The 100,273-nt window shown below is 68.9% G+C and carries 92 protein-coding genes, 1 other RNA gene and 1 pseudogene (1 of these 94 cut by a window edge); 37 read left to right on the plus strand and 57 right to left on the minus strand.

Annotation, left to right across the window (positions count from 1 at the left end; translation table 11 throughout):
* Nucleotides 1-5,153, plus strand: the 3' portion of a protein-coding gene (locus ABZ803_RS15895) for an amino acid adenylation domain-containing protein (protein ID WP_357037888.1). It extends 2,083 nt beyond the left edge of the window; the window shows 5,153 of its 7,236 coding nt (coding positions 2,084-7,236); its start codon lies beyond the left edge, outside the window; it ends in the stop codon at nucleotides 5,151-5,153.
* 7 nt (nucleotides 5,154-5,160) lie between these two features.
* Here the strand turns inward: ABZ803_RS15895 and ABZ803_RS15900 are convergent, their stop codons facing one another.
* Entirely contained in the window at nucleotides 5,161-5,976 is an 816-nt protein-coding gene (locus tag ABZ803_RS15900; protein ID WP_357037891.1) for a helix-turn-helix transcriptional regulator, read from the minus strand.
* A gap of 129 nt (nucleotides 5,977-6,105) precedes the next feature.
* Between ABZ803_RS15900 and ABZ803_RS15905 the strand changes: the two genes are divergently transcribed.
* The 3 genes from ABZ803_RS15905 to ABZ803_RS15915 all read left to right on the plus strand — a co-directional run bounded on the left by ABZ803_RS15905 (nucleotide 6,106) and on the right by ABZ803_RS15915 (nucleotide 8,365).
* A complete protein-coding gene (locus ABZ803_RS15905; RefSeq protein WP_357037894.1) occupies nucleotides 6,106-6,513 on the plus strand; it encodes a hypothetical protein in 408 nt (135 codons plus the stop codon).
* A 314-nt stretch (nucleotides 6,514-6,827) separates the two neighbouring features.
* Nucleotides 6,828-7,415 carry a GNAT family N-acetyltransferase gene (locus tag ABZ803_RS15910; protein ID WP_357037897.1) on the plus strand — a complete coding sequence of 196 codons (588 nt, stop codon included), beginning with the start codon at nucleotides 6,828-6,830 and terminating at the stop codon, nucleotides 7,413-7,415.
* On the plus strand, nucleotides 7,412-8,365 hold the full coding sequence (locus tag ABZ803_RS15915) for a hypothetical protein (protein WP_357037900.1): 954 nt from the start codon (nucleotides 7,412-7,414) through the stop codon (nucleotides 8,363-8,365). The genes ABZ803_RS15910 and ABZ803_RS15915 overlap by 4 nt, the downstream gene beginning before the upstream one ends.
* 6 nt (nucleotides 8,366-8,371) lie before the next feature.
* On the opposite strand, the gene ABZ803_RS15920 is transcribed toward ABZ803_RS15915, so the two are convergent.
* From ABZ803_RS15920 to ABZ803_RS15935, 4 genes are all read right to left on the minus strand, one after another.
* The gene (locus ABZ803_RS15920; RefSeq protein ID WP_357037903.1) at nucleotides 8,372-8,833 is read right to left on the minus strand and encodes a GNAT family N-acetyltransferase; all 462 of its coding nucleotides are present in this window, start codon (nucleotides 8,831-8,833) and stop codon (nucleotides 8,372-8,374) included.
* 48 nt (nucleotides 8,834-8,881) lie between these two features.
* Nucleotides 8,882-9,451 carry an NUDIX domain-containing protein gene (locus tag ABZ803_RS15925; protein WP_357037906.1) on the minus strand — a complete coding sequence of 190 codons (570 nt, stop codon included), beginning with the start codon at nucleotides 9,449-9,451 and terminating at the stop codon, nucleotides 8,882-8,884.
* Between the two features lie 32 nt (nucleotides 9,452-9,483).
* Nucleotides 9,484-9,771, minus strand: coding sequence for a hypothetical protein (locus tag ABZ803_RS15930; RefSeq protein WP_357037909.1), 288 nt, complete (start codon nucleotides 9,769-9,771; stop codon nucleotides 9,484-9,486).
* 93 nt (nucleotides 9,772-9,864) lie between these two features.
* Nucleotides 9,865-10,752, minus strand: a complete 888-nt coding sequence (locus ABZ803_RS15935; RefSeq protein WP_357037912.1) for an alpha/beta fold hydrolase — start codon at nucleotides 10,750-10,752, stop codon at nucleotides 9,865-9,867.
* Between the two features lie 36 nt (nucleotides 10,753-10,788).
* Between ABZ803_RS15935 and rnpB the strand changes: the two genes are divergently transcribed.
* An RNA gene (gene rnpB, locus ABZ803_RS15940) (RNase P RNA component class A) lies at nucleotides 10,789-11,204 on the plus strand.
* A 49-nt stretch (nucleotides 11,205-11,253) separates the two neighbouring features.
* Here the strand turns inward: rnpB and ABZ803_RS15945 are convergent.
* A complete protein-coding gene (locus ABZ803_RS15945) occupies nucleotides 11,254-11,649 on the minus strand; it encodes a hypothetical protein (protein ID WP_357037915.1) in 396 nt (131 codons plus the stop codon).
* Between the two features lie 453 nt (nucleotides 11,650-12,102).
* Between ABZ803_RS15945 and ABZ803_RS15950 the strand changes: the two genes are divergently transcribed.
* Complete coding sequence (locus ABZ803_RS15950; RefSeq protein ID WP_245660131.1) at nucleotides 12,103-12,417, plus strand: hypothetical protein; 315 nt, start codon at nucleotides 12,103-12,105, stop codon at nucleotides 12,415-12,417.
* A gap of 15 nt (nucleotides 12,418-12,432) precedes the next feature.
* Complete coding sequence (locus ABZ803_RS15955; RefSeq protein WP_357037919.1) at nucleotides 12,433-13,884, plus strand: RNB domain-containing ribonuclease; 1,452 nt, start codon at nucleotides 12,433-12,435, stop codon at nucleotides 13,882-13,884.
* Between the two features lie 15 nt (nucleotides 13,885-13,899).
* On the opposite strand, the gene ABZ803_RS15960 is transcribed toward ABZ803_RS15955, so the two are convergent.
* The 5 genes and pseudogenes from ABZ803_RS15960 to panB all read right to left on the minus strand — a co-directional run bounded on the left by ABZ803_RS15960 (nucleotide 13,900) and on the right by panB (nucleotide 18,016).
* Nucleotides 13,900-14,760, minus strand: a complete 861-nt coding sequence (locus ABZ803_RS15960; RefSeq protein ID WP_357038142.1) for a CHAD domain-containing protein — start codon at nucleotides 14,758-14,760, stop codon at nucleotides 13,900-13,902.
* Nucleotides 14,761-14,781: 21 nt separating this feature from the next.
* Nucleotides 14,782-15,729 (minus strand): annotated as a pseudogene (gene pip, locus ABZ803_RS15965) (prolyl aminopeptidase); the annotation flags it as partial.
* 13 nt (nucleotides 15,730-15,742) lie between these two features.
* Complete coding sequence (locus tag ABZ803_RS15970) at nucleotides 15,743-16,192, minus strand: hypothetical protein (RefSeq protein WP_040865762.1); 450 nt, start codon at nucleotides 16,190-16,192, stop codon at nucleotides 15,743-15,745.
* 91 nt (nucleotides 16,193-16,283) lie between these two features.
* Nucleotides 16,284-17,126 (minus strand): phosphotransferase, encoded by an 843-nt coding sequence (locus tag ABZ803_RS15975; protein WP_357037922.1) that lies wholly within the window; start codon nucleotides 17,124-17,126, stop codon nucleotides 16,284-16,286.
* A gap of 32 nt (nucleotides 17,127-17,158) precedes the next feature.
* Nucleotides 17,159-18,016 carry a 3-methyl-2-oxobutanoate hydroxymethyltransferase gene (gene panB, locus ABZ803_RS15980; protein ID WP_357037925.1) on the minus strand — a complete coding sequence of 286 codons (858 nt, stop codon included), beginning with the start codon at nucleotides 18,014-18,016 and terminating at the stop codon, nucleotides 17,159-17,161.
* A 182-nt stretch (nucleotides 18,017-18,198) separates the two neighbouring features.
* On the opposite strand from panB, the gene ABZ803_RS15985 reads away from it, so the two are divergent.
* The 3 genes from ABZ803_RS15985 (at nucleotide 18,199) to ABZ803_RS15995 (ending at nucleotide 24,366) form a co-directional block, all read left to right on the plus strand.
* The gene (locus ABZ803_RS15985; protein WP_357037928.1) at nucleotides 18,199-19,743 is read left to right on the plus strand and encodes an alpha/beta hydrolase; all 1,545 of its coding nucleotides are present in this window, start codon (nucleotides 18,199-18,201) and stop codon (nucleotides 19,741-19,743) included.
* A gap of 165 nt (nucleotides 19,744-19,908) precedes the next feature.
* A complete protein-coding gene (locus ABZ803_RS15990) occupies nucleotides 19,909-21,246 on the plus strand; it encodes a glutamine synthetase family protein (protein WP_357037931.1) in 1,338 nt (445 codons plus the stop codon).
* Nucleotides 21,247-21,303: 57 nt separating this feature from the next.
* Nucleotides 21,304-24,366, plus strand: coding sequence for a bifunctional [glutamine synthetase] adenylyltransferase/[glutamine synthetase]-adenylyl-L-tyrosine phosphorylase (locus ABZ803_RS15995; protein WP_357037934.1), 3,063 nt, complete (start codon nucleotides 21,304-21,306; stop codon nucleotides 24,364-24,366).
* A gap of 32 nt (nucleotides 24,367-24,398) precedes the next feature.
* On the opposite strand, the gene ABZ803_RS16000 is transcribed toward ABZ803_RS15995, so the two are convergent.
* Complete coding sequence (locus tag ABZ803_RS16000; RefSeq protein WP_357037937.1) at nucleotides 24,399-24,734, minus strand: helix-turn-helix domain-containing protein; 336 nt, start codon at nucleotides 24,732-24,734, stop codon at nucleotides 24,399-24,401.
* Between the two features lie 106 nt (nucleotides 24,735-24,840).
* Between ABZ803_RS16000 and ABZ803_RS16005 the strand changes: the two genes are divergently transcribed.
* Together ABZ803_RS16005 and ABZ803_RS16010 are read left to right on the plus strand one after the other, a co-directional pair.
* The gene (locus ABZ803_RS16005; protein WP_043722338.1) at nucleotides 24,841-25,167 is read left to right on the plus strand and encodes a hypothetical protein; all 327 of its coding nucleotides are present in this window, start codon (nucleotides 24,841-24,843) and stop codon (nucleotides 25,165-25,167) included.
* Between the two features lie 2 nt (nucleotides 25,168-25,169).
* Nucleotides 25,170-25,817 (plus strand): cysteine hydrolase, encoded by a 648-nt coding sequence (locus tag ABZ803_RS16010; protein WP_357038145.1) that lies wholly within the window; start codon nucleotides 25,170-25,172, stop codon nucleotides 25,815-25,817.
* A 70-nt stretch (nucleotides 25,818-25,887) separates the two neighbouring features.
* Here ABZ803_RS16010 and ABZ803_RS16015 read toward each other — a convergent pair whose 3' ends face one another.
* Nucleotides 25,888-26,211 (minus strand): hypothetical protein, encoded by a 324-nt coding sequence (locus tag ABZ803_RS16015; protein ID WP_357037942.1) that lies wholly within the window; start codon nucleotides 26,209-26,211, stop codon nucleotides 25,888-25,890.
* A 110-nt stretch (nucleotides 26,212-26,321) separates the two neighbouring features.
* Between ABZ803_RS16015 and ABZ803_RS16020 the strand changes: the two genes are divergently transcribed.
* Together ABZ803_RS16020 and ABZ803_RS16025 are read left to right on the plus strand one after the other, a co-directional pair.
* Nucleotides 26,322-27,266, plus strand: coding sequence for an endonuclease/exonuclease/phosphatase family protein (locus ABZ803_RS16020; protein WP_357037945.1), 945 nt, complete (start codon nucleotides 26,322-26,324; stop codon nucleotides 27,264-27,266).
* Between the two features lie 152 nt (nucleotides 27,267-27,418).
* Nucleotides 27,419-28,858: a metallopeptidase gene (locus ABZ803_RS16025; RefSeq protein ID WP_357037948.1), complete on the plus strand. Its 1,440-nt coding sequence runs from the start codon at nucleotides 27,419-27,421 to the stop codon at nucleotides 28,856-28,858.
* Between the two features lie 3 nt (nucleotides 28,859-28,861).
* On the opposite strand, the gene ABZ803_RS16030 is transcribed toward ABZ803_RS16025, so the two are convergent.
* Genes ABZ803_RS16030 through ABZ803_RS16045 form a run of 4 tightly spaced genes read right to left on the minus strand, consistent with a single transcriptional unit; the run spans nucleotide 28,862 to nucleotide 33,242 of the window.
* Entirely contained in the window at nucleotides 28,862-29,314 is a 453-nt protein-coding gene (locus ABZ803_RS16030) for a 6,7-dimethyl-8-ribityllumazine synthase (protein WP_040865773.1), read from the minus strand.
* Nucleotides 29,315-29,323: 9 nt separating this feature from the next.
* Entirely contained in the window at nucleotides 29,324-30,211 is an 888-nt protein-coding gene (locus tag ABZ803_RS16035; protein ID WP_357037952.1) for a lysophospholipase, read from the minus strand.
* Nucleotides 30,208-31,578, minus strand: coding sequence for a M20 family peptidase (locus ABZ803_RS16040; protein ID WP_357037955.1), 1,371 nt, complete (start codon nucleotides 31,576-31,578; stop codon nucleotides 30,208-30,210). Before ABZ803_RS16040 ends, ABZ803_RS16035 begins: the two co-directional genes overlap by 4 nt.
* On the minus strand, nucleotides 31,575-33,242 hold the full coding sequence (locus tag ABZ803_RS16045) for a CocE/NonD family hydrolase (protein WP_357037958.1): 1,668 nt from the start codon (nucleotides 33,240-33,242) through the stop codon (nucleotides 31,575-31,577). The genes ABZ803_RS16040 and ABZ803_RS16045 overlap by 4 nt, the downstream gene beginning before the upstream one ends.
* 316 nt (nucleotides 33,243-33,558) lie before the next feature.
* On the opposite strand from ABZ803_RS16045, the gene ABZ803_RS16050 reads away from it, so the two are divergent.
* The 3 genes from ABZ803_RS16050 to ABZ803_RS16060 all read left to right on the plus strand — a co-directional run bounded on the left by ABZ803_RS16050 (nucleotide 33,559) and on the right by ABZ803_RS16060 (nucleotide 35,148).
* Complete coding sequence (locus tag ABZ803_RS16050; RefSeq protein WP_357037961.1) at nucleotides 33,559-33,879, plus strand: hypothetical protein; 321 nt, start codon at nucleotides 33,559-33,561, stop codon at nucleotides 33,877-33,879.
* Nucleotides 33,880-33,908: 29 nt separating this feature from the next.
* Nucleotides 33,909-34,352, plus strand: coding sequence for a hypothetical protein (locus ABZ803_RS16055; RefSeq protein WP_040865775.1), 444 nt, complete (start codon nucleotides 33,909-33,911; stop codon nucleotides 34,350-34,352).
* A 61-nt stretch (nucleotides 34,353-34,413) separates the two neighbouring features.
* A complete protein-coding gene (locus ABZ803_RS16060; protein ID WP_063049043.1) occupies nucleotides 34,414-35,148 on the plus strand; it encodes a DUF4191 domain-containing protein in 735 nt (244 codons plus the stop codon).
* Nucleotides 35,149-35,259: 111 nt separating this feature from the next.
* Here ABZ803_RS16060 and ABZ803_RS16065 read toward each other — a convergent pair whose 3' ends face one another.
* Nucleotides 35,260-35,715: an RDD family protein gene (locus ABZ803_RS16065; protein ID WP_357037965.1), complete on the minus strand. Its 456-nt coding sequence runs from the start codon at nucleotides 35,713-35,715 to the stop codon at nucleotides 35,260-35,262.
* 252 nt (nucleotides 35,716-35,967) lie between these two features.
* On the opposite strand from ABZ803_RS16065, the gene glnA reads away from it, so the two are divergent.
* Nucleotides 35,968-37,404: a type I glutamate--ammonia ligase gene (gene glnA, locus ABZ803_RS16070; RefSeq protein ID WP_062976621.1), complete on the plus strand. Its 1,437-nt coding sequence runs from the start codon at nucleotides 35,968-35,970 to the stop codon at nucleotides 37,402-37,404.
* Between the two features lie 721 nt (nucleotides 37,405-38,125).
* On the opposite strand, the gene ABZ803_RS16075 is transcribed toward glnA, so the two are convergent.
* Nucleotides 38,126-39,112 (minus strand): hypothetical protein, encoded by a 987-nt coding sequence (locus ABZ803_RS16075; RefSeq protein WP_357037969.1) that lies wholly within the window; start codon nucleotides 39,110-39,112, stop codon nucleotides 38,126-38,128.
* Nucleotides 39,113-39,223: 111 nt separating this feature from the next.
* The gene (locus ABZ803_RS16080; protein WP_357037972.1) at nucleotides 39,224-40,420 is read right to left on the minus strand and encodes an FAD-binding protein; all 1,197 of its coding nucleotides are present in this window, start codon (nucleotides 40,418-40,420) and stop codon (nucleotides 39,224-39,226) included.
* 422 nt (nucleotides 40,421-40,842) lie between these two features.
* On the opposite strand from ABZ803_RS16080, the gene ABZ803_RS16085 reads away from it, so the two are divergent.
* From ABZ803_RS16085 to ABZ803_RS16095, 3 genes are read left to right on the plus strand one after another with little or no spacing between them, the layout of a single operon-like run.
* Nucleotides 40,843-41,193 carry a hypothetical protein gene (locus ABZ803_RS16085; RefSeq protein ID WP_357037975.1) on the plus strand — a complete coding sequence of 117 codons (351 nt, stop codon included), beginning with the start codon at nucleotides 40,843-40,845 and terminating at the stop codon, nucleotides 41,191-41,193.
* Nucleotides 41,194-41,227: 34 nt separating this feature from the next.
* Nucleotides 41,228-43,255: a type VII secretion target gene (locus tag ABZ803_RS16090; protein WP_357037978.1), complete on the plus strand. Its 2,028-nt coding sequence runs from the start codon at nucleotides 41,228-41,230 to the stop codon at nucleotides 43,253-43,255.
* Complete coding sequence (locus ABZ803_RS16095) at nucleotides 43,255-45,390, plus strand: hypothetical protein (RefSeq protein ID WP_357037981.1); 2,136 nt, start codon at nucleotides 43,255-43,257, stop codon at nucleotides 45,388-45,390. The genes ABZ803_RS16090 and ABZ803_RS16095 overlap by 1 nt, the downstream gene beginning before the upstream one ends.
* A 5-nt stretch (nucleotides 45,391-45,395) precedes the next feature.
* Here ABZ803_RS16095 and ABZ803_RS16100 read toward each other — a convergent pair whose 3' ends face one another.
* From ABZ803_RS16100 to sucB, 11 genes are all read right to left on the minus strand, one after another.
* Nucleotides 45,396-47,591: an elongation factor G-like protein EF-G2 gene (locus ABZ803_RS16100; protein ID WP_357037984.1), complete on the minus strand. Its 2,196-nt coding sequence runs from the start codon at nucleotides 47,589-47,591 to the stop codon at nucleotides 45,396-45,398.
* 571 nt (nucleotides 47,592-48,162) lie between these two features.
* On the minus strand, nucleotides 48,163-49,587 hold the full coding sequence (locus ABZ803_RS16105; RefSeq protein WP_357037987.1) for a WGR domain-containing protein: 1,425 nt from the start codon (nucleotides 49,585-49,587) through the stop codon (nucleotides 48,163-48,165).
* A gap of 238 nt (nucleotides 49,588-49,825) precedes the next feature.
* Entirely contained in the window at nucleotides 49,826-50,347 is a 522-nt protein-coding gene (locus tag ABZ803_RS16110) for a GyrI-like domain-containing protein (RefSeq protein ID WP_357037990.1), read from the minus strand.
* A gap of 64 nt (nucleotides 50,348-50,411) precedes the next feature.
* On the minus strand, nucleotides 50,412-50,714 hold the full coding sequence (locus ABZ803_RS16115) for a DUF5666 domain-containing protein (protein WP_357037993.1): 303 nt from the start codon (nucleotides 50,712-50,714) through the stop codon (nucleotides 50,412-50,414).
* 847 nt (nucleotides 50,715-51,561) lie between these two features.
* The gene (locus tag ABZ803_RS16120; protein WP_357037996.1) at nucleotides 51,562-52,137 is read right to left on the minus strand and encodes a transglycosylase SLT domain-containing protein; all 576 of its coding nucleotides are present in this window, start codon (nucleotides 52,135-52,137) and stop codon (nucleotides 51,562-51,564) included.
* A gap of 625 nt (nucleotides 52,138-52,762) precedes the next feature.
* Nucleotides 52,763-53,809 (minus strand): lipoyl synthase, encoded by a 1,047-nt coding sequence (gene lipA / locus ABZ803_RS16125; RefSeq protein ID WP_357038148.1) that lies wholly within the window; start codon nucleotides 53,807-53,809, stop codon nucleotides 52,763-52,765.
* A 76-nt stretch (nucleotides 53,810-53,885) separates the two neighbouring features.
* The gene (gene lipB, locus ABZ803_RS16130; RefSeq protein ID WP_357037999.1) at nucleotides 53,886-54,638 is read right to left on the minus strand and encodes a lipoyl(octanoyl) transferase LipB; all 753 of its coding nucleotides are present in this window, start codon (nucleotides 54,636-54,638) and stop codon (nucleotides 53,886-53,888) included.
* Nucleotides 54,639-55,143: 505 nt separating this feature from the next.
* Nucleotides 55,144-55,542, minus strand: a complete 399-nt coding sequence (locus ABZ803_RS16135) for a GNAT family N-acetyltransferase (RefSeq protein WP_357038002.1) — start codon at nucleotides 55,540-55,542, stop codon at nucleotides 55,144-55,146.
* Between the two features lie 10 nt (nucleotides 55,543-55,552).
* Nucleotides 55,553-56,089, minus strand: coding sequence for an N-acetyltransferase family protein (locus ABZ803_RS16140; protein WP_357038005.1), 537 nt, complete (start codon nucleotides 56,087-56,089; stop codon nucleotides 55,553-55,555).
* Nucleotides 56,086-56,994 carry a TIGR01777 family oxidoreductase gene (locus tag ABZ803_RS16145; protein WP_357038008.1) on the minus strand — a complete coding sequence of 303 codons (909 nt, stop codon included), beginning with the start codon at nucleotides 56,992-56,994 and terminating at the stop codon, nucleotides 56,086-56,088. The genes ABZ803_RS16140 and ABZ803_RS16145 overlap by 4 nt, the downstream gene beginning before the upstream one ends.
* A gap of 19 nt (nucleotides 56,995-57,013) precedes the next feature.
* Complete coding sequence (sucB, locus tag ABZ803_RS16150) at nucleotides 57,014-58,789, minus strand: 2-oxoglutarate dehydrogenase, E2 component, dihydrolipoamide succinyltransferase (protein WP_357038011.1); 1,776 nt, start codon at nucleotides 58,787-58,789, stop codon at nucleotides 57,014-57,016.
* A gap of 259 nt (nucleotides 58,790-59,048) precedes the next feature.
* Here sucB and ABZ803_RS16155 point away from each other — a divergent pair, with 259 nt between their 5' ends.
* Nucleotides 59,049-59,411, plus strand: a complete 363-nt coding sequence (locus ABZ803_RS16155) for an oxidoreductase (protein ID WP_357038014.1) — start codon at nucleotides 59,049-59,051, stop codon at nucleotides 59,409-59,411.
* Nucleotides 59,412-59,524: 113 nt separating this feature from the next.
* Here the strand turns inward: ABZ803_RS16155 and ABZ803_RS16160 are convergent, their stop codons facing one another.
* Complete coding sequence (locus ABZ803_RS16160; RefSeq protein ID WP_357038017.1) at nucleotides 59,525-61,036, minus strand: leucyl aminopeptidase; 1,512 nt, start codon at nucleotides 61,034-61,036, stop codon at nucleotides 59,525-59,527.
* A gap of 9 nt (nucleotides 61,037-61,045) precedes the next feature.
* A complete protein-coding gene (locus tag ABZ803_RS16165; RefSeq protein WP_357038020.1) occupies nucleotides 61,046-61,852 on the minus strand; it encodes a TetR/AcrR family transcriptional regulator in 807 nt (268 codons plus the stop codon).
* A gap of 109 nt (nucleotides 61,853-61,961) precedes the next feature.
* Here ABZ803_RS16165 and ABZ803_RS16170 point away from each other — a divergent pair, with 109 nt between their 5' ends.
* The 3 genes from ABZ803_RS16170 to ABZ803_RS16180 all read left to right on the plus strand — a co-directional run bounded on the left by ABZ803_RS16170 (nucleotide 61,962) and on the right by ABZ803_RS16180 (nucleotide 64,908).
* Complete coding sequence (locus tag ABZ803_RS16170; protein WP_357038023.1) at nucleotides 61,962-62,564, plus strand: GNAT family N-acetyltransferase; 603 nt, start codon at nucleotides 61,962-61,964, stop codon at nucleotides 62,562-62,564.
* Between the two features lie 43 nt (nucleotides 62,565-62,607).
* Complete coding sequence (gene gcvT / locus ABZ803_RS16175; protein ID WP_357038026.1) at nucleotides 62,608-63,708, plus strand: glycine cleavage system aminomethyltransferase GcvT; 1,101 nt, start codon at nucleotides 62,608-62,610, stop codon at nucleotides 63,706-63,708.
* 102 nt (nucleotides 63,709-63,810) lie between these two features.
* Nucleotides 63,811-64,908: a branched-chain amino acid aminotransferase gene (locus ABZ803_RS16180; RefSeq protein ID WP_357038030.1), complete on the plus strand. Its 1,098-nt coding sequence runs from the start codon at nucleotides 63,811-63,813 to the stop codon at nucleotides 64,906-64,908.
* Between the two features lies 1 nt (nucleotide 64,909).
* On the opposite strand, the gene ABZ803_RS16185 is transcribed toward ABZ803_RS16180, so the two are convergent.
* From ABZ803_RS16185 to ABZ803_RS16205, 5 genes are all read right to left on the minus strand, one after another.
* Entirely contained in the window at nucleotides 64,910-65,623 is a 714-nt protein-coding gene (locus tag ABZ803_RS16185; RefSeq protein WP_062975155.1) for an MBL fold metallo-hydrolase, read from the minus strand.
* 133 nt (nucleotides 65,624-65,756) lie between these two features.
* Nucleotides 65,757-66,512 (minus strand): adenosylcobinamide-GDP ribazoletransferase, encoded by a 756-nt coding sequence (locus ABZ803_RS16190; protein ID WP_357038033.1) that lies wholly within the window; start codon nucleotides 66,510-66,512, stop codon nucleotides 65,757-65,759.
* A gap of 199 nt (nucleotides 66,513-66,711) precedes the next feature.
* Nucleotides 66,712-67,791, minus strand: coding sequence for a nicotinate-nucleotide--dimethylbenzimidazole phosphoribosyltransferase (gene cobT, locus ABZ803_RS16195; RefSeq protein WP_357038036.1), 1,080 nt, complete (start codon nucleotides 67,789-67,791; stop codon nucleotides 66,712-66,714).
* Between the two features lie 313 nt (nucleotides 67,792-68,104).
* The gene (cobU, locus tag ABZ803_RS16200; RefSeq protein ID WP_357038039.1) at nucleotides 68,105-68,662 is read right to left on the minus strand and encodes a bifunctional adenosylcobinamide kinase/adenosylcobinamide-phosphate guanylyltransferase; all 558 of its coding nucleotides are present in this window, start codon (nucleotides 68,660-68,662) and stop codon (nucleotides 68,105-68,107) included.
* A 217-nt stretch (nucleotides 68,663-68,879) separates the two neighbouring features.
* A complete protein-coding gene (locus ABZ803_RS16205; protein WP_357038042.1) occupies nucleotides 68,880-69,848 on the minus strand; it encodes a helix-turn-helix domain-containing protein in 969 nt (322 codons plus the stop codon).
* A gap of 85 nt (nucleotides 69,849-69,933) precedes the next feature.
* Here ABZ803_RS16205 and ABZ803_RS16210 point away from each other — a divergent pair, with 85 nt between their 5' ends.
* Nucleotides 69,934-70,095 (plus strand): hypothetical protein, encoded by a 162-nt coding sequence (locus ABZ803_RS16210; RefSeq protein WP_357038045.1) that lies wholly within the window; start codon nucleotides 69,934-69,936, stop codon nucleotides 70,093-70,095.
* Nucleotides 70,096-70,497: 402 nt separating this feature from the next.
* Here the strand turns inward: ABZ803_RS16210 and ABZ803_RS16215 are convergent, their stop codons facing one another.
* Nucleotides 70,498-71,112, minus strand: a complete 615-nt coding sequence (locus tag ABZ803_RS16215) for a DUF3043 domain-containing protein (RefSeq protein WP_245548887.1) — start codon at nucleotides 71,110-71,112, stop codon at nucleotides 70,498-70,500.
* A 253-nt stretch (nucleotides 71,113-71,365) separates the two neighbouring features.
* On the opposite strand from ABZ803_RS16215, the gene ABZ803_RS16220 reads away from it, so the two are divergent.
* Together ABZ803_RS16220 and ABZ803_RS16225 are read left to right on the plus strand one after the other, a co-directional pair.
* Entirely contained in the window at nucleotides 71,366-71,716 is a 351-nt protein-coding gene (locus ABZ803_RS16220; protein WP_040865873.1) for an iron-sulfur cluster assembly accessory protein, read from the plus strand.
* 192 nt (nucleotides 71,717-71,908) lie between these two features.
* Nucleotides 71,909-72,877 carry a carbohydrate kinase family protein gene (locus ABZ803_RS16225; protein ID WP_357038048.1) on the plus strand — a complete coding sequence of 323 codons (969 nt, stop codon included), beginning with the start codon at nucleotides 71,909-71,911 and terminating at the stop codon, nucleotides 72,875-72,877.
* Between the two features lie 57 nt (nucleotides 72,878-72,934).
* Here ABZ803_RS16225 and asnB read toward each other — a convergent pair whose 3' ends face one another.
* Nucleotides 72,935-74,878 (minus strand): asparagine synthase (glutamine-hydrolyzing), encoded by a 1,944-nt coding sequence (gene asnB / locus ABZ803_RS16230; RefSeq protein WP_357038153.1) that lies wholly within the window; start codon nucleotides 74,876-74,878, stop codon nucleotides 72,935-72,937.
* 364 nt (nucleotides 74,879-75,242) lie between these two features.
* Between asnB and ABZ803_RS16235 the strand changes: the two genes are divergently transcribed.
* The 3 genes from ABZ803_RS16235 to ABZ803_RS16245 all read left to right on the plus strand — a co-directional run bounded on the left by ABZ803_RS16235 (nucleotide 75,243) and on the right by ABZ803_RS16245 (nucleotide 77,545).
* A complete protein-coding gene (locus tag ABZ803_RS16235; protein WP_357038051.1) occupies nucleotides 75,243-76,334 on the plus strand; it encodes a cytochrome c oxidase subunit II in 1,092 nt (363 codons plus the stop codon).
* A gap of 14 nt (nucleotides 76,335-76,348) precedes the next feature.
* Nucleotides 76,349-76,765: a cytochrome c oxidase subunit 4 gene (locus ABZ803_RS16240; protein ID WP_040865876.1), complete on the plus strand. Its 417-nt coding sequence runs from the start codon at nucleotides 76,349-76,351 to the stop codon at nucleotides 76,763-76,765.
* Between the two features lie 108 nt (nucleotides 76,766-76,873).
* Nucleotides 76,874-77,545: a TetR/AcrR family transcriptional regulator gene (locus ABZ803_RS16245; RefSeq protein ID WP_357038054.1), complete on the plus strand. Its 672-nt coding sequence runs from the start codon at nucleotides 76,874-76,876 to the stop codon at nucleotides 77,543-77,545.
* Here the strand turns inward: ABZ803_RS16245 and ABZ803_RS16250 are convergent.
* From ABZ803_RS16250 to ABZ803_RS16315, 14 genes are all read right to left on the minus strand, one after another.
* Entirely contained in the window at nucleotides 77,542-78,639 is a 1,098-nt protein-coding gene (locus ABZ803_RS16250; protein WP_357038057.1) for a CSLREA domain-containing protein, read from the minus strand. The genes ABZ803_RS16245 and ABZ803_RS16250 overlap by 4 nt on opposite strands.
* Before the next feature lie 327 nt (nucleotides 78,640-78,966).
* On the minus strand, nucleotides 78,967-80,244 hold the full coding sequence (locus tag ABZ803_RS16255) for an FAD-binding oxidoreductase (RefSeq protein ID WP_357038060.1): 1,278 nt from the start codon (nucleotides 80,242-80,244) through the stop codon (nucleotides 78,967-78,969).
* 52 nt (nucleotides 80,245-80,296) lie between these two features.
* Nucleotides 80,297-81,865: an alkaline phosphatase D family protein gene (locus ABZ803_RS16260; RefSeq protein ID WP_357038063.1), complete on the minus strand. Its 1,569-nt coding sequence runs from the start codon at nucleotides 81,863-81,865 to the stop codon at nucleotides 80,297-80,299.
* Between the two features lie 74 nt (nucleotides 81,866-81,939).
* Complete coding sequence (locus tag ABZ803_RS16265) at nucleotides 81,940-82,704, minus strand: sporulation protein (RefSeq protein ID WP_062975135.1); 765 nt, start codon at nucleotides 82,702-82,704, stop codon at nucleotides 81,940-81,942.
* Nucleotides 82,705-82,994: 290 nt separating this feature from the next.
* Nucleotides 82,995-83,726: a lysophospholipid acyltransferase family protein gene (locus tag ABZ803_RS16270; RefSeq protein ID WP_357038067.1), complete on the minus strand. Its 732-nt coding sequence runs from the start codon at nucleotides 83,724-83,726 to the stop codon at nucleotides 82,995-82,997.
* A 178-nt stretch (nucleotides 83,727-83,904) separates the two neighbouring features.
* Nucleotides 83,905-84,915: an ROK family protein gene (locus ABZ803_RS16275; RefSeq protein ID WP_357038070.1), complete on the minus strand. Its 1,011-nt coding sequence runs from the start codon at nucleotides 84,913-84,915 to the stop codon at nucleotides 83,905-83,907.
* Entirely contained in the window at nucleotides 84,912-85,328 is a 417-nt protein-coding gene (locus ABZ803_RS16280; protein WP_357038073.1) for a hypothetical protein, read from the minus strand. Before ABZ803_RS16280 ends, ABZ803_RS16275 begins: the two co-directional genes overlap by 4 nt.
* Nucleotides 85,318-86,628, minus strand: a complete 1,311-nt coding sequence (locus ABZ803_RS16285) for an ArsA family ATPase (protein ID WP_357038156.1) — start codon at nucleotides 86,626-86,628, stop codon at nucleotides 85,318-85,320. Before ABZ803_RS16285 ends, ABZ803_RS16280 begins: the two co-directional genes overlap by 11 nt.
* A complete protein-coding gene (locus ABZ803_RS16290) occupies nucleotides 86,625-87,062 on the minus strand; it encodes an SRPBCC family protein (protein ID WP_062975125.1) in 438 nt (145 codons plus the stop codon). Before ABZ803_RS16290 ends, ABZ803_RS16285 begins: the two co-directional genes overlap by 4 nt.
* A gap of 37 nt (nucleotides 87,063-87,099) precedes the next feature.
* The gene (locus ABZ803_RS16295; RefSeq protein WP_357038076.1) at nucleotides 87,100-87,483 is read right to left on the minus strand and encodes a polyketide cyclase / dehydrase and lipid transport; all 384 of its coding nucleotides are present in this window, start codon (nucleotides 87,481-87,483) and stop codon (nucleotides 87,100-87,102) included.
* A gap of 29 nt (nucleotides 87,484-87,512) precedes the next feature.
* Nucleotides 87,513-88,640 carry a glycosyltransferase family 4 protein gene (locus tag ABZ803_RS16300; RefSeq protein ID WP_357038079.1) on the minus strand — a complete coding sequence of 376 codons (1,128 nt, stop codon included), beginning with the start codon at nucleotides 88,638-88,640 and terminating at the stop codon, nucleotides 87,513-87,515.
* A gap of 141 nt (nucleotides 88,641-88,781) precedes the next feature.
* Complete coding sequence (locus ABZ803_RS16305) at nucleotides 88,782-89,783, minus strand: hypothetical protein (protein WP_357038082.1); 1,002 nt, start codon at nucleotides 89,781-89,783, stop codon at nucleotides 88,782-88,784.
* A gap of 147 nt (nucleotides 89,784-89,930) precedes the next feature.
* Nucleotides 89,931-90,932, minus strand: coding sequence for an NlpC/P60 family protein (locus ABZ803_RS16310; protein ID WP_357038159.1), 1,002 nt, complete (start codon nucleotides 90,930-90,932; stop codon nucleotides 89,931-89,933).
* Nucleotides 90,933-91,212: 280 nt separating this feature from the next.
* On the minus strand, nucleotides 91,213-91,782 hold the full coding sequence (locus ABZ803_RS16315; protein WP_357038085.1) for a C40 family peptidase: 570 nt from the start codon (nucleotides 91,780-91,782) through the stop codon (nucleotides 91,213-91,215).
* 595 nt (nucleotides 91,783-92,377) lie between these two features.
* On the opposite strand from ABZ803_RS16315, the gene ABZ803_RS16320 reads away from it, so the two are divergent.
* Nucleotides 92,378-94,174 carry a DEDD exonuclease domain-containing protein gene (locus tag ABZ803_RS16320; protein ID WP_357038088.1) on the plus strand — a complete coding sequence of 599 codons (1,797 nt, stop codon included), beginning with the start codon at nucleotides 92,378-92,380 and terminating at the stop codon, nucleotides 94,172-94,174.
* A 5-nt stretch (nucleotides 94,175-94,179) separates the two neighbouring features.
* Complete coding sequence (locus tag ABZ803_RS16325; protein WP_040865888.1) at nucleotides 94,180-94,455, plus strand: Lrp/AsnC ligand binding domain-containing protein; 276 nt, start codon at nucleotides 94,180-94,182, stop codon at nucleotides 94,453-94,455.
* Nucleotides 94,456-94,461: 6 nt separating this feature from the next.
* On the opposite strand, the gene ABZ803_RS16330 is transcribed toward ABZ803_RS16325, so the two are convergent.
* From ABZ803_RS16330 to ABZ803_RS16340, 3 genes are all read right to left on the minus strand, one after another.
* Entirely contained in the window at nucleotides 94,462-94,752 is a 291-nt protein-coding gene (locus ABZ803_RS16330) for a hypothetical protein (RefSeq protein ID WP_357038091.1), read from the minus strand.
* Between the two features lie 155 nt (nucleotides 94,753-94,907).
* Nucleotides 94,908-95,969 carry an anthranilate phosphoribosyltransferase gene (gene trpD, locus ABZ803_RS16335; RefSeq protein ID WP_357038094.1) on the minus strand — a complete coding sequence of 354 codons (1,062 nt, stop codon included), beginning with the start codon at nucleotides 95,967-95,969 and terminating at the stop codon, nucleotides 94,908-94,910.
* A 207-nt stretch (nucleotides 95,970-96,176) separates the two neighbouring features.
* A complete protein-coding gene (locus ABZ803_RS16340) occupies nucleotides 96,177-96,608 on the minus strand; it encodes a hypothetical protein (RefSeq protein WP_357038097.1) in 432 nt (143 codons plus the stop codon).
* Between the two features lie 200 nt (nucleotides 96,609-96,808).
* On the opposite strand from ABZ803_RS16340, the gene ABZ803_RS16345 reads away from it, so the two are divergent.
* The 4 genes from ABZ803_RS16345 to ABZ803_RS16360 all read left to right on the plus strand — a co-directional run.
* Nucleotides 96,809-97,420 carry a heme-copper oxidase subunit III gene (locus ABZ803_RS16345; protein ID WP_040865892.1) on the plus strand — a complete coding sequence of 204 codons (612 nt, stop codon included), beginning with the start codon at nucleotides 96,809-96,811 and terminating at the stop codon, nucleotides 97,418-97,420.
* 85 nt (nucleotides 97,421-97,505) lie between these two features.
* A complete protein-coding gene (locus tag ABZ803_RS16350; protein ID WP_083863336.1) occupies nucleotides 97,506-98,369 on the plus strand; it encodes a cytochrome c in 864 nt (287 codons plus the stop codon).
* 61 nt (nucleotides 98,370-98,430) lie between these two features.
* Nucleotides 98,431-99,606 carry a ubiquinol-cytochrome c reductase iron-sulfur subunit gene (locus tag ABZ803_RS16355; RefSeq protein WP_357038162.1) on the plus strand — a complete coding sequence of 392 codons (1,176 nt, stop codon included), beginning with the start codon at nucleotides 98,431-98,433 and terminating at the stop codon, nucleotides 99,604-99,606.
* Nucleotides 99,603-100,273, plus strand: a 671-nt coding sequence (locus tag ABZ803_RS16360; protein WP_357038102.1) for a cytochrome b, incomplete at its 3' end; no start/stop codon positions are given. The genes ABZ803_RS16355 and ABZ803_RS16360, both read left to right, overlap by 4 nt.

A 100,273-nucleotide genomic window follows, 5' to 3' on the forward strand; every position in this document is an offset into this window, starting at 1 on the left:
ACGCCATCGCGGCGCACGACGTGACGGTGCTGCATTTCGTGCCCTCCATGCTGGCCGCGTTCGTCGACGAGCTGGCCGCCGACCCGGCGACGGTCGGGCGGATCGGCAGCGTGCGACGGGTGTTCTGCAGCGGCGAGGCGTTACCGCCCGCGCTGGTTCGCCGGTTCCACGCGGTCTTCGCCGCGGCCGGGGCCACAGCGCCGCAGCTGGTGAATCTCTACGGCCCGACCGAGGCCACCGTCGACGTCTCCTACTTCGACTGCCCGGCCGACGAGTCGCCGGACGTGGTGCCGATCGGCCGTCCCATCGCCAACATCGACCTGCTCGTGCTCGACCACATCGGCCGCCGGGTGCCCGTCGGGGTGCCGGGGGAGCTGAACATCGCGGGTGTGGGCGTGGCACGCGGTTATCGCGGCAGGCCCGAGCTGACCGCGGCGGCGTTCGTCGACGACCGCGGGGTGCCGGGCCGCCGCCGCTACCGCACCGGCGACCTGGCGCGCTGGCTGCCCGACGGCAACCTCGAGTACCTGGGCCGCTTCGACGACCAGGTGAAGATCCGCGGCAACCGGATCACCCTCGGCGAGGTGCAGAACGCCATGCTCGGCTGCGCCGGGGTGCGCGCGGCGGCCGTGGTGGACGAGGTCGCGGAGGCGCACGGCGTGCAACTGGTCGGCTATTTCGTCGGCGCCGACGTCTCCGGCGAGGAGATCGCCGAGCGACTCGCGGCCCGGCTGCCCCGCTACATGGTGCCGTCCCGGTTGATCCGGGTGGAGCGGATACCGTTGACCCGCAACGGAAAACTGGACCGGCGCGCACTCGCCGAGCAGCTCGTCCTCGGCCACGGCGCCGAGCAGGCGGCAGGCGGCGCGCCGCGCACCGCGGTGGAGACCAGGCTCGCGCAGGTCTGGCGCACTGTGCTGGGCGTGGAGTCGATCGGCGTGCACGACAACTTCTTCACCCACGGCGGCGATTCCATCCTCGCGCTGGCCGTGCGCACCGCCGCCGAACGCGCCGGGCTCTACTTCGACGTGGACGCCTTCTACCAGGCGCCGACCATCGCCGAGTTGGCCAGGGTCGTGCGCGACGACCGCCACGACGAGCGCGGGCGCATCGCGGCCCCCTTGCAGACGGTGCCGCTGATCGACCGCGCCGCGCTGCACCAGGCCGAGGACGCGTTCCCGGCAACGGCCCTGCAACTGGGCATGCTGTATCACAGCATCGAGCGCGCCGACTCGGTCACCTACAAGGACGTGTTCCGCTACCGGCTCGAAATTCCCTGGGATGAATCGCGATTCCGGGAGGCGGTGGACCGGCTGGTGCGGCGGCAACCCGCGCTGCGCTCGTCGTTCGAACTGAGCAGGTATTCGGTCCCACTGCAGATCGTGCACGTCGCACCGCACTACGAGCTGGAGATCGTCGACCTCGGCGACATGGGCGAGGCGGACGGCGAAGACCTGATAGAGATCTATCTCCAGGAGCGCGCCCACGCGCAGTACGACATCGCGCTCGCTCCGCTGTTCGCCATCCGGGTCTTCGTCCGCCCCGGCCCGCAGGAGCCGGTCGGCACGGTGGACCTGGTACTGAGCTTCCACCACGCCATCCTGGACGGCTGGAGTGTGGCCACGTCGGTGCTGGAACTACTGCTGGACTACCTCAACCACATCGGCATGACCCGGACCCAGGTGGAGGCCACTGCCCATCCGGCCACCGTGCTCGCCGAGTACGCGCAGGCCGAGCAGGGCGCGGCGCACGACGCCGCGGCCCGCGAGTACTGGTCGACCGCCCTGGCCGGGGCCGAACCCACCGCGCTCACCGCGCTCGGGGTGCACCAGCCCGTGGTCGCGGGCGTGCCGCAAGCACGGGCGCTGGTGCCGCGCAGGCTGGCCGAACGGGTCTCCGCGTTCGCCGCGCGCCACCAGGTGCCGGAGAAGGCGGTCTATCTGGCCGCGCACTGCCTGGCGCTGCGGGCGCTCACCGGCCGCACGGATGTCACCACCGGCGTGGTGAGCCACGGTCGCCCGGACCGCGCCGGCGCCGAACGCGTGGCGGGGCTGTTCCTCAACACGCTGCCGATCCGGCTGGACAGCACCGCGACCACGTGGCGCGCCGCGGTGGAGCAGCTCGCGCGGCGCGAACGCGAGGCCTATCCGTTCCGTCGCTACCCGCTGCGATCGATCCTCGCCGACGGCGGGCCGGTCTTCGAGACGGCGTTCAACTTCGTCAACTATCACGTCTTCCAGCCCATGCTGGTGCTGGACGGCGTGCGCCTGCTGGACTTCGACGCCCGCGAGGAGACCAACTTCCAGCTGCTGGTGACCGCGGCGACCGACCCGCGCGACGGCCGGATGTGGTTGCGGGTCGACGGTGATCACACGCTGACCGCCGAACAGTGCGAGACCGTGGCGCTCACCCAGCTGCGCATGCTGGCGGGCATCGTCGCCGACCCCGACGCGGTGATCGACCGCGGCGCGGGCCCCGCGACCGCCCGCGACGTGGGCACGCTGGTGGCCGAGGCGGCGGCGTTGCATCCCGCCCGCGTCGCTCTGGCCGGCGACGACGAATCGGTCAGCTATGACGAGATGATCGAAAGCTCCGATCGGCTGGCCCGGCGCCTGACCACACTCGGCGTCGAGCCGGGCGACCGGGTCGGCATCCTGATGGGGCGTCGTCCGCAACTGGTGTTGCTCGTGCTCGCCCTGACCAGGATCGGGGCCGCGTGCGTCCCGCTGGACGTCAGTTACCCGCGAACCAGGCTGAACCTGATGATCGACCGCGCCCGCCCGCACCGGGTGATCGCCGACGGCGCCTACCGCGACATCGTCGACGACGCCGCCTTGGTCCTGGACAGCGCCGCGCTCTTCGACGACTCCGCGCCCGAGCCGGAAGTGGAACTGCCCGATCACGTTTCGCCCGACGCGGTGGCCTACGTGCTGTTCACCTCCGGGTCGACCGGTGAGCCCAAGGGCGTCGCGATGCCGCATCGCGGCCTGACCTCGCTGGTGGACTGGCAGAATCGCGCGGCCACCGGCACCGGTCTGCTGAGCACACTCCAGTTGGCGCCGTTGAGTTTCGACGTGTCGTTCCAGGAGATCTTCACCACCCTCGCGGCCGGGTCCACCCTGCGGGTGAGTTCGGCCGATCTGCGATCGAACGTCGAGCAATTGCTGAACACCGTCGTGGAGGAGGGCATCGAACGACTGTTCCTGCCGTACGTGGCCTTGCAGGCGTTCGCCGAGGCCGCCGTGGGGCACCGGATGTTCCCGACCGAACTGAAGGTGCTGATCTCCTCCGGCGAACAGTTGCGCATCACCGACGAGATCCGCGCGCTGTGCAAAGTGGTTCCCGGCCTGGTGCTGGAGAACCAATACGGTCCCACCGAATCCCACGTCGCGACCAAGTTCACGCTCACCGGTCCGGCAGACGAGTTCCCCGCGCTGCCGCCCATCGGCCGCGCCGTCGACGGAGACACCGTGGAACTGCTCGACAGCGCGCTGCGGCCGGTGCCGGACGGCGTGATCGGCGAGATCTATCTCGGCGGCCGCAGCATCGCCCGCGGCTACGAGGGCAGGCCCGCGCTCACCGCACAGCGGTTCGTCGCCACGCACGCGGGCGGAATCCGGTACCGCACCGGCGACCTCGGTGTCCGGCTGTTCTCCGGCGACATCGTCTGCCTGGGCCGCAGCGACAGCCAGGTCAAGATCCGCGGGTTCCGGGTGGAACCCGCCGAAGTCGAGCTGTGCATCCTGAGCCTGGTGGAGAAGTTCCCCGGCATCGCCGAGGCCGCCGTGGTGGCCCGCGGTTTCGGCGGTATCGATGGCTCGCTGATCGCGTTCCTGGTCGGCGCGGCCGAGCAGACCGACCTCGCCGCACTGCGGCACGACCTGCGCTCGATGCTGCCCGCGCACATGGTGCCCTCGCGGTTCGCCTGGCTCGACGAACTGCCACGCACACCGAGCGGCAAGCGCGACGACGCGACGCTGCGCGCCTACGGTGCGGACGCCGCGGAGTCGGTGTCGGCGCGGCGCGAGCCCGCCGACGACTACGAGCGCTCGGCGGTCGAACTACTGGCCGAGTACGCGGGCCTGCGCTCGATCGGCGTGGACGACGACTTCTTCGCGGCGGGTGGCACCTCGATCGGGGCGATGCGCGTGGTGATGGCGCTGTCGCGCCGATGGGGCGTCGAGGTGCCGCTGGACGCGTTCATCGGCGCGCCCACCGCCGCCGGGCTCGCCACACTGGTGCGCGCGGGCGACGTGCAGCGCACGTTCGACCCGCTTGTGCCGATCAGCGTGGGCGGGTTCAAGCCGCCGCTGTTCCTGGTGCACCCGATCGGCGGCAACGTGCTGTGCTACCTGGCTCTCGCGCGTCACCTGGATCCGGACCGCCCGGTGTACGGGCTACAGGCGGCGGGCGCGGATTCGGGCAGCGCGCCGGAGAAGTCCATTCCCGCGATGGCGGAGTCGTACCTGGAGGCGGTGCGGCGAGTGCATCCGACCGGCACGTATCACTTGGCGGGCTGGTCGTTCGGCGGCTATGTCGCCTTGGAGATGGCCCGCAGGCTCCCCGAGGACGAGGTGTCCAGTGTGACGCTGCTGGACACGATGGCGCTGCGCGCGCGGACGCGAACACCGATCCCGGAGGAGAAACTCATCCGGTGGTTCTTTCTCGAACTGCTGTGGTACGCGCGCGGAAGCCAGTCGGCGCTGGTCGATTTCGAGCCCGACGTGCACAATTCCGAGGATTTGTTCGCGGCGATGCTGGCGGAGTCGGTGCGCTCGGGCATCCTGCCCGCCGACAGCTCCCCGCAGGCGATCCGGCGGCTCTACGAGGTGTTCTTCGCCAACTACTCATCGATGCTGGATTACAAACTCGAGCCGTACGACCGCGACATCACGCTGCTGCGCGCGACCGAGGGACTGCCGCCGGGCGTCGACCTGGCGCACAAGACCGTCGGCAGCATGTTCGACAGCGCCGACAACGGGTGGAAACAGTACGCGGCGCGCAGGTTCACGGTGATCGACGTTCCTGGCGATCACCTGAACATGATGTCCGAGCCGAACATCGGCGAGCTCGGCCTGCGGCTGGACGAGGTGCTGTCGGCCGCCGACCCCGATCTGGACCGTGAGTGGGACGAATCCATGCTGGACGCCTGAGGTCCGCTCACGCCTTCGCCGCGGCCGCCCCGCGCAGCACGGCCGCGGTGAAATCATCCAGGGGATAGAACAATTCGATGGCCAGCTCCGACAGCGTCACGTCGGCGGGTGCGCCGAAGGTGGCCATCGTGCTGAACATCGACAGTTCGCCGGCCGGAGTGCGGATCCGGATCGGCACCTCGAAAGGGCCGGGCGGTGCGCCTGCGCACGCTTCCGGCCCATCGATTCCGGCCGGCTCGGGATAGGCCGCCACCTCCTCGTGAAGCGCGGCCAGTTCCGCGTCGCCGCTCGCGCTGACCTGCCTGCCGAGCCGCTCCAGGAACAGGGCACGCACCTGGGCGAGGTTGGCCAACCGGCTCGCGAGCCCGTCGGGGTGCAGCACCAGCCGGTAGACGTTGAGCCGCGGCGCCCGCACGTGTTCGGGAACGCCGTCCATCAGCACGCTCATCGCCGCGTTGCCCGTCACCACATTCCACAGCCGATCGATGACCACCGCCGGGTACGGTTCGTGCGCCGTCAGCATGGTGTCCAGCGCGGTGCGGACCGACGCGAGATGGGCGTCGTCGAGGCCGCTCTCCGGGTAGGCGGGGGCGAAACCGGCTGCCACCAGCAGGGTGTTGCGTTCGCGCAACGGCACATCCAGCGCATCGCACAGCCGCAGCACCATCGCCCGGCTGGGCGCGGCGCGGCCGGTCTCCAGGTACGACAGGTGACGCGCCGAACTGTCCGCGGCCAGCGCCAGATCGAGCTGGCTCAGCCTGCGCCGTTGCCGCCATTCGCGAAGCAGGATGCCCGCTCTCGATGGTGTTCGCACCGCTGTCATTCGACCAGCTAAGCACTCGGTCGTGCGGTGCGGCCATGACCTCCGAGGTCATTGCGACGCCGACCTCCGGCCAGCAGGGTTGGCGGCGGGAGCCGAAAGGCCCCGCCGAATCGATGAACGGAGTGCGATATGAGAACAGCCACCCTGGCCCGCCGCGAGGGGAGCGCCGCGTTCCTGCGAACCGCGCTGCGCATGGACGGCTGGAGCACCGGGATCTTCGGCGGGGTGCTGCTGGCCGGAGCAGGAGTGTTGCGCGACCCGCTCGGGCTGCCGATCGGCTGGAGCATCGCGTTCGGCGTGGTCATGATCGGCGGCGCGCTCGCACTGCTGACGCTCGCACGACTCCCCGCCGTGTCCGCGCGCCACGCGCGGGCGGTCGTAGCGGTCAACGCGCTGTCGGCAGCGGGAATGATCGGACTGGCCGGTACGAACGTCCTCGCGCTGACCGGTCCGGGTGTGGCTTTCCTGCTCGTCGGCGCGGCGGCGGTCGCGATCTTCGCCGGACTGGAATCCGCCGGTCTGCGCAGGCTCGGGTGAGCACCCACGGTACCGACCGATGCCGCCTCGCCGACGCGTCCGGCCTCGACCGCTTGCTCGACGCGCGGATCGCCGTGGGCGGCCGGTGATGCGGTCACGGCATCCGGACCCCTCGCCGCACTGGTGACCAGCAGCGGGTGTGGGCTGGTCAGGGACAGCGACGAGTGCCGTCCGGATCAGGATGGCCGAACGGCGGGCCGGACAGTCGCTGTTCACCCCGGCCCACAGTCACGGGTGAGCGGGCACTCTGCGTCCTCGACGGCTCATCGGAATTCCGTTGTGCCCGACTCCGCCGGGCGGGTAGAGACATGCGGATGGACGTCTCCATGCCCGAGATCAGATTGCTCGTGCCCGATGACTGGGCGGTATTCCGGCGTATCAGGCTCGCGGCGCTGACCGACGCGCCGCAGTTCTTCGGTAGCACCCTCGCCGAGGCCAAGGCCCGGACCGAAAGCGACTGGCGGCGCGCGCTGTCGGATCGAGCGCAGTTCGTGGCCCGGTGGGACGGCACCGAAGTGGGGACCGTCGCGGGCATGCCCGACCCCGAACGCGGCGGGGTGCACCTGATCTCGATGTGGGTGGCGCCGTCGGCGCGGGGGACCGGGGTGTCCGACCGGCTGGTGCGCGCGGTGCTCGACTGGGCGGTCGAGGGCGGGCACGACGTCGTCCACTTGGAGTTCGCCGAGCACAATGCCTTCGCCGAGCGGCTGTATCTGCGCAACGGCTTCGCGCGGACCGGGGGCGGCGGACAGATCGCCCCGGGCGATCCGCGCCGGGAATTCGAGATGGCCTGGCGGCCGCCCACGCCCGGTTTGCCCGCCCACCCGCAGGGTATCCGGGCCGCGACGGCATCCGAGACATCCGTCCCGCACCGCGACGCCGAGCACAGGAGGCAGCCATGACCGATCGCAATTCCGCGGACAAGGGGACCGACGACGCGCGGGGCACCGGTGGTGTGCCTGCCGAAACCGGGCAGCCGTCCAAGGGTGCGGCGCGGCGCGGCGGAGCCTCTGGAGCGGACCGGGATGCGGAGCCGGGCGCCGCGCAGCGTCCCGCGAACACGCCCGGCGAGCCCCGTGGTGACGTCGCGGAAGTGCGAAAGTCCGAGTCGGATACGCGGAGCGCGGCTGCTGGGGCGGGAGGCGCGACCGAGTCGGTGAGTTCGGCGCAGGTTTCGGAGAATGCGTCTGCGGAACCGGGCGGCGCTGCTGGTTCGGCGGAGAAGTCGGACACGGCGGCCTCGGCGCCGATCTCGAAGGATGCGGCTGTGCAGGCGGGCGGTGCCGCCGGCGTGGCGGGAGAGCAGGAGACGGTGACTTCGCGGTTGTCGGAGGGCCGGTCCGCGCAGGCCGGTGGCGCCGGTGCGGGAGGAAGGACAGAGTCGGTGAGTTCGGCCCAGGTCTCGGAGAGCACGTCCGCGCAGGCGGGTGGTATCGCCGGCGCGGGAGGGAAGACGGAGTCGGTGAGTTCGGCTCAGATCTCGGAGGATGGGCTCGCGACAGCGGGCGCTGCCGGCGCTACGGGGAAACCGGATACGGTGGCATCGGCGCAGGCACCGGAGGGCGCGGGCGCGACGGGAAACGCGGATCCGGAAGCCGTGCGGCATTCGGCGGCGGAGGGCAGCCCGAAGGAAACACCGATATACGAGTCGGTTCGCCGCGCCGCCGAACGCGCCGAGCAGGTCCAGGCGGACGCTGCCACCGCCGCCGAACGCGGCGCCGCGGGAATCCCCGGGCCGGTGAGCCGCCCCGGCCGCACGCTGCTGGAAATGCTTCGCGACAAGCCCATCCTCGCCGCGATCCCGGCGTCCACCCTCGCCTTCATCCTCTGGCGCGCGTTCCACCGGCGCTGACCCGTTTCACACGCGCCGTCGATAGACCTGCCGGGATCCCCCCTCCGGCCCGGGAGCCGCCTCCTCCGCGGGGTGGAACCCCAACTTCTCGTAGAACGTGCGGGCACCGCCGACGACCCCGCCGGGGTGATCGGGCCCGAAAGTGACCACTTCCAGCGTCCCCGGGGCAGGCACGTACCGGCGAACCGCGTCCGCGAGGAGCGCCCGGCCGATGCCGTGCCCGCGAGCCTGTTCCGCGACGACCAGCCAGCGCACCCGGTAGACCGGCGGGTTCGGCCCGAACAGGATGCCGCCGAGCACCTCCGCCCCCGCGGACCGAGCGACGAGCGCCGTTCCGCGCCCGATGTGCCGCAGCACCGCGGCACGAAACTCGGCATCCTCGGCGGACGCCCCGAACCAGTGCTCGACCTGCCCCGCCAGTTCGAGAAAACCGGCGAGGTCGTCCTCTCGCGCAAGCCTGACAATCATCCGCGCCATCGTGACAGCATCGGTCGGCCGCGTCGACTCGAAGCGACCTCAGCTTGCGGCGGCTCGCAGAGCGGTGTCCAGTTTGGTGCGGAAACGCGCGAAGTGGGGATCGGTGTCGGGAAGGTCGAAACCGGCCAGGTCGCACCAATGTTCACCGTCGAACTCACGCCGGTCGAGGCAGTGGCCGCGGGCGCGGTCACCGCGGATCACGTACCAGAGGCTGACGTCTTCGTGCGCGTCGGAGCCGACGGTGGTGGTGACGGTGAGGAACAGTGGATCGGGCCCGACGACGTCGAACCGTGCCTCGACGCCGATCTCCTCGGCCGCTTCCCGTCGCGCCGCGTCGAGCGGATGCTCGCCGGGATCGACGTGCCCTCCGGTCGGCAGCCAGAGCCCGGCGAGGCGATGCCTGCCGAGCAGCACCGCCCGCGCCGCCGGATCGACCAGCACGGCATAGGCGACCAGGTGTCGCGGCGGCGTGGCCGGTCTAGCCCGCCGGAAGATGTCGTCGGTCGAGGCGAGCCAATCCAGCGTCGTGTCGACGTGCTGTCGCTCGAGCTCGTCGAGCGGCGTGATCCGCCGCACGACATCGGCGACCGCGGCGGTGGCGGAGTGCATGGCACGGACTGTAGGGCCGGGCACCGACAGCTTCAGCCGTCCAGCACCACGGGTTTGAGCCGGGTGGTGTACGTCGCGGCGCGGTCGAGGGCGTCGGCGGCCGCGGCGAGTTCGAGCAGCGCTTCCTCGAACACCTCGCGCGCGCCCGCGACGCAATAACCGGGGGTGGTGAGCGCGCCGACCCCGTCGGTATCGATCAGCAGCCCGGAATCCGGCAGCGCGCCGTAATCATCGGCCAACGCGGCGAGGTCACGCCGCAACTCGCGGACCCGGTGCAGCATTCGGCCGCGCCGTTCCTCCAGGATCAATGGATCGATCATCGGTGCCTCGTTCCGATCGACGCGTGTTCACCCGCAATCTACCGAGCGCGGCCGTTCTCGTGCGGCCCGGCGCACGGCCGGGCCGCGGACGATTCACGGTCGCAGTACCGACACCAGGAATTCGGTCTGGTCGTACACGGTCTTCTCGAAGACCTCGTCGAAATAGATATCGAAATGTCCTGCGGGATATCGCTTCACCACCGCGTGCTTGGTGCGTTCGGCGGCGCGCAGCGCCGATTTCACCGGCGCGACGGAGTCGTCGTCGCACAGGGCGTACAGCACGGGCATCTTCAGGGCCTTCGCGCGTCGCCCCGGCGCGTCGAACAGTGCGGAGAATGCGACGCGGGCGGCCACTTTCGGCTCGTAGGTCTCGCTCTCGTCGGTCAGTCTGCGGAAGCCGTCCGGCACGTCCGGCGCGCTCATCAGCGCCGCGGCCCGCTTGCGCCCGGCGAGCCGGATGCGGACCGGCTTGCGCCGGATCGGCCCGAGCAGCAGGTCGGTGGCCGCGATGGTGGAGACCTTGATCAGGCTGATCGGCCCCTTCGCCAGTGCCGAGGACAGTCCGCTGGTGAACGGCACCTGCGCGACCACGGCAGCGATGTAGGCGTCGTCCGGCGCGACCGAGAGCACGTGCCCGCCGCCGAAGGACGTGCCCCACAGTGCGATCCGGGTCGCATCGATGCCGCGCAGCGTGCGCGCGTACGCGATGGCGGCGTGCCAGTCTTCGCGTTGCCGCGCGATGCTCAGCAACTGGCGCGGCGTGCCCTGACTGGCGCCGAAATGCCGATAGTCGAATACCAGGACCGCCATCCCCGCGGCCGCGAAACGCCGCGCGTACCGATCCAGTCCCATTTCCCGATTGGCCCCCAGGCCGTGTCCCATCACCACTAGCGGGCGGGGTTTGGGTGCGCCGTCCGGGCGATATAGCCACGCCGCGCACTGTTCGCTTCCGGATGGGAAGCCGACCTCGACACGTTCCATGGCCACCAACCGTACCCAGTATCCTGGGACGGCGGACGAGTTGGTCGGGCGGCCGCGGCGCTGGGAACGGGCACGGTTGTGCCGCCGCCCGGCGCCGAGGAAAGTCCGGACTCCACAGAGCAGGGCGGTTGCTAACGGCAACCCGGGGTGACCCGCGGGAAAGTGCCACAGAAAACAGACCGCCCACGGCCTCCGGGCCGTGCGGTGAGGGTGAAACGGTGCGGTAAGAGCGCACCAGCGCCCCGGGTGACCGGGGCGGCTTGGTAAACCCCGCCCGGAGCAAGGTCGAAGGTCGCACCGTTCGCGGTGCGGCTGCGCAGGCGCTCGAGGGCTGCTCGCCCGAGCCTGCGGGTGGACCGCTCGAGGTACCCGGCGACGGAGTGCCCAGATGGATGGTCGCCTCCCGGCCCCAGGGCCGGGGACAGGATCCGGCTTACAGACCAACTCGTCCGCCCGCCTGGCGTGCTTCACACCTGCGAAGCACGCCTGCGCAGAGCAGGGTCAGCACATGAGTTTGGCCATTTGATAGATCGCCTTGGCCTCTTCGGAGCTGGGCCGGGTGGCGCCGCCCGCGCGCTCGGTGATGTTCGCGACGACGTCGTTTTCCGATTTACCGGCTTTGATGTCTCCGCATGTCTCGGTCAGGATGCTAGCGATCTTCGCGTCGTCCTTGCCTTCGGACAGCTTGGGGAACGCGCCGCGGAAGCTGACGAGGAACGCGCCCGCCTTCACGCTGTCGACTTGTGCGGCGGCCTGCGTCGCCGTGGTGGTGGCCTGCGAGCCGGCATCGTTGGTCTTGTCGTCCCCGCAACCGGTGAGGAGCAGGGCGAAGAGGGTGGCGCCTGCCGCGAACGCGGCCGTGGTTCTGGCCGCGAGCGCGGCGGTAGTTCTGGTCACGCAGCGGCATGCTAGCGGCCCGTGACGACCGTCGCCTCCCGTCAGGTGAACGGGAGGCGACGAGTAGTGGGAGAAAAGAAACGCGCGGTCAGATCGGGTTGATCACGAAAACCTGCGCCCAATAGGCGGCCTGCTCCGGGCCGAGCAGAGGCAACAGGTAGTCGAACAAAATCGATGACATAGGTATGGAGCTCCCAAATTGTCGACGTGCGGGACATTTCGAAGGCGCGGGCGAACCCGACGCCCGTCACGGCGGGCCACGTTAGCAGCGCGGGCGCGCTCGTGTCTCGGGGCGAGAATTTCCGCTGCCCGATTCGTGCGGAACTGGCCCTGATCGTGATCGACGTCATAAAGTAGTCGCCGTTGGCAAGGCCCGGCGCAGGGCAGCACCGGGCCATTCATACTTCGATCGCGGGAAAGCAGGTCTCAACACATATGCGAGTAGTTCGCTCCATGGTCGCAGGCGCATTGGTCGCAGGCGCCGCTTCGGTTTTCGCGGTGCTGGGTGCGGGTTCCGCAAGCGCCGTCGCGGTGACCCCGCTGCAAGGTGGGGTTCAGGTCGACCTGAGTCCCGCCGACACGGTGTGGGTGCACCAGAATCACGTCGGCCTGGCTCTCGCCGGGTTGCCGCATCCGTCCGCCGCCTCCTTCGGTGAGGCGCTGGACGCCGCGGCCGGGGTCTCGTCCTCGGTGCCCGGTGGCCGGGTCACCTTCACCGTCTACGGTCCGTTCGATCAGTTGAACGGCACCATGCTGGCGCTCCAGTAGGACCGGCGCCTCAGCGTGGAACTCCACCCGCGGATCGTGTCGGCGCCGGTCGATTTCGGCGCCATACGTTCCGAGTTCGGCCTGGCCTCGGCATACCCTGCCGAGGCCAGCGCGGAAGCCCGCGACGCGGTGGACGCGTTCGCGGGCATCCGGGTCGATCGCACGGACATCCCGTTCGTGACGATCGACCCGCCCGGGGCCATGGACTTGGATCAGGCCCTGCACATCGAACGCACCTCCGGCGGCTACATCGTGCATTACGCCATCGCCGATGTAGGCGCTGTGATCACCCCCGGCGGCGCGCTGGCCGAAGAGTCCGGCGCCAGGGGACAGACCTTCTATCTTCCCGACGGCACCGTGCCGCTGCACCCGCCCGCCTTGTCGGAAGGCTCCGCCAGCCTGCTTCCCGAGCGGACGCGCCCGGCCGCGCTGTGGACCGTCGAACTCGACGAGCAGGCCGAACCGGTGCGGTTCTCGGTGGTCCGTGCCCTGGTGCGCTCGCGGGCCCGGTTCGACTACTTTCGCGTGCAGGCCGACGCCCAGGCCGGTCGGCTGCACCCCTCCATCGCGGCCCTGCCGGAATTCGGCACGCGGCGCATCGAGGCGGGGCTGGCGCGCGGCGCGATCGGGCTGCGATTGCCCGCGCAAGCGGTGGTCGAGGACGAGCACGCCGACGGGCACTGGCGGCTGGTGGTGGAACCGCGCACCGCCGCCGACGACTGGAACGAACAGGTCTCGCTGCTGACGGGCATGTGTGCGGCGCGGATCATGCTGGACGCGGACGCGCCCGCCAGAGAGCGGGTCGCGCTGCTGCGCACCATGCCGCCACCGTCGGAATCCGCGATCGAATCGATGCGCCGCACCGCGCAGGCGCTGGGCGTGGCGTGGTCCGACGGCGAATCGGTCGGGCGGATGCTGGCCGGACTGGACACCGGAACACCCGCGGCGCTGGTACTCATGTCCGAGGCGACAACCCTGCTGCGCGGCGCTTCCTACACCGTGGTCGACGGGGTGTCGGGGGAGCCGCCCGCGCCGGAAAGTCTGCGGCACAGTGCGATCGGCGCCCCATACGCGCATGTCACCGCCCCGCTGCGGCGGTTGTCGGACCGGTTCACGACCGAGATCTGCCTGGCCAGGTGCGCGGGAACCGAGGTGCCGCGCTGGGTGCGCGAGGGGCTGGCGGGCGCGGCCGACGCCATGCGGCGCAGCGACAACGTGGCGGGCAAGCTCGAACGGGCCTGTATCGACCTGACCGAGTCGACCCTGCTGGCGCCGCGGACCGGCGCGGAGTTCGACGCCGTGGTGGTGCGCGAGGCCAACGGCAACCGGCCCGCCGTGGTCTTCGTTCCCGACCCGCCGGTGCTCGGGCCGTGCGTGGGGAATCCGCCGGAAGGCAAGACGGTGCGGGTGCGGCTGCTGTCGGCCGACCCGGTCGAGCGGAAAGTGTCGTTCGAGTATTCGACGTGAAGGCCGGGAGTCCGCTTATCCGAACAACGTGGCGGCGGTGGCCGGGTAACGGCTCAGCTCGCGACCTGCCGCCGCGTCCTCCGCGGCGGCGAGAATCTCGTAGAGCCCTGCATCCTCTCCCGCGGCGGCGGCCTCGGCCGCGCGGTGCAGGATCGCCTGGTGCGACTCCACCGCGTCCCGGTGATCGCCGAGCACGGTCTGGAGCTTCTTCGCGCGGCTGCCGCGCTCGGCGGCCTCGTCCCCGATCACCTGCTCCGCCGCCTCGCACGCGTACCGCAGCCGCTTGGCGCTCTTGCGGATGTCGTGCAGCAACTCCACCCGGTGCAGCGGGTCGACGGTGGCCTCGGCGCGGACCAGGGACCGCACCCGGTCGAGGTCGCGTCGCAGCACCTCTCCGAAGACATCCGTCGCCGACGCGGCGGCGCGGGAGTGGCGCAGCGGCGGATCGGTGCGCCACCCGGAAAGTTCGTCGCGCAGCTCGCGGTAGCGCGCCCCGTCCAGCGCGGCCAGCACCTCGTCGTGCGCCGCGCGATAGCGATCGCGCTCGGTGTCGACCAGACGCCCGGTGACGGCGTCCAGGCCGGCCCGTCCGGCATGCTCGGTGAGCAGTTCGGCGAACCGGTCGGCGCGCACCTCCGCGTCTCGCGCCGCGCCGAGCAATCCGGCCAGCCACTTGAGTTCCGCGCCCATCGCGGCGGCGGGTTTCTTCGTGAGCAGTCGGCCGTAGGACCGCAGCACACTGCGCAGCCTGCGGGTGGCCACCCGCATCTGATGGACCGAATCCGGGGCGTCGGCGCGGACCTCGGGCTCGGCGGCCAAGAGCCGGTCGATGTCCTCGCGCAATGCGGCGACCAGTGCGTTCCCGGCCGTGACCACCGGGCGGACCTCTGCTTTCGCGAATCGGTCGGTCGCTTCGATCAGGTGATGGGTGATGCCGGGCTCGCTCGCCGCGTGCCCGGCGTCGTCGACGATGTGCAGGACCGAGCCGGGCCAGGCGCGATGCAGATCCCACGCGCTGACCGCCGGACAGACGATGTCGTGACGGCCCTGCACGATCACGGCGGGAATATGGGTGATGGCGCCGATATCGCGCAGCAGCTGGCCCTCGTCGAGGAATCCGCCGTTACGGAAGTAGTGGTTCTCGATGCGCGCGAACGCGAGGGCGAATCGGGGATCGGACGTCTCGGCCACCCGGTCCGGGTGCGGCAGCAGCGAACTCGTCGCGCCCTCCCAGCTGGACCAGGCGATGGCGGCCGTGCGGGCGAGCTGCTCGTCGGGTGCGTGCAGCAGGCGGTGGTAGACCTCGACCAGGTCGCCGTCGCGTTCCTCCTCGGGCACCGGCGCGAGGAACTTCTCCCACTCGTCCGGATACACGTAGCCGGCGGCGCCGTTGTAGTACCAGTCGATTTCCTTGCGCCGCAACAGGAAGATCCCGCGCAGCACCATTTCGGTGACGCGGTCGGGATGCCGCTGCGCGTAGGCCAGCGCGAGCGTGGACCCCCACGAGCCGCCGAACACCTGCCAGCGATCGATGCCGAGATGTTCGCGCAACGCCTCGATATCGGAGATCAGATGGCCGGTGGTGTTGTACTCCAGACTCGCGCCGTCGGCCAGGTGCGGGGTGGATCGGCCGCACCCGCGCTGGTCGAACAGCACGATCCGATAGGCGGCCGGATCGAAGAACTGCCGATGGAACGGCGCGGTCCCGCCGCCGGGGCCGCCGTGCAGGAACACCACCGGCTTGCCCTCCGGGTTGCCGCTGACTTCCCAGTACACCGACTGGCCGTCGCCGACCGCCAGCATGCCGGAGTCGTACGGCTCGATCGCGGGATAGCGGGTGCGCATCCGACCGCCCGGCTCAGAACGCCAGACCGGAGGCCAGATCCGGGATGCCGAGTGCCTCCACGGCCTGCTGACGCACGTCCGGGCAGCTCTTGGTGGTGAGGCGGTCGACGATCGGCTTGTCGGCCAGCACCGCGCCGTTGATGCCGCCGTTGCGCAGCGCCCACTCGTGCACCAGGGCGTTCAGCCCGATCTTGCCCAGGGTGCCGCCCTGGATTCGCCAGTTGGACAGCTCCGGCCGGATCATGTCGCACAGCTGGGCCGCGGCCGCGTCGGAGATCTCCGGGGCCGTCGGCGTGACGCGGCCGGAGGTCGTGCCCGGCGCCCCGGTGGCCGATACCGTGGTCGAACTCGAGCTGCCGGTGGGGGCCGGGTCCGAGTCGCTGCCGCAAGCGGTCAACGCCCCGGCGGCGAATACGCCCGCCACCAGCAGGGTGCTGCGTGAAATCCAACGGCTGTACGGCATGGGTACCTCTGGTCGTGTCGGTAATGTCGGCATCGAGTCTGCCATTGATTTCGGCGACCGGCCCGAACCGGCCGTTTTCGGTGGGAATAGATCAGCGGAAGTGCGCGCGCAGCTCGTCGAGCAGATCCTGGCGTACCCGATCGAAGGCCGGCTCGGCGCTTTCCACGGTCCGCCACGGATGCAGGGCGACCAATGGAGCCAGGCGGTCGGCCGCGGCGATCTCGGCCTCGGATACGTCCCCCACCTGTCGCCAGCGGGCGAAATACTCCGCGCGATAGGGACTGTGCAGCACGCGGTGGGACAGAAACGGGTGGGTGATCACGGCATCGCCCCAGTCGAAGAGCAGGCCGGGCCCCGCACCACGCGCGAAGACGTTGCCCGGGTGCAGATCGTTGTGCTCGATGCCGAGCAGACCGGACTCGGTCAGCACGGTGGCGGCCGCTTCGATGCCGCCGCCGAGCCCCGGCACGCGCGGCTCGAAATGGCGGTAGACGCTGATCAATTCGCCCGGCGGCAAGTACGGTGTACCGGTGGCGCGCAGGTCTTCCACGTGCGTGCCGAGCGAGCGCTGGAGATCGGCATAGTGGCGGATCAAAGCGGGCCATCCTGCGTCGAAGCCGTCGGCGGTGGCGCCGCCGTCCGGGCTGAGCAGCCAGCCGTTGTCCGGGTGCACCGCGAGCGGTTCCAGCACGCTGCCCGGACGCAGGTGGGCCAGCAGACGCAACAGCGGTCCCTCGTGGGCGAAGGCGCGCGCGTTGGCCTTCACCCACATCGGGCCGGCATCGGTGGGAATACGGGCGAGTAGCGACCATGCTCGCCGCTTGGTCTCCACCGCGATGCCGGTGACTTCGATGCCGTGGGCGCGCAGGGCGGTGCCCGCCCAGCTCACCAGGGGTTCCAGCGGTTGGCCGAGCAGCGTGCGGGGTGCGTGCACTGCCCGGCCGGTGCCGACCGGGGAATCGCCGGTCAGAAGCTGTGTTCCGGCCCGGGGAAGCTGCCCCGGCGCACTTCGTCGGCGTAGGCCGCGGCGGCGGCGCGCAATTCGTCACCGACGTTGCCGAAGCGCTTGACGAACTTCGCGGTCTTGCCGCTGGTGTAGCCGGCCATGTCCTGCCAGACCAGCACCTGCGCGTCGGTGTCCGCGCCCGCGCCGATGCCGACGGTGGGAATGGTCAGTTTGCGGGTGACCTGCCCCGCCAGCTCGGCCGGGACCATCTCCATGACCACGGAGAACGCGCCCGCCTCCTGGACCGCGTTGGCGTCGGCGATCAGTTGCTCGGCGCCGTCGCCGCGGCCCTGCACCCGGAATCCGCCCAGCGTGTTCACGCTCTGCGGGGTGAAGCCGATGTGCGCCATGACCGGGATGCCCGCCGCGGTGATGAGCGCGATCTGCTCGGCGACGCGCTCGCCGCCTTCCAGCTTCACCGCGTGCGCCCCGCCCTCCTTCATGAACCGGGTCGCGGTGGCCAGCGCCTGCTGCGGGGAGGACTCGTAGGTGCCGAACGGCAGGTCGGCCACCACCAGGGCGTGCGGCGCGCCGCGCACCACGCCGCGCACCAGCGGGATGAGTTCGTCCACGGTGATCGGCACGGTGGTGTCGTAGCCGTACACGACGTTGGCCGCGGAGTCGCCCACCAGCAGCACGGGAATGCCTGCTTCTTCGAACAGCCGCGCCGAGGAATAGTCGTAGGCGGTCAGCATCGCCCAGCGTTCGCCGTCGGCTTTCATCTGCTGCAAGTGGTGCACCCGGGTCTTGCGCACGACCTTCTCGGTCTTGCCGGGCACCGCACCGTAGGCAGGGGTTTCCGAATCGGATACGGACATCATCGTCCCTTTCGTCTGTGTCGCCTCGGGGCCCGTCCGGGTCCCCGGGATTGTCTGACGAGAATCAGTGTGCCACTCGCCACCGAGGCGGATTAAGGCCGATGACCGGTGCAATTGGTCACAGCGCGGGTCGGGTTCGCCCGGGTCGGTGCCCGCGGTGGCTCGATGGCAATATCGAGGGCATGTCGACGGTGCGAAGTGGGCGCGGAGCGTTCCCGGTGGCGGTGCTGGCCTCGGTCGCTGTCCTGATGTCGGGGTGCGCCGTCACCCGCACCGAATCGGGGCAGCCGACGACGGCGCCGCCCACCGGCCTGGAGAAGTTCTACGGGCAGACGGTGCAGTGGGGCGACTGCGCCGGATTCGGCGGACCCGACGACCGGCTCCCGCCGAGCACCGAGTGCGCGCGGGTCACCGTGCCGGTGGACTACGCGGCGCCCGACGGAGCGACCGCGCAGATCGCGGTCTCCCGGATCCGGGCGACCGGGCGGCGGGTGGGTTCGCTGGTGATGAACCCGGGCGGGCCGGGGGAGTCCGGCCTCGGCCTGTCGTCGCTGGGTAACAAGACGGAGTTGGCCGAGCGCTTCGACCGGATCGGCTTCGACCCGCGCGGTGTCGGCTCCTCCACACCCGTGATCGTCTGCCAGACGCCGCAGGAGCAGGACGCCGAGCGCGCCGAGCCGGAGGAGGACTACACCCCGTCCGGTATCGCCGACGCGGAGGCCGACAACCGCCGGTACGCCGACCGTTGCGCCGAACGCACCGGAAAGGACTTCCTCGCCCATGTCGGCACCCGCGAGGTCGTCCAGGACCTCGACGTCATGCGCGCCGCGCTGGGCGACGCGAAGCTGACCTACGTGGGGTACTCCTACGGCACCAAGATCGGTTCGGCCTACGCGGAGAAGTTCCCCGACCGGGTGCGCGCGATGGTGCTGGACGGCGCCATCGACTCCTCCCAGGACCCGGTGCAGGAGTCGCTGCGGCAGGCGGCGGGCTTCCAGAAGGTGTTCGACGCCTACGCCGCGGACTGCGCGCAGCAGCCGGACTGCCCGCTGGGCGCCGATCCGGCGCAGGCGGTGCCGCGGTTCCGCGCGCTGGTGAACCCGCTGTGGGACAAGCCGGCGCAGACCACCGATCCGCGCGGGCTGACCTACGGTGACGCGCTCACCGGCGTGCGCCAGGCGCTCTACACCGACGAGTTGTGGAAGGTGCTCACGCTGGGGCTGTCGGAGTTGCGCGACGGCCGCGGCGATACGTTGCTGGCGCTGGCCGACCTCTACGACGGCCGCCGCGACGACGGCAGCTACGCCAACACCACCGACGCGTTCAACGCGATTCGCTGCGTGGACGATCCGCGCGTCACCGATCGCGAGGTAACCGGACGCCAGGACGCGCAATACCGTAAGGCGGCCCCGTTCCTGGACGACGGCCACGCCACCGGCGCCGCGCCGCTGGAGTTGTGCACCGCCTGGCCGGTGCCGAACACGAGTGAACCGCACCGCATCTCCGTGCCGGGGCTGCCGAAGACGGTGGTGGTCTCGACGACCGAGGATCCGGCGACGCCGTACCAGGCCGGAGTCGATCTGGCCGGGCAGCTGGGCGCCGCGCTGATCACCTACCAGGGCAACCGGCACACGGTGGCGCTGGCCGGCGGCGTGCCGTGCGTGGACGACGCGGTCATCGCCTACCTGGTCGACCTGACCGAACCCGCTCCCGGACTCACCTGCTGAGCCGGGCGGGCGCGATTGCTGGTCGGTGACATCGTCCGGCCCGCTCCGGAGAAAACTCACAAACGGGACGATCCGGTTGTGCGGAGTCTTCCGAAAACATCCAGGTCAGCAATCTTAAGCGTGTATGTAACACAGATTTAACGCCGGATGCTTACGCTCGCGGGCATGGATCGCCAGAAGGAATTCGTGCTGCGGACGCTCGAAGAGCGGGATATCCGCTTCGTACGTCTCTGGTTCACCGACGTCTTGGGTTACCTGAAGTCGGTCGCGATCGCGCCCGCCGAACTGGAAGGCGCGTTCGAAGAGGGTATCGGCTTCGACGGCTCGGCCATCGAGGGCTTCGCCCGGGTCTCCGAGGCCGATATGGTCGCCCGGCCCGATCCGTCGACCTTCCAGGTGCTGCCGTGGGCCACCAGCAAAGGCCACCAGCACTCCGCGCGCATGTTCTGCGACATCACCATGCCCGACGGCTCGCCGTCCTGGGCAGACCCGCGCCACGTGTTGCGCCGCCAGCTGAACAAGGCGGGCGACGTCGGCTTCAGCTGCTACGTGCACCCCGAGATCGAGTTCTTCCTGCTGGAGAACGGTTCGCACGGCGGCGTGCCGGTGCCCGCCGACAGCGGCGGCTTCTTCGACCAGGCCGTGCACGATTCGGCGCCGAACTTCCGCCGCCACGCCATCGACGCGCTGGAGTCCATGGGCATCTCCGTGGAGTTCAGTCACCACGAGGGCGCTCCCGGCCAGCAGGAGATCGACCTGCGCTACGCCGACGCGCTGTCCATGGCCGACAACGTGATGACCTTCCGCTACCTGATCAAGGAAGTGGCCATCGACGAGGGCGTGCGCGCGACCTTCATGCCCAAGCCGTTCGCCGAATACCCGGGCTCGGCGATGCATACGCACATGAGCCTGTTCGAGGGCGAGACCAACGCCTTCCACGACCCGGACGACCCGATGAACCTGTCGGAGACGGCGCGCGCGTTCATCGCGGGCATCCTCGAGCACGCTCCGGAGATCAGCGCGGTCACCAACCAGTGGGTGAACTCCTACAAGCGCCTCATCCACGGCGGCGAGGCTCCCACCGCCGCCTCGTGGGGCCGGTCCAACCGCTCGGCCCTGGTGCGCGTGCCGATGTACACGCCGAACAAGTCGTCCTCGCGCCGCGTCGAGATCCGCAGCCCCGATTCCGCGTGCAACCCCTACCTGACCTTCGCCGTGCTGCTCGCGGCCGGTTTGCGGGGCATCGAGAAGGGCTACACGCTGCCGCCGGAGGCGGAGGACGACGTGTTCGCGTTGACCGTCGCGGAGCGGCGCGCGATGGGCTTCCGGGAGCTGCCGGGCACGCTGGATGAGGCGCTGCAGGCGATGGAGCGCTCCGAACTGGTCGCCGAGACCCTCGGCGAGCACGTGTTCGACTTCTTCCTGCGCAACAAGCGCCGGGAGTGGGCGGATTACCGCAGCCAGGTGACGCCGTTCGAGCTCAAGGAATACCTGGGGTTGTGATCCGGGCGATGTCCGGGGGCGGCGTGCCCCCGGTCGCGGCCATGTAATTTGAGAACCATGGTCCGGCCCCCGTCTGCGCGCTCCGCCGTCCCCGGTGTCGGCCGGCTCGGATTGCTCGAGCCGTCCGCCGCCGCGTCGCTGCGCGAATTGGGCTGGGACAACGTCGAGAGCATTCCCGTGCTGTGGGCACTGTCCCGCGCGCCGGACGCCGACCTCGCGTTGAGCACGCTGATGCGGTTGCGCGAGAGCATCGCCGACGGCTGGGACGCCATCGATTCGGCGATCCGCACCGATAGCTCACTGCGGGGCAGGCTGTTCGCGTTGCTCGGCTCGTCCAGCGCGCTGGGCGATCATCTCGTGGCGGCGCCGTCGGCATGGGAAGTGTTGCGCCGCAAGGAGTTACCCGACCGCGACGAACTGATCGCCGACCTGCTCGCGGCGGTCGAGGCCGAGCCCGCGCAGGGGCCCCGCGCAGCCGAGACGGTGTCGCAGCGCGACTCGATCGGGGGTGGCGGTCGGGAGGCGGGCGAGCTGCTGTTTCGCGCCGGGCTCTCGGGACCCGACGTGGTGGCGTCGTTGCGCAAGCGGTACCGCGACCAGTTGATGCTGCTGGCCGCGCTGGATCTGGCGGCAACGGTGGAGAACGAGCCCGTGCTGCCCTACCAGGTGGTCGGCCGTCACCTCACCGACCTGGCCGATGCCGCCCTGACCGCGGCGCTGGCGGTCGCGGTGGCGCGGGTCTGCAAGGACGAGCCGGTGCCGGTGCGGTTGGCCGTGATCGCGATGGGCAAGTGCGGCGCGCGCGAGCTGAACTACGTCAGCGACGTCGACGTGGTGTTCGTCGCCGAGCCCGCCGACGCCACCGCCACACGCTTGGCCGCGGAGATGATGAGCGTCGCGAGCCAGGCGTTCTTCGAGGTCGACGCGGCGCTGCGGCCGGAGGGCAAAGCCGGTGCCCTGGTGCGAACGCTGGATTCGCACATCGCCTACTACAAGCGGTGGGCGCGCACCTGGGAGTTCCAGGCGCTGTTGAAGAACCGTCCGGCCACGGGTGATCTCGCGCTCGGCGAGCAGTACCGCGCCGCGCTGATGCCGACGGTGTGGTCGGCGTCGGAGCGCCCCGATTTCGTCGCCGACGTCCAGGCGATGCGCCGCCGCGTGGAAGATCTGGTGCCCGCCGACCTGCGCGAACGCGAACTCAAGCTCGGGCGCGGCAGCCTCAGGGACGTCGAGTTCGCCGTGCAGCTACTGCAATTGGTGCACGGGCGGGTGGACGAGACACTGCACGTGCAGGGCACCGTCGAGGCGCTCGGCGCGCTGGCCGCGGGCGGATACGTCGGCCGTGACGACGCGGCCAATCTCACCGCGTCCTACGAATTCCTGCGGCTGCTGGAACACCGGCTGCAACTCCAGCGGCTGCGTCGCACCCATACGCTGCCCGCCGCGGACGACGAGGAGGGCATGCGCTGGCTGGCCCGCGCCGCGCACATCCGCCCCGACGGCAGGCAGGACGCGGTGGGCGTGCTGGACAGCGAGATCCGCCGGAACGCCGTGCGCGTCCGGCGATTACACGCCAAGCTGTTCTACCGGCCGCTGCTGGAATCGGTGGCGCGACTGGACTCCGCCGCGCTGCGCCTGAGCCCCGAGGCCGCCATCCGGCAGCTGGCCGCGCTCGGCTACGCGGCGCCCGAACACGCCCTAGGCCACCTCAAGGCCCTGACCGGCGGCGTGTCCCGCAAAGGCCGCATCCAAGCCCTGTTGCTGCCGACGCTGCTCGAATGGCTCGGCGACACACCGAATCCCGATGCGGGCCTGCTGGCCTACCGCCGCGTGTCGGAGGGGCTGGCCGATCAGATCTGGTTCCTGCGCGAACTACGCGACGAGGGCGCGATAGCGCAGCGGCTCATGATCGTGCTCGGCTCCTCGGAGTATCTGCCCGATCTGCTGATCAACGCGCCCGAGACGATCCGGATGTACGCCGACGGGCCCGGCGGTCCGCTGCTGCTCGGCCCGCAGCCCGACGAGGTGGCGCGCGGCATCCTCACCGCCGCCGCGCGCTACGAGGACCCGAAACGCGCGGTGGCCGCGGCGCGTTCGCTGCGCAGGCACGAACTCGCGCGGGTGGCGTCGGCCGATCTGCTCGGCATGCTCGAAGTGCCGCAGGTGTGCCGGGCGCTGTCGTCGGTGTGGGTGGCGGTGCTCGAGGCGTCGTTGCGCGCGGTGATCCGGGCGAGTGAGGCGGAGCGGGGTGCGCCCGCGCCCGCCGACATCGCGGTGATCGGCATGGGCAGGCTCGGCGGCATGGAGCTCGGCTACGGCTCGGACGCGGACGTGCTGTTCGTCTGCGACCCGCGGCCGGGGGAGGACGAGACCAAGGCCGTCAAATGGGCGATCGGGGTGGCCGACCGGGTGCAGCAGCTGCTCGGTGCGCCGAGCACCGACCCGCCGCTGCACGTGGACGCCGGGTTGCGTCCGGAGGGGCGCAACGGCGCGCTGGTGCGCACGCTGGCCGCCTACGCCGCGTACTACGAGCAGTGGGCGCAGCCCTGGGAGGTGCAGGCGCTGCTGCGCGCCAACCAGGTGGCCGGCGACGAGGAACTCGGGGTGCGCTTCCTGCACGTCATCGACAAGGTGCGGTACCCGGCGGGCGGAGTGTCGGCCGAGGCGGTGCGCGAGATCCGGCGGATCAAGGCCAGGGTGGACGCCGAGCGGCTGCCCCGCGGCGCCGATCCGGCGACGCACACCAAGCTGGGACGCGGGGGGCTGGCCGACATCGAGTGGACGGTCCAGCTCGTGCAGCTGCGGCACGCCCACGAGGTGCCGGGGCTGCACAACACCTCCACGCTGGAAGCGCTGGACGTGATCGAGCAGACCGGCCTGCTGGACGGGCAGGACGTGGCGCTGCTGCGCGACGCGTGGCTGACCGCCACCAACGCCCGCAACGCCTTGGTGCTGGTGCGCGGCAAGCCGACCGATCAGCTTCCGGGGCCCGGCCGCCTGCTATCCGCCGTCGCGCGCGTCGCGGGGTGGCCCAACGACGACGGCAGCGAATTCCTCGATCACTACATGCGCGTCACCCGGCGCGCCAAAGCCGTCGTCGAACGAGTCTTCGGCGCGTGAGCGGCTCCCGCGCCAGCTCTCACTCGTCGGTGTCACGAACCGAGGGTGAGGCCGGTGCGGGCCGCGCGTTGTTCGCCCCAGTCGTAGAGCGCGGTGAGGACGGGCACGAGAGTGTGGCCTTCGTCGGTGAGGGTGTATTCGACCTGCGGCGGCACGGTGTCGAAGACGGTACGCCGGACCAGGCCGTCGGATTCCAGTTCGCGCAACTGCTGGATCAGCATCTTCTCGCTGGTCGTCGGCATCCGCCTGCGCAGCTCGCCGTAGCGGTGCACGCCCTCCTTCAGGTGGGCGAGGATCACCGGCTTCCACTTGCCGCCGATCAGGTCGACGGTCACCTCCACGGCGCAGCGGTAGCGCTTGTCGGGCACATGTCCTCCGGGTACTCACTGAAAAGTGCGTTCTTGTAACACTGTAATCATCGCGATTCCATGGATGCCGTTCAGAGGAACCATCGCGGACATGGAGTGAAATTCTATGAAGGTCATCGTTTTCGACCGATTCAAGCCCGGCGTCACACTGGAGACGATCAACCCCTATCTGCCCGAGGAGGTCGCCAACGTGTGGCGGCTGTGGAAGGCGGGCATCGTCCGGGAGAACTACGCCCGCGCCGACGAGCCCGGCGTGGTCATCGTCTTCGAGGTCGACAGCGTCGAGCAGGCGCGCAAGTACGTCGCGGACTTCCCGCTGACCAAGGCCGGGTACCTGGAGTGGACCTTCGTGCCGGTGCAGGCGCCGCTGCCGCTGGAGGCGCTGATGGACCCGGCGGTCGACGTCGCCGAGCCCTACGACCGGACCGCGTGAGCATGCGACACGCCTTCGGCCTGAGCATCCCGGGGACCGTACCCGAGGCCTGCGATCCCGCGCGGATGGCGCTGCTCATCTACGACATGCAGGTCGGCATAGTGCGACAGATCCCGGAGGGCGAGAAGATCGTGCGCGCCTGCGTGCGACTGCGCGACGCCGCGCGGGCGGGCGGTTTCCGCGTCTTCTACACCCGGCACATGTCGCTGCCGGTCGCGGCCTCGGGCGTCGCCCAGTTGCGCACCGCCATGTCCTGGCAGCGCGTGGACGACCCCGCCGAGCTGCGCTCCAGCTTCCCGCAGGGCTCCGCGCAGTTCCAGTTGGTACCCGAGCTGACGCCCGGGCCGGACGAGGTGGTGTTCGACAAGATCACCATGTCGGCATTCGCGGCGACCCCGCTGGATTTCGCGCTGCGCGACTGCGGCATCGACACCTACGCCGTGGCGGGCATCGCCATGGAGGTCGGCATCGAGCCGACCGTCCGGCACAGCCTCGATCTGGGTTATCTGCCGATCGTCGTCACCGACGCGTGCGGTGCCGGGCATCCTGAAGCGGCCGAAAGATCGTTTGCCACATTGCGATTCGCGGGCGGCTCGCTCACGACGGACACCGGTGCACTGATCGAGTCCATGAGTCGGCCCTCCCGCTGACGCCGTCGGTCCGCTGCGCGCCGCCCACCGGGACAGGTCGTGGCCGTAAGCTCGCTCGCATTCCGGCTCATCAACGCCTGTGGGCGAGGCCGCCTTGCGGTGGGGTGCTCGCAGCGCCGGTCAAGGATTGGAAACGGTCGACGAACTGGCGGATCGCCAACCGGTCCTCGTCACCGAGTCCGTTCGCGGCCGTGACGGTGACCATGGTGCCGGAGTCGATCCGCAGGACGTCCCAGGCCACCGGCAGGACGGGCGCGTGCACACTGCGCCCGTTACCGCTGACGGTGATGGACGAACGGCTGACACCCGGAATCCAGGCCAGCTCTTGGGCGATCTCGGCCGTGAGCGGCCCCTGCGCGGAAAATTCCTCGACGTACATCCTCGACCTCGTCACGTCGTCGACGGTGGTCAGCCAGTGTAGCCGGGCCGGAATCCGCACGGACCACACAGAACGCCCACCTGCGCTCCATCGCGTCTTCGCGGACCGTGCCTAGGCTCGACCACATGCGTGAATGGATGGGCCGGGCATTGCTCGGTGTGGGGTGGTGCGCTGTCGCTGCGGGCGCCGTCGGACTCGTGCTGCATTTCGGCGCGTGGCAACGGCGCGGGCTGGTGCTGCTCGCCTCGGGGGCGACGTACTTGATGATCGGCGCCATCGCGGGTGTGGTGTTGCTGCTGATCGCGCGTGGGTGGCGCAGTGCGGCCGTCGCCGGAGTGCTGGCGGCGGCCGTGCTGTGGACGTTGGTGCCCGCGTTCGTACCGGAAGGGCGGGCCGCGAACGGTCCGCAGCTCACCGTCATGCAGTCGAATCTGCTGTTCGGCGGCGCCGATCCGGCCGCCGTGGTGCGCGCGGTGCGGGACAACCACGTCGACGTGCTGACGGTCGACGAATTGACCGGTGCCGCGGTCGAGCGGCTGGCGGCCGCCGGCCTGCTCGGCGAATTGCCCTATCACTACACCGAGCCCACCCGCGAGGGCGGTGGCGGCACCGGCATCTACAGCCGATACCCGCTGCGCGACAACAGAAAATACGACGGCTACATCCTCAACAACATCTCCGCGACGATGGATCACCCCGAGCGCGGGCCGATCACCGTCTTCGCGTTCCATCCCGTTCCGCCGCCGTTCGATTTCCCGGCGTGGCAAGCGGAAATGCGCAGAACCCGCGAAATCCTCGACGCGCACCGAGGTCCCGCCATCGTGGGCGCCGACTTCAACGCGACTCGCGACCACGCGGCCTATCGTGACCTCTTGCGCGGCCGCTTCGCCTCGGCCGCCGACCAGACCGGCGCGGGCCTGCTGCCCACCTTTCCCGAGGACCGTGTCTGGGGCCCGGTGATCGGCATCGATCACATCCTCCTGGCCGACGCCACGGCCGAGGAGTTGCGGACGCTCTCCATCCCCGGCTCGGATCATCGAGCGCTGGTCTCTCGCATCCGCCTGCTCTGACCGGGAGCTCGCACCCACCTGCGCGAAGACGTTGCGCGCCTTGCGAAGCCTGGCGACAACCGTGGCCGCGATGATGCGCGAAGCCGGTTCGCGGCGATTACGATGTGAGCGCTCGGCGGGCCCGAGACGCGGTACTCGGGGAGGCGAGTTCGATGACGAAGAACAGGCGATTCGGCGCGGTGGCCGTGCTCGCGGTGGTGACCGCTGTGCTCGCCGGTTGCGCCGTGGGAACGAATAATCATGCGGCGCAGCATGTCTCGCCGCCGGCCGACACCTGGGAGCTGGCTGGATCGATGACGGCCGCAGGCCCGAACGGCCCGCGCAAGGGCGTGGCCGACGCGCCGCTCACGGCGGAGAACGGCGACGGCGGCGCGATGGACAAGCTGGCCCTCAATGCCATCGCCGACGTTCAGGACTTCTGGGCCACCGAATACCCCGAGTACTTCCCCGGCACGCTCGAGCCGGTGACCAGGTATATCTCCTGGGACGCCAAGGCGCCGAAGGCCCAGTCGGTCAAGTTCTGCAAGTCCGACACCTACCAGGTGGTGAACGCCGCCTACTGCGGCGGCGACCACACCATCGGCTGGGATCGGGGCGTCCTGCTGCCGAAACTGGTGCAGAAGTACGGTGAGATGGCGGTGGTGATGGTGCTGGCTCACGAGTACGGGCACGCCATCCAAGGGCAGGCGAAGCTGGCGGGTCTGCTGACCCCGCCGCTCGTGCAGGAACAGCAGGCCGATTGCCTCGCCGGTGTCTTCCTGCGCCACGTGGCCGAGGGGAATTCGGCGCACTTCGCGCTCAACACCACCGACGGCCTCAACGCCGTGCTCGGCGCCACGGTGGCCGTGCGCGACCGGGACCCGAACGATCCGGAGAACGTGCACGGCTCGGCCTTCGAGCGGGTGACCGCGGTGCAGATCGGCTACACCGACGGCGCCGACGGATGCAAGAAGATCTCCAGGAAGGAGATCGCGCAGCGCCGCGGCAATCTGCCCACCACCTTCGAGCCCGGCGAGGAGCGGGCCCAGCTCCCGGTGGATGCCGCCGCGCTGACCAGTCTCGGCCAGGCGCTGACCGAGATCTTCCCGGTTACGCGGCCGCCGCAATTCGACTACTCCGGTGTCGGTCGCGGCTGCTCGGACGTCACCGTCACCCGGCCGGTGTCGTACTGCCCTGCCGCCAACCGGATCGGCACCGACGTCCCCGCCCTGGCCCGGCGCGGCGGACCGATGGCGGGCGACGACCCGCTGTCGGCGGTGGTGGACGGCGACTACAACGCGTTCGTCGTCTTCGTGTCGCGGTATGTGCTCGCGGTGCAACAGGATCGCAAGCTGTCGCTGACCGGCGCGGAGACGGCCGGTCTGCGCACCGCCTGCCTCAGCGGCGTGGTGACCACCATGCTGAGCCGGCCGGGCAGCGATCCGCACCTGTCCGCGGGCGACCTGGACGAAGCGGTCTCCGGCCTGCTCGCCGACGGCGCGGCGGCCGCTGATGTGAACGGCAAGGTCGTGCCGAGCGGCTACCAGCGGCTGGAAGCTTTCCGCACCGGCGTCCTGGACGGCGAAAGCGCCTGCCTGGCCCGGTTCCGGTAGGCGCTACACCGGCAGCGACCGCAGCGAGCTGAGCGTGCCCGCCAGCGCGCGGGCCGCCTCGGCGCCCTTGGTCAGGAAGTGCTCGGTGAAGTACGTGACGTGCTCGCTGTGCTCGTGGAAGTGGTGCGGGGTGAGCACGACCGAGAACACCGGCACGTCGGTGTCCAGCTGCACGCGCATCAGCCCGTCGATCACCGCCGACGCCACGAAGTCGTGCCGGTAGATGCCGCCGTCCACCACCAGCGCGGACGCGACGATCGCCGCGTACCGGCCGGAGTGCGCGAGGCGCTTGGCGTGCAGCGGGATCTCGAAGGCCCCCGGCACCTCGTAGACGTCGATGCCCGCGGGATCGAAACCGAGGTCGGTGTATTCGGTGCGGAAGCCCTCGTAGGCCTTGCCGACGATCGAGCTGTGCCAGCTGGCGCGGATGAACGCGATGGATCCGGTTGTACTCATGTCGAGATACTACTTTCCGGTAAGGTGCGCTTCCAGCCAGCCGACCACGTCGTCGAGGACCTTCTGCTGCTCGGGCTCGTTGAACACCTCGTGGTACAGGCCCTCGTAGCGGATCACCGTGAGATCCTTCGACCCCGCGCCGCGCTCGATGAGATCGGAGCTGGACGGCGCGGCGATCGCGTCGGCGGTGCCGTGCAGCACCAGCACGGGCGCGGTGAGCCGCGCCAGTCGCTGCTTGACCGTATCCGTCGCGCTCAGCATCTCGGCGCCCGTGCGGGCGGGCAGCTTGCCCCGGTAGACCAGCGGATCGTTGTCGTAGGCCGCGACCACCGCCGGGTCGCGGCTGATCTGCGACGAATCCAGCTTCAGCACACCGAGATTCGGAGTGAACCGGCTCAACACCGGCGCCAGCCCGCGCTGCACCGGATTGCCCACCGGGATGTCCAGCGGCGGGGCGGACAGCACGATGCCCGCGACGTCGATCGGCTCGCGGGTGGCCAGAGACAGGGTGATCAGGCTGCCCATCGAGTGCGCGACCACGAAGCGCGGCACGCCGGGCTGCTCACGGCTCGCGATGGCCAGCATGGCGGCGACATTGTCGGCGGCGGCCGCCATGGAGCCGATGTTGGCCTTGCCGCCCGCGGACTTCCCGTGCCCGATGTGGTCGAGAGCGTAGACCGCGAAACCCGCGCCGACCAGCCGCAGGCCGACGTGGGCGTAGCGGCCGGAATGCTCGGCCACGCCGTGCACCAGGACGATCACGCCCCGCGCGGCGCCCTCCGGCAGCCACGCGCGCCAGGCGACCGCGCCGTCTGCTCCGTCGAACTCACCGGACTCGGTGCGGATCGCGGGCGGCTCGGTGGGCGTGGCGTCGCCCGCCGTCGGCTCGGTCGTCATGCCTGGGCTCCTGACGTTTCTGGCGCGCCGACCGTCGCGAAATGCTCGATCAGCCGCCGGTTGAACTCGATGAGTCGAGCGTAGTTCACGCGGGAGAGGCGCTCGTCGGTTCCGTGGATCGAGGCCAGGTCGCCCGCCTCCAGCACGATCGGCGCGAAATTGCACCGGGTGCCCGCCAAGTCGTCGTAGTGCCTGGAGTCGGTCGCGCCGGGAACGATGCCGGTGGTCACCGCGATACCGGGGACGACGGCACGGGCGATACCGGCGATCAGCTCGAAGGCGGGGCCGGGCTCCGTGATCCGCGACGGCTCCGACGACATACCGATCAGCTCGAAATCGATCCCTTTGTCGCGCACCACTTTCCGGCAGTGCGCAAGCACCGAGGCGACCGTATCGCCGGGCAGGATGCGGAAGTTCACCATGGCCTCGGCCCGCTGGGGCAGCACGTTCGCCCGCACGCCGCCGCGGATCACCGTCGGCGCCGTGGTGGTGCGCACCATCGCCTCGGTCTGTGGCTGGGCCGCCATCACCCGGGTGATCACCGGCGCGGCGACGCCCGCCAGGCCGAGCAGCCGCCGCCGCGGGCCCGGCATGACCTGGCGCATCCTGGCCAGCATGTCCGCGATCACCGGCGTGAGGCGCAGTGGCATCGGATTGTCCTGGATGCGGGCAACGGCTCGCGCGATCCGGCCGACCGCCGTCTGCTTGCCCGGCATGGACGAATGCCCGCCCACCTCGGTGACCGACAACCGCACCGTCGCGTAGCCCTTCTCGCCGAGCATGATCGTCGCCACCGGCTGGTGCACGCCGTCGACGATGCCCGAGGTGATCACACCGCCCTCGTCCAGCAGCAGATCCGCGCGCACGCCCGCCTGTCGCAGGTGGCCGGCCATTCGCTCGGCGCCGTCGCCGCCGAAGACCTCCTCGTCGTGCCCGAAGGCCAGGTACACGGTGTGCCGTGGCCGCAGGCCGGCGGCGAGCGCGGACTCGACCGCCTCCAGGATGGCCAGCACCCGGCTCTTGTCGTCGATCGCGCCACGGCCCCAGATGTATTCCTCGTCGACCACGCCGGCGAACGGCGGATGGGTCCAGCGCTCGAGGTCGTCCACCGGCACCACGTCCTGGTGGGCGAGCAGGATGGCGGCCACCCGGTCCGGTTCGACGCCCGGCCAGCGGTAGAGCCTGCTGTGCGCGAACCGTCGCAATTCGAGTTCGGCGTGCACCCGGGGGAAGGATGCCCGCAGGTGCGCGTCGAGGCGTTCGAACGCAGCGCTGTCGGCGTCCCGCGGGTCGTCGGTGGACACCGTCGCGCACCGCAGCGCGGCGGCGAGGCGTTCGGCGGTCAGGTCGTCGACCGGTTCTGTCATCGGTCACCGGTGCGCTCGGGCAGATTCATGGGCACCGTTGCATTGTTCAACATGCTCGGGTCCAGGGCGATCGTCTTCTCGTTTCGCCACTTCACGATGCCTTCGGTGAGTCCACCCGGCAGATCGGGACGGCGTGTTCCGGCCAGCAGGGGCAGTTCGACGCGCGCGGAGGTCACCGCGACCGAGGCGAAGGCGGGGGAGTGCGACCACACGTCGTCGACCACGTCGGTGACCCGCACGCCGATGCGGTGACCGGCCGCGATCGGCCAATCCTGAGCCAGCAAGCGGACCTCGGCGACGTCGCGGACGGGGGCGATCCCGCGGGTGATCACGGTCGCGCGCAGGTCGGGTGCGATGTCGTAGAGCTCGACCGCGACCGTCGCGCTCGCCGGGCCGCTCAGCCGCAGGGTGGCGGTGGGGATGCCGGACAGGTGCTGGTCCCAGGTCAGCGGCGCGGAGATCGACCACAGTTCCCGGTCGGGCCCGGGGATCAGGCCCCGGTCGGTGTACTCGCCGGTTCGAAGCTCCACCGGGACGCGCCGCGCGTCGGCGGGCGGCCACGCGGTCTCCGCGCGCCAGCGGCCGTCGAATTGGCCGACGGTGATCCGCGGTCCGGGAACCACCACGTCACGACCCGCGACGTGCTTGTCGAAGAACGCGAGCAACTCGGTGTCGAAGTGGGGTGTGCCGCATTTGTCGTGGCAGGTGCGGTGTCCCCACTGACCGAACCAGGCCCGGTGCTCGCCGGGCCCGAGGCCGTTCCACAGGTCGAACACTCGGTAGGCCCGGGTGTTGTAGTCGACGAAGCCCTGACCGAGGAACAGCGGGATCGTGTTGCCGCGCAGTCGCGCGACGAGATCGCGGTCGCGCCAGAAGGCGCTGTCCGGATTGTGGTCGCCGATCTCGGCCAGGTACTGCCGATAGCACTGCCACGGCAATTGCGTCGCGTTCGCCTGGTATTCGCCGGAGTCCTCCGGGCGCGGTGGGGTCGACGCGATGAGCAGGTGTTCCAGCCCCGCGAAGTCGGCGGGCCGCACACCACTCTCGGTGATCGGCTTGCCGGAGAACTTCCACGAGACGCCCTGCATGTACAGGTAGGAGTACGGGTCGACGACCGGCTCGAACGCGCCCACCGCGGCGAGGCCCTCCGGGGCCGCGGCCGAGCCCATGAGTCCGGTCCATGCTTCGTAGGACGTGCCGAACAACCCGACCTTCCCGGTGGACCAAGGCTGAGCCGCCGCCCACTCCACGGCGGCGGCGACGTCGGCGCGTTCCCCGGGGCCGCCGAAGTCCGGGCAACCATCGGAGCCGCCGAACCCGCGCAGGTCGACGATCACGTAGGTGTAGCCCGCGTTGAGGAACAATTCGGCGGTGAGATTGTCGGTGGACGGGCCCCCGGTCACGCGCGGCTCACTCAGGTACGCCAGGTGCGCGCGATACGGGCTGACGGTGAGGATCACCGGTGTGCGCGTGTCGTCGGAGACACCCGCCGGGCGCAGGATGTCCGCGTGCAGCCGGGTGCCGTCCTTGCCGTCGATGAACGTCTGCTTCCACTGATAGGGCACCGGCAGCGGCTCGGCGGCGGCGGTCACCGGAGTGAACGCGGCCAGCAGCAACAGCAGGCCGCACACGGCACGCGACAGGACGGCTCGTTCGGTCACCATAGGACTATCGAGTCTGCCCGGACAGCCGTCCAGCCCCCGGAACCAGGGTGGTCGCCGGGCGGACGCCATCCGCCGTTCCCGGGCGGACCCGCATCCGGCGGCCTCCGGCGTGCGGATTCGCGGTTGTCACACGCAGGCCTTCGGCGGTCGTGCCGATAACGCCGTGGCCGAAGTGACCGCCATCCGCACATCAGGGCCTGGGAAGGAGTGGACGATGGCGGAGAACATCGAGCCGGGATAACCGGCGCATGCGCGGACCATTCTCGGAATTCGGAGATTCTCGGCGCGATGGCGATCGCGCCACCAGTATCCGGCGGTGAAGGAATGGGCCTGTGCCGGTGCATTTTTCGAACTCACCGGTGCATTCGTCTCGCATATCGCGCACGGATCGGCGGTCGTCCATCATTTCTACCCGGGATCTTTCGCGGCCCGGGTGGGCGCGGCCTGGGCATTGCGTCCGGCGAGCGGCAAGCCGAGCGTGCCGGTGTTCCGGCGATATGGGCAGGTCACGTGGGTGGAGGAGACGCGACAGCGGCGGCGTGATGTCGAGGCAGGCCATGGCGAACGGCTATGGCTCGGTCCAACTCATCGGTGGCACAAGGTAATCCATCCGGTGTCCGATGGGCTCGGCGTATGATCATGCCAGTGCGAATACCCGGGGGAAGAATGAACGAGCCGGCTACCGCGGACTGGGAACAGTTCGTGCAAGCGTTGGCGCACTGTCTTTCGGAGTTGCCCTCGCGGGCGACCCTGATCATCGCCGCCCCCGGAAATCGCTATGTCCAATTTGTCCAATACGACATCAAATTGTCCGCTGAACTGGCCGGGAACCATTACCTGAGCAACCCCATACCGGAGCCCGCCGCGCAGGAGCTACGCGCACTGGGCTGGCACGAGCCCGTGGTGCGGCGCGACGCGGACAACTGGACCAGGACCCTGTTCTGGCCCATCGCGCCGAACAGCCTGGTCGAGTTCGCCCGCTCGGTCGTCGTCGGCCTGCGCGACGCCCTCGGGGTGGCGACCCCGGTCGAGTTGCGCGCGATGGGCTGGACCGAGGCATCGGGCGACCTGGATCTCACGGTGCTCGGCCCGATCGCCCGGCGCGGGTAGAACCGACCAGGCCGCTGTCCCACGGCAAAGCCGCGACTACCTGGGCACTATCCTGAGAGACATGGCAGCAGGCAAGCCCACCAAGGAAGCGAAGGCCGCGGCGAAAGCGGCCCGCAAGCAGCAGTCGAGAGAACGCCGCAAACAGCTGTGGCAGGCGTTCCAGATGCAGCGCAAGGAAGACAAGCTGCTGCTGCCGCTGATGATCGGCGCCTTGGTCGGCATCACCGCCGTCTTCGTCGTGATCGGCCTCGTCTTCGGGCTGACCTGGTTCCTGGTTCCGCTGGGCGTGGTGCTGGGAGCGCTGGTGGCGTTCATCATCTTCGGCAGGCGGGTGCAGAAGAGCGTCTACCGCAAGGCCGAGGGCCAGGCGGGCGCCGCGGCCTGGGTGCTGGACAACCTCCAGGGCAAGTGGCGGGTGAGCAACGGCATCGCCGCCACCACCCAGTTGGACGCGGTGCACCGGGTGATCGGCCTGCCCGGCGTGGTGCTGGTCGCCGAAGGCTCCCCGCAACGGGTCAAGTCGCTGCTCGCCCAGGAGAAGAAGCGCACCGCCCGGCTGATCGGCGATACCCCGATCTACGACGTCGTCATCGGGAACGACGAGGGCCAGGTTCCGCTCAAGGACCTGCAGCGCTACCTCACCAAGCTGCCGCGCAACATCGACACCAAGCGGATGGACCTCATCGAAGGCCGGTTGTCCGCCCTCAGCGCGCGCGGCGGGCCCGCCCTGCCGAAGGGGCCGATGCCCGCGGGCGCCAAGATGCGCGGCGTGCAGCGGACCATCCGCCGCCGCTGATCCTGCTCGGTCGAAAGGCCCGCGTCCGGGGGCGCGGGCCTTTCGACTGTGATCGTCCCGAGGACATGGCTCGAGCCGAGCCGGGTTCGCGCTACCGGCCGAAACCGGCGATCAGCGTGAACGCACCAGCGCCGTGCCGGTCGCTCGGTCGTGCATGCCGCGCCCGTCGGCGTCGGTGAACAGCGCGGGCACCACGAACAGCAGCAGGACCTGCCTGGCCAGCGCCCGCACGAACCCGACCGGCGCGTCCGCGTCGATGCGCACCGTCCGCAACCGCAGGAAATACTGCCCCGGTGTGAACCCGAACAGCGTGACCGCGCCGACGCCGATGACGAACCAGATGAGCAACGTCACACTCGACGCCGAACTGCCGCGCACGATCAGCGCCGCGATGCCGAGCGCGATCATCCAGTCCACGAACAGGGCGGCGATGCGGCGCCCCATACCGGCCAGCGAGCCCGCCCCGGTCTTCGGCAGGCCGAGTTCGGCACCCGAGTACTCGGGGGTTGCCGACCCGCCGGAGTCGGCCGGGGGTCCGGAGAGCCAGGAGCCGGTGATGCGTGCCATGCCCCCCAGAATAGGCGCGACCGGACCGGCGCCCGGGATCGCATAAGCGGAGTTCAGCGTCGGCGAGCACGTCGGCGGGGGCAGGACTACCATGCAAGTCGAGTCCGGGTGGTCAGCACCACGCGGTCAGACGCACGTGTAACACCGGCGAAACACATCCTTGACTACGGGGAAACACGGCATCCATAGCGTCTGGTCGCGACGAACCCATGCAAGCGACACTGGCTGGGAACCGATCCGTAAGGAGAACAAGTGACGTTCAGCACGGCCGACGAGGTCATCAAATTCATCGCTGATGAGGACATCGAGTACGTCGACATCCGGTTCAGCGACCTGCCCGGTGTGCAGCAGCACTTCTCGATCCCGGGGAAGGCCTTCACCACCGACCTCGCCGAGGAAGGGCTAGCGTTCGACGGCTCCTCCGTTCGTGGGTTCCAGTCCATCGACGAGTCGGACATGCTCCTGCTGCCCGACTTCTCCACCGCGCGCGTCGACCCGTTCCGCGCCGCCAAGACGCTGAACCTCAACTTCTTCGTGCACGACCCGTTCACCCGTGAGGCCTACTCCCGCGACCCGCGCAACATCGCGCGCAAGGCGGAGGAGTACCTGCGCTCCACCGGTATCGCCGACACCGCGTACTTCGGCGCCGAGGCGGAGTTCTACATCTTCGACTCGATCCGCTACGACTCGTCCATGAACGGCGCCTTCTACGAGATCGAATCGGTCTCCGGTTCCTGGAACACCGGTGCCGAGTTCAACCCGGACGGCACTCTGAACCGCGGCTACAAGGTGCGCAACAAGGGCGGTTACTTCCCCGTCGCGCCGTACGACCACTACGTCGACCTGCGCGACAAGATCGCGACCAACCTGCAGAACGCGGGCTTCGAGCTCGAGCGTGGCCACCACGAGGTCGGCACCGCCGGTCAGGCCGAGATCAACTACCGGTTCAACACCCTGCTCGGCGCGGCCGACGACCTGCAGCTGTTCAAGTACATCGTGAAGAACACCGCGTGGGCCGAGGGCAAGACCGTCACCTTCATGCCGAAGCCCCTCTTCGGTGACAACGGCTCGGGCATGCACGCGCACCAGTCGCTGTGGAAGGACGGCAAGCCGCTGTTCCACGACGAGGCCGGCTACGGTGGCCTGTCCGACATCGCCCGCCACTACATCGGCGGCATCCTGCACCACGCGCCGTCGCTGCTGGCGTTCACCAACCCGACCGTGAACTCCTACCACCGTCTGGTGCCGGGCTACGAGGCCCCCATCAACCTGGTGTACTCGCAGCGCAACCGCTCCGCCGCGGTCCGCATCCCGGTCACCGGCAACAACCCGAAGGCCAAGCGCATCGAGTTCCGCGCACCGGACTCCTCGGGCAACCCGTACCTGGCCTTCGCCGCCATGCTGATGGCGGGCCTGGACGGCATCAAGAAGAAGATCGAGCCGCTGGCCCCGGTCGACAAGGACCTCTACGAGCTCCCGCCGGAGGAGGCCAAGAACATCCCCCAGGCCCCCACCAGCCTGGCGTCGGTCATCGACCGCCTCGAGCAGGACCACGACTACCTCACCGAAGGCAACGTCTTCACCGAGGACCTGATCGAGACCTGGATCACCCTCAAGCGCGAGGGCGAGATCGCCCCGGTGAACCTGCGGCCGCACCCGTACGAGTTCGAGCTGTACTTCGACGTGTAAGCCTGACCTGCGGGAATAGGCCTATTCGGCCCGTTTCGTACGCAGTTCATACGCAGTAGACGGCAACGAGTCCATCCGTTCCGTGATCACAGCAGCGATCACGCGACGGGTGGACTCGTCCGTATCCGGCCACAGATGCCCGTACGTGTCGAGCGTCGTCTTCGCCGTCGAGTGCCGCATCCTGGCCTGAACCACCTCGATGTTCGCCTCGTTCGCAATCTGCAGCGACGCCAGGTAATGGCGCAGGTCCTGAAATCCGAACCACTCGGGAAGGCCGACGACATTCCCGCGTACCGCCCGGTGTGCGCGATCGGTCTGCGAGGGCGGTACCGAATTGCCTTCGTCGTCGGTGCGGATACGCCTCTCCGGGACGTTGCTGAACAGCCGACGACAACAGGATCGGGGCCTCGGAACCATCCGTCTTCAGTTTCCTGGCCGGCGTCGCGCATGGGCCTGGCTGGGGTCAGTCGTAGGAAGTTCGAAACCGAGCAGACCCAGACGCGTGCCTTCTACTATGCACCCTCATGTACAGGATGCTCTGGGTGTCTGACCACCTCCCGAACCACGGGATTCACGATGTGCCGAACGCGACCAGGCTCATGAACCAGATGGAACTCGAAGGCTGGACACTCATGTCGATCGCACCAGGTACGAAGAACGGAGTCACCGACAACGGGATATACCTCACGTTCCGCCGAAACGAATAGGCGTCCTGGATGACTTACGCGGCACTCCAGGCCGGGATCCCGTAGACGTTCAGTTTGTCGATCCCACGGTCGGCGGAGAAGCCCATTCCGACCAGCGAGTAACGCCAAGTCGCGCCACACGCGTCTGCTGCGAGGGATAGTGCGTCGACGCCGTGGGTGGTGCCGTGGTGGCGGGACGCGAGTTCGCGCACGATCCTGGTCAGTTCGTCGTCTTGCCTCGGGGCCAAGTAGAGCCCGAATTCAGGAGCGCCGGTACTGCGTGCACAGCAAACCATGAAGTCGTGTTCGTGGAGTTCGGCCGCGTCAACGCCGCACCGAACAAGCTCGGACAGTACTTCCCATGCCGCATCGCCGAAGTACCGGACCAGTTTCATCGGCACGCCGACGTCGTGGGGTCGGGCCCTCAGGTAGACCTTGTGGTTCACGTTGCCGAGCGCGTCCACCTCGATTGCCGCACCAACAGGTTTGATGAGCTTCTCGCCCTCGGGTACGGACACCAATCCCACGAACCCGGGCCACAGTTCGCACAACCTGTGCAGCGCCCCCGGCACCAGTTTCAGGTTGCCGTAGATCTTGAGACGGGCCGCGTGATTCGGCGCTCCGGCATGATGAACGACCCCGAGCCACGTGGCGAAGCGATGGCGCGCAGAAACTCGCGCGGGTTCGGGATACAACGTCGCGACAAAGGATCGCAGCATGTCGGAGACCGACTCGTCGCCATTCGGCAACCAAGCGACGAGATCAGGGATCGCGGCGAGTTGGGCGGAGACGCGGGAGGCGAACTCCGTCTCCTGCGTCGCGGTCTCGGTGACATACCGAAGGGCGGGTGCGAGCTCCCCGCAACCACCGGAAACGCTGGCTTCGAACGGAATACCGGACGTGGTCAGTGTGCTGGCCCGGCGTCCATCCGATCTGCGTGAATCCAGTTGCCCTCCGCAGGCACGTTCCAGCATGGCGTGGATCGGCGCTGGGTCACAAGGCACGGCCAGCCGCTCGGCCAACTCGACCAGGAATTCTCCGGCAGCTGCACCCATCACGGTCGTCAGGATTCTCCGGTGGTTGTCACGTTCGAGGGCTATGGATCGGGGTTGTGCCCGAATCCGCAGTCTGTCTCAGATCGGTCGGGTTCCGGCGCACTCATATTCCCAATCCTGGGGATGTCTCTTGGCGCTGGGGTCAGCGACGCGTCCGGCCCTCACCAGCGGGAGGTGGGCGTTGACGTGTTCGAGTCGGTGCAAGGAGCGTAGTTGTGCGAGCCGAACCAACTCGGCTCCATAGAGCCGATTCGCCAGCGAGTCATCGAGGTCGTTGGCGCCATAGAGGTACGGACGTCCGCCCAGGTCGCAACAGCGTTCCAGGAGGCCGCGAAACACCGCACGGATAGCCGCGGCGACGGCCGGGTCTTTGTTGAACGACGTGTAAACGCCCAGTCCGATCGAAACGGGGGCGGTGCGGACCGGTATGAAGGCGAACGGTGTTGCGTCGAGGGGGCGGCGCAAGATCAGGATATACAACATCATGTGCACGCGGTTCAGCGGTTCTCGGTGCAGTAGGGCCTCGACGGCCGCGAGCATCGGCGCGAACCGTCCTGCGGGCACGACGTAATCAGTCCAGAGTTGCACCTGATCAGAGGCTGGGGCGTGAGTCTCCGCAACGTCGATGTCCCCCGCGTGCGGCAGATTGGGTAGCGTCACGCACTTCTCGGCGTGACAGCGGGTGGACTCGCTGCCACGCCATCCGGTGATGGAGGCGAGCCTGCCACGGCGCAGCGACGCTCGGTAGATGTCGACATCGTCGCGCTGGGCTATCTGTTCGGTGTGCTCGGCCAGTTCTGTCAGTGTGGCGTGGCGTGCGTGGTGTACGTGAATGTAGCGATGGTGCGGCACCGTGCGCAGCACCACCCGTTCGATGAGTCCCGCCATGCCGAGCCCGCCGAGGGCGAACCGGAACAGCTCCGGATGGTCGTGACGAGAGCACCAGCGGCTGCTTCCCGTTCCGTCGATCAGCTGGACCCGCTCCACATGATCGACCTGCATGCCGTAGCGCGCCGAATCGACCCCGGCCCCGCCGACCGAAAGGGTGCCGCCCACAGACATGTGCAGGTAGTTGGGTAGTACCGGCGCAGCCCTGCCGCGGTGGTGCAGATATCGCTCCAGGCGGTGCCAGCTCATCCCGGCGGGCACCTCGAAAAGGCCCTGGCCGAGATCCCGCACTTGCGCGGCTGCGGTGTCCGGTGCGTAGGTCACGAGCAGTTCACCAGCGGTGACGGTCTGGCCGTCACAGGAATGACCCGCACCGCGCAGCGTCAACGGCCGACCGGAGCCGAGCAATGCCGACGGAAACGCCGCGGGCATTCGATGCACGGCCGTCGGGACGGCGCGCCGCAGCCCGCCGAAGTCGGTGGCGAACTCGTCGATGGGGGACCTCGCGAAAACTCATGGCATTGCCTTCGGGAAACCTCTGGCACTCGAGTATGGTTCCTTCCCGCCGTGGGGAGCAATTCGCTGCTGGTGGCCCTCGCGCAAGTAGTGTCGAGAAGCGTTTGTTCGAAAGTAGGGAATGCCGCACCCTGTAGGGCAAGTGGCACTCGACGTGGCCGGACGCTCGTCGACGGCATCGCGACTGGTGAACAGGCGCGTTCGTCGGCTGGTTGCCGAGCGGGCGAGCGTTTTGCCGGCGGATGAGAGGATTTATGAGAGACATCCACCCTGACGTACGTGCCGCACTCGGCTTGGCGCGGGAGTTGCGGCACCGCATCGCCGAGGTGCGCGAGCGGGCCGACGAGATCGTCGCGCGTCGCCCGTCCCCGAGCGGCCTGGTCATTCCCGAGATCGACGCCACAGGAAGATTGCGAGACCTGTATCTGGCTCCAGGAACCTGCGCGAGGTTCGACAGTCGGGAGCTGGCCGCCGAGATCATGGCTGCCATCGGCGAGAGCACCGAGGATGCGCGGCGGCAGTACACCATCGCCATGAACGACCCGCACAATCTGCCGAGGCCACTCTCGGAGGTCATGCGGGAACGGCGGGCTGGAAACACGTCGGACCAGCAGGTTCCCAACTTTGGGAAGGCGGAACAATGAACCTGAACTAGCTGGCGGGAGGGATCGACCGAGCATGCCCAACTATCTGGATGTCGAGCCGGATCAGCTGCGCAGGATCGCCGAGCAGCACGATCGGGCCGCTGCGGACATCCGGAAGTGGGGCGAAATCCCGCGGGACTGGCTTGCCGAATTCCCCTCCAAGTACGGCGCAATTGCCGACCCGGTGCGAGGCGCGCTGCAGGATTACTATCAGAGGCGCCACGACAACGCGGAACGTCTTGCTGCCAACCATGAGCGGACGCGAGACGATTTGCTCGCCGCGGCAACCGCACTCGAGGACGGCGATCAGGCAGGAAAACATCAGATCGGCCATGCCGGTGATGGTTTCGGTAGAGAAGCCCCGGCGGGCGGTCCTGCTATAGGCACGCCTCCGGATCGCCTGGGAACGCAACAAGATACCGGTCCGGACACCCCGAGGTCGAACGGCGACCAGCCGGTGCGGTCTCCCGTCACGACTCCCGACGCCCCGGGCGTGCTCCCCGAGACCGGCCGCTCCGACCAGGTGCCTCCGCCACCCGTCGCATCGGCACCGCGGGCCGACGATGCCGCTTACCCCGCAGCTACCGTTCCGACCGGGATGACGCCGGTCTCGGTCGTCATTCCGGAGTCCGGCGTCATCGATGTCTCCGCCGTTCCGTCCGACGATACGACTCGTATCGGAGGTTCGGCCGATGAGATCGGAGATGCCACGAGCAGCGGCTTGGACGCGAATGGTGCGGTGGGCACCGATGCGAACGGTGCCGCAGGCTTGGCCGGTGGGATGCCTCCGCCCTTGGCGACGGGCCCTTTCCCGGCAGCTGTCGCAGGAGGTATCGCCCCGACGATGCCTCCACCACTGGTTTCTGGTCCGCTCGCGGCAGCGGTCCATGCAGCCGAGGACAGGCGAGGGTTGCCGTCATTCGTGGTAGGTGAGCAGGTTGGGGACGACTTGGTGCTCGCCCGTAACCTTCTCGCAGGAACTCTTGCCGCCGTTGCTGATTCCGCCCGTGGTCTGGAGTGGGCGGTCGCGGTGGGGCGAACTCCCATCGGGCCTGTGGTTCTGTTGACCAGCACCGAGGGCCGTGGCTGGTTGCCTCCCGGACTGTTCTTGCCGTCGGAGGTCGCTCTACCGTGGAGTTGGGACGCCGTTTTGGATGGCGCGGTCCGAAATGCTATCGGGGCATTGGAAGGAACTGCCGACCCGGCTCGGATGCTCGCCGAGTTCGGCTTGATGATGCGCCGTAGAAGTGTCCGGCTCAGCGCCCTGGTGTCGTCCGCGGCGATCGCCCCTGAGTTGTACGCAGTCCTCGGAGACGATGTCGCCATAGAGGGCTGGGTGCCGGCGGCCGAGTCCGCCGTAGACCTCACCTCGCCCGGTGTCGGCTTGGTCGACCGGCTCGCCCTCGGCGGCTCGGCCGAGTTGCTACGCCAGGCGGCGACGGTGCCCGCGACGGAAGTTCGAGCCATGTGCATCGAGTTGGCGCGCGCGGCGGATGTCCAGGTGCGTACCGCCGTACCCAGCGTCGATGCGAAGATCTCCGCCCGTCGGGCACAGCGGCAACGCATCCTCGACGCACTGCACGCCGATCTGCCCATCCCTGCGAACTGGTGGGAACAGATCCGCGCCGCCGATGACGCAGCGGCGGCGGCACTGCGGTCGCAGCAGATGGACGTGTCCCACATTCCCGTCGGCGGCATCCTTCCGGACACATCCGGCAAGGAAGCGCTGCGCGACATGGTTTTCGAGCGCCGTGCCGACGAATTGTTGCTGTTACTCGCCGCGGGAGAAGCTGACCGGCAGACGTTGCGCGATGCGCTCTACAGCTACGGCCAGATAACGGAGCATCCGCTGTTCCCAGCGGCAGCAAGGGTAGTGGCGGCGCAGGCGCGAAGGCCGGCAGTTCCGGACGTCGAGGTTGCCCGCGATGTCGGACCTCGGAACCATGGCGGCGGTTTCACCAACGTTGGCTCCATCCACCTCGACGGGCCTCCCCCGGCTATCGACGAGTTGCTGAGAGGTCCGGCGGAGTCCGAGGGCTCCAGCGAGCAGAGGAGAGTCTGATGGGCGACAAAGAGGTGCAAGACGCCGTCGACCTGGTCAACAAGGAAAACTACGTCGGGTACTACGACGGCAACACGAATTTCGCGAATGACGAAGACAAAAAAGTGTTGGAGGCTTTGGCGGGACTGAGTTCCGGCGATTTCGAGAAGGCATTCAACAAGCTTGACGACGACGTGCGAAGAAATATCGGCGAAGATGCCGATGAGGGCCTCCGGAACGACCCTAAATACAAAGATCTGATCTATGCTCTCAACTCCGGAGACCCGAAAGATTACGTCAACACCAAGCGTACGGCCGAGCAGACGGCGGAGACGCCTCAGTTCGCGAACGATTGGAAATTGGACGATCTACCCGATGAGGACGAGGGTAAACACGCGGAGCCGGTGAAACTGCCGATTCCCAAGGGTGCCAGCGCGCAGTTGGTGGCGTTGATCAAGGACACCGAGTTCACGATGCAGTGGGGATTCGATACGCTCGGAATTCGTAATCCGAAGGACGCGCCCGACTTCACCAACGTGCTCGATGACGAGCACATCACCTCCGGCGACGGCTGGTCGGAGATCAAAAAGCAGCACGGGGAGCTGGGTGAGCGGCTGGAGAAGCGGAAGACGGCGTACAAGGATTCACACAAGGACGTCAAATTCGATACGTTCGACACCAAGGTCATCAAAGATGACACCTTTCGCGAGCTTGTCCGTATCAAGGATGATCTCGTAGCGGATCTGAAGTACGAGCCGACCAACACCACGCATACCGGTAATCAGATCACCGAGAGCTCGGGGGGGCGCCCCGAGAACGTGGTTCAGGTGCCGGTATACGAGAAGAACACCGACAAGGACAGTGAAGGATACAACAAATTCTATTTGACCGCAGAGGCGGAGCAGAGGTACTACGTAAGATCTATCGACACGGCTGCGGAGGACTGGGATAAGAAATACGCGGAAGCGACCACAGAGTTCCAGAAGAAGGCCGATGATATCGACCACGAGAACGACGACAATCACAACAACAACAATAATAATAATAATAATTCGAACAACAACAACGCCAATAATAACAACGCAAACAACAATAGCAACACGGGCAATCCCAACAACGGCAACAACAACACCTACGTGCCGCCGACCACAACGGGTAATTCGACAACGCAGCAGACTGGCACCACGAACGACGACTGGAGTTCCACCTACGACGACCTGATCGATGGTTCTACCGACCCCTCGGCGACCGAGACGGGCACGGGCACCCAGCCGATCTCCGACAGCGGCAGTGTGGATACGTCCTCGTCGGGCGCGTACCCGGGCGTTACTCCGGCAGGGTTGCAGACCGGGACCGGAGCGGGGACGACGGGTACGAACACCGGCGCGAATACCGGCAGCGTCGCGCCCGCGAGCAACACCGGCGACAACGGTATGGCCAATGCGATGCAGCAAATGGCGATGATGAGCGCCATGAGCGGGATGATGAATCAGGGTAATCGTCAGCCCGACGACGACCGGGCCTACGACCGCGCCGCGGAGCGGCGCGAGGACCGGGACCGGGAGCGGGAGCGGGAGCGCAACCGCAATGCCCAGCCGGTTACTGCGAATCAAGCGGTCCAGCAGACGGCTCCTCCTGGCGTGACAGCGCCGACGTCCGCGGGCACTCCGCCTGCGGTGACGACCCCGGGCATGACGCCGGGAGTCCGAATCGGGGATACGATGGTGAATGCGTCGCCGCCCGTCGCGGAGGCTTTGCAGAAGCAGACGCAGAACACCGCTCTCGACGCGGTATCCGCATACAAGGGAACGGCGGGTGAGATCACCGCAGAGCATCCGCCCGCGGTTGTCAATGGACCCGGTGAGCTGAAGACGGGCGATATTCTTCAGTGGGAGAAATTCAGTGCGCTGGTTGTGCGGAATCCGAACGGAATGGACGGACTTTTCGTCCTGGACGGCGGCAAGCTGATTCCGTTGGATCCCAACAACCCCCCCTTGACAGAAAAATATGGGTATTTCACCGGCTACATCCACCCGACGGGCCTGGACACAGGTTCCAATACCGCCGATCCCGGAGCTACGGCGCCGCCTCCGCCGACGCTGAGCACGGCGCAACCGTCCGGTCCGCCTCCCGTCGGTCCACCACCGCAGGTCTGAGCAGGCTACGCGCGCGCCTTCTCCCCGCGCACCGACGCGGCGATTTGGTTCGGCATCGGTTCGTGGCGGGCATAGGTGCGGGTGAAATCGCCGGTGCCGTGCGAGATCGAGCGCAGGTCGATGGCGTAGCGGCTGAGTTCGAGTTCGGGGACCTCGGCGTGGACGCGGGTGCGGCCGGTGCCGTGCGGCTCGGTGCCGAGGACGCGGCCGCGACGGCTGGACAGGTCGCTGAGGACCGGGCCGACGTAGTCGTCGGAGACCAGTACCCAGACTTCGGCGAGCGGCTCCAGCACTCTGATCCCCGCGGCCGCCGCTGCCTCGCGCAGGGCGAGGGAGCCTGCGGTCTGGAACGCGGCGTCGGAGGAGTCGACGGAGTGGGCTTTGCCGTCGAACAGGGTGACGCGCACGTCCACGAGGGGATATCCGGCGGTCAACCCGCGGGAGGCCTGTGCTCGGACGCCCTTCTCCACCGACGGAATGAATTGGCGCGGAACAACTCCACCGACCACTTTGTCCACGAACTCGATCCCGGCCCCTTCGGGCAGCGGTTCGACCTCGATCTCGCACACCGCGTATTGCCCGTGGCCGCCGGACTGTTTGACGTGCCTGCCGCGTCCGGTGGCCTTGCCCGCGAACGTCTCCCGCAACGCCACCTGGTGATCGGTCACGTCGACCTGCACGCCGAACCGGGTCCGCAACCGTTCCAGGGCGACGTCGCGATGCGCTTCGCCGAGACACCAGAGCACCAGCTGATGGGTCTGCGCGTTGTGCTCGAGTCGCAGTGCCGGATCTTCGGCGGCCAGGCGGGCAAGACTTTGGGAGAGCTTGTCCTCGTCGGCCTTGCTGTGCGCGCGAATGGCGATGGGCAGCAACGGGTCCGGCATCGGCCACGGCTCGATCCGCAAGGGGCTGTCGGTGGACGACAGCGTGTCGCCGGTTTCGGCGTGACCTAGTTTGGTGACGTAGGCGATGTCGCCCGCGATCGCCTGCCGCAGCGGGCGTTGCTGCTTGCCGAAGGGTGCCGAGATCGCGCCGACCCGCTCGTCCAGCTCGTGACTCTCGTGGCCGCGATCCTCCAGGCCGTGTCCGCTGACGTGCACCGTGTCGTCGGCGTGCAAGGTGCCGGAGAAGACGCGGACCATACACACCCGCCCGACGTACGGGTCGGAGGCGGTGCGGATGACCTCCGCGGCCAGCTCTCCGTCCGGGTCGCAGCGCAGCGGATGCGGTTCGGCGCCGTTGCTGGCGGTGATGGCGTGCTCGGCGGGTGTCGGAAAGCCGCCGGTGATCAACTCGAGCAGCTCGACCGTCCCCAGGCCTTGCTTGGCGCCCTCCGGCGCGGGCGCGGCGAATAGCACGGGGTGGAAGCTGCCGCGGGCGACCGCGCGCTCCAGGTCGGCGACCAGCGTCGCCAGGCTGATCTCCTCGCCCTCGAGATAGCGCTCCATGAGGGTCTCGTCTTCGCTCTCCGCGATGATGCCCTCGATGAGACGGTTGCGCGCTTCCTCCAGAGCGGGCACCTGATCGGGCGAAGGGTCGCCCTGCACCTCCTCCCCGGAGGAGTAGTCGCCCACGCAGTGCGGCAGCAGCTCCACCATGCCGGTGACCGGCCGGTGGCCGTCCGGGTTCTTCGGGCCGTACACGGGCAGATGCAGCGGCAGGATGTTCTCCGACGATCCGCCGCCCAGCACCGTCCGGCAGGTCTCGGTCATCACGTCGAACTCGTCGCGCGCCGTGTCCAGGTGGGTGATCACGATCGCGCGCGGCATCCCGACCGCGGCGCACTCCTCCCACAGCGCCCTGGTCGCACCCGAGATTCCGTCCGCGCCCTCGGCCGCCGAGATGACGAACAGCGCCGCGTCGGCCGCACGCAGCCCCGCCCGCAGCTCGCCGACGAAGTCCGCGTATCCGGGTGTGTCGACCAAGTTGACCTTCATCCCGGCCCATGCCACCGGCACGACCGACAGCTGCACCGACCGGTGCTGGCGATGCTCGATCTCGTCGTAGTCCGACAGCGAGGTGCCGTCCTCCACCCGTCCGGCTCGGTTGACCGCCCGCGCGGTGAGCGCCATGGCGTCGACGAGCGTGGTCTTGCCCGACCCGCTGTGCCCGACCAGGACGACATTGCGGATCTGCTCGGGCCGGTCCGCGGTCACCACGCCGCCGTTGCCCGCGGCAGCTCCGTTGGTCTTTTCCACCATGTGTCTCGCTCCTTTGCCGACACCTGCCGTGCATCCACCTTCCCACCGGGCGTGGCGTTCCGCCGACGAATCGGCAGATCAGGGGTGTATGCGGTCGAATGCGCAGGCCGGGGGAGCGCTCGCCGGCGGCGCGGATCGTCGCGCAGGCCCGGCCCGGGGCGATAGACCAGGAACCCTCTCGCGAGACGAACGGCACGATGCTCGGTATCCGGTTTTCCGGCCCGGTGGACGTCACGGTCGCGATGCGCTGACCGGGCTCGGTGGCGGTCAGCTCGGTCACCGTCGTGACCGAAGCAAAGGGCCGGTGCCACACGCGATCAACTCCGGGGCCGCGTCGTCTGCGAGCCGCGGTGGCTTCACCGCCGCCGGAACCGCCGGGTCGAGCGTCTGCCGCCATCAGTGTCGCTCGGTCGCTAGCCCGCGCTCGTAGTCCCGAGCGATCCCGCGTTCGCCGCGAGGGCGACCAGCGAGCCACTCCGCCGAGCCCGCGGGAAGCCGTGATGCCACCGGAGACGTTCTCCGCACACGATGTGTGAAGAACGCTCTCGCGAGGACCTGATGCGGAGTGCGATCAGGACAGCCGACGGATGTCGCCGCGGACGCGGTAGAAGCCGCCGCGTGCCGACTCGGCGATGCCGTCGACCACGTAGCGGGCACCGGCGCGGCGAATGTCTTTGGGAAACTGCACATTCCATCCCTGGTGGAATCCGGGGGAGACGACACGCACGCGCAGGGAACTCCCGTGGTTCACGCATTCCACGATGACGCCGGTGCCCGCGTCGGAAGTTATCTCGACGGTGTCGCTGGGCACCACCGCGGAGATCTCGGGGGCTTTGACCGACACCGTCTGAGGCAGCACGCCCTGCTCGGCATCGCGGATGGCGGCTTCGCCGACGTCGAGACAGGCCAGCGTGCCGGTCGTGGTGACGAGGTACAGCTTCTCGTCGTGGTACTGCATGGAATAGGCCGAACCGCAGCCGGTGGCCAGTTTCCACACGCGGTTGCCCGCGGCGTCGAAGCAGTACACCGAGGAGTAGTTGTCACCGGCGAAGACGTAACGGCCGTCCGGCGAGGTGGCGCAGGAGAAGACCGCGGCATCGCACTGGTAGATGTGCTCGGCCCGGCCGCTCTTGGTCACCATGCGGACCTGGTTGCGGGAGGTGCCCGCGTAGACGGCGTCGGATTCCTGCCAGCCGAACAGGACGTCTCCTCCGGTGCCCGCCTGCCACAGGGGATTCCCGCTGTCCAGGTTGTATTTGGTGACGCCCGCGGAATGCCCGTGGTAGACGCCGTGCGCGTCGATGCGCACCATCCAGCCCGAATCGCCGGTGCTGCGCCGGGTCCACAGCGACTCTTCCTCGTAATCGATCACGGTGATGCCGCCTTGGCGGTCGGAGACGCCGAGGATGCCGTCGTGGATGTCGAGCCAGTAGATGTCGACATCGGCAGCGATATCGTAAGCCGCCCGCGGCACCTTGCCCGACAAGTCGTAGACCCGGCCGTCGTCGCATCCGGCGTAGATCCAGAAATCGTCGGCCACAATGCATTTGACGGCGTCGGGCAGGCGGTACCGGCCGGTGACCACGCCGTCCGGGGTCAGGGTGAACACGTCACCGCTCTCGTTGCCCATCCAGCAGCGGCGCTCGTCGACGAAGATGCCGAAGGCGGCGGCGCCGGAGTCGAAACTCCACAGCACGGGCGCGGCCTTCGCGGTCGAGCGGCCGCTGCTGATCGCCCGCCTGGTCACCGGGCGTCTGCCCCGCGCCCCCATCACGGCGGGCGCGTAGCCCTTCCGCACCTTCTCGCCCACCTTCTTCGCCGCGGCCGCCCGCGCCTTCTCCTCGGTGGCGAACGAACTGACCTTCGTCTGCCCCTGCTCGCCGATGCGGCCGAAACGGACGCTCACTTGGGTGCCCGCGACGATCACCTCGTAGAACTTGTGCGCGGTACCACTGTCCTCGGACAGTTCGAGATAGGTGGTTCCCCCGATTGTCATAGCGCCTCGCCTGTTTTCGTCAGATCAGAACGAAACGAAAGTTAGCAAGAGGCACCGACATTCAGCGGGTCCTCGCTGCATCGCAGGGCAAGCGTCCGACCGGCGCCGGTAGGACAGCCGACGGCCGCGGGCCCTGCGCGAGGCGCGCGTTGGCAGTCCTACTCCTGTTCGGGCGTTCAGCACGTAGCTCCCCAGGCCCTCGCTCGCGGTCTGCTGGGGAGTTGCAAGTCTGCCCTGATCAGCTGATCGTCTTCTCGGCGCTCAGAGGATTTCCCTCGGAATCGACTTGTTCGTAGTCGATGCTGAATTCGAGACCTGCGTTCCTGGAGAGATCTGCAAGGTCTCGAAGCCGAGTAGTAGCAGTATCGGGTGCGTCCTCGATGCGGCCTTCGAGAAGGAAGTAGAAAGGCGCTTCCGGGCCGCCGGCATCGTAACAATAGAGTTCGAATCCGTCGGTCTCGTAGTGCATCTGGAACCCGCGATGCGGCTTCATCTGCAGATCGTTCTTCGACAGCCACGATCTCAGTATCTGTTCGATGATTTCCGGGCTCTCGGTATAGAAAGTTCCGTGGTACGAGGTAATGGCCATGGTCATCCTTGGTTCGATGCGATCGATGTGGCTGGACCCGATGTCATAGGCCGGCCACTCGGCGGGAGCGAAGTGGTCGATACTGGTGGCGCTCCACGTTTCGCTTGCTGCGAGCGCTTTCGGCAATCGCGGCTTGCATGGCGTTACCCGCGCCCGCAGCACGGTGACCAACGGCGCGCGTTCGCCGCGGCGACGGCCAACCGCTCCGCGATCGGTCCGGTCCGATCCGCCGAAATCACTTGGGCAGGGTGCCGATCGAGATCCCGGTGATGACATCGGCAACGATCACACCGTCGGCGTATTGCCGCCCGTAGACGGCGACCAGGGCGCCCACGCGTATCTCGGTCGCCCGCTTGGCGAGCAGAACCTGCACCTTGGTGCCGGTGTCGGTACGGACCTTGACGCTGTTGCTGGTGAACGCGTTGCGCACCACCATGGTCGTGCCGTCGTTGGCGGTGACCTTCCCGAAGGTGATCCCGATGCCCGAGCGGCCGGCAGGGGGAGCGGGAGCGGGGACCGAAGGCGTCGTCGCGCGCACGGTGGACGAAGGTGGCGAGGTGCTCGGGGCGCTGGTGCGGGCCGATGTAGTCGTCGATGACGCCGTTTCCGTTGGGCCGCCGACGAATAGGCATCCGGACACCACCAAGATCACCATGCCGATGCAGAGCCCGACGAATGCGGCCGCTCCCGTACTGTGCAGCCGATGCGGCTCGTCATCCCGATTTCGGGGCGGCAGCGGCGGCATCCCCATTGCCGTTGTCCGAGTAACCGTTTCGGACCGCGGGGCGAGCGCACCGGGATGCACTCCGGACCGGACCGGACGCGAGGCTTCGCTGTCGGCACGCGACCGCGAGCCGCTCGAGACAGTGGAGTTCGATCGCGTCCTCGCCATCGAAATTGTTGTCGCCGAGAGCGTTTCGGGATCTCCCCCGAGCCGTGCGAGCCGACCTACTCTCGCCGACTTCCCACTGTGCGTACTCCAGCGAGGCATATGGCAAGGGTAGGTGCGCCTATTCGTGTGCTTGTTGTCACTGGCGGGGAGTGCCGGTGTGACCAGCGCAGATGGGTCGTCGTCTGGGGTGGATGACTTCGTTCGGCACGCCGACCGTGCCCGATAGTGTTGTGCGACAGATGCATTGCGTCGCGATGCGGCGAACGTCCGGCTTGCGGCAGGGCGGTTCCGGCCGACTGTCGACAGCAGCGGTGTCCTCGGACGTTTTGTCCGCCCTGATGCTCGCGGCGGTGGGGTTGAACATCCTCGACCGAGCCGCTGAAGCGTCTGCCGCTGCGGCAGGAAATGCCGGAGCGGCTCGGTGAAGCCGCCCGGAAACGGCGGCGCCTCCCCGTCGACGAGACGAGGAGGCGCTGTTGGATTCCGGTCGGGCTCAGTAAGCTCCGTTGACGTTGTCCATCGAGCCGTAGCGGTGCGCCGCGTAGTTGCAGGCGGCGGTGATGTTGGCGACCGGGTCCCAGATGTCGAAGGCGGTGCCGTCGACGTGGTAGGCGTTGAAGGTCGGGTCGATCACCTGGAGCAGGCCCTTGGAGGGGGTGCCTTTGGCGGCGTTGGAGTCCGACAGGTTGATGGCCCGAGGGTTACCGCCGGATTCACGCATGATGTTGCGGTGGATGCCTTCGTAGCTACCCGGGATCCCGCGGACGCGCATGACGTCGAGGGACTGGCGAATCCAGCCGTCGAGGTTGTCCTCGTAAACCGGCGGCGGCGCGGGCAGGAAACCTTGGGGCGGCAGCCCGGGTAGCCCGGGCAACGCGGGCAGTGCGGGTAGGGCCAGGCCGTCGATGGGCGCGGCAGCGGCGACCGGCGCGACCGGGGCCGGAACGCTGTCATCGGCCACCGCGACCCCGGAGGTAAAGCCCACGGCGATGACGCCGATGGTGGCCGCGAGAACGGCCCCCTTTCGAAGCGGCAGATGGCGGAAAGAAGAGAGGCGTGCGTCAGGCATCGAGAAATCAGTTCCTTGATCGTGCGGCGACCCGGCTCCGGAGACAGAGCGGATCTAAGGCGGCCACCAGGGCGGATCCGCCGTCTCGGCTCGTGTGCGATTTTCGGATTTCGTTGTGAAAGCCAGGGTGCGATTTCCTGGCGGCGCGACGCGGTGAACATCCCGGGCGGTGCCCGTCGGTGCCGCTGCCGTACCCGAAGAGAAACAAGCCGTAAGCTGTGGAGCTGGTTTCTCGGGTCTCTTCCGGACCTGATCTCAGCTTGATCACAGTCGGTGAACACCCGGCAAACAAACAGTTAATGAAAGAAATTGCCGATCTTGGAGTGGTCTGTACAACCTCGAACTGATGGGCTTGACCAGCTATTTCTCTGATAAACGTGATTTGAGCCACATTATCCGAGATAGTAGTAACGGACGCGACTTTATCTCGACGCGATTACGCCGGACGTCCGAATCGGAGAGCGGCAGTAGCGCGAGGCGTCGACATTCCGGCCTCGTTCCGAGCGGCCTGAGATAAAGATTTCGTCGGTGCGGAGGCGATGTCGTCAGCCCCGAAACCTCGGCGGCATGCATCGGCCCTCGCCGACGACGATGCGGGCGAGGGCCGAATTCGTTCGGTAAGTGACTAGCTGCCGAAGCGGGCCAGCACGGCGCCGGCTTCCTGAGATGCGGTGCCTTCCTCGGCGAGGTGGGCCATTTCCGGGGCGATCTCGCGACCGTGGTGGGCCATCGCCTGGGCGTACAACCGACCCGCTCGGTAGGAGGAGCGGACCAGCGGGCCGGCCATCACGCCTGCGAAGCCGATTTCCTCCGCCGTCTTGGAGTGCTCGACGAACTCCTCCGGCTTCACCCAGCGGTCGACCGGGTGGTGGCGGGGGGACGGGCGCAGGTACTGCGTGATGGTGAGGATGTCGCAGCCCGCCTCGTGCAGGTCGTGCATGGCCTGGGTGACTTCCTCGGGGGTTTCGCCCATGCCGAGGATGAGGTTGGACTTGGTGACCAGGCCTGCTTCGCGGGCGGCGGTCAGCACCGCGAGGGAGCGCTCGTAGCGGAAAGCCGGGCGGATGCGCTTGAAGATGCGGGGGACCGTTTCGAGGTTGTGCGCCAGCACTTCCGGGCGGGCGGAGAAGACCTCGGCGAGCTGGTCGGGGTCGGCGTTGAAGTCGGGGATCAGCAGTTCCACGCCCGTGTGCGGGTTCGAACGCTTGATGGCGCGGACGGTTTCGGCGTAGAGCCAGGCGCCGCCGTCGTCCAGGTCGTCGCGGGCGACGCCGGTGATGGTGGAGTAGCGCAGGCCCATGGCCTGGACGCTTTCGGCGACGCGGCGGGGCTCGTCGCGGTCGAGGGCGGCGGGTTTACCGGTGTCGATCTGGCAGAAATCGCAGCGGCGGGTGCATTGTTCGCCGCCGATCAGGAAGGTGGCCTCGCGGTCTTCCCAGCACTCGAAAATGTTGGGGCAGCCTGCTTCCTCGCACACGGTGTGCAGGCCTTCGCGCTTCACCAAGCTTTTGAGTTCGGAGTACTCGGGGCCCATGGTGGCGCGGGTGCGGATCCACTTGGGTTTGCGCTCGATGGGGGTTTCCGCGTTGCGGGCTTCGATGCGCAAGAGCTTGCGGCCGTTGGCGGCGCGAGCATCCGGCCCGGAGGTGGCCTGCGCCGCCGCGGAGGGCACCGGGAGTGCCGCAGCAGGTTCGGCTGCGGCAGCGTTGTGTGGTGTCGGGGTGTCGACTGAGGTCACTCGATCGACCTTACGCCGTCGCACTCGGGGACTGCGGGGTGGTGTCACCAGGAGTGACACGCGGAATATTGTGCTCGGCGACCGGCAGGTCGCCGTCCAGCGCGCGGATGAGGGCGTCGGCCACCAGCGGCTTGATCTCGGCGACGGTCACTTCGCGACCGAGTTCGCGGGTCAGTGTGGTGACGCCCGCGTCGCGGATGCCGCACGGAACGATGGCCTGGAAACCGTCCATGGCGGCGTTGCAGTTGAGCGAGAGGCCGTGCAGGGCCACGCCGCGTTGCACACGCACACCGATCGCGGCGATCTTGCGTTCGGCGTACAGCTCGGTGGCGGGCAGCCAGACGCCGGAACGACCCTCGACGCGGCCACAGACGAGGCCGAGCCCGGTGCAGACGGTGATCAACGCCTCCTCGAGGCGGCGCACGTAGTCGACGACGTCAACCGGCTCGGCAAGCCGCACGATGGGGTAGCCGACCAGTTGGCCGGGACCATGCCAGGTGATCTTGCCGCCGCGGTCGACCTGCACCACCGGGCTGCCGTCGATGGGCAGATCGTCGGTTTCGGTGCGGCGGCCCGCGGTGTACACCGACGGGTGCTCGAGCAGCAGCAGATGATCGGATCCGTTGCCATCGGCGCGCTGCTCGGCGATGCTGCGCTGCAGCTCCCAGGCGGCGTGGTAGTCGATGAGTCCGAGATCCTCGACCACGATCGGGGTCGTATCGAATCGGGCGGACAGGGTGGTGCGCGTGTCTGTCACAGGCATGACGGTACGCCCACCGGGGCAGCCGATTCCAGCACCTCGATGTGGGAACGCCCACAGCCGGGATGGATAGCCAGGAGTGGAGCTGAAAGGTTGCGCGCCCATGAGCCGCTGGCCGGGCCCGCGTCCGGGTCTCGCCCCCGGAAGTGCGGGTACGGCGCGAGCGTGCGGGTTCCGTCGGGAAGAATGCGGGGCCCTCGATGGCGTCGATTGCCGGATTGCTTCAAGTCCCGCCGCTTCGAGTCGATGTCGAGGAGTGCTCGACCAGGTCGGTGCCTCTCGGACCTGCCTGGCGTCACGTGCTGAAATACACATCGGATCCCGTATGCGCCCGGCCCCGTAGGACAAACGAGCAGCCGTTTTCGAGACCGCGCGGATTCTGGCGCCCGCGCTCGGCATTGCCGTGCCTCCGGACCAGCGGCTGCGCGAGATCAGCTTCGGTGGTGTCCCTATGGTGGTGGTCAAGCTGGATCGGTCGTGGTTGGTTGCGCCGTCGTGGCGTTCGGTGTCAGTTCAGTCGTAGTAGGCCGGCGTCGGTGATTCGGAACCCGCAGGTGTCGCGATAGAAGCTGTTGAGGTGCGGTTCGTAGTCGACGTGGAGCCACTCGATCCCGAGTTCGCGAAGGTCGTTGATAAGAGCCGCGACCAGGCTGGTCCCGATGCGCTGATACTGGAAGTCGGGGGCGACCATGGTGTCGAGGAGGAACGCATGCCGACCTCCGTCCCAGACTGCGTGCACGAACCCGACGAGCTGATCGCCGACGAACGCACCGACCCACGATCTGCTGTGCCGTTCCAGGCGTGCCTTCCAAGGGCTCGGCACGTGGTCACCGCCGAATGCGTCGGTGTGCAGCCGCGAGAGCACCCCATCGTCGACCGCGAAACGGATGCGGAGATCCGCGATCATGCGGCGTCCGCTAGTCGACGTCGATGGGAAGGGTGAGTTGCATGAGCGTCAAGTCCATCCAGCGGCCGAATTTGTGGCCCACCTCCGGCAGGACGCCGACGGTGCGGAAGCCGAAGCGTTCGTGCAGGAGGATCGAACCGGCATTGCCGGATTCGATGGCGGCGATCATGGCGTGCACCGTGCCCGCGCGACGAGCCCGTTCGATCAGCTCGGTGAGGAGTGCGGTGGCGATGCCGCGACGCTGGAAGCGGTCGTCGACGTACACGGAGTTCTCGACCGTGTAGCGGTAGCCGGATTTGGTACGCCACGGGCCGTAACTCGCGTAACCCGCCAGCGCGCCGTCGATCTCGGCGACCAGCACGGGCAGCCCCGCCCCGGTGCGGGCCTGGAACCAGCCGAGGCGCTCGTCCAGGCCGACCCGCTCGGTGTCCCAGATCGCGGTGGACGTGGCGATATTCGCGTTGTGGATGTCGAGGATCGCCGGAAGGTCATCGGTGGTCGCGTCGCGGATGACCGTGGCGGGCCTGGTGTCGAGTCGGTCGGTCATCGAGCATCTCCGGGTCGTCCCACCGCGGCGGCCAGCGCGGCGCCGATGGTGGGATGGTGGAACTGGTAACCCGCTTCCTCGAGGGCGGTGGGGATGGCCCTCGGCCCGCGCAGGATCGCCTCCTGCGCCATCTCGCCGACCAGCGCATTCAGCGCGAATGCCGGGACGACGAGGGGGGTGGGGCGATGCAGCGCCCGCCCGAGCGCGCGGCTGAACTCGGCGTTGGTGACCGGTGCCGGGCCGGTCACGTTGATCGGGCCGGAGACCGTGTCGTGGGTGAGCGCGAAGACGATCGCGCCGATCTCGTCGGCCATCGAAATCCAGGGCGTGTACTGGCGGCCGTTGCCCAGCCGCCCGCCCAAGCCGAGCGCGTACAACGGATGCAGCACGCCGAGCACGCCTCCGGTCCGGGAAAGCACCGCGGCGCTGCGCAACAGCACCGTGCGAACACCGGCCGTCGCGGCGGGTTCGGTTGCCTTCTCCCAGTCCCGGCACAGGGCGGCCAGGAAACCCGAACCGGCGGGGGAGGTCTCGTCCACCACCCGGTCGCCGGTGTCGCCGCCGTAGTAATGCACGCCGCTGGCATTGAGCAGTACGGGCACGCCCGCGGCGACCACCGCACCGGTCAGGACGTCGGTCGGTGTGATGCGGCTGTCGCGCAGTTCCTGTTTGAAGCTGCCGGTCCAGCGGCGCCGCCCGACGCTCGCACCACAGAGGTTGACCACGGCGTCGGCGCCGCGAAGCGCCCGCTCGTCCAACTGGGCACGAGCCGGGTTCCAGGCGAATTCGTCCGCGCCCGCCGCTTTTCTGCGCACCAACCGGGCGACCTCGTGCCCGTCGCGGCGCAGTGCCGCGACGAGCGCTGTCCCGATCAACCCGGACGAGCCGGCGATCACGACCTTCATAGGTGCCGCGGGACCTTCCTCACAGACCGAGATCGGCCTCGAACGCCGCTTCCTCGAGCCGGTGGCGGATCGTGGTCAGGAAGCGTCCGGCGTCGGCGCCGTCGATCAGGCGGTGGTCGTAGGTGAGCGGCAGGTAGCACATCGAGCGGACGCCGATGGACTCGTTGCCGGTCTCGTCGGTCACCACGACCGGGCGCTTGACGATCGCGCCCGTGCCCAGCATGGCCGCCTGCGGCGGCACCAGGATCGGGGTGTCGAACAGCGCGCCCTGGCTACCGATGTTGGTGATGGTGAAGGTGCCACCGGCCAGCTCGTCGGGCTTCAGTCCGCCGGTGCGGGCGCGGTGGGCGATGTCGCCGATGGCGCGCGCCAGTCCGGCCAGCGAGAGGTCGCTGGCGTTGTGGATCACCGGCGACAGCAGGCCCTGCTCGGTGTCGACCGCGATGCCGAGGTGCACCGAGGCGTGGTAGGTGATCTCCTTGCTGGACTCGTCGTAGCTGGCGTTGACGTTCGGGTGCACGCCGAGCGCCTCGACCACGGCCTTGGCGAAGAAGGGCAGGAACGTCAGGTTGACGCCCTCGCGGTCCTTGAACGCCGCCTTGGCCTGCTTGCGCAGCGTCGCGATCTTGGTGACGTCCGCCTCGTGCACCTGGGTCAGCTGCGCGGTGGTCTGCAGCGACTCGCGGGTCTTGGTCGCGGTGATCTGGCGAATGCGGTTGGCCTTCTGCACGGTGCCGCGCAGGTGAGCCAGTTCCGGGCTCGCCACCGCGGGCGCCTTCGCCGCGGCAGGAGCGGACGCGGCAGGAGCGGCGGCCGGAGCAGGGGCCTTCTTGGCCTCGGCGGCGGCGAGCACGTCCTGCTTGCGAATGCGGCCTCCGACACCGGAACCGGTGATCGCGGCGAGGTCGACCTTGTTCTCCTCGGCCAGCTTGCGCACCAGCGGAGTGACGTAAGGGGTTGCGCCGTTGGAGGATTCGGCAGCCGGAGCGGCTGCGGCCGCGGGGGCCGGAGCGGGCTTGGGCGCCGGAGCGGGGGCAGCTGCCGGAGCGGGCGCGGCGGCGGCCGGGGCCGGTTCCGGCTTCGGGGCCGGTGCGGGCTTCGGAGCGGGCGCGGGTTCGGGAGCCGGGGCGGGCGCGGGAGCCGGGGCGGCGGCCGCGGGGGAACCGCTGCCGATGACGCCGAGCTGTCCACCGACCGCGACGACGTCGTCTTCCTGGGCGGTGATCTCCAGCAGGGTGCCCGCGACGGGCGAGGGGATCTCGGTGTCGACCTTGTCGGTGGAGACCTCGAGCAGCGGCTCGTCGACGGCGACCTCGTCGCCGACCGACTTCAGCCAGCGGGTGACGGTGCCCTCGGTGACCGACTCGCCGAGTTCCGGCATCTTCACCGACGTGCCGTCACCGGACGACGCGGGCGCGGCCTGGGCGGCGGGCGCGGACTCCTCTTCCGGAGCGGCCTCGGGCTCGGCCGCGGGCGCCTCCTCCGCGGGGACGGCAGTCTCCTGCGCGGGCGCGGCGGCTTCCGGAGCGGGCGCGGGAGCGGACGATTCCGCCTCACCGGCCGCACTGATGACGCCGAGCTCGCCGCCGACCTCGACCACGTCGTCTTCGTTCGCGACGATCTTCGACAGCACACCCGCCGCGGGGGACGGGATTTCGGTGTCGACCTTGTCGGTGGAGACTTCGAGCAGCGGCTCGTCGACCTCGACCGTGTCTCCTTCCTGCTTCAGCCACCTGGTCACCGTTCCCTCGGTGACGCTCTCACCAAGAGCGGGCATCTGGACGGAGAAGGCCATGTCCGTTGACTCCTCTGACTGCTCGACGGGGTTCTACAACAGTTGATCTCGCTGCGGACGCCCGCCGCGGGTCGCGCCGGGAGTCCGTAAGCCACCGATCATTGTGGTGGCGCCGGAGATCCGTGTGGTTCTTGTACCGCGGTCCATCCTTGCACTCGCGCGCAAGCCATGTAGCACAGGGCGGCGTACTGCGCGGAGCTGGCAGTATGGGAAGACCGGCGGTGAACATTCTCCGGTGCAGGAAAGGAGGTCGGCGTCGTTGGGTTTGCTGGATCGTTTCCGCGGCGGCGCGACCCGGGGTGGCGGCACTCTACGTGGGCGTTCGGTGGACGGGCGGGATGCTCGCTACCTCGCCGACTGGGTGCGCACGCACATGGGCGTCGAAGGCTACATCGAACCGAAGACCACGGTGACAGATGTCACAGTTGTCCTTATTGCCGCGGATGGTGAATGGACGCGGCGGATCGTCGGCGAGCGCGGGGCGCAGCGGCTTGCCAAGGATTTGCACATCCCCGTCTACGACGTCCGCAAGACCGGATATCCGCAGCGGATGCGCGACTACGACGCGCGCAAGCGAGTGGAGCGGCAACGCGAGCTGGAGCGGGATCTGTACGACCTGTGAGCCGTTGGATTGTCTGATCCGTCCGGTTTCGATGGCGTACGCGCGGGCTGATCCGCCCAGGTCGCATGGAGCGCGTCGGCCGGGGAGTCACCCCGGACGACGCGCTCGGCCACTCACTCCGCGGCGATGTCCTGCAACACGGCGATCAGGGTGCGCACCGGCACGCCGGTCCCGCCCTTGCCGATGTAGCCGAACGGGCCGCCGGTGTTGTAGGCCGGACCGGCCACGTCGAGGTGGGCCCACTGCACGTCCTCCGGGACAAACTCCTTGAGGAACAGTCCGGCCGAGAGCATGCCGCCCCAGCGGTGCGGCGCGACATTGGCCAGGTCGGCGATCTTGGAGTTCAGGTCACCGCGCAATTCGGCGGGAAGCGGCATCGCCCAGCCGTTCTCCCCGACCTCGCGGGAGATGCGGGCCACCCGGTCGCGGAACTCGTCGGTGCCCATCACGCCGGGCGTGCGGGTGCCGAGCGCGACCATCTGCGCGCCGGTCAGGGTGGCCACGTCGATCAGGTACTCCGGCTCGTCCTCGCTCGCGCGCACGATCGCGTCGGCCAGGATCAACCGGCCCTCGGCATCGGTGTTGAGCACTTCGACGGTGGTGCCGCCGTACTGAGTGAGCACGTCGCCGGGGCGCTGCGCGGTGGCCGAGGGCATGTTCTCCGCCATCGGCACCGTGGCGGTGACCGTGATCGGCAGGCTCAACCGCGCGGCCAGCAGCGTCGCGGCGATCACGGCGGCGGCGCCGGCCATGTCGGAGGTCATGTTCTCCATGTTCTGCGCGGGCTTGATGGAGATGCCGCCGGTGTCGAACGTGATGCCCTTACCGACCAGCGCCACCTTCTTCGGGCCGCCCGCGTAGGTGATCCGGATCAGGCGCGGCGGGCGCGAGGAACCCTTGCCCACCCCGAGGACACCGCCGTAACCACCCGCTTCCAGCGCTTTCTCGTCGAGCACCTCGACGCTGAGGCCCGCGGCCTCGGCGAGTTCCTCCGCCCGCGCGGCGAACTCGGCCGGGAACAGGTGGCTGGGCGGGGTGTTCACGAAATCCCGTGCGGTGGCGACGGCCTCGGCGGTGAGTTGCGCGCGGAACAGGGCCTCTTCGCCGAAACCGGGCTCGGGCACCAGCAACTCGACGCGGGCCACGGGGCGCTCGTCCGGCTTGGGCGCGGACTTGTCCGAACGGAACGGCGTGAACGAGTAGGCGCCCAGGTAGAAGCCTTCCGCGGCGGCACCGATGTCCAGTCCCGACAGTGTGGTCGCCACCAGTTCGGTGCCGGACAGCGAGCGGGCGGCCACACCGGCCGAGCGGCGGATCTGCTCGGCGTCGAGTTTGTCGGCGGAGCCGAGGCCGACGGCGAGCACGCTGGTCACCCCGTCCAGTCCGGTCGGCGCCGGTATCCGGGTCAGTTCCTCGGCCTTGCCCTTCGCGCCGACCGCGCCCAGCTGATCGAGCAGTTCCGCGCGCACGTCGGCGGTGAGCACGTCGCCGAACAGGTCCTCGGGCACGATGGCGGGGCCGTCCTCCGAGGAGGTCAACCCGATGACGAGCACATCGGTGTCCGCGCCGATGGTCTCGGTGCGTGCCAGTTCCGGTCCGAGCGAGCGATCTGCAACAGCGGTCATGGGCACAGGCTATTCGGTCCGTTCCGGATATCGCACCGCGACGCCGTCGAGTAGGAGTTCCACCGCGGCGTGCAGCAGGTCGTCGAAGTCCATCCCGAAGCCGGAGTCCAGGTCTGTCAGGAAGCGGTGCAGGACGGGACGGGTCCGTGGGTCGAGCAACTCGGCGAATTCATGGCGCAGCGCGGTCGCCTCGGCGGCGTCGCGTGGCGCGCCGAAGCCGTCGGCGCGCTCGGAACTCCACAGCAACGCCAGTCCCTGGACCAGGCCCGAAAGTGCGAGATAAATCGCGAATCCCGACTGCCGGGACACGCCGGGGCGATCGAGCGCGGCGAAATTCCGCTCCAGCACGTCCAGCAGCGCGGGGCCGAGTGGAGGGCGGGTGCGCGCCAGCAACGGCAGCATCCATGGATGCCTGCGGTAGAGGCGCCACTCCTCGTGCGCTTCGTGCCGAAGCCGGGGCCGCCAGCCGGTGCACGAGGTGCCCGGTGGCGGAATCTCGTCGAGGACCAGTTCCGCCATGCTCGCCAGGAGCGCTTCCCGGTCGGGGAAGTGGCGGTAGAGGGTGGCGGTTGCGACGCCGAGCGCACTGGCCAGGCGACGCATGGTGAGCCCGTGGATCCCGTCCCGGTCGGCCAGCTCCACCGCTGCCCGGGCGATGCCGACCGCGGTGAGTCCGGCCGGGCGGCCCGTGTGCCGCACCGGAATCGCCGTGCGGCGGGCACGGTAGGCGCGGGCCTGGCAGGAGCGCGAGCAGTACTTGCGCCGTCGGCCCCTGGAGGGCTGGGCGAGTTCGTTCCGGCAGATCGCGCACGTCATGTGAGGTTCCGTTTCGACACACGAACAGGTGTGACGAAATAGTAGTGAAGACTCGCTGACCTGCATAGATTTGCAAACGAACACAGTGTTCACATGAGAAGGGGACGCAATGGAGATCACTGCTCGCCGGGCGACCGGGCGCGACCGTGACCCGCTGATCGAGGCGTTCGTCGCGGCCAGTGCGGACGAGGTGGTGACGGCGTGGATCCTCGAAGATCAACCCGACACCGGGTTCCGCACCGCGTTCGTGCCTGGGTTGATCGATCGCGCCTTGCGGGACGACGAGATCTGGGTCGCGGGCGCGGGCGGGGAGATCTGGTCGATCTCGATCTGGCAGCAGGTCACCTCGATCGAGCGCTTCGCCGCGGAAGCCGCCGAGGCGCGGGCCATGGTCGAACAGGCGCCCGGTGTGCGGGCGCTGCGACGTGCCGCGATCGTCACCGACCTGCTCGCCCGCGAACATCCCCGCGAGTTCCCGCACCGGTACCTGCAAGTGATCGTGACCAGGCCCGAGCATCGCGGCAAAGGAGCCGGTGCGGCGATTCTCGCCGACCGGCTGAAGGAAGCGGTCGTGCCGGTGTTTCTCGAAGCGAGCACCGAACGATCCGCTCGGCTCTACGGCCGGTGCGGGTTCGCCCCCACCGGAACGACACACACGCTGCCGGAGAACGGTCCGACCCTGATCCCGATGTGGTTCGGTCTCGGGGCGTGAGCGGGGCGAGGACCTGGGCATCGGTCCCGGATAAGCTCGGCTGGTGACCGAGACGAGCCTCCTGCAAGGACCCATTCACGCCGTGCACATCGAGCTGGGCGCCACCTTCGCGCCGTTCGGGGGCTGGGAGATGCCGGTGTCGTACGCGGGCACGGTGACCGAGCACCAGGCGGTTCGCACGACGGTGGGGCTGTTCGACGTCAGTCATCTCGGCAAGGCGACGGTGCGCGGTCCGGGCGCCGCGGCGTTCGTGAACTCGGCGCTGACCAACGATCTCGGCCGGATCCGGGCGGGTAAGGCGCAGTACACGCTGTGCTGCGCCCCGGACGGGGGAGTGATCGACGACCTGATCGCCTACTACGTCGGCGACGACGAGATCTTCCTGGTGCCGAATGCCGCCAACACCGCCGCGGTGGTCGCCGAACTGCGCAAGGCGGCGCCCGAAGGCGTCACGGTCACCGACGAGCACCGCGACTTCGCCGTGTTCGCCGTGCAGGGGCCGCGCTCCACCGAGGTGCTGAGCGCGCTCGGTCTGCCCACCGACCTCGAGTACATGGCCTACGCCGACGCAGACTGGGACGGCCGCCCGGTCCGCGTCTGCCGCACCGGCTACACCGGCGAGCACGGCTACGAGTTGCTGCCGCGCTGGGACGACGCCGAGCCGCTGTTCCGCGCCTTGGCCGAGCGGGTGCGCGCGGCCGAGGGCCAGGTGGCCGGGCTCGGCGCTCGCGACACCCTGCGCACCGAGATGGGCTACCCCTTGCACGGGCACGAACTCTCGCCGGACATCTCGCCGGTGCAGGCGCGCTGTGGCTGGGCGGTCGGCTGGACGAAACCGGAGTTCTGGGGGAAGGCCGCTCTGGAACAGGAGAAGTCGGACGGTCCGCGCCGAATCCTGCTCGGCCTGCGGGCGCTCGACCGCGGTGTGCTCCGGCAAGGGCAAACCGTGCTGCGCGATGGCGAACCGGTCGGCGAAACCACGTCCGGCACCTTCTCGCCCACCCTCAAGGTCGGCATCGCGCTGGCCCTGCTGGACACCTCGGCCGACGTCGAACCCGGCACCGAGGTCGAGGTCGACGTGCGCGGCCGCCGCCTGCGCTGCGAGACCGTCCGCCCGCCGTTCGTCCGGACCAACACCAAGTGACCGTCCTGCGCCCGGACGCGGGCATCGGCTGAGATCGGCGCGGCGCGGGAGGGCGCGGACCATGGCGAAATGGTGCGGATCGGGCCGGATAGGATCGTCGGCATGACCGCTGCCGCACAGTTCACCCGTGTTCCGCATCCCGCGCCACTCGCAGCGCAGCGGCGACAAGAGGTACTGGCGCAGCCGGGGTTCGGGCGCCACTTCACCGATCACATGGTCTCGATCGATTACGCGGGCGGCACGTGGACGAACGCGCGGGTGGAGCCGTACGGACCGCTGGCGCTGGATCCCGCGACCATGGTGTTCCACTACGGCCAGGCCATCTTCGAGGGACTCAAGGCCTACCGGCAGAGTGACGGCAGCGTCTCCTGTTTCCGCATCGATGCCAACGCCGCGCGTTTCCGCCGGTCGGCTCGCCGGATGGCGATGGCCGAGCTGCCGGACGAGCTGTTCATCGAGTCGGTCCGGCAACTGCTGGAGGTGGACCGGGACTGGGTGCCCGCGGCGGGCGGCGAGGAATCGCTGTACCTGCGGCCGTTCATGTTCGCCACCGAGGCCGGGCTCGGGGTGAAGCCCGCCGCGGCGTACAAGTACCTGCTGCTCGGCTCCCCGGCGGGGGCGTACTTCCCCCGTGGCGTGAAGCCGGTGCGGGTCTGGCTGTCCACCGAGTACGTGCGTGCCGCGCCGGGCGGCACCGGCGAGGCGAAGGTCGCGGGCAACTACGCGGCGTCGCTGCTCGCGCAGGCCGAGGCGTCGGCCAAGGGATGCGACCAGGTGGTGTGGCTGGACGCGTGTGAGCGCCGCTATGTCGAGGAGATGGGCACCAACAACCTGTTCTTCGTCTTCGGTTCCGGCTCCGAGGCGCGGCTGGTCACGCCGGAACTGTCCGGCTCCTTGTTGCCGGGCATCACCCGTGATTCGCTGCTCACCCTCGCCGCCGATTCCGGTTTCCCGGTCGAGGAGCGCAAGATCTCGGTCGAGGAATGGCGCAAGGGCGCCGAATCCGGTGAGATCACCGAGGTTTTCGCGTGCGGCACCGCCGCGGTGATCACCCCGGTCGGCTGGGTCCGTTCCGGTGACGGCGAATTCACCATCGGCGGCGGAGAGCCCGGCGTGGTCACCATGGCCCTGCGCGACACCCTCACCGGCATCCAGCGTGGCACCTTCGCCGACAAGCACGGGTGGATGCGGCCGATGTGACTCAGCCCGGCATCAGCATGTGCCACTGCTCCAGCGTCTGCGGACGCATGACGTAATTTTTGTCCCGGACAGTGGACAGTGCGGCGTTGGGTTCCTGCGAATACCAGTGTCCCGGGTAGACGACCGGATCGCCGGCGAGGCCGGCCAGGTAGCGCAGGCTGCGGAACATTTCGTCCGAATCGCCGCCCGGGAAATCGGTTCGGCCGCAGCCGTCGACGAACAAGGTGTCGCCGGCGATCAGGCGGTTGTCGAACAGGAAGCATTGGCTGCCCGGCGTGTGGCCGGGGGTGTGTAGTAACTCGATCTCGAAGGTCCCGACGCCGACCTTGTCGCCGTGCTCGTGGCCGGTCAGCTCGCTCTCGGCGATCCCGGTGACATTGGCCACCCACGGTAGCTCTTTGGCGTTGACATGCACTGGGACGCTTGTCTTTTCGAGGAGCTCACGCACTCCGCGCAGGGTGAAGCCGAGCATCGTGCCACCCACGTGATCAGGGTGATGATGGGTGGCGAGCACGCCACTGAGGCGCAGGCCGTCTCCCTCGGCGATGTCCACCAGATCACCCGCCGCGTAGGCCGGATCGATCACCACGCACTCGCCCGTTTCCCGATCGCCGATCAAATACGCGAAGTTGCGCATCTGCGTCGCGATCGGATCGCCCACGGCGTAGTCGCGTCCCGACAACAGCTGGCGAAAATACAGGCGCTCAGAAGACATACCGCCCACCTTATTGCCCGACCCAGACGATCCGCGCGGCACGGCCGGAAAAATTCCAGTGACCCAGACTCTTGCCCGCGTTCGAACTGACCAATGTTCGAATCGGCATGCCGGGCCTGCTGCCGCGGGTGAGTCAGCCGGTGTGGACGGCGAGCGACAGCACGGCTGCCGTGAGTGCGACGGTGGTCTCGACCGCGGCGCCGAGGACGTCGCCGGAGAGTCCGCCGAAGCGACGGGCGCAGTGCCGGACCAGAATCGCCGAGGCGACCAGGCCGAGCACCACCGCGAGGGGGCCGAGCCACGCACAGCCGGGGACGGCGAGTACAGCGAGGCCGATCGCGATCGCGGACCAGGCGGCCACGACGAGGGCCGACTGCGTGTCGGCCACCAGAATGCCGAAACCGGTGCCGGGCGCGGCGGGGACACCTCGGCAGGCGAGGATTACCGCGACACGGCCGGTGGCCACGGCGAGGGCGACCGCGAGCCATCTGCCCGAATCGGCGAGGGCCGCGAACGAGAACGCTTGGACCCCGATGGTGAAGACGAGTCCCGCCACACCGAACGGGCCGGCCCCGCCGCTCTTCATGATCTCCCTGGCCCGCTCCGGCGGGCCGTAGCTGCCGAGCCCGTCCAAGGTGTCGGCCAAGCCGTCGAGGTGCATGCCTCTGGTGATCAACGCCAGCGCGCCCACCACCAGTAGCCCGGCAAGCGCGGTGCTTGCTCCGGCCCGGGACAGTGCCCCGAGCAGGGCCGCCGCCCCGGCGCCGAGCAGGGCCCCGACCAGTGGCGCCAACAAGATCGCGCGCCCCGCCGCCGGTCGATCCACGGCATCCGGCCCGCGGACCGGCAGCACGGTGAGCCAGGAAATCGCCAACCGGACACCGTTCATGCCGGACCCCGGGCGGCGGCCGGCGCTTCGCGCGGGTTGACGATGTGGGAGATGACCGGCTGCGGCGTCGAGTTCCGCCTGCGCACCGCCGACGGCTGATGAATACAGCCCGCAGATGGAAGGCCGTGCTGACGGAGATTCGCCCGCGCCTGCTCGGGAGCGCGGGGGATCCGCCGTCGGCCTGTCGTGCGGGACGGCGTCACTTGCGCAGGTTCGGCGCGGGGCTCGCCGGTTCCGGGTCGGCGGTACTGACGCCCGCTTCGCCGAAAGTGGACATCTCCGCGAGGGTGGCCACCGCCGAGCGGAGGATGGGAAGGGCGGTCAGGGCTCCTGAGCCTTCGCCGAGGCGCATGGTCAGATCGATCAGAGGGTCCAGGCGCAGATGACGCAGCGCGAGATCGTGGGCCGGTTCGGTGGAGCGATGACCGGCCAGCCACCAAGCGCTCGCGCCCGCGGCGAGATCCTCGGCGACCATCGCCGCCGCCGTGACGACGACGCCGTCGAGGACGACGGGCGTGCGCCGGGTGGCGGCTTGGGCGAGGAAAGCGGCCATCGCGGCGAAGTCGGCGCCCCCCGCTACGCGCAGGAGTTCGACCGGATCCTTCACCACCGGACGGGCGCGGCGCATCGCGTCCCGGATCGCGGCGACCTTGCGGATCCATCCGGCGTCGTCCACGCCGGTGCCGCGGCCGACGGCGGCGACCGGTTCGGTGTTGGTGAGACTCGCGACGAGCACGGTGGCCGGGGTGGTATTGCCGATGCCCATGTCGCCCGCGATCAGCAGATCGGCGCCCGCATCGATCTCCTCGTCGGCGATGGCGCGGCCCGCCTCCAGCGCCGCGCGGACCTCTTCCGCGGTGAGCGCGTCCTCGCGATCGATCGCGCCGCTGGAACGACGCACCTTGTGCTTGGACACCTGCGGGTCGGTGTCGGCGTCCACGGAGATGTCCGCGACCCGGACCGTCGCGCCCGCAACGGCCGCGAGCGCGTTCACCGCGGCGCCGCCACCGAGGAAGTTCGCGACCATCTGCGCGGTGACCTCGCTCGGGTACGCCGATACTCCGTGCCGTGCGATGCCGTGATCCCCGGCGAAGACCACGACTCTGGCGCGCTCGAACTGCTTCGGCGGGCACGTGCCCTGGCAAGCCGCCACCCAGTTGCCGAGTTCCTCCAATCGGCCCAGCGCCCCGGCAGGCTTGGTCAGCTGCGCCTGCCGCTGCTCGGCGGCCGCACGAAACTGTGTGTCCGGAGGCGCTACCGGTCCGAATCCGTGCGTCACTATCGAGCCTTTCGGTCATGGCGGTTACGCCGACTACGCCGCCCAATCTTGCCATTGCCCCCTTCGCGCCGTCCGGCCGTGACCTGTCTCGCGGCAGTGGCCCGCCCGTGCTCGCCTGCTCGTTGCGCCTCCGAGCGCATCCCGGTTCACGGCATATGCCGTCTTCCGGACGAGCAGCCGCCTGCGAGCAACCTGTCAGCTGCACCACTCGTCGCGCAGGCGGCAGTAGGGGTCTACGACCCACCTGCGCAGCGGGTCGCCTTTCGTCGAGCGGGCCTCGCGCACCCGCGCCGGGCGGCAACAGCGCACGGCGCTATTTGAGGCGCAGCGGGAGCCCCGCGACGACGAGGAAGGCTTCGTCGCAGACCTGGGCGAGGCGCTGGTTGAGGATGCCGATCTCGTCGCGGAAGAGGCGGCCGGAGCGCGTGGCGGGGATGACGCCCATGCCGACCTCCGGGCTGACGATCACCAGATCGCCGGTATAGGCGGCGACGGCTGCCACCAGTGCGTCGGTGTCGGGGCAGACCGTGCCGCGCGGGGCGTCCCACGCGTCGCGCGCGTCGATGCGGCCGGTCAGCCAGGTACCGATGTCGTCGATCAGAGTGAGGGCGGGGGGCTGCGCGGGTTCGGCGAGAATTGTTGCCGGGTCCGCGCTTTCGACGGTCGACCAGCCTGCCGGGCGTCGGCCGCGGTGGGTGGCGATGCGTTCGGCGAAGTCGTGGTCGGCGGGGTCGGGCACCGCGGTGGCGAGATAACGCACCGGACCGCCCGCCCGGACCGCGATGTCCTCGGCGAACGCCGACTTCCCCGACCGCGCGCCACCGAGAACGAGGGTGCTGCGTGGCGCTGGCGACGAGGGAGTTTGTGACACGGGTGCACGGTATCAATCGAAAAGCACACCGCCACACGTGTCCGCGGATCCGCGCTCAGGGGCCGCCGAAGCAGACGCGTCCCGGACCGAACTGCGACGCGCCGCCCGGGAGACCTTCGAGTGGCTGCGGTAAGCCGGTCGGCATCCGATGCGGGTTCGCCGATAGGCGTCGGGGTGGCCGTGAGCGAGGGCGGTTACAGCTGTCGCGTTTCCGCGTTCAGAGCGAGGCTTCCGGGCTGCGGCCGAAGCGGCGACGGTATTCGGTGGGGGCGATGCCGACGAGGCGTTGGAAGTGGTGGCGCAGGAGAGCACCGGAGCCGAAGCCGGAGCGGGCGGCGATGTGCTCCAGCCCGAGGTCGGTGTCCTCCAGCAAATGCTTGGCCAGTAGTACGCGCTGGTTGGTGAGCCATTTGACGGGCGTGGTTCCGGTCTCGGCGACGAACCGGCGCGCGAAGGTGCGGGTGGACATGTTGGCGCGCGTGGCGAGGTCTTCCACCGTGTGTGGCAGGTCGAGGTGCTCGTTCATCCACTCCAGAGTGGGGATGAGGCTGTCGGAGGTGCACGCGGCGACGGGGCGTTCGATGAACTGCCGCTGCCCGCCGTCGCGCTGCGGCGGGACCACCATGCGCCGCGCGATCGCGTTGGCCACGCCGCTGCCGAGTTCGCGCCGCACCAGGTGCAGGCAGGCGTCGATGCCCGCGGCGGTGCCCGCGCTGGTGATCAGATCGCCTTCGTCGACGAACAGCACGTCCGGATCGACGGTCGCCGCCGGGTACGCAGCGGCGAGTTGCTCCACATGACGCCAGTGCGTGGTGCACTTGCGGCCGTCGAGCAGCCCGGCGGCCCCGGCCAGGAAGACGCCGGAACACACGGTGAGCACGGTCGCCCCGGCTGCCGCCGCCTCGCGGACGGCCGTGACGACCCGTGGATCGAATCCCTGGTCCGCCGCCGCGGCGGGGATGGCCACCAGATCGGCCGCCGCCAGCTCCGCGAGCCCGTATTCCGGTGTGACCGTGATCCCGGGGCTGGTCGAGCGCAGCGGGACGCCCGGCTCGGCCCCGCACACCCGGAAATCGAAGCCCGGCAGCCCGTCGGCCGTGCGGTCCAGGCCGAAAACCTCGCAGATGACCCCGAATTCGAACATGGCCATGCGTTCGGACAGCACCACGGCGACCTTCGACAGCATGCCGTCAGTCTAGTGGCCGTATTTTTACGAACAATGTCAGCACCGCCACTTTCGGCCGTAAATAACTGGACGCAAAATTACTGCCATGGTTACTTTCCTCGTCGCCCTGGCAGTCATCGTGGCTTTCGCCACACTCGTCGCCCGCGGAACGGCTCGCGCGGGTTCCTCGAACGTGGTCGACCGCGACGCGCAGCGCCTGCACTCAGAACTGGCGGCGATGCTCGGCCGCAACACCCATCACCGCTGACGCAACGTCGCGCTCCCCTCCGGCATCGCGCAGCGGCCCAGGCAAGTTGGGCGAAGGGCGACTGCGAACCGCCCGGGCTCAACCACAGCTGTTCGGGCGAAGCAAGCTCGAGCATGGCCGGGCGCATCGGCTGCCGCGCAGGTGACAGGGACGCAAGCGGCTATCAGCTCGAGTCGGCAGCCGGGTCTATCGACCGTATGACGTGAGAGTGGGCTTCGACACCTACGCGCCCAGCGCACCCCAACTCCCGGTTTCGAGCGAAGCGAGATCGAGCATGCGCCGTTCGCGGCCCGGCTCGCGTCCGAGTGGCCGCCGCGTAGGCGACGAAGGAGCAAGCGGTGGTCGCTCGGACGCGAGCCAAGAAGGGGCCGCGAACACCCAGCGCCGCAGGCGCTGGAAAAACTACACGGCGTCGCCGGGGCTGACGCGCGGCTTGGGGGCGCGCATCTTGCGGATCTGTGAGGCGCGGACGAATGCGTACCAGCCCAGCCGGTACCCGCCGTCGGTGGTCTCCGGGAAACGCTCCCTGACCCGGTTGTTCACCACCCGGCCGAGCAGCACGCCCTCGACGCCCATGAACAGCATCATCACCAGCATGGCCAGGGTGACGATGGTCTGCAGCGCGGGCGCGACGAACATCGACAGGATCAGCACCAGCGCCATCGGCATGAACAGGCCGACCAGGTTGCGCCGGGCGTCGACGATGTCGCGCACGAACGCCCGGACCGGGCCCTGGTCGCGGGGCGGCAGGTATTTGTCCTCGCCCGCGAGCATGCGTTCCCGTCGGTCCGCGGCGGCCTCGCGCCGTCTGGCGGACGCGGCCTTGCGTTCCGCCCTGGTGCCCCGCGCGGCCTTGCGGCGGGCGCGGGCCTCCTTCGCGGTGAGCGGAGCGGGCGCTATCGGGCCACGGCGCTTGCCTTGTGCGTCACGGCGTTTCGGGGTGGGGCGGCCCTTGCCCGCGGTGGCCGTGGCCGCCGCGCGGGTGGTGCCCGCGGCCGAGCCACCGTCCGTGACCACCGTCGATTCGGCGGTCGCGTCGGTGCTGCTGGACTCGCCGCGACGGAAGAACTTCACACAGACCAGGCTATTCGATGGGTAGCGCGGCGAGAAATGCGGTCCGATTCGCCCGGAGTGTGCGGTGTCACGCAGGTTGCGTGTCGCCGCGGATCGGGTGGTGGCAAGATGGAGGAATAGCAGCCGGCCGAGTGGTGTTGACCGACACGACCCCGTGCGCTGTTCGGGTAGACCACAGGTTCCTCGAGGAGAGTTCATGACTGTGCAGAACGAGACCGCCACCCACGGTGTGAGTCTGACCGACGCCGCCGCCGCGAAGGCGAAGGCACTGCTGGACCAGGAGGGACGCGACGACCTGGCGCTGCGGATCGCGGTGCAGCCGGGTGGTTGTGCCGGCCTGCGCTACCAGCTGTTCTTCGACGACCGCTCGCTCGACGGCGACCTCACCGTCGACTTCGCGGGCGTCACGCTGGCCGTCGACCGGATGAGCGCGCCGTACGTGCAGGGCGCCTCGATCGACTTCGTCGACACCATCGAGAAGCAGGGCTTCACCATCGACAACCCGAACGCCACCGGCTCCTGCGCCTGCGGCGACTCCTTCAACTGAGGCCGGCCGCCGCTCCGGGCCTTCGGGCCGTACGAGTCGGGTGACGTGGGCTCGCGAAATCGGTTGTCCCGTCCGGACATGTAGGTGCGCGGCTGCGCCCGGATCGGTGCGGCGGATCCGCTACGGTGAGACCGGGACCTTTGTCGTCCCGGTCTTGACCGCCTGCCGCCTACAGTTGAAGGGCCCAGCCACGTGTCCATAGCCGTTTCCGCGTCCATTGCGACCGACCACCTCATGCGCTTCCCCGGACGGTTCGCCGACGTACTGCTGGCCGATCAGCTCGACCACGTGTCGCTGAGCTTCCTCGTCGATGATCTGCAGATCCGTCGCGGTGGCGTCGGTGGCAACATCGCCTACGCCATGGGCCTGCTCAATCGCACCCCCTTGCTGGTCGGTGCCGTCGGCGCCGACTTCGGCGAGTATCGCGCCTGGCTGGAGAAGCACGGCGTCGACTGCTCCACGGTGCTGGTCTCCGAGCGCGCCCACACCGCGCGTTTCGTCTGCACCACCGACGACGACATGGCCCAGATCGCGTCGTTCTACCCCGGCGCGATGAGCGAGGCCCGCGACATCTCCATCGCCGAACTCGCCGAGACCAGGGACCTGGATCTCGTCCTGGTCGGCGCCAACGACCCCGAGGCGATGCTGCGGCACACCGCGGAGTGCCGTGAACTCGGCATCCCGTTCGCCGCCGATCCCTCCCAGCAGCTGGCCAGGCTGGACGGCGACCAGTCCGTGCAGCTCATCGATGGCGCCGCGTACCTCTTCACGAACAAGTACGAGTGGGCGCTGCTGCTGCAGAAGACCGGTCTGAGCGAGGAAGAGGTCGCCCAGAAGGTCGGCGTCCGCGTCACCACCCTGGGCGCGGATGGCGTGCGGATCGTCGACCGCGACGGCGCCGAGGTGACCGTCGGCGTCGTGCCCGAGGTCGAGAAGGTCGAGCCGACCGGTGTCGGCGATGCCTTCCGCGCCGGCTTCCTCACCGCGCATACCGCCGGGCTGAGCCTGGAGCGTTCCGCGCAGCTCGGCTCGCTGATCGCCGTGCTCGTCCTGGAGACGATGGGCACCCAGGAGTGGACGCTGAGCAAGGAGTCCGCGCTGGAGCGCCTCACACAGGCCTACGGCCCGGAGTCCGCCGCGGACATCAAGACCCTGCTCTGATCGTCACGACGAAAGGCGCGCACCCGGCCGGGTGCGCGCCTTTCGCATGTTCACGCGCTACAGCGAAACGGGGTACGCGGGTTCCTGGATCTCCGGCTTGATCCGGTCCTCGACGAAGATGCCGTGCCACACCATGAACACCAGCAAGGTCCACAGCCTGCGGCTGTGATCGGCGGTTCCGGCCCGGTGCGCGACCAGCATCTCGCTGATCGCGGGCTTGTTCAGCAGGTGGCCGGTCTGCGACTCGGCGATCTGCTGCTGTGCCCAGTCGTAGAGTTCGGTGCCGCGCAGCCAGTGCCGCAGGGGGACCGGGAAGCCGAGCTTGGCGCGATGCAGCACGTGCGGGGGCACGATGCCCTCCAGCGCCTGGCGCAGCGCGTACTTCGTGGTCTCCTTGGTGATCTTCTGATCGAACGGCAGCCCCTCGGCCGCCTTCAGCACCTCGGTGTCCAGGAACGGCACGCGCAGTTCCAGCGAGTTCGCCATGGTCATCTTGTCGGCCTTGACCAGGATGTCGCCGCGCAGCCAGGTGAACAGGTCGAGGTGCTGCATCCGGGCCACCGGGTCCCAGCCGCGCGACTGGGCGTACAGCGGCGCGGTGACGTCCTGATGGGTCCACTCCGGCCGGAACTCGCGCAGCACGGCGCGCAGCTGGGCGTCGCTGAAGCTGCGCGCGTTGCCGTAGTAGCGCTCCTCCAGGGTGAGCGAGCCGCGGTGCAGCAGGCTCTTGCCCCTTGTGCCTTCCGGGATCCGCTCCGACAACTTGCCCGCCAGCCTGCGCAGGCCGCGGGGCAACTTCTCGAAAGGCCGCAACGACAGCGGCTCGCGGTAGATGGTGTATCCGCCGAACAGCTCGTCGGCGCCCTCACCGGAGAGCACCACCTTGACGTGCTTGCGCGCCTCCTTGGCGACGAAATACAGCGGGACCAGCGCCGGATCGGCCACCGGGTCGTCGAGGTACCAGACGATCTCCGGGATCGCCTGGGCGAACTCGGCCGGGGAGACCACCTTCACCACGTGGCGCGCGCCGATCGCCTCGGCGCTCTCGGCGGCGACGTCCACCTCCGAGTAGCCCTCCCGCTCGAACCCGGTGGTGAACGTGATCAGCTTCGGGTTGTGCCGCATGGCCAGCGCGGCGACCGCGGTGGAGTCGATGCCGCCGGACAGGAACGAGCCGACCGTCACGTCGGCGCGCATGTGCTTGGCGACGGAGTCCTCGAGCGCCGCGGCGATCTCCCGGTAGCGCGCCGTCGCCGAACCGGCGGTGAACGGGCGCACCGGGAACTTCGGGGTGAAATACCGGGTGACGACCGGAGCCGCACCGGGCCGCACGGTGGCGTAGCTGCCGGATTCCAGCCTGCGCACGTCCTTGTGCAGCGTCTCCGGTTCCGGCACGTACTGGAGCACGGTGTAGTGCTCCAGCGCCCGCGGGTCCAGCGCGTCGCTCAGCTCCAGCGCGGGCAGCAGTTCCAGCAGGCTCTTCTTCTCGCTCCCGAACGCGGTGCCGCCGGGCCCGGTGGCCAGGAACAGCGGCTTGATGCCGAACGGGTCGCGCGCGAGGAACAGGTCCTTGGTCTCGGTGTCCCAGATCGCGAAGGCGAACATGCCGCGCAGCCGCCGCACCGCCTCGGGGCCCCAGTAGTGGAACGCCGCGACGATGGCCTCGCTATCGCCCTCCGTGTGGAACATCTTCCCGTCCGGGAACTCGGCGGCGTGCGCCTCGGCGAGTTCGGCGCGCAGCTCCAGGTAGTTGTAGATCTCGCCGTTGAAGGTGAGCGCGTAGCGGTCGGGCTGCTCGGGCGGGCCCCAGCGCAGCGGCTGGTGCGAGTGCTCGATGTCGATGATCGACAGGCGGTTGAAGCCGAAGATCACCTGGTCGTCGTGCCAGGTGCCGCGCTCGTCCGGGCCGCGGTGACGCACACAGTGCAAGGCTTCGTAGACCTGCTCCACCGTGCCAGGTGCCGCCTCGTCAGATGCCAGGAATCCGAGCAGTCCACACACGGCGTCGGCAACCTCATTTCTCACAGTCGGGATACGCGCGCACCGGATGGGGCGCAAAGGGGCGAAATCTAGTGTCCGAGTATGCCGCACCCACGGGATTCGCGCGTCGTGCGCACCACGTCCGGGACGGAATCGCTGGTGACGGTGATCGGTGCGCGCTCGGTGAGGTGCCGAAGCCGACCCGACGACGAACCGGGGGTGCGTTTGGTCTACGCTGCGTAGTACTCAGGTCTCTCTCAGGCGACCCGCGCGCAACGCGCTGGCCCGGAGGGCGTCCTGAACGAGCTTAGGACGTATCGTCGGGGCCTATCGCAGCCCCGAACGATGCACTGTCGGAATGTGTGGCGACCAGGAAGGCGTGAGCGTGGCGCACAAGGCGAGCGAAGAGATCGGGGCACGACCCGCCCGGGGTCGGCAGGGCCGCATCCTTCGGCGGGCCGGGCTGGCGGTGTCCTTGGGGATCACCGCGCTGCTCGTCTCGGGCTGCTCGATCGACAATGTTTGGCTGCGGTTCGGCTGGCCGTCGGGTATCACGCCGCAGGCCACCCGGATGCGGGAACTGTGGACCTGGTCGGTCATCGCCGCGCTGGCGATGGGCGTGCTGGTCTGGGGCCTGACCTTCTGGACCGTCGCGTTCCACCGCAAGAAGGCGGACTCCCCGGAGTTCCCGCGCCAGACCGGCTACAACGTGCCGCTGGAACTGACCTACACGGCGATCCCGTTCGTCATCATCGCCGTGCTGTTCTACTTCACCGTGGTCGTGCAGAACTACGTGCACGAGAAGGTGGCCGACCCCGATGTCACCGTCGACGTGACCGCCTTCCAGTGGAACTGGAAGTTCGGTTACCGCGAAGTCGACTTCAAGGACGGCTACAAGTTCGACGGCATCGACACCGCGCGTGAGACGGTGAACCAGGAGCAGCTCGAGCAGTACGAGGAGCGGACCAAGGACGGCCACCCGCAGCCGGGCCCGGTGCACGGCAAGCCGGAGAACGACATCCTGTCCTACCTGCACTACGACAAGGTCGAGACGATCGGCTCGAGCAACGAGATCCCGGTGCTGGTGCTGCCGACCGGCAAGGTCATCGAGTTCCAGCTCGCCGCCGCCGACGTGATCCACGCCTTCTGGGTGCCGGAGTTCCTGTTCAAGCGGGACGTGATGCCCAACCCGAAGGAAAACAACTCCGACAACGTCTTCCAGATCACCAAGATCGAGAAGGAGGGCGCGTTCGTCGGCCGCTGCGCCGAGATGTGCGGCACCTTCCACTCGATGATGAACTTCGAGGTCCGCGCGGTCACGCCGGAGAAGTTCACCAAGTACCTGGACGCGCGCCAGGCGGGCAAGACCAACGCCGAGGCGCTGGAGGCCATCGGTGAGTCCCCCGTCGCCACGTCCACCACGCCGTTCAACACCAGGCGCGACACCAAGAGCGCGGCCTCGGCCGAGAGCAAGTGAGGATTTGATCTGACATGAAGATCGAAGCGCGGATTTTCGAACTGCTCACGGTGTTCTTCATCATCGTGGCGGTGGTCTACGGCTTCTTCACCGGCCAGTCGCGCACCGGCGTCGAGTGGGCGGGCACCACGGCCACCGTGCTGACCGCGGGCCTGTCGCTGATCATCGGCACCTACTTCCGGTTCGTCGCCCGTCGTCTCGACCTGCGCCCCGAGGACTACGAGGACGCCGAGATCGTGGACGGTGCCGGCGACCTGGGCTTCTTCTCGCCCGGCAGCTTCTGGCCGATCACCCTGGCCGCCGCCGGTTCGGTGACCGCCCTCGGCCTGGCGTTCTTCCAGTTCTGGCTGATCGGCATCGGCGTCGTCTGCGTGCTCGCGGCCGCCGCCGGTCTGGTGTTCGAGTACTACCTCGGCCCGGAGAAGCACTGACCTGAGAACCCGCCGAAGCGGCCCCATCGGAAAACCGGTGGGGCCGCTTCGCGTCTGCCTGTGCCTGTTCGGTCGAACCGGCTCATCCCCGACGAGACCGTGCCTGATATGAAAGTCCGGGTGGGACGTAAGAAGTTGCTGGAGCCGACCCTGACGGAGTTGCCGCACGGGCCGCACGGTCTGGCTCGTGATCTGGTGACCGGGTCCCAGCGGCAGCGGCTTTTGTACGGGGTGACGGTTGTCGTCGCGGATCGCGGCTATCCCACCGCCACAATCGCGGATATCGCCGCAGCGGCGAAGGTTTCGCGCCGCACGTTTTACCAGCACTTCTCGGACAAGGAAGCGTGTTTCCTCGCCGCGGCCGAGACCGGCCGGGATCTGATGATCGAGCACCTCGAGCGCGTGATGAGGCAGGTGTTCGCGGGACCGGTCGAGCCCCTCGAGGCTTTACGGCTCGGAATCCGCGAGTATCTCACTCTATTGCGTGACGAACCGTCGTTCGCCCGCGCGTTCTATCTGGAAACCGCCGTGGCCGGGTCGCGCGCGATCGAGTCGTTCGAACGATGTCAACGCTGGTTCGCCGGATTCATCCGATCATGGCGTGAGGCGGCGGGCCCCGTCGATCCACCGGTGCCGGATGACGCGTATCTGGCGGTGACCGACGCGGTCAACGAGGCCGTCCGCCGAACCCTGCGGGCGGGAGGTGACTTGCTCGCACTCGAGGACACCGTGCTGTACATACACCGCGCGCTGCTCGGTCTCGCGACGTCGGCCGACTAGGGCACGACTGTGTCGCCAGGACCGGTGAGGTCGCAGGAAGCGTCGTCGCTGGTGTTGCCGCCTTCGGAGACAATCCTCGCGAACGCCTTCGCGCAGCTGGACGAAGCGATGCCGGAGGTATTTCCCGTGATGATGGAATTCCGCACTTTCACGATGCCCACCGGAACATCGAGCGCATCCGTCACCTGGCGTGGGAGGGTATCGAGATAGGCGGGCGCCACGTTGATGCCGCCACCGGCGTCCGAGGCACTGTTTCCGGTGACCGTCGTCCGATCGAAGGTCACCACCCCTCGGCCTCGGACATCTACACCGCCGCCACGTCCGGCGAAGCCACCCGGGCGGTACCACACTCCGGGATCGACCACGCGGTTGTCGGAGATCCTGGAGTCGGTGAAGGTGCAGGTGTTATCGCATCGCACGCCGCCCGCCTCGCCGGACACGTTGCCGGTGATGATCGTATTTCTCGTTTGCAGGTCCGATCCCGGCACATTGAAGATCCCGCCGCCGTACCCGGCGCTGTTACCCCGGACCACGACATCCTCGAGTACGAGGTTCGAGGAATTGGAGATTCCGCCGCCGCCGGTGTCGTAGTACGGGATCTCGTGTTGAGCGGTGACTCCGCCGGTCACGGTCAATCCCGTCAACGTCACCGGCGCGGAGACACTGAGGACCCGGTCGATCCCCGCGGCATCCAGCACCGTCTGATCGCGGCCCGCGCCACGCAGGGTCGTCGCCGCGGTGAGGTTCAGGTCTCCGGTGGTCGCATCCGGGTTGCGGCCTTGCACCTTCTGTGGATCGGGACGGATCATCAAGATGTACCGTCCTTCGGGCACCACGATTGTGCTCCCGGGCCGGGCGTTGGCGGTCTGCACTGCCGCGCGCAGTGAGCAGGCGCCGGCGACGGTACGGCAAAGCCCGCTGTACGGATCGGCCGCGACGCCGTCGGCTGTGGTGTTCACGGTGATCACCGCTGGAGAATTCGCATCGGGCACGGTGTCGGCGGAGGCCGCGCCAGGGAATCCGCCTGCAGTTGCCGCGATCAGGGATGCGATGGCGACGCCGCGGGCCGTCGCGGGAAATGCGCTCGTCCTCATGAAGTTTCGAATCCAATTCAGCAACACGAAATAAGGTACGCCCGCGTATGAGTGGGGTACGCAAGCGTCTACAACTATGTCGCAGAGTGGCGCCCTTCGGGGGTGTTTCCGGGAATCCGCTCGCCGGACGCCGATCCGCCTCCGCACGCCGGGTCATGCCGGGCGCCGTGGGAGGCACCCTCGAGCCGCTTCGAGAGCGTCGATGCGTTTCACTGCTCTTCCAGGCTTTTCAGCCGTTCAGCAGTGTCTTCGCCCCGGGTGCGGTCAGCGGCGACGTGATTGCCCAAGCTCGCGTGCCGCGGGCGCTGTGGCCGCGCGCACGCGAATCTACTCCGCTTCGTACCGCAGCGCGTTCTCCGAGCGGCAGATCTCCTCGATGCCGGAGACGATGTCGCGCAGCAGTTCCGAGGGCAGGGCGGCGGGGCGCAGGCGGCAGGTGAAGGTGATCAGGCCGTGGTCTTCGGGGGGCAGGCCGCGGGCGGCGGATTCCGCGCGCAGGTAGCGGGAGCGCACGCCGTAGGTCATCGCAGAGATGACGGTGAAGCAGCCGGTGCGTTCCCGATGGCCCGAGAACAGGTCGTGCAGGCGGTAGAACACCGACGCATAGCTCGACAGGGGCGCGAAAACGCCCACCCGGTAGGCGGGACCACGCTCGGACGAACTGAGCGCTGTATCGGCCAGATACTCGGCATCGCGCAGGGTCTGTACCTTCGGCGCGAACAGCACCGCGCCCGCGGCCGCGTTGCGCACCGGCATGCCCGCCTTGCCGGGCGCGGCCGAGGCGATGGCGCCCAGCGATTTCCGTGCCCGCGACCCGACCTCGCGCCGGGCACGCAGTCCCCGGGTGGGCGCGGTGGGGTAGAGGCTCGACCACTGCCCGAAGCGGACGGTGCCCAGTTGCACGTGGCCGGTGCCGACCGGACGCGCCACCTTCAGCGGCGCGGTGTCGACCCAGCGGCCGACCTGCAGTTCGGCGTTGCCGGGCCGGGTGATCTCGGCGTACGCGTGCTCGACGAAGGAATCGAAGTCGAGGAACCGGTCGGCGTCGGTGGTCAGCCAGGTGCGCTCCTTGTCGATCTCGATGGCGTCCAGAGTGAGCGCGGTGATGATGCCCGCGCGACCGCCCGCGCCGAGGACGCGCTGGAATCGCTCGGTGTGGTGGGTGCGCCCGCAGGTGCCGATACGCCCGTCGGTGTCCACGTACTCCAGATCGACGATCTGGTCGATGAACAGGCCGTGCTTGTGCGAGGCCGCGCTGACGCCGCCGACCGAGGCGAAGCCGCCCGCGGTGATGTCGCGGTGGTCGCCGACGATCGGCAGGCCGAGGCCGTGGGCGCCGAGCCTGCGGTCGATGTCGGACAATTTGGCGCCCGCCTGCACCCGGACGGTGCGCCTGCCCAGGTTGATGTCCAGCACCTGGTTCATCCGGCGCAGCGACACCACGGTCGGCTGGGCGGGCAGCGTGAGCCCCTCGTCGAGCAGTTCGCCGCCGCGTACCATCAGCCGTTCCGTTCGCCCGCGTGAATCCCGCACCGTGCGAACGACATCGGCGGTATCGCGCGGGAGGTATTCCTCGGCGTTGGAGACAGTTTGCGGCGTGCTCATGGCCCAAAAGCTAACCACAGCGCGGCCCGCCCCGCTTCCCCGAATCCGGGAGTCACCGCGACGCGGGCGCAAGGCTCTTGCTGAACAGGACGGATCCGGCGGCATCGCACAGGTCGACGGTCAATTCCCTCGACTTTCCGTCGATGCGGACCTCGCCGAAATGCTGGAAGGCGTCCAGCGGCGAGCTGTTCTGCACCGGCGGCGCGTGGACGTAGACCGCCTCGGGGCCGAACGTGCCGTCCAGCTGATTCGGGCCGAACGCGCCCGCGTTGAGCGGACCGGAGACGAACTCCCAGAACTCGTCGAAGTCGGTGAAGACCGCGCGCTCGGGCGAATAGCGGTGGGCGGCCGTGTAGTGCACGTCGGCGGTGAGCCAGACGACGTTCGCCACCTTGTTCGCCCGCAGCGCCGAGAGCACCTGGGCGATCTCGCGTTCCCGGCCCGACGGCGCGCCGGGATCGCCGTTGGCGGGACCTTCGAAGGCGGTGGTGTTCTTCTGTTCGCCGTCCGAGACGATCACGCCGAGCGGCAGGTCGTTGGCGATGATCTTCCAGGTGGCGGTGGATTCGCGCAGACCGTCGATCAGCCATTTCGTCTGCGCCGGACCGAGAATGCGGCCGTTCGGCCCGTTGTTGACATCGTTGGCGTCCTTGTTCGCGCGCATGTCGAGCACGAAGACGTCCAGCAGCGGACCGTAGGCGATCTTGCGATACAGGCGGCCGTCCACCGCTTCTCGCGGTTCCAGTGGCATCCACTCGTGGAAGGCCTGCCAGGAGCGGGTGGCGAGGGTGTCCATGCCGCGTTCGGTGTAGCCCTTGGACTCGGCGACGAGTCCGCCGGGGTACCAGTTGTTCACCGTCTCGTGGTCGTCCCACTGCACCATCTGGGCGACCGAACTGTTGAACCGGCGGTAGTTCTCGTCGGTCAGGTTATAGGCGTAGTTGCCGCGGAACTGATCCAAGGTCTGCGCGACAGCGCTTTTCGCCTCGCTCACCAGATTGCGCCAAACCCGGCCGTCGGGCAGCGTGACCGATTCCTTCAACGGTCCGTCGGCGTAGATGGAGTCGCCGGAGTGCAGGAACAGATGCGGGTCGCGGGCGGCCATCGCGGCGAAGATCCTCATACCGCCGAGTTCCGGGTTGATGCCATAGCCCTGACCCGCGACGTCGCCGGACCATTGCAGCCGGATGTCCGCCGCGGCGGTGGGCGCGGTGCGGAAGACGCCGGTGACCGGTTCGGAGGTGGCGCCGTCCTCGCCGCGCAGCGTCACCCGGTAGTGCACCTGCTGTCCGGCGGGCAGGCCGTTGACCCGCACCCGGCCGGTGCCGTCGGAATCCGGGGTGAGCAGCGGCCCGGTGAAGCGCATGGGATCGGTGAACGAGTCCGTCGCGGCGGTTTCCACGAGCAACGTGGCGGGGCGATCGGCGCGGGCCCAGATCAGGGCGCCGTCGGTGCGTGGGTCACCCACCGCCACGCCGTGGGTGAGCACCGACCGCTGCCGGACCAGCGCCGGGCCCCCGTTGCCCGGCGAGCAGGCCGCCAGCGCAGGGGCCGCCACGAGTCCGAATGCGCAGGCGCGTAAAACGGTGCGCCGGGAGGGTCCTGAGGCCGAGCCGCTCATGAGGAAACTCTGGCGCAATTACGTCAACGTCACATGAACTCGCCGGGTCCGTGCGGCCAACAAGCAACGGGACCTCAGTGCGCGAGTCGCTCCAGCCGGTGGTGCAGCTCGCCCGCCCAGTCGACGCCGCCCAGGTGCTGGTAGTCCACCCAGAGCGCGTCGAAGACGTCGCGGCCCTCGGAGATCCATCCGCCGCGCTTGTCCGCTTCCAGGACCACACTCATGCCGGTCTCGGTCGGGACGAAAGTCACCTCGAGCTGGTTCAGGCGCGGGTAGTGCGGCGAACCGGCGAACTCGATCTCCTGGTAGAACGGCAGGGTCTGAGGTGTGTTGTGCACCCGTCCCGATTCCACGTCCGCGCTGCGCAGGTGGAATCCCAAGCGCTCCACCGCTTCCAGCAGCACGTGCTGGGCGGGCAGCGCGCCTACGCCGATCGGGTCGGTGTCGGCGGCGTCCACCGCGCCGTGGATCTCCACGACCGTGCGCAGCGACACCACCGTGCCGGGCAGGTGCCTGCCGTTGTAGAACGTGATCGGCGTTTCCATCGGCGCGCGGGCCGCGAAGCGGAACTCCGGCACCGCGCCCACGGGCAGATGCAACGGCCCGTGCACCCCGGTGCGGCCGAACGCGATATCGCGCAGGCCTTCGTGATCCTCGTACTCCTGCTCGGCCCTGGTCACGAACTCGACCGCCACCTGAGCGATTTCCTGCGCGACCGCCCCGCCCCGCAACCGGATCACACCCTCGACCGTGCCCCCGGGCTGCACACCCGGCGTGAACAACTCGGTCTCCACCTCGGCCCCACCGACTCCGGCCGCCGCCAGCAACTTCTTGAACATGCTCGTACTTTCGCCGCGCCGTCTTACCGAAGGCTTGTCATTACCTTGTCGCCCTGGACGACTCGGCCGAGTGTATGGCGCCGGCCGGTGGAAGCAGCGCCGCTCCGGTCAGCGCGTGGATCGAGCGGCGGCGACCAAAGCGGCGCACGCAGCGGGATCCTCGTCGCCGCCTGCGGTTTCCACACCGCTGTTGACGTCGACGGCGTACGGGCGCACCTGATCTTCGACCGCACGGTCATCGGGCGCACGAGGGGGAAGGCCTGGTGTTCAGGACAGGAGCAGGGGAGGGATCAGCCTGCGGCGGTGTCCGGGATGCGGACGGGCACGGCATCGTGGCGGCTGCCGCTGGGGACGCCCTTCTTCAGGCTGTGGGCGTAGACGTCGACGTATTCCTGGCCGGTGAGCTGCATGAGCTCGTACATGACCTCGTCGGTGACGGCGCGTTCGACGAATCGGTTGCCGCCCATGCCTTCGTAGCGGGAGAAGTCGATGGGCTTGCCGAACTTGACCGTCACCTTCCTGCGGCGCCAGCGGAACGGTCCGGGCGGGCTGACCTCGTCGGTGCCGATGACGGCGACCGGGATGACGGGGACGCCGGTCTCCAGCGCCAAGCGGGCCAAGCCGGTCTTGCCCTTGTACAGCCGGCCGTCGGGGGAGCGGGTGCCCTCCGGGTAGAGGCCGACCAGGCGGCCCTCGTCGAGCAGCTTGCGGGCGGCGTTCAGCGCGTCCTCGGCGGCGTCGGCTCCGCTGCGGTCGATCGGATACTGACCCGAGGCGCTGAAGAAGAACTTCTGGAACCGGCCCTTGATGCCCGGGGTGGTGAAGTACTCGGCCTTGGCCAGATAGTTGATCCGACGCGGACTCAGCAACGGAGCGAACAGCCAGTCGGCGAAGGAGAGATGGTTACCCGCCATGATGGCCGGCCCGTCCGCCGGAATGTTCTCCACACCCTCGACCGTAGGCCGGTTGTAGAGATGAATGAACGGTCCCAGCAGCACGAACTTCAGCAGCCAGTAGAACATGACGTCCTTCCCCCGGGACCGGGATAGTTGCGGGCACCTGCTTCAAATGCCGACTTTACCGCTGGTACAAGATCACATCCAACCGCAGCGGCGAATCTCACCACACTTCGGCGCCGACGCCGACCGATGGCGAGCGTCGGCGTGTCGCGCCGGACCACGATCCTCGTGGCCCGCGGTGTCAACGGCCGGTCCGCGCGATGCGGGCGGCTTTGCCGCCGCCGGAGGGCAGGGCGGCCCTGGCGAGATCGGCGGCACCGATCATGCCCGCCGCCTCGCCGAGCTGAGTGGTCCGGATGCGGGCCAGCGGCCGGTGCCCCGCACCGGTGATCGTGCGCGCATATTCCTCACGCGCCTCGTCCAGGAACAGCGGCGCCGAACTGCTGACCCCGCCCGCGATGACCACCAGGTCGGGATCGAAGATGTCGCTGACGAACGCCAGCCCGAGGCCGAGCCAGCGCGCGAAGTCGGCCATCACCCGCGCGGCGAGCGGATCGCCGTCCTGCGCGGCGCCCGCGACCCGCCGTCCGGTCAGCGAGCCGGGATCGCGCGCCACGTCCCTGGCGAGCACGGAGTGCACCGTGTCGCTGGCCAGCATTTCGATCGCGGTCTCGGCCAGTGCGGTTCCGCTGCAATAGCGCTCCCAGCAGCCGTGCTTGCCGCACGGACAGGGCCGCCCCTGCGGAACGACCTGCAGATGACCGAGTTCCGGCGCGACACCGTGCGTGCCCCGGTACAACTGGCCGTCGATCAACAAGGCGGCGCCGATGCCGGTGCCGATCGCGATCAGCACCACGTTGTGGCCGCCCGCCGCGGCGCCGAACCGGTACTCGGCCCACATCGCCGCGTTGGCGTCGTGTTCCAGGATCACCGGCAACTCCAGCCGTTCGGTGAGTCGCTGGGCGACGGGCGCGTCCTGCCAGGGCAGGTGCGGGGCGAACCGCACGGTGGAGCGATCGCCGTTGATGAACCCGGCGACCGCCAAACCGACCGCACCGATGGAATGCCGGCCGGACAGGTCGCGCACGGCCCGGTCCAGCGCGTCCTCCAGCGCGCGGGCGGAATGCGGCGTCGGCGCCTGGACCGTGTCGAGCACCTCGCCGCTGTCGTCGATCACCGACGCCCGAATGTTGGTGCCGCCGACATCTATTCCGACGGTCAGCGGTCGTGTACCGGCCATCTGGTGCGTCATACCTTGATCGTCACGGGAATGTCGACGTAACGGGGGCCATCGCCGTCCTCGCCTGGACCGTGCCGGTGCGGCGCACCGGTTTCCGGGTCGGCCTCGGCGGGCATGACCGGCTCGACCGGCACCCCCGCCAGCGCTTCGCGCAGCACGGTGACGATCGCGGTGCCGTGATCGGCGACGGCGGCCAGCACGTCGTGGTGTTCCCCGCGCACGAGCGCCGCGGCCGCGCACACCGGGCACCAGCTGCAGCCGGCCCACTCGGCCTGGCCGTCGGCGGCGCGCCGCAGCACCGGTTCGACCCGTTCCAGCACCGCTTCGGCCAGCAGCTTCAACTCCTCGGCGAATTCGCCGATGCCGTCGGGCGCGCTGTGGCCGCCTGCCTCGTGTCCCTCGGGGGGGTGCGGATCACCGGTCATGGTCGTGACTTTCGGACGCCTGCGCCCAGACCCGCGGATCGGGCCGGAAGCGGACCACCAGATACCCGTCATCGAGCTCGGCGCCGTCGACCGTGCACCGCCGCAATACCGGCGCCAGGCGCACCCGCCGCCGGACACCGTCCGCTCCCACGATCAAATCGTCCTCCACTCGGCCAAGGCGCAACGTGGCGGCGTCGACCACCGGCAGGTGCATGCGCAGCGCGTACACCGACTGCACTCCGGTGCCGGATTCCCGCAGAACCAGCGGTTCGCCGGAACTCGCGTCGACCTCCGTCTGATTGTCGCTCAGCATAAGCGCAGCGTCACCGGTGTCGCCCGCCGAGTCCATCGCGTACGACAGCGCGGCCAGCGAGTTCAGCCCGATCGGCTCGGCGCCGGTGTGCTGCGCGATCACCACGGGGATACCCGGCATCTTGCGCCGCAAATCGGCGATGACGTCCGATTGCTCACCGCGCCGGTTCGAATACCAGTGCACCGCCGGATGTTCGGCCGAACTCGATTCGGCGGGCGGCGCGAGATCGGGCAGCACCTTGTTCACCACCACGGCATCCAATCGCAGGCCCAGCAGCGCCGCGGCGGAACGCACCCGCTCCGATTCGGCCACCGCCACCCGCTCGGCGACCGTGATCAGCCGCGCCCCGGTGCGCCGGTGGTCGGTGAGCAGATCGCGAACCTCGGTGACCGCCTTGACGATCCGTTCGACCGTGGCCGCGAGCACGGCCCGGCGCAGATCGGTGCCGATGGCGCTCATCGTCCGCGCGTGCGGCGGCCACATCCGTTCCAGGTAACCGAGCAGGGTGGCGGGCGCGGTGACCAGGCGCAGCATGTCCGCCGAGGGCGGGCAGTCGACGACGATCAGATCCCAGTCGTCCTCGGCGGCGAACTGGGTGATCTCCACCAGCATCAGCAGTTCCTGCACGCCGGGCAATCCGGTCAGCTCCGCCGGATCCAGCGCCGCGAGGTCGAAACCGTGCTCGTGCCCGCGGCCGGTGGAGATCAACCGCACCACATCGCGGAACCGGTCCTCGAGCAGCGCGAGCGAATCGATCTCGATCACGTCCAGGCCCGGCAGCACGGTGGCGACGCCGGTGACCGTGCCGGGATCGTGCGGGAAACGGAAGCCGAGCGCGTCGCCCAGCGAATGCGCCTGATCGAGCGAGGCGATCAGCACGCGACGGCCCGATCTGGCCTCGGCCATGGCGGTGGCACACGCGAGCGTGGTCTTGCCCACCCCACCCTTGCCGATGAACAGTTCGACCCGGGTCTTGTGCGCGGTCAGCCTTCGACCCGTTTCTTCAGTTCCTTCAGCGCGGTGTCGGTGATCACTTTCTCGGCCTTGCGCTTGAACATGCCGATCATCGGGATGTTCAGATCGACGGTCAGCGTGTAGACCACCTCGGTGCCGCCGTCCGGCCGATCGATCAACTCGTAGGTCCCGTTCTGAGCCTTCTGCAACTCGCCGCTGAGCAGCCGCCAGCTGACCGCCTTACGGTCGGCGCGCCAGTCGTAGGACAAGACGTAGGTGTCCTTGACCACCCCGGCGTCCAGCACGAACCGGGCGGTCTCGGCCAAGCCGTCCGGTCCCGTCTCCAGCACCTCCACCGACTTCGCCGCCGATACCCACTCCGGGTAGGACTCCAGATCGGCGATGACGGACATCACCTGCCGCGACGGGGCCTCGATGACGATTGATCTCTGGGTCCTGTCGGCCATGCGGACAGCGATTCCTTTCAGCGTCGGTGCTGGTAGATCAAGACAGGGCCGCGGGAGCGACGCCGGCCGGGCGACCCGACTCCAGCCGGGACTTCACCTCGAACGACATGTTCTTGCCCGCGACCCGGCGCGCCCGAGTGGCGGCGGCGAGTTTGCCGACCGGCAGCGCGGGCTGCGGTTCGGCGTGCAGGAAGTAGTGCAGGATCACCCCGTCGAGCGAGGGCTCCAGCCACACCTCCATGGTTCCGGTCAGCGCCCCGGACACCGACCAGCGGATGCCCTTCTCACCCCGGTTCTCCCGGACCTCCAAGTCCAGGTCCGGCCACCAGCGGCGCCACTGGTTCGGACCGGCCAGCAGGTCGGCCACGGCGGCCCCCGATGCGGCGACGAAGGTCTGATCTGCGACCTGGATACTGCTCACTCCGCTGAGCGTAGTAGATGCGACGCGGATCACCGCAGCAGCTGTCGCAGGCGCGCGCCCAGGGTGTCCCAGCGCCACTGCTGCTCGACGAACGCCCGGCCCGCCACGCCCATCCGCGCCGCCGCGTCCCGATCGGACAGGATCTCCACCAGGGCGTCGGCGATCTGCTGCACGGAGCGGCCGTCCACCACCCGCCCGGTCCTGCCCTCGATCACGGTCTCCGGCGCGCCGCCGGAATTGCCCGCCACCACCGGGACGCCGGACGCCGAGGCCTCCAGGTAGACGATGCCCAGCCCCTCCACATCCAAGCCGGCGCCCCTGGTCCGGCAGGGCATCGCGAAGACATCCGCCAGCGTGTGATGCGCGGCCAGCTCGCCGGACGGGACGCGGCCGGTGAACACCACGTCCTCGGTGACGCCCGCGGCGACGGCGAGGGCGCGCAGCTTGTCCTCGAAGGGGCCGCCACCCGCGATCACCAGAACCGCTCCGCGCACCCGCTCGCGGATATCGCGCATGGCCAGGATCAGCGCGTCCTGCCCCTTGCGCGGCACCAGCCGCGACAGGCACAGGATGGTCGGACGGTCGCCCAAGCCGTAACGCTCGCGCAGCTCGGCACGCGCCGCCGGATCCGGGCGGAACACCTCGGTGTCCACCCCGGGCGGCAGATACTCCAGCGCCGCGTTCGCCCCGAACGCGGACGCGAACCGGCGGCGGGTATAGCGGCTGACGTAGGTGACGACGTCGGTCTGCTCGCCGATCACCCCCAGCGCCTGCCTGGCTCCGGGCAGCATCGACCAGCCGACCTCGTGGCCGTGCGTACTGGCCACGATGCGTTCGGCGCCCGCGCGACGCAGCGCGGGCGACATCAGCGCCAGCGGTGCCGCCGCCCCGAACCACACCGTGTCGCACTGCTCGCTCCGCAGCAGTCGCGCGGCGCGGCGCAGCACGAGCGGAGTCGGCAGCATCAGCGTGGTGGGATGGCGAATCACCTGGAACTTCTGCTTGGCGTCGAACTTCAGATGACTGTCGCCGCGCCAGCGCGGAGCGTAGACGACCAGGTCATCCGGCGGCAGCTCACCGGCCAACGCCTGCAGATACGACTGGATACCGCCCGGCCGCGGCGGGAAATCATTGGTAACCAGCAAAGTTCGGGCCATGCGCAACAAAATACTGGGTTTGTTTGGCCGCGCCTTCGGCGCGGCGTGTTCGCGGCCCTTTGTGGCTCGCGTTTGCGCGACCGCCGCTTGCTCCTTCGTCGCGTACGCGACGGCCGCGATTCGCGGGTCGCGGGGGAAGGGTCAGGCGGTCCGGGCTCGTACCCACTCGCGCCAGTCGTCGACGAACTCGGTGCGGGTGGTGCCGAGGACTTCGCGGAGGGTGCCGTCTTCGGTGGTCGGGTCCTGTTTGCCCGCCGCGATGCGGTGGTAGAGCTGGACGAGGTGCGGACGGTCGTATTTCTCGGCGACGAATGCGCAGATCGACCAGGCCTTTTCGTAGGTGAAGGCGGCGTCGGGGCCGGAGAACTCGGCGTCGGCGGGCAGATCGGCCGGAATCTGCCCGGCGTGGGCATGCGCGGTGAGGGTGGGGGCGATGTCGGCGAACCGCTGGCCTTCGGCGTGGTGCGCGGTGTAGTCGGCGAAGCCTTCCAGCATCCACAGCGGGGCGCCGTCGACGGTGTCCGCACGCGCGGCGATGTGGGTGAGTTCGTGCCGCAGCAGGGTGGCCATGCCTTCGGGATCGAGGCGGCGTCCGGTGTCGGGACCGAAGACGACACGCTGGCCGGTGGGGCTGCTGCCCTGGGTGAACGGGTCGGCGACCGACGCGGCGGCGACTTCGGCGGGCAGGAGGTCGGGCGAACGCAGCAGAGCCGCGAACTCCGAAGGCGACGAGGCGACCACGACCAGCGCGGATTGCGCCCAGTCGGGACCCCAGACGTCGGTCACCGCGGCGGTGGCGTCGGCGAGTTCACGCTCCAGCACGTCGATTTCGATCCGCTGATCGGCATGGCCGACGACCAGGGATTGCCGTCCGTCGCCGGTTGGCACCCGGCGGGCGACGATGGAGCCGAACGGTTCGACGATGCGCCGCACCTCGGCGAGCCTGGGATCGACGGCCGCCGCCTGACCCACCGCCTCGGTCGTCCCCGGTTCGGCGGCTCGCAGTTTCGGTAGCACCGTGTTCGGCAACATGATCAGCGCGACGCACACGCCGGTGAGCGCCACCACCATCGCGACGGTGAGGCAGAACTCGAATCGCCGCCGCGCCGACCACCAGTCGCGCGATTTCCGCATGCCGGTCATCGGCGCACACCGTCCGGCGACATGGCGCCGCGGTGCCGTGCGGTGGCGGACACACCGTGTCGACCGCGCGGGTCGCTCACGGTCGTCCGTAGCCGGTCGGTCGTGCCTGGGGTAGTGCGGTGCCGCTGTTTGGCTCGCTCACAGGGTCTAGTATCGCCGAGCCGAATGGAACGGCGTCGAGCCCATGGGCGCGACCGCGACGGGCACGCCGAAGGTCGAGGCGTGCAACATGAGTCCGTTGCCCGCGTAGATGCCTACGTGCGAGATATCGGAGTAGAAGAAGACGACGTCGCCGGGCTGCAGATCGTCCTTGGCCACCGGGGTGCCGTAGGTGGCCTGCTGCGAACTGGTCCGTGGCACGTTCTTGCCGACCTGCTTGAAGGCCCACTGGACCAAACCGGAGCAATCGAACTGGTCCGGGCCGGTGGCGCCCCAGACGTAAGGGTCGCCGATTCGCGTGAGTCCCGCCGCCAGCGCGCTGGTGCCGCTGCCGGGAACCAGACCCTGCAAGAGGGTGTCACGGTCGAATCCGGGCGGGAACGGCGATCCGGCGAGAACGGACTTGTCCTTCGCCGACAGCGTGCCCCAGGCCTGCACCACCTGCGCGATGGCGCCACCGAGATCACTGCGCTTGTGTTCCAGATCGATGCGCACCGCCTCGGCCTTCTGCGCGGCGGAGCGGGCCGCGTCGGAGGCGGTGCGGGCCGCCGATTCGGCCGCGGTGGCGGCGTCGGTGGCCTTCTCGTAGTGGTTGAGCTGCTCGGAGGTCTGCGCGGATACCACGTCCAGCGTGGACATCTGGTCGAGCAGTTGCTGCGGTGAGTCGCTGACCAGCACGGCGAACAGGCGGTTGGTACGGGCGCCCTGGTAGGCGGCGATCGCGGTGCGGTCGATGACCGGCTGGTACCGGCGGACCTCGTCGCGGGCCCGGTTGACCACGTCGGTGCTGGCGGCCAGCCGGGCGTCGGCGTCGCGCTGCACGGCGAGTTTCGCCTCCAGCTCGGCCTCCGCCCCCAGCGCCTGCTGATTGAGCTGCTCGGACTGATGAGACAGATCGATCATCCGCTGCACGGCTTCGGTGGCCGTCGAGGGAAGTGCTACCGGATCGGCTCCGGCCGGACCGCCGCCGTAGAGGCCCGCGGCCAGCATTCCGGCTGCCAGCGTCCCGCCCACCAGACGTTTGGTCTGCTGTCTCCGGTGATGTTCAGCCACAGCCCGCGGTGCCCCGTTCTCTCGTGAAGCGATCTCTCGTGAAACCGCCGCGGAGTCCTTCGCCGAAACCGAGGTTTGCGTCGGCGAACCGCGGGTAATCGGTGGAAGGTCTCGGTTAGGTTACGGAACGGCCCGCATCGATGTCCAGTAGAGCACGGAACGATCACGGGCCGTTGGTGCGGTCGGGCCGCGAGACAGCGGCCCGACCAGCTGCTTGTCAGAAGCGGCGGGCACCCGCGACCGGCATGGAGGAGATCGGCGCGACCTTCACGGGCTGACCCGAGGTGGACGCGTGCACGACGTTGCCGTCACCGGCGTAGAGGCCGGAGTGGCTGCCGCCGTAGAACGAGACGAGGTCGCCCGGCTGCAGATCGTTCAGCGAGACCGGGCTGCCCGCGGACAGCTGCGCGCCGCTGGTGCGGGGTAGTTCGACGCCCGCCTGGCGGTAGGACCACTGGACCAGGCCGGAGCAGTCGAACGAGTTGGGACCCGCGGCGCCGTAGACGTACGGCGAGCCGACCTTGCTCATGGCGGCGTCCAAGGCGATCTCGCCGGAGCTCTTGGGGGCGGCGAAGGGAAGGGGGGCGGGACCGGGCAGCTCGAGGCCCGGCAGGGCCTGCGGGACCGGGATCTCGTTGGGAACGTCGAAGGTTCCCACGCCGGGGATGGTCACCGGCTGGGCCGACGCGGGGGCTGCGGGCAGCAGGAACGCGCCGAGAGTGGCAGCGCCGACGGCCCCGGCGGCAACAGCGCGCTGTGCGTGACGCTTGACGGCGTTGGTCGTCATGATGCGGAACTCCCAATCTGCCTCACGACGCCGCACCCGGTGGTGCCGCGGACTTCGTCTGGGCCGCACCGGTTGGCGCGGCGGACTCCGTGAGGTCTCGAAAAGGTTACGAACACATCACGGTGATTTGTAAAGGCCGGGCAATTTGAAAAGCGTCTGCTCAACAATTGCGTGGTCCAAACGCTGTGAGATGCGTCCCACGGAATCACGAAAAGATAACGGTGCCGAACTCCCAGGAAAAGTCCGGTTTCCGCCGTCTACTGGAGTGGGCCGGGCCGGTCGGCGGCCCCGGGTTGCCTCGACCGGTGTTTTGCCAGGTAGATCGCCCAAAAGAACCGTAGGGCACGGCATGGTCGCCCGTTCGTACGCTGTAGAGCCACGGATGGCGGGCCCGCCTGCTGGTGATCGACTGCATTTCGCAAGACTCGCGGCAATGTTTGATACAGATTTGTACCTTTTGTGATCTGGGTCTCTTTTTCGCATTCCTAGATCATTTCCCGGGTATCGCCCGAGAATCCCCACGGTGTAATTCGGACATTTCGTGGCGGACCGGCGTGCCCGGTTCCTGTCGGACCGTGGTCCTACGCTGCTCGCCGTGTCCGACCCCGCGCCGCGCCCGGCCGTCCAGCAGCTGGCTTTCGACGAGCTCGACACCCCCTTGTACGACACCACCTTCGTGGTCGTGGACCTGGAGACCACCGGGACCAGTCCCGGAGCCGACGGCATCACCGAGATCGGCGCGGTGAAGGTGCGCGGCGGGGAGGTGCTCGGCGAATTCGCGACGCTGGTCAACCCTGGACGCGCGATTCCGCCGGCGATCGTGCACGTCACGGGCATCACCACCGCGATGGTGTACGCCGCGCCGGGGATCGAGGCGGTGCTGCCCGGCTTCCTCGAATTCGCCGCGGGCGCCGTGCTGGTCGCGCACAACGCCCGGTTCGACATGGCGTTCCTGCGCGCCGCCGCGGCGCAGTGCGACACCCCGTGGCCGGCCGCGCAGGTGCTGTGCACCGTCAAACTGGCGCGACGGGTGCTCGGGCGCGACGAGGCCCCCTCCGTGCGGCTCGGCTCGCTGGCGCGCTTGCTCGGCGCCTCCACCCAACCGACCCACCGCGCACTGGACGACGCCCGGGCGACCGTCGACGTGTTGCACGCGCTGATCGGACGAGTCGGGAACCAGGGCGTCCACAGCCTCACCGAGCTGCTGGACTACCTGCCCGACGTCACGCCCCGGCAGCGCTCCAAGCGCGTCCTCGCGGCCGATCTCCCCGCTGCTCCCGGTGTGTATCTGTTTCGCGGTCCTTCCGACGAAGTCCTATATATAGGTACGGCGGTGAACCTGCGCCGTCGTGTCCGTAACTACTTCACCGGTTCGGAGACCCGGGGCCGGATGAAAGAGATGGTGTCCCTGGCGATTCGGGTCGACCACGTGGTGTGCGCGCACGCGCTCGAGGCGGGGGTGCGCGAACTGCGGCTGCTGGTGGCGCACACTCCGCCGTACAACCGCCGGTCGAAATTCCCGAAGCGGGCCTGGTGGCTCACCCTCACCGACGAGCCGTTCCCGCGGTTCTCGGTGGTGCGCGAACCCACTCGGGACGCGCTGGGGCCGTTTCGCTCCCGCAACGACGCCGCCGACCTGGGCGTGATCATCGCCGAGTTCACCGGACTGCGCACCTGCACGACGCGGCTGTCGCGCGGGGCGGTGCACGAGTGCCCGCCCGCCCTCGTCGGCGGCTGTCCGGCGGGGTCCACGGGCAACCCGCTGAATACGGCGCAGTACGCTGCCGCGCCCGCGCTCGTGCGTGCACTGTTCGCCGGGCACAGCGACGCGCCGATCCGGTCCATCCTCGATCGCATCGAAACCCACTCGCGTGCCCAGCATTTCGAGGCGGCCGCGCGGCTGCGCGATCGTGCGGCGCGGGTGGTGCGGGCGCTGCGCCGTACACAACGGCTGGCCGCGCTGGCACGCATCGCCGAATTGATCGCCGCGCATCCCGACGGCGACGGCGGGTGGGAGTTCGCGGTCATCCGGTACGGCCGCCTGGCCGGTTCCGGCACCGCACCGCGCGGCGTGCCGCCGATGCCCCTCGTGGAACAGATCGTCGCCGCCGCCGAAACGGTGATTCCGACGGGGGTTCTCGCCGAGCATCCGCTGCCGGAGGCGGAAGCGCCGATCACCGAAGACGCGCCGCCGTTGCGGGGCGCTTCGCCGGAAGAGGTGGCGTTGGTCGCGCGCTGGCTGGCCCGGCCGGGCGTGCGGATCGTGCGCACCACGCAGGGGTATCGAGAACCGCTGTTCGGCGCCGCGCGGTGGCTGGGCTGGGCGGAACTGGCCGACGCGGCGGTCCGCGCGCAACCGACCGAGCAGGGCTATCTCGACCGCTTAGGCTGATCGTCATGATTACCGCGATCGTCTTGATTCACGCCGACAACGGCCGCATCCCCGAGACCGCGCAGGCGGTCGCGGACACCGAGGGCGTCGCCGAGGTCTACTCCTGCGCGGGCGACGTGGACTTGATCGCGATCGTGCGGGTGCGCGACCACGAGCAGATCGCCGAGGTGGTGACCGCCCGGATCGACAAGACGCCCGGTGTCCTGCGCACCACGACGCACATCGCGTTCAAGTCGTACTCGCGGGCCGAAGTGGAGGCCGCGTTCTCGCTGGGCGACTAGTCCCGTTCAGTCCTCCACCCGGACGCTGAGCACCGCGAAATAGGCGGCGTCGTTCGGCGCGAGCACCTCGACGACATCGCCCGAGCAGCCCGGCACGTCGTACAGGTGCACGAGGCCGTCGGTGCGGTTGCGGATCTCCACATCGGACCCGTCGCCGACATCGAGGCAGCCCGCCGGGTTCTCGTAGCTGAGGCCCGCGGCGAACAAGGCCCCTTCGGCCGCGTTCGCGGCCGGCGCGGCGGCAGCGATACCCGCGGTGGCGAGGACAGCGAGTAGCGCCGGAACGGTGGGTCGCATATCTGTGCTCCTCGTCGGTCGAACCGGCCGGCGCGGTGCCCGACGGACTCGGCGATGCGCCGGATTGCCGCCTCGAACGTTACCGGCCGCGCCAGTGCCGATCAGGGCCTTCGTTCAGGTCAGCGTGTCGACCCGCACGCATCGGTCGACCCGCTTCAGTTGTCGCCGAGTGTCTGCGTCAGCTTCGCCCAGCGCTCCAGCAACGCGGCCGCGTGGCCCGCGTCGATCGCCTCGGCGGCACGGTCGATGCCCGCGGCGAGCGCGGCGTGCAGATCCGCGTCCGGATCGCCCGCGCCGCGCGACCAGTCGTAGGCCACGATCGCCGCCGCCGAATTCAGCAGCACCGCGTCGCGGACCGCTCCACCGCGACCGGCGAACACGTCGCGGGCCACACCCGCGTTCACCTCGGCGTCGCCGCCGCGCAGCGCGTCCAGCTCGACCCGGGGGATGCCGATGCGGGTGGGGTCGATGGTGGTCCGGCGCGTCCGTCCGCCCGAGACGATCCACGCCTCGGTGGTGTCCGAGGTGGTGATCTCGTCGAGCCCGTCGTCGCCGCGCACCACCAGGGCGCTCGCACCGCGTTCGGCGAACACCCCCGCGATGACGGGCAGCAGGTCGGCGAACGCGCAGCCGACCAGCCCGGCGCGCGGCTGCGCGGGGTTGGTCAGCGGTCCGAGCACGTTGAACACCGTCGGTATGCCGATCTGGCTGCGGGCCGCCCCCGCATAGCGCAAGGCGGGATGGAACACGGCCGCGAAGCAGAAGCCGATGCCGACCTCGCGCACACAGTGCGCCACCGCCTCGGGACCGAGCGCGAGCTTCACGCCGAGCGCTTCCAGCACATCCGCGCCGCCGCTCTTCGACGACGCGGCCCGGTTGCCGTGCTTGACCACCGGGACACCGGCCGCGGCCACCACGATCGAGGACATGGTGGAGATGTTCACCGAACCGGACCGGTCACCGCCGGTGCCGACGATGTCCACCGCGTCGCCATCGATGCGCACCAGCCGGGCGTGGTCGAGCATGCCCGCGGCCAAGCCGGTCAGTTCGGCGGGCGTCGGGCCCTTGATCTTCATGGCGACGCCGAATGCGGCGATCTGCGCGGGAGTGGCGTTGTCGGACATGATCTCGTTCATCGCCCACGAGGTGTCGTCCGCGGCCAGGTCGCCACCGTCGGCGAGGACTCCGAGCACCTGAGGCCAGCTGCGCACGCTCATTCCACACTTCTCCCGTCACACCGGTTCCACGCACCAGTTTGTCCGCACGCAGCCTAGCTGTGTTGGTCTTTCCAGCGCCTGCGGCGCTGGGTGTTCGCGGCCCCTTGGTGTCGCGAACGGCGCATGCTCGGTCTCGCTTCGCTCGAAACCGGAGTTGAGCCGAGATCGCGGGGTCGGCGCCGTCCAGCGGCGCCGGGCGCGGAGCCGTTACGGGTGTGGGCCCGGTTGCAGGGCGTCCCAGCCGTCGGCGGTGCCGTCGTGGCGCTGGGCGAGGCCGGCCATGCGGGAGCGTTCCTGGGAGCAGTGCAGGGCGTCCAGCAGTTGGACCCGCTGGAGGATCACCGTCTCGAGTTCGTCGCTACCCGGGCCGCCGACCTGCGGCGCGGGGGAGTAGCCGTCCTGTGCGGCGATCGCGCAGACGGTGGGCACATGCCGTGGCGGGATACGCAGGTGGTGCCGTAGCACCGCGGGCGCGTCCGGCGTCAGACCGGTCGCGCGCGCCAGCACGGCCGAGCACGCCTCCGTGTCGTCGAAGCAGGCCGCGACCACGACCAGATCCGCTCGCGCCGGGTCGAGTGCGGTGGGCCGGTCGCGCCGGAACATCCGCCGCCACAGCCCCGGTCCCATATTCGTCTTCATCTCAGCTTCTCCTTACCCTCAACTGTCATGCTGGCCGGGCGTTCGTCCGCGCTGTGCGACCCGTTCCGGGGGTCGCCGACCCTGCTCGCCCCCTGCCCCGCCTGGTCGAGAGCCTGTCCCTTCCTGCGTTTTCGGACACGGAGGAACGAGTTTCGTACCCGGGTTCGGCTGTCGTACTACGACGAGTCATACTTACCCCCGTGACGACCGCAGTAGGGACCCCAGGATCGGCCATTACCCAGCGTGTGCATTCGCTGAACCGGCCCAACATGGTCAGCGTCGGTACCATCATCTGGCTGTCGAGCGAGCTGATGTTCTTCGCAGGCCTGTTCGCGATGTACTTCGTCGCGCGCGCCCAGGCGCACGGTAACTGGCCGCCGGAGCCGACCGAGCTGAACCTGAAGCTCGCGGTGCCGGTCACGGCCGTGCTGGTCGCGTCGTCGTTCACCTGCCAGATGGGCGTGTTCGCCGCGGAGAAGGGCGACGTGTTCGGCCTGCGCCGCTGGTACGTCATCACGCTGATCATGGGCGCGTTCTTCGTCGGCGGCCAGGGCTACGAGTACACGAACCTGGTGCACGAGGGCACGTCGATCTCCAGCAGCTCCTACGGCTCGGTGTTCTACATCACCACCGGCTTCCACGGTCTGCACGTGATCGGCGGTCTGATCGCGTTCGTGTTCCTGCTGATGCGCACCAAGGTCAGCAAGTTCACCCCGGCGCAGGCCACCGCGGCGATCGTCGTCTCCTACTACTGGCACTTCGTCGACATCGTGTGGATCGGGCTGTTCGCCACGATCTACTTCGTCCGCTGATCGTGGCCGCCGCGCTGCCGAACGCGCGCGGTGCGACCCAGGATCTTTCGCAGAAGTCGGTTCCGTCTACTCCAAAGGGACACAGATGAGTTCATCTCCCCCGTCAGCGCCAGAGCCCGCCAGCCCCGGGAACGGCCAGGCCAGCAAGACGCGCAGGCAGCGCCGCGTTCGCCGTCGCATCGCGGGCGGGCTTGCGCTGCTGGTGGGCCTCGTCGGAGCAGGCTTCCTGGCATCGGCCCTCACGCCGGACCCGCAGCGCGCGACCGCGCACGAGGACCAGTCCGCGCTCATCCGCGAGGGCCAGCAGCTCTACGACACGTCCTGCATCACCTGCCACGGCGCGAACCTGCAGGGTGTCGCCGATCGCGGTCCCAGCCTGATCGGCGTCGGCGAGGCGGCGGTCTACTTCCAGGTGTCCTCCGGGCGCATGCCGATGGCGCGTAACGAGGCGCAGGCGCAGCGCAAGCCCCCGAAGTTCGACGCCCACCAGACCGACGCGCTGAGCGCGTACGTGGCGGCCAACGGCGGCGGTCCGACCGTGATCCGCGACGCCGACGGCCAGATCGCCCAGGAGTCGTTGCGCGGTGACGACATCGCCCGCGGTTCGGAGCTGTTCCGGATGAACTGCGCGTCCTGCCACAACTTCACCGGACGCGGCGGCGCGCTGTCCTCCGGTAAGTTCGCGCCGCCGCTGGAACCGGCCAGCGAGCAGCAGATCTACGCCGCGATGCTCACCGGCCCGCAGAACATGCCGAAGTTCTCCGACCGCCAGTTGAGCGCGGAGGAGAAGCGCGACATCGTCGCCTACGTCAAGAACGCGACCGAGGAGCACAGCCCCGGCGGCTGGGACCTCGGCGGCTTCGGTCCCGCGACCGAGGCCCTGGCCATCTGGGTGGTCGGTATCACGCTCGTGGTCGGTGCCGCGATGTGGATCGGATCCCGGTCATGACCGGTCAGCGCCCGGCCATGCCGAAAGGACACAGGTCATGAGCAGTAAGGAGCGAGACGACATGGGTCGCCCGGATGAGGGCCACGACGCGCAGCCGTCGAACGAGCACGCGGTGAACGCCACTCCGGCGGAGCCCACCGAGGCGGAGCTCGACAAGATGTCGCGCGACGAACTGGTCAAGCTCGGCACCGAGCGCGACGGCGTCGACGTCGCCTACCGCCGTGAGCGCTTCCCGATCCCGGGCACCCGGGCGGAGAAGCGCGCCGAGCGCGCGGTCACCTTCTGGTTCGCCGTTTCCGGCATCGCGGCCGCGGCGCTGGTCGGCGTGTTCCTGTTCTGGCCGTGGGAATTCAAGGGCAAGGAAGAGGAGGGCCACGGGCTCTACTCGCTGTTCACCCCGCTGGTCGGCCTCACCTTCGGCATCTCGGTGCTGGTGATCGGCGTCGCGGTGGTACTGATCCGCAAGCTGTTCATCCCCGCCGAACTGTCCATCCAGCAGCGGCACGACGGTCCGTCGCCGGAGGTCGAGCGCCGCACCCTGGTCGCCGAACTGCAGGACGCGCTGGACACCTCCACCCTGGGCCGCCGCAAGATGATCACCCGCACCGCGGGCGCTGGTGTCGGCGTGCTCGGCATCGGCGCGCTGCTGGTGTTCGTCGGCGGCATGATCAAGAACCCGTGGGCCAAGGGTGACAAGTCGCCGCTGTGGGTCTCCGGCTGGACTCCGGACTACCCGGGCGAGACCATCTACATCCGCCGCGACACCGGTCGCCCGGAAGACGTGGTGCTGGTACGCCCGGAGGACCTGGACGCAGGCGCCATGGAGACGGTGTTCCCGTGGAAGGAGAAGTGGCGCGGTGACGAGCACGCGACGTTGCAGTCGCTGCGCGGCATCCGCAACGCCGTCATGCTGATCCGTCTGCGCACCGAAGACGCGCAGAAGGCGATCAAGCGCAAGGGTCAGGAGAGCTTCAACTACGGCGACTACTTCGCCTACTCGAAGATCTGCACCCACCTCGGCTGCCCCACCTCGCTGTTCGAGCAGCAGACCAACCGGATCCTGTGCCCCTGCCACCAGTCGCAGTTCTCCGCGACCGAGTGGGGCAAGCCGGTCTTCGGTCCCGCCGCTCGCGCGCTGCCGCAGCTGCCGATCACCGTCAACGCTGAGGGCTTCCTGGTCGCCAACGGCGACTTCATCGAGCCGCTCGGCCCGGCCTACTGGGAGCGCCGTTCATGAGTCCTTCAGTCGCAGCCCAAGCCAGCGAGGCGGACGAGCGGTACCGCGCCGCCGCGTTCATGAAGCGGTCGATCAACAAGGTCTTCCCGACCCATTGGTCGTTCCTGCTCGGCGAGATCGCGCTCTACAGCTTCATCATCCTGCTGCTGTCGGGCGTGTACCTGACCCTGTTCTTCGACCCGTCGATGAGCGAGGTCGTCTACAACGGCGCTTATCAGCCGCTTCGCGGTGTGACGATGTCGCGGGCGTACGAGACCGCACTGAACATCACCTTCGAGGTTCGCGGCGGTCTGTTCGTGCGGCAGGTCCACCACTGGGCGGCGCTGCTGTTCGCGGCCTCGATCATCATCCACCTGTTCCGGATCTTCTTCACCGGCGCGTTCCGCAAGCCGCGTGAGGCGAACTGGGTGATCGGTTCGCTGCTGCTGATCCTGGCGATGTTCGAGGGCTTCTTCGGTTACTCGCTGCCCGACGACCTGCTGTCGGGCACCGGCCTGCGGGCCGCGTTCGGCGGCATCACGATGAGCATCCCGATCGTCGGCACCTGGATGCACTGGCTGATCTTCGGCGGTGACTTCCCCGGCGAGATCATCATCCCGCGGCTCTACATCGCGCACGTGCTGCTGTTCCCGGGCATCATCCTGGCGTTGATCGCCGCGCACGTGGC

It is taken from the genome of Nocardia sp. NPDC047648, assembly GCF_040642815.1.
Classification (GTDB): domain Bacteria; phylum Actinomycetota; class Actinomycetes; order Mycobacteriales; family Mycobacteriaceae; genus Nocardia; species Nocardia gamkensis.

Coding starts and splice junctions, on each gene's coding strand:
- ABZ803_RS16270 (WP_357038067.1), bottom strand. CDS start 83,726: ATGTTCTACTGGCTGCTGAAGTTCGTGCTGCTGGGACCGTTCATTCAT.
- ABZ803_RS16250 (WP_357038057.1), bottom strand. CDS start 78,639: ATGAGGACGAGCGCATTTCCCGCGACGGCCCGCGGCGTCGCCATCGCA.
- ABZ803_RS16190 (WP_357038033.1), bottom strand. CDS start 66,512: ATGAACGGTGTCCGGTTGGCGATTTCCTGGCTCACCGTGCTGCCGGTC.
- ABZ803_RS16205 (WP_357038042.1), bottom strand. CDS start 69,848: ATGCTGTCGAAGGTCGCCGTGGTGCTGTCCGAACGCATGGCCATGTTC.
- ABZ803_RS15970 (WP_040865762.1), bottom strand. CDS start 16,192: ATGCCGTACAGCCGTTGGATTTCACGCAGCACCCTGCTGGTGGCGGGC.
- ABZ803_RS16255 (WP_357038060.1), bottom strand. CDS start 80,244: ATGAGCACGCCGCAAACTGTCTCCAACGCCGAGGAATACCTCCCGCGC.
- ABZ803_RS16010 (WP_357038145.1), top strand. CDS start 25,170: ATGCGACACGCCTTCGGCCTGAGCATCCCGGGGACCGTACCCGAGGCC.
- ABZ803_RS16340 (WP_357038097.1), bottom strand. CDS start 96,608: ATGAAGACGAATATGGGACCGGGGCTGTGGCGGCGGATGTTCCGGCGC.
- ABZ803_RS15910 (WP_357037897.1), top strand. CDS start 6,828: ATGGACGTCTCCATGCCCGAGATCAGATTGCTCGTGCCCGATGACTGG.
- ABZ803_RS16055 (WP_040865775.1), top strand. CDS start 33,909: ATGAACGAGCCGGCTACCGCGGACTGGGAACAGTTCGTGCAAGCGTTG.
- ABZ803_RS15900 (WP_357037891.1), bottom strand. CDS start 5,976: ATGACAGCGGTGCGAACACCATCGAGAGCGGGCATCCTGCTTCGCGAA.
- ABZ803_RS16105 (WP_357037987.1), bottom strand. CDS start 49,587: ATGACAATCGGGGGAACCACCTATCTCGAACTGTCCGAGGACAGTGGT.
- ABZ803_RS16145 (WP_357038008.1), bottom strand. CDS start 56,994: ATGAAGGTCGTGATCGCCGGCTCGTCCGGGTTGATCGGGACAGCGCTC.
- ABZ803_RS16210 (WP_357038045.1), top strand. CDS start 69,934: ATGGTTACTTTCCTCGTCGCCCTGGCAGTCATCGTGGCTTTCGCCACA.
- ABZ803_RS16100 (WP_357037984.1), bottom strand. CDS start 47,591: ATGGTGGAAAAGACCAACGGAGCTGCCGCGGGCAACGGCGGCGTGGTG.
- ABZ803_RS16035 (WP_357037952.1), bottom strand. CDS start 30,211: ATGACGACCGAGCCGACGGCGGGCGACGCCACGCCCACCGAGCCGCCC.
- ABZ803_RS16140 (WP_357038005.1), bottom strand. CDS start 56,089: ATGACCGACCGACTCGACACCAGGCCCGCCACGGTCATCCGCGACGCG.
- ABZ803_RS15985 (WP_357037928.1), top strand. CDS start 18,199: ATGTCGACGGTGCGAAGTGGGCGCGGAGCGTTCCCGGTGGCGGTGCTG.
- ABZ803_RS16265 (WP_062975135.1), bottom strand. CDS start 82,704: ATGTTCAAGAAGTTGCTGGCGGCGGCCGGAGTCGGTGGGGCCGAGGTG.
- ABZ803_RS16030 (WP_040865773.1), bottom strand. CDS start 29,314: ATGAGTACAACCGGATCCATCGCGTTCATCCGCGCCAGCTGGCACAGC.
- ABZ803_RS15920 (WP_357037903.1), bottom strand. CDS start 8,833: ATGATTGTCAGGCTTGCGCGAGAGGACGACCTCGCCGGTTTTCTCGAA.
- ABZ803_RS16095 (WP_357037981.1), top strand. CDS start 43,255: ATGGGCGACAAAGAGGTGCAAGACGCCGTCGACCTGGTCAACAAGGAA.
- ABZ803_RS16240 (WP_040865876.1), top strand. CDS start 76,349: ATGAAGATCGAAGCGCGGATTTTCGAACTGCTCACGGTGTTCTTCATC.
- ABZ803_RS16325 (WP_040865888.1), top strand. CDS start 94,180: ATGATTACCGCGATCGTCTTGATTCACGCCGACAACGGCCGCATCCCC.
- ABZ803_RS16005 (WP_043722338.1), top strand. CDS start 24,841: ATGAAGGTCATCGTTTTCGACCGATTCAAGCCCGGCGTCACACTGGAG.
- ABZ803_RS16060 (WP_063049043.1), top strand. CDS start 34,414: ATGGCAGCAGGCAAGCCCACCAAGGAAGCGAAGGCCGCGGCGAAAGCG.
- ABZ803_RS16350 (WP_083863336.1), top strand. CDS start 97,506: ATGAGTTCATCTCCCCCGTCAGCGCCAGAGCCCGCCAGCCCCGGGAAC.
- ABZ803_RS16160 (WP_357038017.1), bottom strand. CDS start 61,036: ATGACCGCTGTTGCAGATCGCTCGCTCGGACCGGAACTGGCACGCACC.
- ABZ803_RS16180 (WP_357038030.1), top strand. CDS start 63,811: ATGACCGCTGCCGCACAGTTCACCCGTGTTCCGCATCCCGCGCCACTC.
- ABZ803_RS16120 (WP_357037996.1), bottom strand. CDS start 52,137: ATGCCTGACGCACGCCTCTCTTCTTTCCGCCATCTGCCGCTTCGAAAG.
- ABZ803_RS16330 (WP_357038091.1), bottom strand. CDS start 94,752: ATGCGACCCACCGTTCCGGCGCTACTCGCTGTCCTCGCCACCGCGGGT.
- ABZ803_RS16310 (WP_357038159.1), bottom strand. CDS start 90,932: ATGCTGGCCGCGGGCCTCTACGGCGGCGGTCCGGCCGGAGCCGATCCG.
- ABZ803_RS16245 (WP_357038054.1), top strand. CDS start 76,874: ATGAAAGTCCGGGTGGGACGTAAGAAGTTGCTGGAGCCGACCCTGACG.
- ABZ803_RS16290 (WP_062975125.1), bottom strand. CDS start 87,062: ATGGCCGACAGGACCCAGAGATCAATCGTCATCGAGGCCCCGTCGCGG.
- trpD (WP_357038094.1), bottom strand. CDS start 95,969: ATGAGCGTGCGCAGCTGGCCTCAGGTGCTCGGAGTCCTCGCCGACGGT.
- ABZ803_RS16280 (WP_357038073.1), bottom strand. CDS start 85,328: ATGACCGGTGATCCGCACCCCCCCGAGGGACACGAGGCAGGCGGCCAC.
- ABZ803_RS16275 (WP_357038070.1), bottom strand. CDS start 84,915: ATGACGCACCAGATGGCCGGTACACGACCGCTGACCGTCGGAATAGAT.
- ABZ803_RS16300 (WP_357038079.1), bottom strand. CDS start 88,640: ATGGCCCGAACTTTGCTGGTTACCAATGATTTCCCGCCGCGGCCGGGC.
- ABZ803_RS15990 (WP_357037931.1), top strand. CDS start 19,909: ATGGATCGCCAGAAGGAATTCGTGCTGCGGACGCTCGAAGAGCGGGAT.
- ABZ803_RS15905 (WP_357037894.1), top strand. CDS start 6,106: ATGAGAACAGCCACCCTGGCCCGCCGCGAGGGGAGCGCCGCGTTCCTG.
- ABZ803_RS16040 (WP_357037955.1), bottom strand. CDS start 31,578: ATGACAGAACCGGTCGACGACCTGACCGCCGAACGCCTCGCCGCCGCG.
- ABZ803_RS16220 (WP_040865873.1), top strand. CDS start 71,366: ATGACTGTGCAGAACGAGACCGCCACCCACGGTGTGAGTCTGACCGAC.
- sucB (WP_357038011.1), bottom strand. CDS start 58,789: ATGGCCTTCTCCGTCCAGATGCCCGCTCTTGGTGAGAGCGTCACCGAG.
- ABZ803_RS16355 (WP_357038162.1), top strand. CDS start 98,431: ATGGGTCGCCCGGATGAGGGCCACGACGCGCAGCCGTCGAACGAGCAC.
- ABZ803_RS15925 (WP_357037906.1), bottom strand. CDS start 9,451: ATGCACTCCGCCACCGCCGCGGTCGCCGATGTCGTGCGGCGGATCACG.
- ABZ803_RS15995 (WP_357037934.1), top strand. CDS start 21,304: ATGGTCCGGCCCCCGTCTGCGCGCTCCGCCGTCCCCGGTGTCGGCCGG.
- ABZ803_RS16170 (WP_357038023.1), top strand. CDS start 61,962: ATGGAGATCACTGCTCGCCGGGCGACCGGGCGCGACCGTGACCCGCTG.
- lipB (WP_357037999.1), bottom strand. CDS start 54,638: ATGCCTGTGACAGACACGCGCACCACCCTGTCCGCCCGATTCGATACG.
- ABZ803_RS15930 (WP_357037909.1), bottom strand. CDS start 9,771: ATGATCGATCCATTGATCCTGGAGGAACGGCGCGGCCGAATGCTGCAC.
- ABZ803_RS16305 (WP_357038082.1), bottom strand. CDS start 89,783: ATGACCGGCATGCGGAAATCGCGCGACTGGTGGTCGGCGCGGCGGCGA.
- ABZ803_RS16315 (WP_357038085.1), bottom strand. CDS start 91,782: ATGACGACCAACGCCGTCAAGCGTCACGCACAGCGCGCTGTTGCCGCC.
- ABZ803_RS15950 (WP_245660131.1), top strand. CDS start 12,103: ATGGTCGCAGGCGCATTGGTCGCAGGCGCCGCTTCGGTTTTCGCGGTG.
- ABZ803_RS15915 (WP_357037900.1), top strand. CDS start 7,412: ATGACCGATCGCAATTCCGCGGACAAGGGGACCGACGACGCGCGGGGC.
- ABZ803_RS15935 (WP_357037912.1), bottom strand. CDS start 10,752: ATGGAACGTGTCGAGGTCGGCTTCCCATCCGGAAGCGAACAGTGCGCG.
- ABZ803_RS16025 (WP_357037948.1), top strand. CDS start 27,419: ATGACGAAGAACAGGCGATTCGGCGCGGTGGCCGTGCTCGCGGTGGTG.
- ABZ803_RS16065 (WP_357037965.1), bottom strand. CDS start 35,715: ATGGCACGCATCACCGGCTCCTGGCTCTCCGGACCCCCGGCCGACTCC.
- ABZ803_RS16090 (WP_357037978.1), top strand. CDS start 41,228: ATGCCCAACTATCTGGATGTCGAGCCGGATCAGCTGCGCAGGATCGCC.
- ABZ803_RS16135 (WP_357038002.1), bottom strand. CDS start 55,542: ATGATCGCGGATCTCCGCATCCGTTTCGCGGTCGACGATGGGGTGCTC.
- panB (WP_357037925.1), bottom strand. CDS start 18,016: ATGTCCGTATCCGATTCGGAAACCCCTGCCTACGGTGCGGTGCCCGGC.
- ABZ803_RS16185 (WP_062975155.1), bottom strand. CDS start 65,623: ATGTCTTCTGAGCGCCTGTATTTTCGCCAGCTGTTGTCGGGACGCGAC.
- ABZ803_RS16165 (WP_357038020.1), bottom strand. CDS start 61,852: ATGACGTGCGCGATCTGCCGGAACGAACTCGCCCAGCCCTCCAGGGGC.
- ABZ803_RS16045 (WP_357037958.1), bottom strand. CDS start 33,242: ATGGTGACCGAACGAGCCGTCCTGTCGCGTGCCGTGTGCGGCCTGCTG.
- ABZ803_RS16260 (WP_357038063.1), bottom strand. CDS start 81,865: ATGAGCGGCTCGGCCTCAGGACCCTCCCGGCGCACCGTTTTACGCGCC.
- ABZ803_RS16020 (WP_357037945.1), top strand. CDS start 26,322: ATGCGTGAATGGATGGGCCGGGCATTGCTCGGTGTGGGGTGGTGCGCT.